The organism is Saccharothrix coeruleofusca (assembly GCF_014648515.1).
In the GTDB taxonomy this organism is placed as follows: Bacteria; Actinomycetota; Actinomycetes; order Mycobacteriales; family Pseudonocardiaceae; genus Actinosynnema; species Actinosynnema coeruleofuscum.
In genome coordinates, this window is record NZ_BMRG01000005.1 from 275,220 (window position 1) to 389,056 (window position 113,837).

105 protein-coding genes and 2 tRNA genes (1 of these 107 only partly in view) are annotated in these 113,837 nt (G+C 73.2%); 57 read left to right on the forward strand and 50 right to left on the reverse strand.

Annotated elements, in window-relative coordinates:
* The coding region (tsaD, locus tag IEZ00_RS16825; protein WP_229795812.1) for a tRNA (adenosine(37)-N6)-threonylcarbamoyltransferase complex transferase subunit TsaD at positions 1–969 on the forward strand (969 nt) is incomplete at its 5' end.
* A gap of 73 nt (positions 970–1,042) precedes the next feature.
* Here tsaD and IEZ00_RS16830 read toward each other — a convergent pair.
* Positions 1,043–4,105 carry an AfsR/SARP family transcriptional regulator gene (locus IEZ00_RS16830; protein ID WP_189224196.1) on the reverse strand — a complete coding sequence of 1,021 codons (3,063 nt, stop codon included), beginning with the start codon at positions 4,103–4,105 and terminating at the stop codon, positions 1,043–1,045.
* 103 nt (positions 4,106–4,208) lie between these two features.
* Here IEZ00_RS16830 and IEZ00_RS16835 point away from each other — a divergent pair, with 103 nt between their 5' ends.
* The gene (locus IEZ00_RS16835) at positions 4,209–5,075 is read left to right on the forward strand and encodes an NAD(P)-dependent oxidoreductase (protein ID WP_189224197.1); all 867 of its coding nucleotides are present in this window, start codon (positions 4,209–4,211) and stop codon (positions 5,073–5,075) included.
* A gap of 58 nt (positions 5,076–5,133) precedes the next feature.
* Here IEZ00_RS16835 and IEZ00_RS16840 read toward each other — a convergent pair whose 3' ends face one another.
* On the reverse strand, positions 5,134–6,654 hold the full coding sequence (locus IEZ00_RS16840) for an alkaline phosphatase D family protein (RefSeq protein ID WP_189224198.1): 1,521 nt from the start codon (positions 6,652–6,654) through the stop codon (positions 5,134–5,136).
* A gap of 236 nt (positions 6,655–6,890) precedes the next feature.
* Between IEZ00_RS16840 and groES the strand changes: the two genes are divergently transcribed.
* Positions 6,891–7,184: a co-chaperone GroES gene (gene groES / locus IEZ00_RS16845; protein ID WP_033428811.1), complete on the forward strand. Its 294-nt coding sequence runs from the start codon at positions 6,891–6,893 to the stop codon at positions 7,182–7,184.
* A 77-nt stretch (positions 7,185–7,261) separates the two neighbouring features.
* Positions 7,262–8,884, forward strand: coding sequence for a chaperonin GroEL (groL, locus tag IEZ00_RS16850; RefSeq protein WP_189224199.1), 1,623 nt, complete (start codon positions 7,262–7,264; stop codon positions 8,882–8,884).
* Positions 8,885–8,980: 96 nt separating this feature from the next.
* Here groL and IEZ00_RS16855 read toward each other — a convergent pair whose 3' ends face one another.
* A complete protein-coding gene (locus IEZ00_RS16855) occupies positions 8,981–9,277 on the reverse strand; it encodes a WhiB family transcriptional regulator (RefSeq protein ID WP_276515716.1) in 297 nt (98 codons plus the stop codon).
* A gap of 261 nt (positions 9,278–9,538) precedes the next feature.
* On the opposite strand from IEZ00_RS16855, the gene IEZ00_RS16860 reads away from it, so the two are divergent.
* The 5 genes from IEZ00_RS16860 to IEZ00_RS16880 all read left to right on the forward strand — a co-directional run bounded on the left by IEZ00_RS16860 (position 9,539) and on the right by IEZ00_RS16880 (position 13,838).
* Entirely contained in the window at positions 9,539–10,474 is a 936-nt protein-coding gene (locus tag IEZ00_RS16860; RefSeq protein WP_229795846.1) for a MerR family transcriptional regulator, read from the forward strand.
* A gap of 80 nt (positions 10,475–10,554) precedes the next feature.
* Entirely contained in the window at positions 10,555–11,457 is a 903-nt protein-coding gene (locus IEZ00_RS16865; protein ID WP_189224200.1) for a hypothetical protein, read from the forward strand.
* A gap of 80 nt (positions 11,458–11,537) precedes the next feature.
* The gene (locus IEZ00_RS16870; RefSeq protein ID WP_015805222.1) at positions 11,538–12,134 is read left to right on the forward strand and encodes a response regulator transcription factor; all 597 of its coding nucleotides are present in this window, start codon (positions 11,538–11,540) and stop codon (positions 12,132–12,134) included.
* 225 nt (positions 12,135–12,359) lie between these two features.
* Positions 12,360–12,932, forward strand: coding sequence for a sigma-70 family RNA polymerase sigma factor (locus IEZ00_RS16875; protein WP_189224201.1), 573 nt, complete (start codon positions 12,360–12,362; stop codon positions 12,930–12,932).
* The gene (locus IEZ00_RS16880) at positions 12,933–13,838 is read left to right on the forward strand and encodes an anti-sigma-D factor RsdA (RefSeq protein WP_189224202.1); all 906 of its coding nucleotides are present in this window, start codon (positions 12,933–12,935) and stop codon (positions 13,836–13,838) included. It abuts the gene before it with no gap.
* Positions 13,839–13,966: 128 nt separating this feature from the next.
* Here the strand turns inward: IEZ00_RS16880 and IEZ00_RS16885 are convergent, their stop codons facing one another.
* Positions 13,967–14,356, reverse strand: coding sequence for a DUF5319 domain-containing protein (locus IEZ00_RS16885; RefSeq protein ID WP_189224203.1), 390 nt, complete (start codon positions 14,354–14,356; stop codon positions 13,967–13,969).
* Between the two features lie 126 nt (positions 14,357–14,482).
* Between IEZ00_RS16885 and guaB the strand changes: the two genes are divergently transcribed.
* The 4 genes from guaB to IEZ00_RS16905 are packed head-to-tail and all read left to right on the forward strand — an operon-like array spanning position 14,483 to position 19,123.
* The gene (gene guaB, locus IEZ00_RS16890; RefSeq protein WP_189224204.1) at positions 14,483–15,994 is read left to right on the forward strand and encodes an IMP dehydrogenase; all 1,512 of its coding nucleotides are present in this window, start codon (positions 14,483–14,485) and stop codon (positions 15,992–15,994) included.
* Between the two features lie 39 nt (positions 15,995–16,033).
* On the forward strand, positions 16,034–17,167 hold the full coding sequence (locus IEZ00_RS16895; protein WP_189224205.1) for a GuaB3 family IMP dehydrogenase-related protein: 1,134 nt from the start codon (positions 16,034–16,036) through the stop codon (positions 17,165–17,167).
* Between the two features lie 5 nt (positions 17,168–17,172).
* Positions 17,173–17,343: a hypothetical protein gene (locus IEZ00_RS16900; protein WP_189224206.1), complete on the forward strand. Its 171-nt coding sequence runs from the start codon at positions 17,173–17,175 to the stop codon at positions 17,341–17,343.
* 49 nt (positions 17,344–17,392) lie between these two features.
* The gene (locus tag IEZ00_RS16905; protein WP_189224207.1) at positions 17,393–19,123 is read left to right on the forward strand and encodes a GMC family oxidoreductase; all 1,731 of its coding nucleotides are present in this window, start codon (positions 17,393–17,395) and stop codon (positions 19,121–19,123) included.
* Positions 19,124–19,132: 9 nt separating this feature from the next.
* On the opposite strand, the gene IEZ00_RS16910 is transcribed toward IEZ00_RS16905, so the two are convergent.
* Positions 19,133–19,744 carry a hypothetical protein gene (locus IEZ00_RS16910; protein WP_189224208.1) on the reverse strand — a complete coding sequence of 204 codons (612 nt, stop codon included), beginning with the start codon at positions 19,742–19,744 and terminating at the stop codon, positions 19,133–19,135.
* Between the two features lie 172 nt (positions 19,745–19,916).
* Between IEZ00_RS16910 and IEZ00_RS16915 the strand changes: the two genes are divergently transcribed.
* Entirely contained in the window at positions 19,917–21,107 is a 1,191-nt protein-coding gene (locus IEZ00_RS16915) for a helix-turn-helix domain-containing protein (RefSeq protein ID WP_189224209.1), read from the forward strand.
* Positions 21,108–21,185: 78 nt separating this feature from the next.
* Here the strand turns inward: IEZ00_RS16915 and IEZ00_RS16920 are convergent, their stop codons facing one another.
* From IEZ00_RS16920 to IEZ00_RS16930, 3 genes are all read right to left on the reverse strand, one after another.
* Entirely contained in the window at positions 21,186–21,359 is a 174-nt protein-coding gene (locus IEZ00_RS16920) for a hypothetical protein (protein ID WP_189224210.1), read from the reverse strand.
* Between the two features lie 89 nt (positions 21,360–21,448).
* On the reverse strand, positions 21,449–22,894 hold the full coding sequence (locus IEZ00_RS16925; protein ID WP_189224211.1) for an aldehyde dehydrogenase family protein: 1,446 nt from the start codon (positions 22,892–22,894) through the stop codon (positions 21,449–21,451).
* A gap of 35 nt (positions 22,895–22,929) precedes the next feature.
* A complete protein-coding gene (locus IEZ00_RS16930; RefSeq protein ID WP_209622973.1) occupies positions 22,930–23,640 on the reverse strand; it encodes a phosphotransferase in 711 nt (236 codons plus the stop codon).
* A 52-nt stretch (positions 23,641–23,692) separates the two neighbouring features.
* On the opposite strand from IEZ00_RS16930, the gene guaA reads away from it, so the two are divergent.
* A complete protein-coding gene (gene guaA, locus IEZ00_RS16935; RefSeq protein WP_189224212.1) occupies positions 23,693–25,252 on the forward strand; it encodes a glutamine-hydrolyzing GMP synthase in 1,560 nt (519 codons plus the stop codon).
* Positions 25,253–25,334: 82 nt separating this feature from the next.
* On the opposite strand, the gene IEZ00_RS16940 is transcribed toward guaA, so the two are convergent.
* Positions 25,335–25,538: a hypothetical protein gene (locus IEZ00_RS16940; protein WP_189224213.1), complete on the reverse strand. Its 204-nt coding sequence runs from the start codon at positions 25,536–25,538 to the stop codon at positions 25,335–25,337.
* Positions 25,531–26,772: a PspC domain-containing protein gene (locus IEZ00_RS16945; RefSeq protein WP_229795815.1), complete on the reverse strand. Its 1,242-nt coding sequence runs from the start codon at positions 26,770–26,772 to the stop codon at positions 25,531–25,533. Before IEZ00_RS16945 ends, IEZ00_RS16940 begins: the two co-directional genes overlap by 8 nt.
* A 111-nt stretch (positions 26,773–26,883) precedes the next feature.
* Here IEZ00_RS16945 and IEZ00_RS16950 point away from each other — a divergent pair, with 111 nt between their 5' ends.
* Both IEZ00_RS16950 and IEZ00_RS16955 read left to right on the forward strand, forming a co-directional pair.
* The gene (locus IEZ00_RS16950) at positions 26,884–28,116 is read left to right on the forward strand and encodes an ATP-binding protein (RefSeq protein WP_229795817.1); all 1,233 of its coding nucleotides are present in this window, start codon (positions 26,884–26,886) and stop codon (positions 28,114–28,116) included.
* Positions 28,113–28,763, forward strand: a complete 651-nt coding sequence (locus tag IEZ00_RS16955) for a response regulator (RefSeq protein WP_189224214.1) — start codon at positions 28,113–28,115, stop codon at positions 28,761–28,763. The genes IEZ00_RS16950 and IEZ00_RS16955 overlap by 4 nt, the downstream gene beginning before the upstream one ends.
* A gap of 5 nt (positions 28,764–28,768) precedes the next feature.
* Here IEZ00_RS16955 and IEZ00_RS37795 read toward each other — a convergent pair whose 3' ends face one another.
* From IEZ00_RS37795 to IEZ00_RS16970, 3 genes are all read right to left on the reverse strand, one after another.
* The gene (locus tag IEZ00_RS37795) at positions 28,769–30,208 is read right to left on the reverse strand and encodes a serine/threonine-protein kinase (RefSeq protein ID WP_268248743.1); all 1,440 of its coding nucleotides are present in this window, start codon (positions 30,206–30,208) and stop codon (positions 28,769–28,771) included.
* Between the two features lie 22 nt (positions 30,209–30,230).
* On the reverse strand, positions 30,231–30,641 hold the full coding sequence (locus tag IEZ00_RS16965) for an SsgA family sporulation/cell division regulator (protein ID WP_189224215.1): 411 nt from the start codon (positions 30,639–30,641) through the stop codon (positions 30,231–30,233).
* A 179-nt stretch (positions 30,642–30,820) separates the two neighbouring features.
* Positions 30,821–31,717 (reverse strand): DMT family transporter, encoded by an 897-nt coding sequence (locus IEZ00_RS16970; protein WP_189224314.1) that lies wholly within the window; start codon positions 31,715–31,717, stop codon positions 30,821–30,823.
* Positions 31,718–31,826: 109 nt separating this feature from the next.
* On the opposite strand from IEZ00_RS16970, the gene IEZ00_RS16975 reads away from it, so the two are divergent.
* Positions 31,827–32,717 (forward strand): LysR family transcriptional regulator, encoded by an 891-nt coding sequence (locus IEZ00_RS16975; protein ID WP_189224216.1) that lies wholly within the window; start codon positions 31,827–31,829, stop codon positions 32,715–32,717.
* Here the strand turns inward: IEZ00_RS16975 and IEZ00_RS16980 are convergent, their stop codons facing one another.
* The 6 genes from IEZ00_RS16980 to IEZ00_RS17005 form a co-directional block, all read right to left on the reverse strand.
* Positions 32,718–34,346 (reverse strand): serine/threonine-protein kinase, encoded by a 1,629-nt coding sequence (locus IEZ00_RS16980; protein WP_189224217.1) that lies wholly within the window; start codon positions 34,344–34,346, stop codon positions 32,718–32,720. It abuts the gene before it with no gap.
* 110 nt (positions 34,347–34,456) lie between these two features.
* Positions 34,457–35,812 carry a serine/threonine-protein kinase gene (locus IEZ00_RS16985; RefSeq protein WP_189224218.1) on the reverse strand — a complete coding sequence of 452 codons (1,356 nt, stop codon included), beginning with the start codon at positions 35,810–35,812 and terminating at the stop codon, positions 34,457–34,459.
* 283 nt (positions 35,813–36,095) lie between these two features.
* On the reverse strand, positions 36,096–36,986 hold the full coding sequence (locus tag IEZ00_RS16990) for a superantigen-like protein SSL4 (protein WP_189224219.1): 891 nt from the start codon (positions 36,984–36,986) through the stop codon (positions 36,096–36,098).
* Positions 36,987–37,151: 165 nt separating this feature from the next.
* Positions 37,152–37,868 carry a hypothetical protein gene (locus IEZ00_RS16995; RefSeq protein ID WP_189224220.1) on the reverse strand — a complete coding sequence of 239 codons (717 nt, stop codon included), beginning with the start codon at positions 37,866–37,868 and terminating at the stop codon, positions 37,152–37,154.
* Between the two features lie 250 nt (positions 37,869–38,118).
* Complete coding sequence (locus tag IEZ00_RS17000) at positions 38,119–38,808, reverse strand: hypothetical protein (RefSeq protein WP_189224221.1); 690 nt, start codon at positions 38,806–38,808, stop codon at positions 38,119–38,121.
* A gap of 199 nt (positions 38,809–39,007) precedes the next feature.
* A complete protein-coding gene (locus tag IEZ00_RS17005) occupies positions 39,008–39,325 on the reverse strand; it encodes a hypothetical protein (RefSeq protein ID WP_189224222.1) in 318 nt (105 codons plus the stop codon).
* 64 nt (positions 39,326–39,389) lie between these two features.
* Between IEZ00_RS17005 and IEZ00_RS17010 the strand changes: the two genes are divergently transcribed.
* Positions 39,390–40,472 carry an arginase family protein gene (locus IEZ00_RS17010; RefSeq protein ID WP_229795821.1) on the forward strand — a complete coding sequence of 361 codons (1,083 nt, stop codon included), beginning with the start codon at positions 39,390–39,392 and terminating at the stop codon, positions 40,470–40,472.
* 26 nt (positions 40,473–40,498) lie between these two features.
* Here IEZ00_RS17010 and IEZ00_RS17015 read toward each other — a convergent pair whose 3' ends face one another.
* Positions 40,499–40,825: a chorismate mutase gene (locus IEZ00_RS17015; protein ID WP_189224223.1), complete on the reverse strand. Its 327-nt coding sequence runs from the start codon at positions 40,823–40,825 to the stop codon at positions 40,499–40,501.
* Between the two features lie 216 nt (positions 40,826–41,041).
* On the opposite strand from IEZ00_RS17015, the gene pcrA reads away from it, so the two are divergent.
* Entirely contained in the window at positions 41,042–43,354 is a 2,313-nt protein-coding gene (gene pcrA / locus IEZ00_RS17020; protein ID WP_189224224.1) for a DNA helicase PcrA, read from the forward strand.
* Between the two features lie 447 nt (positions 43,355–43,801).
* Here the strand turns inward: pcrA and IEZ00_RS17025 are convergent, their stop codons facing one another.
* Both IEZ00_RS17025 and IEZ00_RS17030 read right to left on the reverse strand, forming a co-directional pair.
* Positions 43,802–44,554, reverse strand: a complete 753-nt coding sequence (locus IEZ00_RS17025; RefSeq protein WP_229795824.1) for a M23 family metallopeptidase — start codon at positions 44,552–44,554, stop codon at positions 43,802–43,804.
* A 226-nt stretch (positions 44,555–44,780) separates the two neighbouring features.
* Positions 44,781–45,797 (reverse strand): alpha/beta fold hydrolase, encoded by a 1,017-nt coding sequence (locus IEZ00_RS17030; protein WP_229795827.1) that lies wholly within the window; start codon positions 45,795–45,797, stop codon positions 44,781–44,783.
* Positions 45,798–46,040: 243 nt separating this feature from the next.
* On the opposite strand from IEZ00_RS17030, the gene IEZ00_RS17035 reads away from it, so the two are divergent.
* From IEZ00_RS17035 to IEZ00_RS17085, 11 genes are all read left to right on the forward strand, one after another.
* Positions 46,041–47,675, forward strand: a complete 1,635-nt coding sequence (locus IEZ00_RS17035) for a hypothetical protein (protein ID WP_189224226.1) — start codon at positions 46,041–46,043, stop codon at positions 47,673–47,675.
* Between the two features lie 246 nt (positions 47,676–47,921).
* Entirely contained in the window at positions 47,922–49,091 is a 1,170-nt protein-coding gene (sucC, locus tag IEZ00_RS17040) for an ADP-forming succinate--CoA ligase subunit beta (protein ID WP_189224227.1), read from the forward strand.
* Positions 49,092–49,093: 2 nt separating this feature from the next.
* Positions 49,094–49,984, forward strand: a complete 891-nt coding sequence (gene sucD / locus IEZ00_RS17045; protein WP_189224228.1) for a succinate--CoA ligase subunit alpha — start codon at positions 49,094–49,096, stop codon at positions 49,982–49,984.
* A gap of 178 nt (positions 49,985–50,162) precedes the next feature.
* A complete protein-coding gene (locus IEZ00_RS17050) occupies positions 50,163–50,852 on the forward strand; it encodes a DUF5336 domain-containing protein (RefSeq protein WP_189224229.1) in 690 nt (229 codons plus the stop codon).
* 109 nt (positions 50,853–50,961) lie between these two features.
* Positions 50,962–52,377, forward strand: a complete 1,416-nt coding sequence (locus IEZ00_RS17055) for a cell division protein PerM (protein ID WP_189224230.1) — start codon at positions 50,962–50,964, stop codon at positions 52,375–52,377.
* A 57-nt stretch (positions 52,378–52,434) separates the two neighbouring features.
* Positions 52,435–53,070: a phosphoribosylglycinamide formyltransferase gene (gene purN / locus IEZ00_RS17060; RefSeq protein ID WP_189224317.1), complete on the forward strand. Its 636-nt coding sequence runs from the start codon at positions 52,435–52,437 to the stop codon at positions 53,068–53,070.
* On the forward strand, positions 53,067–54,644 hold the full coding sequence (gene purH / locus IEZ00_RS17065) for a bifunctional phosphoribosylaminoimidazolecarboxamide formyltransferase/IMP cyclohydrolase (RefSeq protein ID WP_189224231.1): 1,578 nt from the start codon (positions 53,067–53,069) through the stop codon (positions 54,642–54,644). Before purN ends, purH begins: the two co-directional genes overlap by 4 nt.
* A 213-nt stretch (positions 54,645–54,857) precedes the next feature.
* A complete protein-coding gene (gene imuA', locus IEZ00_RS17070; RefSeq protein ID WP_189224232.1) occupies positions 54,858–55,661 on the forward strand; it encodes a DnaE2-dependent mutagenesis accessory factor ImuA' in 804 nt (267 codons plus the stop codon).
* A complete protein-coding gene (locus IEZ00_RS17075; RefSeq protein WP_189224233.1) occupies positions 55,661–57,358 on the forward strand; it encodes a DNA polymerase Y family protein in 1,698 nt (565 codons plus the stop codon). The genes imuA' and IEZ00_RS17075 overlap by 1 nt, the downstream gene beginning before the upstream one ends.
* The gene (locus IEZ00_RS17080) at positions 57,358–57,531 is read left to right on the forward strand and encodes a hypothetical protein (protein ID WP_189224234.1); all 174 of its coding nucleotides are present in this window, start codon (positions 57,358–57,360) and stop codon (positions 57,529–57,531) included. The genes IEZ00_RS17075 and IEZ00_RS17080 overlap by 1 nt, the downstream gene beginning before the upstream one ends.
* Positions 57,531–60,734 carry an error-prone DNA polymerase gene (locus IEZ00_RS17085; RefSeq protein WP_189224235.1) on the forward strand — a complete coding sequence of 1,068 codons (3,204 nt, stop codon included), beginning with the start codon at positions 57,531–57,533 and terminating at the stop codon, positions 60,732–60,734. Before IEZ00_RS17080 ends, IEZ00_RS17085 begins: the two co-directional genes overlap by 1 nt.
* 96 nt (positions 60,735–60,830) lie before the next feature.
* Here the strand turns inward: IEZ00_RS17085 and IEZ00_RS17090 are convergent, their stop codons facing one another.
* The gene (locus tag IEZ00_RS17090) at positions 60,831–61,391 is read right to left on the reverse strand and encodes a dihydrofolate reductase family protein (RefSeq protein ID WP_189224236.1); all 561 of its coding nucleotides are present in this window, start codon (positions 61,389–61,391) and stop codon (positions 60,831–60,833) included.
* 66 nt (positions 61,392–61,457) lie between these two features.
* On the opposite strand from IEZ00_RS17090, the gene IEZ00_RS17095 reads away from it, so the two are divergent.
* On the forward strand, positions 61,458–62,078 hold the full coding sequence (locus IEZ00_RS17095) for a TetR/AcrR family transcriptional regulator (RefSeq protein WP_189224237.1): 621 nt from the start codon (positions 61,458–61,460) through the stop codon (positions 62,076–62,078).
* A 219-nt stretch (positions 62,079–62,297) separates the two neighbouring features.
* On the opposite strand, the gene IEZ00_RS17100 is transcribed toward IEZ00_RS17095, so the two are convergent.
* The 4 genes from IEZ00_RS17100 to IEZ00_RS17115 are packed head-to-tail and all read right to left on the reverse strand — an operon-like array spanning position 62,298 to position 65,651.
* Entirely contained in the window at positions 62,298–62,591 is a 294-nt protein-coding gene (locus IEZ00_RS17100; RefSeq protein ID WP_189224318.1) for a DUF3017 domain-containing protein, read from the reverse strand.
* Between the two features lie 19 nt (positions 62,592–62,610).
* Positions 62,611–63,468 (reverse strand): bifunctional methylenetetrahydrofolate dehydrogenase/methenyltetrahydrofolate cyclohydrolase, encoded by an 858-nt coding sequence (locus IEZ00_RS17105; protein WP_189224238.1) that lies wholly within the window; start codon positions 63,466–63,468, stop codon positions 62,611–62,613.
* Positions 63,469–63,484: 16 nt separating this feature from the next.
* Positions 63,485–64,444, reverse strand: a complete 960-nt coding sequence (locus IEZ00_RS17110; protein WP_189224239.1) for a DMT family transporter — start codon at positions 64,442–64,444, stop codon at positions 63,485–63,487.
* Positions 64,431–65,651 (reverse strand): MFS transporter, encoded by a 1,221-nt coding sequence (locus IEZ00_RS17115; protein ID WP_189224240.1) that lies wholly within the window; start codon positions 65,649–65,651, stop codon positions 64,431–64,433. Before IEZ00_RS17115 ends, IEZ00_RS17110 begins: the two co-directional genes overlap by 14 nt.
* Before the next feature lie 108 nt (positions 65,652–65,759).
* On the opposite strand from IEZ00_RS17115, the gene IEZ00_RS17120 reads away from it, so the two are divergent.
* From IEZ00_RS17120 to IEZ00_RS17145, 6 genes are all read left to right on the forward strand, one after another.
* The gene (locus IEZ00_RS17120) at positions 65,760–66,272 is read left to right on the forward strand and encodes a YbaB/EbfC family nucleoid-associated protein (RefSeq protein WP_189224241.1); all 513 of its coding nucleotides are present in this window, start codon (positions 65,760–65,762) and stop codon (positions 66,270–66,272) included.
* The gene (locus tag IEZ00_RS17125) at positions 66,269–66,580 is read left to right on the forward strand and encodes a WXG100 family type VII secretion target (protein ID WP_189224242.1); all 312 of its coding nucleotides are present in this window, start codon (positions 66,269–66,271) and stop codon (positions 66,578–66,580) included. The genes IEZ00_RS17120 and IEZ00_RS17125 overlap by 4 nt, the downstream gene beginning before the upstream one ends.
* 11 nt (positions 66,581–66,591) lie before the next feature.
* Positions 66,592–72,654, forward strand: coding sequence for a WXG100-like domain-containing protein (locus tag IEZ00_RS17130; protein ID WP_189224243.1), 6,063 nt, complete (start codon positions 66,592–66,594; stop codon positions 72,652–72,654).
* Positions 72,617–73,087 (forward strand): hypothetical protein, encoded by a 471-nt coding sequence (locus tag IEZ00_RS17135; protein ID WP_189224244.1) that lies wholly within the window; start codon positions 72,617–72,619, stop codon positions 73,085–73,087. Before IEZ00_RS17130 ends, IEZ00_RS17135 begins: the two co-directional genes overlap by 38 nt.
* Positions 73,084–74,616 carry a TNT domain-containing protein gene (locus IEZ00_RS17140; RefSeq protein WP_189224245.1) on the forward strand — a complete coding sequence of 511 codons (1,533 nt, stop codon included), beginning with the start codon at positions 73,084–73,086 and terminating at the stop codon, positions 74,614–74,616. The genes IEZ00_RS17135 and IEZ00_RS17140 overlap by 4 nt, the downstream gene beginning before the upstream one ends.
* 72 nt (positions 74,617–74,688) lie before the next feature.
* Positions 74,689–77,484: a TNT domain-containing protein gene (locus tag IEZ00_RS17145; RefSeq protein WP_229795848.1), complete on the forward strand. Its 2,796-nt coding sequence runs from the start codon at positions 74,689–74,691 to the stop codon at positions 77,482–77,484.
* Position 77,485: 1 nt separating this feature from the next.
* Here the strand turns inward: IEZ00_RS17145 and IEZ00_RS17150 are convergent, their stop codons facing one another.
* On the reverse strand, positions 77,486–78,088 hold the full coding sequence (locus tag IEZ00_RS17150; protein WP_189224246.1) for a pentapeptide repeat-containing protein: 603 nt from the start codon (positions 78,086–78,088) through the stop codon (positions 77,486–77,488).
* A gap of 160 nt (positions 78,089–78,248) precedes the next feature.
* Here IEZ00_RS17150 and IEZ00_RS17155 point away from each other — a divergent pair, with 160 nt between their 5' ends.
* Positions 78,249–79,238 (forward strand): malate dehydrogenase, encoded by a 990-nt coding sequence (locus IEZ00_RS17155; RefSeq protein ID WP_189224247.1) that lies wholly within the window; start codon positions 78,249–78,251, stop codon positions 79,236–79,238.
* Positions 79,239–79,301: 63 nt separating this feature from the next.
* Positions 79,302–80,117 carry an inositol monophosphatase family protein gene (locus IEZ00_RS17160; RefSeq protein WP_306344680.1) on the forward strand — a complete coding sequence of 272 codons (816 nt, stop codon included), beginning with the start codon at positions 79,302–79,304 and terminating at the stop codon, positions 80,115–80,117.
* Between the two features lie 123 nt (positions 80,118–80,240).
* On the opposite strand, the gene IEZ00_RS17165 is transcribed toward IEZ00_RS17160, so the two are convergent.
* The 6 genes from IEZ00_RS17165 to IEZ00_RS17190 all read right to left on the reverse strand — a co-directional run bounded on the left by IEZ00_RS17165 (position 80,241) and on the right by IEZ00_RS17190 (position 83,815).
* Positions 80,241–80,432, reverse strand: a complete 192-nt coding sequence (locus tag IEZ00_RS17165; protein WP_189224249.1) for a DUF1918 domain-containing protein — start codon at positions 80,430–80,432, stop codon at positions 80,241–80,243.
* A 70-nt stretch (positions 80,433–80,502) separates the two neighbouring features.
* Positions 80,503–80,898, reverse strand: a complete 396-nt coding sequence (locus tag IEZ00_RS17170) for a bacteriophage spanin2 family protein (protein WP_189224250.1) — start codon at positions 80,896–80,898, stop codon at positions 80,503–80,505.
* Between the two features lie 38 nt (positions 80,899–80,936).
* Positions 80,937–81,896: an ABC transporter ATP-binding protein gene (locus tag IEZ00_RS17175; protein WP_189224251.1), complete on the reverse strand. Its 960-nt coding sequence runs from the start codon at positions 81,894–81,896 to the stop codon at positions 80,937–80,939.
* Positions 81,893–82,690, reverse strand: coding sequence for an ABC transporter permease (locus IEZ00_RS17180; protein ID WP_189224252.1), 798 nt, complete (start codon positions 82,688–82,690; stop codon positions 81,893–81,895). The genes IEZ00_RS17175 and IEZ00_RS17180 overlap by 4 nt, the downstream gene beginning before the upstream one ends.
* Entirely contained in the window at positions 82,683–83,462 is a 780-nt protein-coding gene (locus IEZ00_RS17185) for an ABC transporter permease (protein ID WP_189224253.1), read from the reverse strand. The genes IEZ00_RS17180 and IEZ00_RS17185 overlap by 8 nt, the downstream gene beginning before the upstream one ends.
* Positions 83,463–83,509: 47 nt before the next feature.
* On the reverse strand, positions 83,510–83,815 hold the full coding sequence (locus IEZ00_RS17190) for an ArsR/SmtB family transcription factor (protein ID WP_189224254.1): 306 nt from the start codon (positions 83,813–83,815) through the stop codon (positions 83,510–83,512).
* 82 nt (positions 83,816–83,897) lie between these two features.
* On the opposite strand from IEZ00_RS17190, the gene IEZ00_RS17195 reads away from it, so the two are divergent.
* On the forward strand, positions 83,898–85,094 hold the full coding sequence (locus IEZ00_RS17195; protein WP_189224255.1) for an MFS transporter: 1,197 nt from the start codon (positions 83,898–83,900) through the stop codon (positions 85,092–85,094).
* On the opposite strand, the gene IEZ00_RS17200 is transcribed toward IEZ00_RS17195, so the two are convergent.
* From IEZ00_RS17200 to IEZ00_RS17215, 4 genes are all read right to left on the reverse strand, one after another.
* Positions 85,028–86,413, reverse strand: a complete 1,386-nt coding sequence (locus IEZ00_RS17200; protein ID WP_189224256.1) for a serine/threonine-protein kinase — start codon at positions 86,411–86,413, stop codon at positions 85,028–85,030. The genes IEZ00_RS17195 and IEZ00_RS17200 overlap by 67 nt on opposite strands.
* 9 nt (positions 86,414–86,422) lie before the next feature.
* On the reverse strand, positions 86,423–86,992 hold the full coding sequence (locus tag IEZ00_RS17205) for an HhH-GPD-type base excision DNA repair protein (protein WP_189224257.1): 570 nt from the start codon (positions 86,990–86,992) through the stop codon (positions 86,423–86,425).
* Positions 86,993–87,576: 584 nt separating this feature from the next.
* Positions 87,577–88,407: a hypothetical protein gene (locus IEZ00_RS17210; protein ID WP_189224258.1), complete on the reverse strand. Its 831-nt coding sequence runs from the start codon at positions 88,405–88,407 to the stop codon at positions 87,577–87,579.
* A gap of 158 nt (positions 88,408–88,565) precedes the next feature.
* On the reverse strand, positions 88,566–89,444 hold the full coding sequence (locus tag IEZ00_RS17215; protein ID WP_189224259.1) for a hypothetical protein: 879 nt from the start codon (positions 89,442–89,444) through the stop codon (positions 88,566–88,568).
* A 297-nt stretch (positions 89,445–89,741) separates the two neighbouring features.
* Between IEZ00_RS17215 and IEZ00_RS17220 the strand changes: the two genes are divergently transcribed.
* Positions 89,742–90,149, forward strand: coding sequence for a hypothetical protein (locus tag IEZ00_RS17220; RefSeq protein ID WP_189224260.1), 408 nt, complete (start codon positions 89,742–89,744; stop codon positions 90,147–90,149).
* A 24-nt stretch (positions 90,150–90,173) separates the two neighbouring features.
* On the opposite strand, the gene IEZ00_RS17225 is transcribed toward IEZ00_RS17220, so the two are convergent.
* Positions 90,174–91,283: a J domain-containing protein gene (locus tag IEZ00_RS17225; protein ID WP_189224261.1), complete on the reverse strand. Its 1,110-nt coding sequence runs from the start codon at positions 91,281–91,283 to the stop codon at positions 90,174–90,176.
* Positions 91,284–91,352: 69 nt separating this feature from the next.
* On the opposite strand from IEZ00_RS17225, the gene IEZ00_RS17230 reads away from it, so the two are divergent.
* The 3 genes from IEZ00_RS17230 (at position 91,353) to IEZ00_RS17240 (ending at position 91,848) form a co-directional block, all read left to right on the forward strand.
* Positions 91,353–91,426, forward strand: a tRNA-OTHER gene (locus IEZ00_RS17230).
* Positions 91,427–91,505: transfer RNA gene (locus IEZ00_RS17235), tRNA-His, on the forward strand.
* Positions 91,506–91,584: 79 nt separating this feature from the next.
* Positions 91,585–91,848 carry a metallothionein gene (locus IEZ00_RS17240; protein WP_189224262.1) on the forward strand — a complete coding sequence of 88 codons (264 nt, stop codon included), beginning with the start codon at positions 91,585–91,587 and terminating at the stop codon, positions 91,846–91,848.
* On the opposite strand, the gene IEZ00_RS17245 is transcribed toward IEZ00_RS17240, so the two are convergent.
* Both IEZ00_RS17245 and IEZ00_RS17250 read right to left on the reverse strand, forming a co-directional pair.
* Positions 91,836–92,324 (reverse strand): hypothetical protein, encoded by a 489-nt coding sequence (locus tag IEZ00_RS17245; RefSeq protein ID WP_189224263.1) that lies wholly within the window; start codon positions 92,322–92,324, stop codon positions 91,836–91,838. The two genes, IEZ00_RS17240 and IEZ00_RS17245, sit on opposite strands and share 13 nt — an antisense overlap.
* Positions 92,325–92,463: 139 nt before the next feature.
* A complete protein-coding gene (locus tag IEZ00_RS17250) occupies positions 92,464–93,270 on the reverse strand; it encodes a metal-dependent hydrolase (RefSeq protein WP_189224264.1) in 807 nt (268 codons plus the stop codon).
* A 138-nt stretch (positions 93,271–93,408) separates the two neighbouring features.
* Between IEZ00_RS17250 and IEZ00_RS17255 the strand changes: the two genes are divergently transcribed.
* The 7 genes from IEZ00_RS17255 to IEZ00_RS17285 all read left to right on the forward strand — a co-directional run bounded on the left by IEZ00_RS17255 (position 93,409) and on the right by IEZ00_RS17285 (position 101,253).
* Positions 93,409–94,629 carry an NADP-dependent isocitrate dehydrogenase gene (locus tag IEZ00_RS17255; protein ID WP_189224265.1) on the forward strand — a complete coding sequence of 407 codons (1,221 nt, stop codon included), beginning with the start codon at positions 93,409–93,411 and terminating at the stop codon, positions 94,627–94,629.
* A gap of 180 nt (positions 94,630–94,809) precedes the next feature.
* Positions 94,810–95,121 carry an SH3 domain-containing protein gene (locus IEZ00_RS17260; protein ID WP_189224266.1) on the forward strand — a complete coding sequence of 104 codons (312 nt, stop codon included), beginning with the start codon at positions 94,810–94,812 and terminating at the stop codon, positions 95,119–95,121.
* Positions 95,122–95,180: 59 nt separating this feature from the next.
* Positions 95,181–96,503: a cytochrome P450 gene (locus IEZ00_RS17265; protein WP_189224267.1), complete on the forward strand. Its 1,323-nt coding sequence runs from the start codon at positions 95,181–95,183 to the stop codon at positions 96,501–96,503.
* Between the two features lie 7 nt (positions 96,504–96,510).
* Positions 96,511–96,723: a hypothetical protein gene (locus IEZ00_RS17270; RefSeq protein WP_189224268.1), complete on the forward strand. Its 213-nt coding sequence runs from the start codon at positions 96,511–96,513 to the stop codon at positions 96,721–96,723.
* Positions 96,724–96,732: 9 nt separating this feature from the next.
* Complete coding sequence (locus tag IEZ00_RS17275; protein ID WP_189224269.1) at positions 96,733–97,527, forward strand: exodeoxyribonuclease III; 795 nt, start codon at positions 96,733–96,735, stop codon at positions 97,525–97,527.
* Position 97,528: 1 nt separating this feature from the next.
* Positions 97,529–97,828: a nucleotidyltransferase family protein gene (locus IEZ00_RS17280; protein WP_189224270.1), complete on the forward strand. Its 300-nt coding sequence runs from the start codon at positions 97,529–97,531 to the stop codon at positions 97,826–97,828.
* A gap of 905 nt (positions 97,829–98,733) precedes the next feature.
* On the forward strand, positions 98,734–101,253 hold the full coding sequence (locus IEZ00_RS17285; RefSeq protein WP_189224271.1) for a bifunctional FO biosynthesis protein CofGH: 2,520 nt from the start codon (positions 98,734–98,736) through the stop codon (positions 101,251–101,253).
* Between the two features lie 94 nt (positions 101,254–101,347).
* Here IEZ00_RS17285 and IEZ00_RS17290 read toward each other — a convergent pair whose 3' ends face one another.
* Both IEZ00_RS17290 and IEZ00_RS17295 read right to left on the reverse strand, forming a co-directional pair.
* Positions 101,348–102,079 carry a TetR/AcrR family transcriptional regulator gene (locus IEZ00_RS17290; RefSeq protein ID WP_189224272.1) on the reverse strand — a complete coding sequence of 244 codons (732 nt, stop codon included), beginning with the start codon at positions 102,077–102,079 and terminating at the stop codon, positions 101,348–101,350.
* A 76-nt stretch (positions 102,080–102,155) separates the two neighbouring features.
* Positions 102,156–103,097 carry an alpha/beta hydrolase family protein gene (locus IEZ00_RS17295; protein WP_189224273.1) on the reverse strand — a complete coding sequence of 314 codons (942 nt, stop codon included), beginning with the start codon at positions 103,095–103,097 and terminating at the stop codon, positions 102,156–102,158.
* Between the two features lie 288 nt (positions 103,098–103,385).
* On the opposite strand from IEZ00_RS17295, the gene IEZ00_RS17300 reads away from it, so the two are divergent.
* The 3 genes from IEZ00_RS17300 to yhjD all read left to right on the forward strand — a co-directional run bounded on the left by IEZ00_RS17300 (position 103,386) and on the right by yhjD (position 105,755).
* Positions 103,386–103,649 carry a hypothetical protein gene (locus IEZ00_RS17300; protein WP_189224274.1) on the forward strand — a complete coding sequence of 88 codons (264 nt, stop codon included), beginning with the start codon at positions 103,386–103,388 and terminating at the stop codon, positions 103,647–103,649.
* A 95-nt stretch (positions 103,650–103,744) separates the two neighbouring features.
* Positions 103,745–104,728, forward strand: coding sequence for a tryptophan--tRNA ligase (trpS, locus tag IEZ00_RS17305; RefSeq protein ID WP_189224275.1), 984 nt, complete (start codon positions 103,745–103,747; stop codon positions 104,726–104,728).
* Positions 104,729–104,753: 25 nt separating this feature from the next.
* Positions 104,754–105,755, forward strand: coding sequence for an inner membrane protein YhjD (yhjD, locus tag IEZ00_RS17310; protein ID WP_189224276.1), 1,002 nt, complete (start codon positions 104,754–104,756; stop codon positions 105,753–105,755).
* Between the two features lie 123 nt (positions 105,756–105,878).
* Here the strand turns inward: yhjD and IEZ00_RS17315 are convergent, their stop codons facing one another.
* Positions 105,879–107,168, reverse strand: a complete 1,290-nt coding sequence (locus tag IEZ00_RS17315) for a D-alanyl-D-alanine carboxypeptidase family protein (RefSeq protein ID WP_189224277.1) — start codon at positions 107,166–107,168, stop codon at positions 105,879–105,881.
* Between the two features lie 60 nt (positions 107,169–107,228).
* Between IEZ00_RS17315 and IEZ00_RS17320 the strand changes: the two genes are divergently transcribed.
* Positions 107,229–107,456: an SCO4848 family membrane protein gene (locus IEZ00_RS17320; RefSeq protein WP_189224278.1), complete on the forward strand. Its 228-nt coding sequence runs from the start codon at positions 107,229–107,231 to the stop codon at positions 107,454–107,456.
* A 24-nt stretch (positions 107,457–107,480) separates the two neighbouring features.
* Positions 107,481–107,828, forward strand: coding sequence for a hypothetical protein (locus tag IEZ00_RS17325; RefSeq protein ID WP_189224279.1), 348 nt, complete (start codon positions 107,481–107,483; stop codon positions 107,826–107,828).
* Between the two features lie 33 nt (positions 107,829–107,861).
* Here IEZ00_RS17325 and IEZ00_RS17330 read toward each other — a convergent pair whose 3' ends face one another.
* The 6 genes from IEZ00_RS17330 to IEZ00_RS17355 all read right to left on the reverse strand — a co-directional run.
* Positions 107,862–109,310 (reverse strand): hypothetical protein, encoded by a 1,449-nt coding sequence (locus IEZ00_RS17330; protein WP_189224280.1) that lies wholly within the window; start codon positions 109,308–109,310, stop codon positions 107,862–107,864.
* Between the two features lie 5 nt (positions 109,311–109,315).
* The gene (locus IEZ00_RS17335; protein ID WP_189224281.1) at positions 109,316–110,605 is read right to left on the reverse strand and encodes a KGGVGR-motif variant AAA ATPase; all 1,290 of its coding nucleotides are present in this window, start codon (positions 110,603–110,605) and stop codon (positions 109,316–109,318) included.
* Positions 110,602–111,045, reverse strand: a complete 444-nt coding sequence (locus IEZ00_RS17340; protein WP_189224282.1) for a hypothetical protein — start codon at positions 111,043–111,045, stop codon at positions 110,602–110,604. The genes IEZ00_RS17335 and IEZ00_RS17340 overlap by 4 nt, the downstream gene beginning before the upstream one ends.
* An 87-nt stretch (positions 111,046–111,132) precedes the next feature.
* A complete protein-coding gene (locus tag IEZ00_RS17345; RefSeq protein WP_189224283.1) occupies positions 111,133–111,915 on the reverse strand; it encodes a succinate dehydrogenase iron-sulfur subunit in 783 nt (260 codons plus the stop codon).
* A complete protein-coding gene (gene sdhA / locus IEZ00_RS17350; protein WP_189224284.1) occupies positions 111,915–113,666 on the reverse strand; it encodes a succinate dehydrogenase flavoprotein subunit in 1,752 nt (583 codons plus the stop codon). Before sdhA ends, IEZ00_RS17345 begins: the two co-directional genes overlap by 1 nt.
* Positions 113,667–113,688: 22 nt before the next feature.
* Positions 113,689–113,837 carry the final stretch of a succinate dehydrogenase hydrophobic membrane anchor subunit gene (locus IEZ00_RS17355; RefSeq protein WP_189224285.1) on the reverse strand. Its footprint extends 262 nt past the window's final position, so the window shows 149 of its 411 coding nt (coding positions 263–411); its start codon lies beyond the right edge, outside the window; it ends in the stop codon at positions 113,689–113,691.

Sequence of the window (113,837 nt, forward strand, 5' to 3'; positions counted from 1 at the left end):
CTGGAGCTGCTGGCCGACGAGGTCGCCTCCAGCGTCGAGGAGCACGCCCGCTTCGGCGGCGTCGTGCCGGAGGTGGCCAGCCGCGCCCACCTGGAGGCGATGGTGCCCACCATGCGCCGGGCGCTGGAGAAGGCCGACGTCGAGCTGTCCGATATCCACTCCATCGCGGTCACCGCGGGGCCCGGCCTGGCCGGGGCGCTGCTGGTGGGCGTCTCGGCGGCCAAGGCGTACGCGGCGGCGCTGGACAAGCCGCTGCTGGGCGTGAACCACCTGGCGGGCCACGTCGCCGCGGACACCCTGGAGCACGGGCCGCTGCCGAAGCGCTGCCTTGCCCTGCTGGTCTCCGGCGGCCACTCGCAGCTGCTGCTGGTGGAGGGCCTGGCCGAGCGGATCACCGAGATCGGCTCGACCGTGGACGACGCGGCGGGCGAGGCCTACGACAAGGTGGCCCGGCTGCTGGACCTGCCCTACCCCGGTGGTCCGCCCATCGACAAGCTGGCCAAGCAGGGCAACGGGTGCGCCATCACGTTCCCGCGCGGCCTGACCGGTCCGCGCGACGCCAAGTACGACTTCTCCTTCTCCGGGCTGAAGACCGCCGTGGCGCGGTGGGTGGAGCGGCAGGAGCGGGCGGGCGAGGAGATCCCGCTGGCCGACGTGGCGGCGTCGTTCCAGGAGGCCGTGGCGGACGTGCTGACCGCCAAGGCGGTCCGGGCGTGCAAGGACCTCGGGGTGGACACGCTGGTGATCTCCGGCGGGGTGGCGGCGAACTCCCGGCTGTCCGGGCTGGCCGCCGAGCGCTGCGCGGAGGCGGGCATCCAGCTGCGCGTGCCCCGGCCCCGGCTGTGCACCGACAACGGCGCGATGATCGCCGCGCTGGGCGCCCACCTGGTCGCCGCGGGCGCGAAGCCGTCCCCGCTGGACCTGTCCACCACCCCCGGCCTCCCCGTGAGCACCGTCCAGGTCTTCTGACCGCGTCGGCAAGTACTACCCGTGCGCCGTTTCCGGGCAGCTTGCCACTACCCGCCCCGGCGCCGGGTAGTGGCTAACCGCTCTCGGGAACGGGGCGGGTAGTACTTGCCGACGCGGGGGTGAGGCGGTGGATGGCAGCGGTGATGCGGTCCACGTCGTGGCGCTCGGCGGCGGGCAGCGGCACGCCGACGGACTCGCGCAGGGCCGCCGCCTCGGCCAGCAGGCGGGCGGCTTCGACGGGATCGCCCTCCAGGACGCGGACCCCGGCGGTGCCCTCCAGCGCGAGCGCGACGGCGCGCGGGTCGCCCACCTCGCGGGCCAGGGCGAGCCCCTCGGCGTGCCAGGCGCGGGCGGCGTCCAGGTCGCCGCGCAGCTCGGCGACGAAACCCAGCTCGGCCAGCGCCAGCGTGCTGCCCGCCGCGAAGCCGACGGAGCGGTGCCAGCGCAGCACCCGCAGCAGGTGGCGCTCGGCGGCGTCCAGATCGCCCCGCCTGCGCGCGCCCAGCGCCAGGCCGGTCTCGGCGTACACCTCGCCCGGCCCGAAGCCCAGCTCGGCGGCCAGCCGCCGGGCGCGCTCGTGGAAGTCCCGCGCCCGGTCGTGGTCGCCGCGCAGCAGCGAGACCCGGCCCAGCCAGGACAGCGTGTACGACACCTCCGGCCACGACTCCAGCTCCTCGGCCAGCCGCAGGCCCTCCCGGTGCACCCGCGCGGCCCGCTCGTAGTCGCCGCCGATCTGGGCCAGCGTGCCCAGCGCGAACGACGCCTGCAACCGGCCCCAGCGGTCGCCCAGCTCGGTGAACAGCCGGTCGCTGTGCTCGGCGGAGCGGTGCGCCACGTCCAACCGGCCCTGGGTGAGGGCCTGGCTCACCCGGTCGCTGAGCGCGGCGGCCTGGCCCCAGCGGTCGCCCAGCCGCCGGAACCCGGCCAGCGCCAGGTCGGTGAGCCGCTCGCCCGCGGCCATGTCGCCGATGGTGGTCAGCACGTAGCCGAGGAACCAGTGGGCGCGGGCCCGCGCCGCCGGGTCGGCGATGGCGCTCGCGCCGTCGACCGCGGCCTGGTCGACGGGTTCGCCCGCGAGCACCCCGAACCCGGCGTGCCAGGCGGCGGCCTCCGCGCCCGGCGCGGCCCGCAGCGCCCGCCTGGCCTCGGTGATCCGCCCGCGCAGGAACCAGTACCAGGTCAGGGCGCGGGTCAGGCGGGCGGCGGCGTCGCCGTCGAGCACGTCCAGCGCGGCCCGCAGGTTCGCCGTGTCGGCGTCCAGCCTGCGCAGCCACTCCAGCTGCCGGTGGCCGCGCAGCTCCGGGTCGGCGCGCTCGGCCAGCGCCAGGTGGAACGCGGCGTGCCCGCGCCGGATGGCCTCCTGCTCGCCCGCCTGCCGCAGCCGCTCCCGCCCGTACTCGGCGATCGACTCCAGCAGCCGGTAGCGCGGCCCGCCCGGCCCGTGGTCGGCCACCACCAGCGACCGGTTGACCAGCCGGTCCAGCGCGTCGAGCACCTCGTCGGCGGGCACGCCCGGCCCCGCGCACACCGCCTCGGCCGCGTCCAGCGGGCAGCCGTCGACGTGCGCGGACAGCCTGCGCAGCACCACCCGCTCCCGCTCGGCCAGCAGGTCCCAGCTCCAGTCGACGACCGCCCGCAGCGTGCGCTGGCGGGCGGGCGCGTCGCGGTGCCCGCCCGCCAGCAGCCGGAACCGGTCGTCCAGCCGCTCCAGCAGGCCCGCCACGCCCAGCGCGCGCACCCTGGTCGCGGCCAGCTCCAGCGCCAGCGGCAGCCCGTCGAGCCTGCGGCACACCGCCGCCACGGTGCGGGCGTCGTCCGGGCCGGGGGTGAAGCCCGCGGCCCGCGCCCGCGCCACGAACAGCCGCACCGCGCCGCTGGCGCCGGTGTCGTCGTCCGGGCCGGGCACGTCCAGCGGCGGCACCGCCCACAGCGCCTCGGCGGCCAGCCCGAGCGGTTCCCGGCTGGTCGCCAGCACGCGCAGCCCCGGCGCGGCGGCGAGCAGCCGCGACACCAGCGCGGCCACCGGCTCGACCACCTGCTCGCAGTTGTCCAGCACCAGCAGCAGCTCGCGGGCGCGCAGCGCCTCCGCCACCCAGTCCGCCAGGTCGTCGAACGCGCCGGGCAGGTCCTCCCGCACGCCCAGCACGGCGGCCACCGCGGCCACCACCCGCTCGGCGCGGTCCGCGCCCGCCAGCTCGACCAGCAGCACCGTGCCCGGCACGCCCCTGGCCACCTCGACGGCCAGCCGGGTCTTGCCCACCCCGCCCGGCCCGGTCAGCGTCACCAGCCGCGACCGGGCCAGCAGCTCGCGCACCTCGCGCAGCGCGTCCGCGCGACCGACCAGCTCGGTCACCGGGGCGGGCAGGTTGGTCCGGGGCCGACCCGCCCAGGCGGCCTCGACGCGCCGCCCGCCGACCTCGTGCTTGAGGATCGACTCGTGCAGCGCGGCCAGCTCCGGGCTGGGTGACAGGCCGAGTTCCTCGTTCAAGGCCCGGCGCAGCGCCGTGTACGCCTCCAGCGCCTCGACCTGCCTGCCCGCCCGGTACAGCGCGCGCATGTGCAGTCCGACCAGCCGTTCCCGCAGCGGGTGGCGGACGACCTCGGCGGTGAGGTCGTCGGGCTGCTCGCCCAGCGCCAGCAGGGCTTCGGCCCGGTCCTCCACGGCGGCCAGCCGCTCCTCGGCCAGCCGCCGCGCGAACGGCGCGGCGAACGGCTCGTCGGCGAAGTCGGCCAGCGGCTCGCCGCGCCACAGCGCCAGCGCCGCGCCGAGCAGCGACGCCCGCGCGCGGGGGTCGGCGGTCCGGGCCCGCGCCACCAGGTCGCGGAACTCCAGCAGGTCCAGCGCGTCCGCCCGCAGCAGGTAGCCCGCGGGCCCGCGGCGGACCAGCGCGCGACCGCCGGGCTGCCCGGCCTCCAGCGCCCGGCGCAGCTGGGAGACCTTGGTCTGCAGGGTGTTCACCGGGTTGCCCGGCGGCCTGCCCGCCCACAGGTCCTCGGCGAGCCGGTCCGCCGACACCGGTTGCCCGTGGTGCACCAGCAGGTCCGCGAGCAGCGCGCGGACCTTCGCCTCGGGCACCCGGACCGGCTCGCCGCCGTCGGTCCACACCGCCAGCGGCCCCAACACGCCGAATCGCACGATTCGAACGTAGCGGTGATCACCGGCGCCGTGCGCGAACCCCCAGCGGACCGTGCGCGGGCACGCGCACCGTGGGGTGATCCGAGCGGAACGGAGAGAGCGCATGACTGGGGAGAAGACGCCGCTGACCCTGATCGGCCTCGGGCCGATGGGGCGGGGGATGGTGGCGAAGTTCCTGGAGCACGGCCACCCGGTGACGGTGTGGAACCGCACCGCGAGCCGGGCGGACGAGCTGGTGGCCAAGGGGGCGGTCCGGGCGGAGACGGCCGCGGCGGCGGTCGGGGCCAACCGGCTGGTGCTGCTGAGCCTGACCGACTACGCGGCGATGTACGAGATCCTCGACGGCACGCCGCTGGCGGGGCGCGTGGTGGTCAACCTCAGCTCGGACACCCCCGAGGAGACGGTGCGGGCGGCGGCCTGGCTGGCCGAGCGCGGCGCCGAACTGATCACCGGCGGGGTGATGGTGCCCGCGCCGCTGATCGGCACGGAGTCGGCCTACGTGTTCTACAGCGGCCCGCGCGAGGTGCTGGAGCCCTACGAGCCGACGCTGTCGGTCATCGGCAGGCCGGAGTACGTCGGCGCGGAGCACTCGCTGGCGCAGCTGTTCTACCAGGCGCAGCTGGACGCGTTCCTGACCGGCCTGGCGGGCATCCTGCACGCGTTCGCGCTGGTCGGCACGGCGGGCGTGCCCGCGCGGAACTTCGTCCGGTACCTGGCGGACAACGTCGACTCGCTGGGCCTGTACCTGGACGAGACGGTCCGCCACCTCGACGAGGGCAACCACCCCGGTGACGAGGCCAACGTGCTGATGATGGGGGCCACGGCGCGGCACGTGGTGGGCGCCAGCGAGGCGGGCGGCATCGACGCCGAGCTGCCGCGCGCGGTCCAGTCGCTCTACGACCGTGCCATCGCGGCCGGGCACGGCAGGGAGAGCTGGACCTCGCTGATCGAGGTGATCCGGAAGCGGTGAACCCCACGGGGTGAACCGGGGGTGCGGCGCCGCGCGGTCGCGGCGCCGCACCGGCCGGTCAGACCGGGTTGAGGCCGGGGTTGCGGTCCTCGACCACGAACGACTTGAGCGTGCTCGCCTCCGCGCCCGGCGTGCTCACCTGGGGCAGCACCCGGAAGTCCGCCCGCATCTCGCGCGCGGTGAACTTCGTGCGCACGTAGCCGCGACGGCGGCTGTGCAGCTTGATGTGCGGGTTGAGCCGCAGCTGCACCTCGTCCACGGTGTCGTTGCCGTCGCGCCCGGAGGTCACCGAGGTGCACACCAGTTCGGTGCCCACGGTCCTGGACGACGCGGGGTCGTTCCAGTCCTGCTTGATGTCGGCCGCGTAGTGCGCGTGCACGTCGCCGGTGAGCACCACGGCGTTGCGCACCTTGGCGTCCACCCATCCGCGTGTCACCCGGTCGCGGGATGCCAGGTAGCCGTCCCAGGAGTCCATGGACAGCTCCTTGTCGGGGCCGTCCTTGCGGTCCCGCTCGGCGAAGAACACCTGCTGGCCGAGCACGTCCCAGCGCGAGCGGGACCGCCGGAACCCGTCGAGCAGCCACGCCTCCTGCTCGGCGCCGGTGATGGTGCGGGTCGCCGAGCTGGTGTCGGAGCAGGTCTTCCACCCGTCGCCGCACGCCTGGTCGTCCCGGTACTGCCGGGTGTCGAGCATGTGGAAGGTGGCCAGGCCGCCCCACCGCACCCGCCGGTACAGCCGCATGTCGCCGCCGTCCGGGCGCGCGGCGCGGCGCAGCGGCATGTTCTCGTAGTAGGCCTGGAACGCCGCCGCCCGCCGATCGGGGAACGCCGGATCGGGTTGTTCGGGCGTGTCGTCGGCCCAGTTGTTCTCGATCTCGTGGTCGTCCCACACCACCAGCCACGGCGCGACCGAGTGGGCCAGCTGGAGGTCCGCGTCGGTCTTGTACTGCGCGTGCCGCAGCCGGTAGTCCGCCAGGGTGCGGGTCTCCGGGCCGACGACCTGGCGCACGTCGCCCGCCTTGGCGGCGTACTCGTACTGGTAGTCGCCCAGGTGCAGGACCAGGTCCGGGTGGTCCTCGGCCAGCCGCCGGTAGGCGGTGAAGTAGCCCTCGCCGAAGTGCGCGCAGGAGGCGAAGCACATGGTCAGGTCGGTGCTGAGCACGCCGGGCGCGGGCGCGGTCCTGGTGCGGCCGACCGGCGAGAGGTGCCCCTCGGCCCTGAACCGGTAGTAGTACTCGCGACCGGGGCGCAGGCCGAACGGCTCCACGTGCACGCTGTGCCCGGACTCCGGCCGGGCGACCTGCGTGCCGCGCCGCACCACGTGCCGGAACCGCTCGTCCTCGGCCAGCTCCCAGTGCACCGGGACGGGCCGGTCGGGCATGCCGCCGAGGCCGTCCTCGTTGAGCGGACGGGGGGCCAGCCGCGTCCACAGCACCACTCCGTCGGGGGTCGGGTCGCCCGAGGCGACACCGAGCGTGAAGGGGTCGGTGAGCCTGGCCCACCCGGCGCCCGCCGTGGTCCCCGCCGCGGCGAGGGCCATGCCGCCGATGATCAGCGATCGTCGCGTCACCCTGGTCATGGGGCACCACCGTGGTCCACGATCGTGGACACCGGGTGAACCGCGGGCGGACGGCGGACGTGGGGTGGGCGACCCTGTGGGGTGGTCCTCCGGGGGCTCGTTGAAGCGTTGGCACTCGCATGGGTAGAGTGCTAGATGCACGGCACCAGCAACCGCCCCGACCCCCGCGACGGCGGGGTGGCAGGAGCCGTAAACGCAACCTGCCAACGCTTTCGACGACCGTGGAGGTCAGCCCGGTGAGCGTGAACATCAAGCCGCTCGAGGACAAGATCGTCGTCCAGGCCAGCGAGGCCGAGACCACGACCGCTTCCGGCCTCGTGATCCCGGACACCGCGAAGGAGAAGCCCCAGGAGGGCAAGGTCCTCGCGGTCGGCCCCGGCCGGATCGACGACAAGGGCAACCGCGTTCCGGTGGACGTGGCTGTCGGCGACGTCGTCATCTACTCGAAGTACGGCGGCACCGAGGTCAAGTACAACGGCGAGGAGTACCTGATCCTCTCCGCCCGCGACGTGCTGGCCGTCATCAACTGACGTTCGGCTGACACGCAGAGCGCCCCGGCGACCCCTTCCGGGGCTTTCCGGGGCGTTTCGCACCAGAGAGGTTGGGTATGGCCAAGCAGATCAGCTTCGACGAGGACGCTCGTCGGGCGCTCGAGCGCGGCGTGAACAAGCTCGCGGACACGGTCAAGGTGACCCTGGGTCCGCGCGGCCGCCACGTCGTGCTGGACAAGAAGTTCGGCGGGCCGACGGTCACCAACGACGGTGTGACCATCGCCCGCGAGGTGGAGCTGGAGGACGCCTTCGAGAACCTGGGCGCCCAGCTGGCCAAGAGCGTGGCCACCAAGACCAACGACGTGGCCGGTGACGGCACCACCACCGCCACCGTGCTGGCCCAGGCGATGGTCCGGGTCGGCCTGCGCAACGTGGCGGCCGGTGCCAACCCGACCGCGCTGGGCCGGGGCATCCAGGCCGCCGCCGACGCGGTGGTCGACGCCCTCAAGGCCAAGGCCACCCCGGTCAAGGGCCGCGACAACATCGCCCAGGTCGGCACGGTGTCCTCGCGCGACGAGTCGATCGGCTCGCTGCTGGGCGAGGCCATCGAGAAGGTCGGCGAGGACGGTGTGATCACCGTCGAGGAGTCCTCGACGCTGGCCACCGACCTGCAGATCACCGAGGGCGTGCAGTTCGACAAGGGCTACATCTCGGCGCACTTCGCCACCGACCTGGAGGCCCAGGAAGCGGTGTTCGAGGACGCCCGCATCCTGCTGCACCGGGAGAAGATCTCGGCGCTGGCCGACCTGCTGCCGCTGCTGGAGAAGGTCGCCGAGGCGGGCAAGCCGCTGGTGATCATCGCCGAGGACGTCGAGGGCGAGGCGCTGTCCACCCTGGTGGTCAACGCCCTGCGCAAGACCCTGCGCGTGGTCGCGGTCAAGGCGCCGTACTTCGGCGACCGCCGCAAGGCGTTCCTGGACGACCTGGCCGTGGTCACCGGCGCGAAGGTGATCTCCGCCGAGGTGGGCCTGAAGCTGTCCGAGTCCGGCCTGGACGTGCTGGGCACCGCGCGCCGCGTGGTGGTCGGCAAGGACGACACCACGATCGTCGACGGCGGCGGCACCAAGGCCGACATCGCCGCCCGCGCGGAGCAGCTGCGCCGCGAGATCGAGGCGACCGACTCCGACTGGGACCGCGAGAAGCTGCAGGAGCGGCTGGCCAAGCTGTCCGGCGGCATCGCCGTGATCAAGGTCGGCGCGGCCACCGAGACCGAGCTCAAGGAGCGCAAGCACCGCATCGAGGACGCGGTGTCGGCGACCAAGGCCGCGGTCGAGGAGGGCATCGTGCCCGGCGGCGGTTCGGCGCTGGTGCACGCCTCCAAGGTGCTCGACGGCGACCTGGACCTGACCGGCGACGAGGCCACCGGTGTCGCGGTGGTCCGCGAGGCGCTGGGCGCCGCGCTGTTCTGGATCGCCGCGAACGCGGGCCTGGAAGGCGCGGTCGTGGTGAACAAGGTCCGCGAGCAGGACTGGGGCTTCGGCCTCAACGCCGCCACGCTGCAGTACGGCGACCTGCTCGACGCGGGCATCATCGACCCGGTCAAGGTCACCCGCTCCGCGGTGGCCAACGCCGCTTCCATCGCCCGCATGGTGCTCACCACGGAGAGCGCCGTCGTGGAGAAGAAGGAAGAGGAGCCCGCGGCCGCGGGTCACGGGCACGGCCACGGTCACGGCCACTGAGCCGAGCCGCTGAACCGAGCCGCTGAGCCGGACTGCTGAGCCGGAGGCGAGTCGATCCAGGGGGCGGTACCCGAACGGGTGCCGCCCCCGGCGCGTTCAGGTGAGGGTGTACTGCCGCTTGCGGGCCCGGATGATGCCGTCCCGCTCCGATTCCGACAGCCCGCCCCAGATGCCGTACGGCTCCTGCACGGCTAGGGCGTGCTTGCGGCACATCTCCAGCACCGGGCAGGTCTGGCAGACCGCTTTGGCCCTGGCCTCCCGCCTGGCCCTGGCGGGGCCGCGCTCACCGTCCGGGTGGAAGAAGAACGCGCTGTCCATTCCGCGGCACGAGCCGCGCATCTGCCAGTCCCACAGGTCGGCGTTGGGACCGGGAAGCCTTCGGGTGTCCGCCATCGAACCGCCTCCTTGGCCGACTGCACTGCTCCGTTCGGCGTAGCGATGATCCACCGTAAAACCGCGTCAAAGCTTGTTCAAGGGGTCGGGGAGCGCTTCCGTGTCAATTCAGTCCATGGGCTGGTACCGGTCCACCGACCCGGATTTGCCGGTGACCGCAGGTGAACGGACCATGTCTGCGTGACGACCCCCCGCGAGCACCCCCTCCCGCACCTCGGCGGTGAGCGGGAAACCGTTGTGCCACAAGAAGAGTCACCGCACCTGGTGCTGCTCTCGGTGGCCGCGGTGGCACGCAGGCTGGGGGTGGCCCCGGCTACTCTGCGCACCTGGGACCGGCGTTACGGACTGGGGCCCAGCAATCACACTTCCGGGCGACACCGGAAATACGCGCCGGGTGACGTGGCGCGGCTGGAGCTGATGCAGCGGGCACTGCAGCGCGGCGCCTCGTCGGCCGAAGCGGCCAAGTACGCGCTGACCGCGCCCCGCGAGTCCGCCGCGGCGCCGCTGCTGACCGGCGGCGAGTTCGCCCCGGCCGGTTCGTCCCCCGGTGAGCCCTCCTCCGATGGGCGCGACCTGCGGATGTCCGGCGCGGGCCGCCGGGCGCGTGGGCTGGGCCGCGCGGCGCTGGCCATGGACGCCACCGCCGCGCAGCGGCTGCTGGCGGACTCGATCGAGGCCGACGGCGTGATCGCGACCTGGGACGAGGTGGTCCGCCCCGTGCTGGCCGCGGTGGCGGCCCGGTGGGCGCACTCGGGCGCGGGCGTGGAGGTCTCGCACCTGCTGGACGAGTGCGTGCTGGCTGCGATGGTGCGCGCCACGCCGCTGGTGACCGAGCCGCGCAACCACCGCCCGGTGCTGCTGGCGTGCCTGCCCGAGGAGCGGCACGTGCTGCCGCTGTACCCGCTGGCCGCGGTGCTGGCGCGGCGCGGGATCGGGGTGCGGCACCTGGGGGCGGCGCTGCCGCTGGACGCGCTGACCTCGGCGGTGCGGCGCACCGCGCCCTCGGCGGTGGTGCTGTGGGCGCAGCTGCCGCGCTACGCCGATCCGGGCGCGGTGTCGGCGCTGCCCAGGACGCGGCAGCAGGTGCGGGTGTTCGCGGCCGGTCCTGGCTGGGAGCGCGGCGTGGTGCCCGCGCCCGCCGAGCGGGTCAACGACCTGAGCTCGGCGGCGGACGCGGTCGAGCGCGCGGTCTGCTGAAGCGGTCCGCCGGAGCCGTTTGCCGGAGCCGTTTGCTGAAGCCGGGCGCGTTCGACGCACGGGGCGGCTAGGTTCAGCGCGTGGACGAGGGGCGGTTGCGCGAAGCCGCGTTCGGGGGTGATCCCGGCGCCGAGGTGTGGGCTGGGCTGCGCGGCACCCGGACCGAGCGCTGGCTGGCCGCCGTGGTGTTGGGGGCGCGGGGCCACTACGCGGCGGCCGCCGCCGCGCTGGGCGAGCTGCTGCGCGGCGACGACCTCGTGGCCTCGCTGGCGGCCAGTGCGCTGGCCTCGCACCGCCGCCAGCTCGGCGCCCACGCGGCGGCCCGGCGGCTGGACGCGGTGGCGCTGGCCAAGGCCCCCGGCGGGGCGGGCGGCGACCCGCACGGCGTGGACCCGGCGGGCGCCAGGGCCGACGCGCTGCTCGGGCTGGCCGCCGACGCGCTGGGCGCGGGCAGGCTGGGGGAGGCGCGGCGGCTGCACGCGGCGGTCGAGCCCGTGGGGTGGCGGGCGCGGGTGCGGCACGGCTGGGTGGCGGCCGAGATCGAGCTGGCGAGCGGTCGCCCGGAGGCGGCGGAGCCGTTCGCCGGACTGGCCGTCGAGGCGGCCGAGCGGGCGGGCGCGACCCGGCACCTGCTCAAGTCCCGGCTCGTCCTGGGCACCGCGCTGGTCGTCCGGGGGACCCCGGAAAGCGTCCGCGCGGGTCTCGAAGTGCTATCGTGTGACCTAAATCACACCACTGATCTCGGGCTCCTCTCGTTGGTCTGGCCGACGGCGCTGGTCTTGGCAGAGGGAACCGCGGGCCGCAACATTGCGGAGAGTGAACAAGTCCGTGAACACGCCGTCAACGCGCTGAGCTGCGTGTTACGCAGAGCTGACCCGATCAGCCGACGATGGGCGGTCGCTTCCCCTTGGATCCCGACGGCGCTGCTCCGTTCCGGGGAACCCCCGAACGCAGACGCTGAGACGAACTTCTTGACGGATTAAGCACCAGATCGTGTCAAGGTTCGGCCGCTAGCGTCCGATAGGGGAAGTGGAACGTCACTCGGCTGCAGGAAGGAGTCCCCGTGACCACGGTCCTTATTTGCGACGACCGGCGCAGTGTGCGGGAGGGTCTCACCCGTGTGATGTCGGCTGTCCCCGGGGTTAGCCGCATCGACTGCGTAGCGCACGGTGACGAGTTGTTGGCTCGCTTCTCCAGGCAGCCGGTCGACGTCGTACTGGTGGGTACCCAGCGCGCCGTTCCGACCGGGGTCGAAGCGACCCGGCGGCTCGTCTCGGCCAACCCCCAGGCCAACGTCATAGTCTTCGGCGCCCCCGACGACGCGGGCAGCATCGCCGCCGCCATCGCGGGCGGCGCCCGCGGCTACCTCCGCTGGGACGCCTCGCGCCCCGAGCTGGTGGCCGCGCTGGCGCACACCCTGGCGAGCACGTCGGTGCCCGCGCCGCGCCAGCCCTCCGATCCGGGGGTCCAGCTCACCGAGCGGGAGCTGCAGGTCCTGCGGGGCATGAGCCAGGGCAAGAGCAACGGCCAGATCGGCCGCGAGCTCTACCTGTCCGAGGACACGGTGAAGACGCACGCGCGCAGGCTGTTCCGCAAGCTCGGCGTGCGCGACCGCGCGCAGGCCGTGGCGCACGGCTTCCGCCGCGGCCTCGTGTCCTGACCCGGCGGCGTCGACGGGTGCTCCTTCCTCGACCGGTCCGGTGACACCACTGTCACCGGACCGTTTCGCCGTCCCGGCGTGTCGCCAGGTCAGAGACCTTGTTCACACCCGTCGCGCCCAGGCGCGACGCCCTACCGGTACGGTGGGGCACCGGCGCGGGCGTCGATCGTCCCGTGCCGTTCCTTGCTGGTAAGCCAACTCGTAACGCCAGGGCTGTTGTCTGCGATGAGCAACTTGGGGGACGGACTGGATGCCGATGTGGGCGCAGCTGTCGATGGCGACCGCCACGCGATCGAGCGGCTGCTGGCCTCCGTCCGACCCCTCGTGGTGCGGTACTGCCGCGCCCGCGTAGGCAGGCAGGAGAGGTCATTCGCTTCGGCAGACGACGTGGCCCAGGAGGTGTGTCTCGCCGTGCTGACGGCGTTGCCCAGCTACCGAGACCAGGGTCGGCCGTTCTTGGCGTTCGTGTACGGCATCGCGGCGCACAAGGTGGCCGACGCCCACCGGTCGTCGGCCCGGAACCGGTCGGAGCCGGTCCCGGAGATCCCGGACGCGCCGGAGACCGAGGCGGGCCCGGAGCAGCGCGCGATGCAGGGCGAGCTGTCGGAGCGGATGGCGCACCTGCTCAAAGTCCTGCCGGACAAGCAGCGGGAGATCCTGCTGCTTCGAGTAGTGGTCGGCCTGTCGGCCGAGGAGACCGCCGAAGCGGTGGGCTCCACGCCCGGCGCGGTGCGGGTCGCCCAGCACCGTGCCCTCGCCCGCCTCCGCAAGACGCTGGCAGCGGAGGAGGTGGTCTGAGTGGCCGACCAGCACGAGAAGGGCAACGGAGAAATCGTGCGCGGAAAAGACGGGAGACCCCCGCTCACCTCGGATGATCCAGCGGTTGAGCCAGGGGACGACCTCGCGGGCATCAGAGCGGATGACGCGCTGCTCGACGCACTCGGCGGACGTGCCGGTGAGCAGCCCGACTCCCTCGCAGACGACGAGCTGAACGCGCTGCTGCTGGCGTGGCGGCGCGAGGTGGACAGCCGCCCGGTGGGCGAGCTGGTGGACACCGACACCGCGGTGGCGACGATCGCCGCCGCCCGGCCGGTGCCGCGCAGGCACCGGTTCCTGATCCCGCTGGCGAGCGCCGCCGCCGTGCTGGCGATCGCCTTCACCGGCGTCAGCCTGGTGGCCCGCGACGCCCGGCCGGGCGACACGCTGTGGGGCCTGACCAGGGTGCTGTACTCCGACCACGCGCGATCGGTGGAAGCCGCCGTCGCGGTGCGCACGGACCTGGACACCGCCCGCGCGGCACTGCGCGAGGGCAAGCTGGAGGAGGCCAGGGACGCGCTGCTCAAGGCGGGCATCGCGCTGCCGGAGGTCTCCACCGACGACGGCAAGGAAGCGCTCGTGGAGACCCACGAGTCGCTGCTGGAGGAGCTGACCAGCACCCCGGCCCCTGCCGGGACCCCGTCGGCGGGCGCTCCGGCCCCCACGACCACGACACTGGCGCAGAGCACCACGCTCCCCACCACCACCGAGCCGACCAAGGCCACCACGGAGCCGAGCACCGCCCCGCCGCCGACCACGACGACGGAGCAGAGCGGCCAGGTCACCGAGGAGCCGCCCCCGCCCGCCCTGCCGACGACCGGCGGCGAGTCGCGCGGGCAGGCCGAGAAGCCGGCCACCGAGACGAACTCCGAGACCGCGGCGAGCTAGCTGACGCGCGGGGTGTGACGAAGCCCGCTCCCACACCGGGGGCGGGCTTCGTCGCGCCTGCAAGTACTACCCGGCGCCCGCTAGCGGGCCGGTCGCTACTACCCGGCGGCGCGGTCCGCGAAGTGGGGCTAGCGGGCGCTCTCGGTGGCGGTCACGCCGTCCGCGTAGCCGCGGCAGTACTCCCAGCTCACGTAGGCGGCCGGGTCCGGGTCGTAGGCGGGTTCGTGCGGGCGCATCCGGCCGTCCGACAGCAGCTGCTCCAGGCTGGACCGCAGCAGCGCCCAGTCGTGGTAGTGCGGCTCGTCGCACTCGCCGCAGTCGACCACGATCCCGCGCACCCCGCGGGGTTCCAGCAGCGCCTGGTAGACGGCCAGGTCGCTGAGGTCCCCGACGAGCTCGGCGCGTTCGACGTCGTCCATCGGCGGGTGGTCGTGGTCGTGGTCGGGCTCGCCGAGCTCCCTGGCCGGGTCCTCGGGGTCGCCCGCGAACGGGTCTGGTGGCAAGGCGTCGTGCGGCACGACCCCGCACGGTACCGGGCGGACCCCCGAAGCCGTCCAGATACCATGGGTGGAACCCGTCGCCGACTGCGGAAACCACCTCCGCAGCGGCGGGATCACCGCACGATGGAAGGCAAGCCTGCTGCCATGACCAGCGAGCTCAACGCTGACGGAGTCCCGAGCAAGTTCGCGATGCTGGGACTGACCTTCGACGACGTCCTGCTGCTGCCCGCTGAGTCCGAGATCGTGCCCAGCGGTGTCGACACCAGCACCAGGCTGTCCCGCAACATCACCCTGCGCGTGCCGCTGGCCTCCGCCGCGATGGACACCGTCACCGAGGCCAGGATGGCCATCTCCATGGCCCGCCAGGGCGGTATCGGCGTGCTGCACCGCAACCTGTCCGTCGAGGAGCAGGCCCGCCAGGCCGAGACCGTCAAGCGGTCCGAGGCGGGCATGGTCAGCGACCCGGTCACCTGCTCCCCGGACGACACGATCGCCCACGTCGACGAGCTGTGCGCGCGCTACCGCATCTCCGGCGTCCCGGTGACCGACGCGGACGGCAAGCTGGTGGGCATCATCACCAACCGCGACATGCGCTTCGAGGTCGACCACAGCCGCCCGGTGCGCGAGGTGATGACCAACGGCCCGCTGGTCACCGCGCAGGTGGGCGTGTCCGCCGAGGCCGCGCTGGGCCTGCTGCGCAGGCACAAGGTGGAGAAGCTGCCGATCATCGACGGCGACGGCAAGCTGCGCGGCCTGATCACGGTCAAGGACTTCGTCAAGACCGAGCAGTACCCCAACGCCTCCAAGGACCCCGATGGCAGGCTGCTGTGCGCCGCCGCGATCGGCGTCGGCGAGGACAGCTTCACCCGCGCGATGGCGCTGGCCGACGCGGGCATCGACGTGATCATGGTCGACACCGCGCACGGCCACCAGCGCAACGTGCTGGAGATGGTGGCGCGGGTGAAGAAGGAGCTGGGCGACGAGGTCGACGTGGTCGGCGGCAACGTGGCCACCCGCGCGGGCGCGCAGGCGCTGGTGGACGCGGGCGCGGACGGCGTGAAGGTCGGCGTCGGCCCCGGCTCGATCTGCACCACCCGCGTGGTGGCGGGCGTGGGCGTGCCGCAGATCAGCGCGATCTACGAGGCGAACCTGGCCTGCGCCCCGGCGGGCGTGCCGGTGATCGGCGACGGCGGCATCCAGTACTCCGGCGACATCGCCAAGGCCATCGCCGCGGGCGCCAGCGTGGTCATGCTGGGCAGCCTGCTGGCGGGCACCGCCGAGGCGCCGGGCGAGCTGATCCTGGTCAACGGCAAGCAGTTCAAGACCTACCGGGGCATGGGCTCGCTGGGCGCGCTGCGCGGTCGCGGCCAGGGCAAGTCCTACTCCAAGGACCGCTACTTCCAGGACGACGTGCTGTCCGAGGACAAGCTGGTGCCCGAGGGCATCGAGGGCCGCATCCCGTTCCGCGGCCCGCTGGCCCAGGTGGTGCACCAGCTCAACGGCGGCCTGCGCTCCGCGATGGGCTACACCGGTTCGAAGACGATCGCGGAACTGCAGCAGGCGCAGCTGGTGCGGATCACGGCGGCGGGCCTGAAGGAGAGCCACCCGCACGACGTCACCATGACCGTCGAAGCCCCGAACTACACCACCCGCTGACCCAGCTGCTTCGCTGATTCGCTGAGAAGAGGACAACAAGTGCGCGATCTGGTCGAGATCGGCATGGGCCGGACCGCCAGGCGGGCCTACGAGCTGGACGACGTCGAGATCATCCCGTCCCGCCGGACCCGCTCGTCCAAGGACGTCTCGACGGCGTGGCAGATCGACGCCTACCGGTTCGAGATCCCGCTGATCACCCACCCCACCGACGCGATCGTCTCGCCGGGCACGGCGGTGGCGGTCGGCGAGCTGGGCGGGTTGGGCGTGCTCAACGCCGAGGGCCTGTGGGCGCGTCACGCCGACGTCGACGAGGCGCTGTTCCGGCTGGTGCAGGCGGTGGAGGACACCGACGACCCCGGTGCGCCGGTGCGGGTGCTGCAGGAGCTGCACTCCGCCCCGGTGCGCATCGACCTGATCGCCGAGGCGATCAAGCAGGTGCGCGAGTCGGGCGTCACGGTGGCGGTGCGGGTCAGCCCGCAGCGGGCGGCCGAGCTGACCCCGGACCTACTCGCGGCGGGCGTGGAGATCCTGGTCGTGCAGGGCACGATCATCTCCGCCGAGCACGTCTCGCGCGACGGCGAGCCGCTGAACCTCAAGTCGTTCATCGCCGACCTGGACATCCCGGTGATCGCGGGCGGCGTGGGCGACTACCGCACGGCCATGCACCTGATGCGGACCGGCGCGGCGGGCGTGATCGTCGGCTACGGCTACACGCCGGGGGTGACCACGACGGACTCGGTGCTGGGCATCGGCGTGCCGATGGCGACCGCGATCGCCGACGCCGCCGCGGCGCGGCGGGACTACCTGGACGAGACCGGTGGCCGCTACGTGCACGTCATCGCCGACGGCGGCGTGCTGACCAGCGGCGACGTGGCCAAGTCGATCGCGTGCGGGGCGGACGCGGTGATGCTGGGCGAGCCGCTGGCCGCCGCCGCGGAGGCGCCCGCCCAGGGCCTGTACTGGACCGCGGCCTCGGCGCACCCGTCGGTGCCGCGCAGCCACGTGTCCACCGGCGTGGACCAGGTGGTGGACCTGCGCAGCCTGCTGTTCGGGCCGTCGGTGGACCCGAGGGGCGTCACCAACCTGTTCGGCTCGCTGCGGCGGGCCATGGCCAAGACGGGGTACTCCGATCTCAAGGAGTTCCAGAAGGTCGGCCTGACCATCCGGGGGTAGTGGGCGTGGGAGTCGAGGAGTTCTTCGACAGCGACGTGGCGGACGAGGCCGAGGCGGCGCCGGGGGGAGCGGGCACGCGGAAGCAGGCGCCCCGGTGGGCGCACCCGGCGGTGCTGGTCTCGGCGGGTCTGGTGGTCGCGGCGCTGATCTTCACGGTGGGTGTCCTGCTGGTCTGAACCGGTCGAGGACTAGGCGTTACCGGAAGTTACATCTACTGTCGTGCGCATGGGTGAACTCGCCGGTAACAAGCAGGCGGCGGACTACGACGTCGTGGTGGTCGGCTCCGGGTTCGGCGGCAGCGTGGCCGCCCTCCGGCTGACCGAGAAGGGCTACCGGGTCGCCGTGGTGGAGGCCGGGCGCCGGTTCGCCGACCACGAGTTCGCCAGGACGTCCTGGGACCTGCGCCGCTACCTGTGGGCGCCGCTGCTGGGCTGCTACGGCATCCAGCGCATCCACGCGCTGCGCAACGTGGTGGTCCTGGCGGGCGCGGGCGTCGGTGGCGGGTCGCTGGTCTACGCCAACACGCTGTACCGGCCGCTCAAGCCCTTCTACCGGGACCGGCAGTGGGCGCACATCACCGACTGGGAAGCCGAGCTGGCCCCGTTCTACGACCAGGCCAGCCGGATGCTGGGAGTGGTGGAGAACCCGACCACCACCCCGTCCGACGAGGTGATGCGCGCCGTCGCCGAGGACATGGGCGTGGCCGACAGCTACCACCCCACCCCGGTCGGCGTGTTCTTCGGCGAACCGGGCCAGCCCGCCGAGGACCCCTACTTCGGCGGCGCGGGACCGGCCCGCACCGGCTGCACCGAGTGCGGCTCGTGCATGTCCGGCTGCCGCGTCGGCGCGAAGAACACGCTGGTCAAGAACTACCTGTACCTGGCGGAGCGCAACGGCGCGCGGGTGCTGCCGCTGACCACGGTGACCGACCTGCGGCAGGCCCCGGACGGCACCTGGGCGGTCACCACCCGGCGCACCGGCGGCCTGCGCCGGGGCACCCGCGTGCTCACCGCGGGCCAGGTCGTGCTGGCCGCGGGCACCTGGGGCACCCAGCGACTGCTGCACCGGATGCGGGACGAGGGCGCGCTGCCCCGGCTCTCACCCCGGCTGGGCGAGCTGACCCGCACCAACTCCGAGGCGATCATCGGCGCGGGCCGCTTCACCGTCGACGCGGAGCGCGACTTCACCAGGGGTGTGGCCATCACCTCGTCGATTCACCCGGACGAGACCACGCACATCGAGCCGGTCCGCTACGGCAAGGGCAGCAACGCCATGGGCCTGCTCCAGACGCTGGCCACCGACGGCGCGAAGGCCACGCCGAGGCTGGTGCAGTTCCTGGTCCAGGCGGTCCGCCACCCGCTGCGGCTGGCCAGGGTGCTGTCGGTGCACCGGTGGAGCGAGCGCACGGTGATCCTGCTGGTGATGCAGAGCCTGGACAACTCCATCACCACCTTCACCCGCCGGAGCAGGTTCGGCAGGCGCAAGCTGACCTCCAAGCAGGGCCACGGGCAGCCCAACCCGACGTTCATCCCGGCGGGCCACCGGGCGAACCTGCTGGCCGCCCGGCACATCGGCGGCGTCCCCGGCGGCACGTGGGGCGAGCTGTTCAACATCCCGCTGACCGCGCACTTCATCGGCGGCTGCCCGATCGGCGAGGACGCCTCGACCGGTGTCATCGACCCCTACCACCGGGTGCACGGCTACCCCGGCCTGTCCGTGGTGGACGGCTCGGCGATCTCGGCGAACCTGGGCGTGAACCCGTCGCTGACCATCACCGCCCAGGCCGAGCGCGCGTTCGCCGCGTGGCCGAACAAGGGCGAGGCCGACCCCCGGCCCGAGCAGGGCGCGCCCTACCGGCGCGTCCCACCCGTGCCGCCGGTCAAGCCCGCCGTGCCCGCCTCCGCGCCCGGCGCGCTGCGGCTGCCGATCGTGGAGATCAGGACCGCCGACCGCTGAGCCCCGGCGTCAGGCGATCGGGGTCGCCTGGCGCACCTCGCGGACCAGGTGCGAGGCCAGGACCCAGGGGGTCAGCGGGTCGGTGAAGGTGGCGATGACCGGGTTGGTGGCGATGGGCGTGCCGAAGGGGCGTCGCAGGGTGCCGTGGACTCCGACGAGGGGGGCGTTGCGGACGCGGAGCAGGACGTAGCCTCGGCGCAGGGCTGGGCAGGAGCGGGCGGCCGGGGTGGCGCAGGGGGCGCACACGGGTGGTTCGGTAACGGCCATGCCGAGCGGCCAGCCGGGCCAGTCGTCGCGGTGGTCCTGCAGCAGCCACAGGGTGCCTTCGGCGGTGGTGTCGGCGGGGTGGCCGCAGACCTGGCACAGCAGGTGGCGCATGGCGTGGCGCTGGCGGGCGGCGTGGACCACGCCCAGGCGCGGCCTGCCCTGGCCGGGGGCGTTGCGGGTCCGGGTGAGCAGGATGTCGTGCTCGTCGCGGTCCAGGGGCGTCTCGTCGCGGTAGCCGATGCCCCGGTTGCCGGGCAGCGCGATCACCTCGGGGCTGTCGCACTCCTCGGCCGACCACGCCGTCACGTAGGGAACGAGCGGGACGGTGTGCTGTCGGCGGGTCGAGGGGGTCATGGTGCTCTCCGGGCGGTGAGGGATGTGCTCTGGTTCTGTCGCGTTGTCGGCAGGCGCCACGCGAGCACCACGTTAAGAATGACCAGCGAGACGAGGTGACAAAGAAGGGACAAAAATCCCGGAGCGCTGGTCCGCGAGCGGTACGGTCGAACCACCGAGCAGGAGGTGGCGGATGGGATTCGAAGACGACGGCGTGGCCGCGCGCGTGGTCGAAGCGCGAAAGCTCGCCGGCCTGACCCAATCGCAGTTGGCTGCTCGCGCGAACATCTCGCCATCGCTCGTGAAGAAAGTGGAGCAGGGTGTTGTCCTGCCATCGCCCGCGTTCATCGCATCCGTTGCGCGCGCACTGGGTCTGCTGGTCACCGACTTGACCTGTGTGCGCGGTTTCGATTCGATCCAAGGTCGGTACGGGATGGAGAAGAGATTCGTCCCGGACTTGGAACGCGCGATCATCGAAGGCGACGACGCGATCCTCGACGGACCGCTGCGCCCGCAGGCCGAACTCTCGGCCCTCCTGGACCACGTCATCGCCCGTGGTCGGCTGAGCCGGTACTCCGACGTCCTCGAAGTGCTTCCGGACCTCCTGCGCCACCTCAACGCCCACTCCGTCGTGGCACCCTCCGGGCAACGCGGGCACGTGCACCTGCTCCTCGCCAAGGCGTACTACTCGGCGATGTTCGCGGCTTACAAATTCGGCAACCTCTCCTTGAGCGCCTGGGCCGCCGAGAGGATGTCCACATCGGCACGGTTGAGCGGTGATCCGATCTGGTCGGCGATGGGGCTCTACACGCGCTCTCAAGTCCTCATGTTCAGCGGCAGTTACCATGCGGGCGCGTTGTTGCTGGACAAGGCCGACGCCGAACTGCGCGAGCAGAAGGACCCGCGAAGGGTGGAAGTCCTCGGTGCGGTGCACCTCACCGGCTCGATAATCTCGGCACGTCTCGGCAGCCGCGTGGAATCGGAATCGCACTTGCGGGAAGCGCGGGAGTTGGCACGCCACGTCACCACGGTGGGCGACCAGTTCGACACCGCCTTCTCCGCGGCCAACGTCGAGATCCACGCCGTCGCGGCGGCCGTGGAATGGGGCGAACCCGGCGCGGCCGTGAAGCGCGCCGCCGAACTGGACCTGGCGGGCGAGCTCTACCCGGCGAGGATCGGGCACCACCACATCGACCTGGCCCGCGCGCACCTCATGCGCGGCGACCACGAGAGCGTCATGCGCGAACTCCAGGTGGCGCGGCGGATCGCACCCCAGCAGACGCGGTACCACCCGCAGGTCCACGAGCTGATCAGGGCACTGGCTCGCGTGCGGCGTCGCAGTGAGCCGGTGGCGCGGTTGGCGGCCTGGGCGGGGTTGACGTAGCCGACCCCGGCCCGAGCGCTCGGTCGCCGGGTAGTAGGTACCGGCCCTGGGGAGCGGGGCGGGTAGTACTTGCAGGCGTCAGGTGGTGAGGTGCTGGAGGAAGGTGGCGAGGGCGTCGGCGGCCCGGCTCAGCAGCACCAGGGCTTCCCGCGCGAACGCCAACGCCTGGTCCGGGTGCTGGTGGGCGTAAGCCACGAAGCCCACCAGCACCAGCACCGTCACGCAGCCGCCGATTCCCCCGCGCGTGGACATGGCACCCTCCCCGGTTCGCCGCGACAACGGTCGCCGCACCAGCGTGCGCGCCGTCGGCCGAGGCGAACAGGGAGAAGTGCGGGTTCGGGCTAGAGAGCGATACCGGTGAGCACCATGGTGCGCTCCTCGGTGAAGTCCTCCATCGCCGATCGCACGCCCTCACGCCCGGTGCCCGAGCCCTTGACCCCGCCGTAGGGCATCTGGTCGGCCCGGTAGGACGGCACGTCGCCGATGATCACGCCGCCGACCTCCAGCTCGGCCGCCGCCTCGAACGCCACCCCCACGTCACGGGTGAACACGCCCGCCTGCAGGCCGTAGTCGGTGGCGTTGGCCTGCTCGAACGCCTCGGCCACGCTGTCCACCACGGACACCACCAGCACCGGCCCGAACACCTCCTGGCGCCACAGGTTCGCCTCCGGCGGCACGTCCTGGACCACGGTGGGCTCCATCGAGGTGCCGGTGCGCCCGCCGCCCACGTGCAGCGTCGCGCCCGCCGACACCGCCTCGGCCACCCACTCCTGGACCCGCTTGGCGTTGTCCTCGTCGATCAGCGGCCCGACCTCGACCTCCGGGTCGTGCGGGTCGCCGGTGCGCAGGGCGCGCACCTTCTCCACCAGCTTCGGCACGAACTCCCCGGCCACGTCCCGGTGCACCAGCACCCGCTGCACCGCGATGCAGGACTGGCCCGCCTGGTAGTTGCCGAACGTGGCGATGCGCGCGGCGGCCTGGTCCAGGTCCGGCCAGTCCGGGCAGACGATGGCCGCGCTGTTGCTGCCCAGCTCCATCACCACGTGCTTGCGCGGCGCGGCCTCGGCCAGCGACCAGCCGACCGAGGTGGAGCCGGTGAACGAGATGACCGGCAGCCGCTCGTCGGTGACCAGCGACTTCATGTCCGCGCCGCGCACCGGCAGCACGGAGAACGCGCCCTCGGGCAGGTCGGTCTCGGCCAGCAGCTCGCCCAGCAGCAGCGCCGACAGCGGCGTGGCCGAGGCGGGCTTGACGATCACCGGGGCGCCCACCGCGAGCGCGGGCGCGACCTTGTGCGCCACCAGGTTCAGCGGGAAGTTGAACGGGGCCACGGCCAGCACCGGGCCGCGCGGCACCCGCCGGACCACCGCCAGCCTGCCCTCCCCGTTGGCGTCGGTGTCCAGCCGCTGGAGCTCGCCGGTGAACCGGCGGGCCTCCTCGGCGGCGAACCGGAAGGTGTTGACCGCGCGGGTCACCTCGATGTTCGCCCACTTCAGCGGCTTGCCGTTCTCGGCGGTGATGGTCTCGGCGATCTCCTCGGCCCGCTCGGCCAGCGCGGCCGAGACCCGCATCAGCGCCTCGGCCCGCAGGTGCGCCGGGGTGCGCCGGAACGGCTTGGCCGCCGCCGCGGCGGCGGCGACGGCCCGTTCCACCTGGTCGGGTCCGGGCACGGCGACCGAGGCGACCTCGGTGCCGTCGAAGGGGTGGAACACGGTGGTGGCCTCGGCGCCTTGTTCGGCGCGTCCGGCGATCCAGCAGGGCCTCGGCTGCGGGGTGAACGCGTCCATGTCACCCACCGTAGGCCGCCGGGGGCCGGTTGGCTTTACCGATCTTGGAAGTGCGCGCGCACGTACTCCGCGTGGCGCGAATACAGCAGGTCGTGACCCTCCTCGCGCTGCCGGTGGAACTCCGGGAGTTCGCGGATCATCCGGACCATGTCGTCCAACCGGGCGAGGACGTGGCGGCCCAGCCCCTCGGCGGTGGTGCCGTAGGCGGCGCAGAACAGCTCGGCCCGCCGCCACTGCTCGTCGGGGGTGCCGAACTCCGGCGACAGCGGCGCCAGGCAGTAGGCGGTGTAGGCCAGGTCCCACCAGCGCGGGCCGGGGCGCGCGGTGTCGAAGTCGATCAGGCCGACCGGCTCGGCGCCGTCGAAGACCACGTTGTAGGGCGCGAGGTCGTTGTGGCAGATGACCTCCACCGGCTCGATCGCGGGGAACCGCCAGCCGTCGCGCTGGTCGGCCAGCTCGGCGGTGGCGTCGTGCAGCACGCGGACCAGCTTCGCCACGGCGACGAGGGTGTCGTCGCCGCGCAGGTGCTCGGGGATCGGCGGGTGACCCACCTCTCCCTCCAGGTAGGTGAGCACCTCGCGGCCCTCGTCGTCGAACCCGTGCACCAGGGGCGCTATGCCCAGCGGTGCCAGGTGGTCCAGCAGTCGGTGCACCATCGGCGTCCACGGGCCGGTGGGGCGGCGGACCGTGCCGCCGACCCGAACCACCTGGTTGAGCCCGCCTCCGGTGAGCAGTTCCTCTTCCACGTCTGCGATTCTTTAACAGCGCGGACTCGCCCCTACAGGAGGTTTGCCCCCAGTGGCCGACAGCAGCAACCGCCCCGTTCTGGTCATCGACTTCGGCGCGCAGTACGCGCAGCTGATCGCCCGCCGCGTGCGCGAGGCGCAGGTGTACTCCGAGGTCGTCCCGCACACCGCGTCGGTGGCGGAGCTGCTGGACAAGGACCCGGCGGCGATCGTGCTGTCCGGTGGTCCGTCCAGCGTCTACGAGCCGGGTGCGCCGCAGGTGGACCCGAAGCTGTTCGACGCGGGCGTGCCGGTGTTCGGCATCTGCTACGGCTTCCAGGCCATGGCGGGCGCGCTCGGCGGCACCGTCGAGCACACCGGCACCCGCGAGTACGGCCGCACCGAGCTGGGCGTGCGGCAGGGCGGTGGCCTGCTGCACGACGAGCTGCCCGACACCCACCCGGTGTGGATGAGCCACGGCGACTGCGTCACCAAGGCCCCCGACGGCTTCACGGTGACCGCGACCAGCGACGGCGCCCCGGTGGCCGCGTTCGAGGACCCGGAGCGCCGGTTCGCGGGCGTGCAGTACCACCCGGAGGTCGGCCACTCGCCGCACGGCCAGGAGGTGCTGCGCCGCTTCCTGCACGAGATCGCGGGCCTGCGCCCGCAGTGGACCACCTCCTCGATCGTGGACGAGCAGGTCGCGCGCATCCGCGAGCAGGTCGGGGACGGCAAGGCCATCTGCGGCCTGTCCGGCGGGGTGGACTCGGCGGTGGCCGCGGCCCTCGTGCAGCGCGCCATCGGCGACCGGCTGACCTGCGTGTTCGTCGACCACGGCCTGCTGCGCGCCGGTGAGCGGGCGCAGGTGGAGCGCGATTTCGTGGCCGCGACCGGTGTCAACCTGGTGACCGTGGACGCGCGGGAGCGGTTCCTGACCGCGCTGGCCGGGGTCACCGACCCGGAGCAGAAGCGCAAGATCATCGGCCGGGAGTTCATCCGGGTCTTCGAGCAGGCCGAGCGCGACCTCAAGGCCGAGGGCGACTACCGGTTCCTGGTGCAGGGCACCCTCTACCCCGACGTGGTGGAGTCCGGCGGCGGCGCGGGCGCGGCCAACATCAAGAGCCACCACAACGTCGGCGGCCTGCCGGAGGACCTGCAGTTCACGCTGGTCGAGCCGCTGCGCGCGCTGTTCAAGGACGAGGTGCGCCGGGTCGGCACCGAGCTGGGGCTGCCGGAGACGATCGTGCAGCGCCAGCCGTTCCCCGGTCCCGGCCTGGGCATCCGGATCATCGGCGAGGTCACCGCGGAGCGGCTGGAGATCCTGCGCAAGGCCGACGCCATCGCCCGCGAGGAGCTGACCGCCGCCGGGCTGGACCGGCAGATCTGGCAGTGCCCGGTGGTGCTGCTGGCCGACGTGCGCAGCGTCGGCGTCCAGGGCGACGGCCGCACCTACGGTCACCCGGTGGTGCTGCGGCCGGTGTCCAGCGAGGACGCGATGACCGCGGACTGGACCCGGCTGCCCTACGAGGTGCTGGAGCGCATCTCCACCCGGATCACCAACGAGGTGGCGGAGGTCAACCGGGTCGTGCTCGACGTGACGAGCAAGCCGCCGGGCACCATCGAGTGGGAGTGAGGACGTGAAGAGGGCCACCCCCGCGGGGGTGGCCCTCTTCACGTCTCCGGCGCCGTCTCCGGCGTCGTTCTCAGCGTCGTCCTCAGCGCCTGCGCCGCATCGACCCGGCGAGCAGCCCGATCCCGATCACCATGGCGCCGCCCGCGAGCAGCAGCCGCAGGTCCAGGAAGTCGGGCCAGATCCGCCCGTCGGTCAGCATGTAGGCGGAGGCGAGCAGGGTGCCGATGCCGAACACCAGCCCCACCACGTCCACCCCGCGCTTGTCCCGCAGTTCCGACTCAGCCACGGAGCACCTCCACGCTGCCGACGTTGGTCCGCACCTCGAGCTCCACCTTCGGCCCGCCTTCCCCGTCGGGGCCGTTGTCCTCGGCCCGCACCGACCCCTTGGGGCCGTCGTGCTGCTCACCGAGGCACTCGATCGACCCGAGCCCGTTCTCGCAGCTGACCTCCACGTCGGCGTTCGCGGGCACCCGGATGACCGCGCTGCCCACGCCCACCCGCACCTCGGTCCTCACCTCGCTGGTGGCGGGCAGCGCGGTCAGGTCCAGCTCGACCTGCCCCGCCTTGGTGTGGTACTCGTCCAGCACCGCCTCGGCGGTCGTCGGCCGGGCGCTGATGTCGCCCATCCGGTCGCTGTTGTCGAAGTCGTCGAACCCCGCCGTGGTCAGCACCAGGCCGATCGCGCTCAGCGGCACGGCGAGCCAGATCAGCCCGCGTCCCGCGTTGCCGCGCAGCGCGCCCGCCACCAGCCCCAGCCCCAGCACGGCCACCACCAGGCCGAGCGTGTGCTCGGCGGTGAACCAGTCGCCGTAGGCGGAGTCGAAGTCCGCGGAGATCACCGCGCCGCCCAGCACCAGCAGGGCCAGCGCGAACGTCGCCGCACCCACCCGCGACCGGGGCCGCCGGGGCCGGTGCGCGGGCTGCTCGGGCGCGGGCGGCGGACCGCTCGGCTCGGGCAGGTCCCACGCGAAGGGCGCCGCGCCCAGCGGGTCCCAGGCGGGCGGCGTCACCCGCTCGGTCTGCTGTTCCGATCCCGTCACACCAACCCCCGTGGTGAAGTCGCCCGTCAGGCCCCCGGTGGGCCGCGGGCGGTTGAGCTGGCCCCTGCCGCGGTGCAGCAGGTAGACCGCGCCGACCGACAGCAGCACCCCGCCGACCATGGTGAAGCCGCCGTCGATGAAGAAACCGCTGGTGGGCAGCAGGCCCAGGCACAGCAGCACGGTGAGCGGGGCGGGCGTGGCGCTGCGGCCCCGGCCGAACAGCGACTCCACCGCGGAGACCTCGTCATCCTCCTGGGCGAAGCACAACCACCCCAGCAGGTACATGAGGATGCCCGCGCCGTTGCACAGCGCCATGGCCACGAACGCCACCCGCACGATCACCGGGTCGATCTGGTACCGCTGCGCGATACCGGCGGCGACACCGGCGACCTTGCGCCCGCCGTGCGGCCGACGGGGCCTGCTGGCCCAGAAGTCCTTGAGCGTCTCCTCGACGCCCGCTGCGCTCACGTTCCCGCTCACGGTGATGAGGATGCGCCGCCGGACCCGCCCGGCACATCGGGGGCGCACCCTGAACCGGGCATCGGGTGGAACCCTGATGACCGGGCCCCGCCCGCGTGTGACGATTCCGGGGTGGGTTCGCAGGTGGAGACGGTCTCGGACCGGACGGTGGAGCCGGTGCGCAGGCGCCGCGGCGGGCGCGTGGTGGCGGGCGTGGCCGGGGGCGTCGCCGAGCACCTCGGCGTCGAGGTGTTCTGGGTGCGGGCGGTGTTCGCCGCGCTCACCGCGCTCAACGGCGTCGGCGTGATCGCCTACGGGCTGCTGTGGCTGTTCGTGCCGCAGCGCCCGGTCGGCTCGCCGGAGCCCGACGAGCAGCCCAGGGAGCGCCAGCAGGCGCTGGGCCTGGTGGCGCTGGGCATCGCCGCGGCCGCGCTCAGCGGCCTGCTGACGGGCCCGCTCAGCGGCTGGATCGCGGGGCCGCTGGCGGTGGCGCTGGTCGGCGCGGCGGTGGTGTGGCGCGAGGCGGACGAGGCGCAGCGCAGGCGGTGGCGCGACGGCGCCCGCAGCGGCTTCCTGGGGGCGGGACGCACCGGGCTGATCCGGGTGGTCGCGGGCGTGGCGCTGGTGGCCGTCGGCATCGGCGTGCTGCTGATCAACAGCTACGGCCTCGACCAGATCCGGTTCGCGCTGCTGGCGGTGGTGGCCACGCTGGGCGGTGTGGCGGTGCTCACCGTGCCGCTGTGGATCAAGCTGATCAACGACCTCGGCGAGGAGCGCCGGGTGCGCATCCGCACCGAGGAGCGCGCGGAGATCGCCGCGCACCTGCACGACTCGGTGCTGCAGACGCTCGCGCTGATCCAGAAGCAGGCCGAGCAGCCGCGCGAGGTGCGCAGGCTGGCCAGGGGGCAGGAGCGGCAGCTGCGCGACTGGCTGTACGGCCGGGAGGTGGGGGAGGCGGGCAAGCCGACGACGCTGTCCGCGGCCGTCGCGCGGGCCGCGGGCGAGGTGGAGGACACCTTCGCGCTGACCGTGTCGCAGGTCGTGGTGGGCGACTGCGACCTGGACCACAACCTGCTGGCGATGGTGCAGGCCGCGCGGGAGGCGATGGTCAACGCGGCCAAGCACGCGGGCGTGGCCGAGATCAGCGTCTACGGCGAGGTGGAGCCCGAGCAGGTGGCGGTCTTCGTCCGCGACCGGGGCAAGGGCTTCGACCCCGACCTGGTTTCCGCCGACCGGCATGGCCTCGCCGACTCCATCCGGGGGAGGATGGACCGGCACGGTGGGGAGGTCCGGCTGCGCACGGCCCCCGGTGAGGGCACCGAGGTGCAGCTGAGGATGCCGAGGAAGACGGAGGCGGGGACGTGACGGTTCGGGTGTTCCTGGTGGACGACCACGCGCTGTTCCGGGCGGGGGTGCGGGCCGAGCTGGACTCGATCACCGATGAGATCGAGGTGGTCGGCGAGGCGGGCTCGGTGGGCGAGGCGGTGGCGGGCATCGCGCGGCACCGGCCGGACGTGGTGCTGCTGGACGTCCACATGCCCGACGGCGGCGGGGCGGAGGTGCTGCGGCAGGTCCGCACGGCGCTGCCCGAGGTGGTGTTCCTCGCGCTGTCGGTGTCCGACGCCGCCGAGGACGTGATCGCGGTCATCCGGGCGGGCGCGCGCGGCTACGTGACCAAGACGATCTCCAGCCAGGAGCTGGTGCGCGCGGTGGTCCGGGTGGCCGAGGGCGACGCGGTGTTCTCGCCGCGGCTGGCGGGCTTCGTGCTCGACGCGTTCGCCGACCGGCCGGGCGCGGCCCCGATCAGCGACCCCGAGCTGGACCTGCTGACCCCGCGCGAGCGGGACGTGCTGCGCCTGCTGGCCCGCGGCTACGCCTACAAGGAGATCGCCTCCGAGCTGTTCATCTCGGTGAAGACGGTGGAGACGCACGTGTCCAGCGTCCTGCGCAAGACGCAGCTGTCCAACCGCTACGAGCTGTCCCGCTGGGCCTCGGACCGCAGGCTGGTCTAGCCGGTTCAGACGCGCGTGGAGCTGGTGATCAGCAGGCCGCCCGCCGGGTTGTCGCGCAGGGTGAGCCGGTAGCGCTCCACGGTCTTGCCGCCGCCCTGCGCGAAGATCAGGTCCACCAGCGCGACGTACTGCCCGCCGTGGTGGCCGACCTCCACCGCGTCGGGCTGGACCAGGTCGTACTGCTTCCAGAACGCCACGTACTCGTCGAAGCTGGGCCGCATCCGCTCGTCCAGGTGACGCCAGGCGGCCTCCGGGTCGGTGTCGATCTCCAGGTAGTGGTTGGTGACGAACTCGGCGACCTGGTCGGTGGTGTGCGCGCTGCCGGGCGGGGCCGACGGGTAGCCGGAGGACGACCCCGTCGCCGGGGTCGTCAGCGGGGCGGGCTCGGTGAGCTCCGGGCCGTCCGGCCGGACCAGCGAGAAGGCGGTGACCGCGGCGGCGGCGACCACCAGGATCGCGGTGGCCACGGCGGGGGCCAGCCAGCCGCGCCGGGACCGGGGGCGGGCGGCCTCGGCGGGGAGCGGCTCGGCGGATGCCCCGGCGGACACCTCGGCAGGTGCCTCGGCGGAGGGCTCGGGCGCCGTCTCGGGAGGGGCCTCGGGAGTGGTCGAGTCGACCGCGGGGACCGTTCCGGGAGCCGTTTCGGGAGGCAGGTCGGCCAGCAGCCGCACGACGTGCTCGGCGGTGGGGCGCGCGGCGGGGTCGACGGCGAGCAGCTCGCCGAGCGGGCCGGTCAGCGCGCCGGAGCGGACGGGCGGCTGGATCCGCCCGCTGGCCGCCCTGAACAGCAGGCCGAAGCTGTTCTCGCTGGACCCGAACGGCGGCTGCCCCTCGGTCGCCGCGTACAGCGTCGCGCCGAGGGAGAACACGTCGGAGGCCGCCGAGGGGTCCTCCCCGCGCGCCACTTCCGGGGCCAGGTAGGCGGGCGTGCCCGCGATCATGCCGCTGCCGGTGAGGGTGCCGTCGTCGAGCGCGCGGGAGATGCCGAAGTCGGTGAGCTTCACGGTCCCGTCGTGGCCGATCAGGACGTTGGACGGCTTGACGTCCCGGTGCACCAGGCCCGCCGCGTGGGCCGCCGCCAGCGCCGCCGCCACGCGTCCGCCGATCCGCGCGGCCTCGTGCGGGGGCAGGGGGCCGTGGTCGGCCACGACCTGCGCCAGGCTCCGCGCGGCCAGGTGTTCCATGACCAGCCAGTGCTGGTCGTCCTCGACGACCACGTCGAACACCGTGATCGCGTCGGGGTGGTGCAGCCGGGCGGCGTTGCGCGCCTCGCGCATCGCCCGCGCCCTGGCCAGCCGCGCCCGCTCCGGGTCCAGGTCGGGCAGCCGGAGCTGCTTGACGGCCACCTCGCGGCCCAGCAGCGCGTCCCGCGCACGCCAGACCACGCCCATCGCGCCGCTGCCGATGCGCTCCACGAGCTGGTACCGACCGCCGACCGTGCGCACGGTGCGAGGGTAGGCGACCCGATCAGTTGGTGGACACCAGCTTGGCCAGTTCGCGGTCGAAGTCGATCCACAGGTCCTCCTCGCCGGGCTGGACCACGTCGTAGGTCAGGTCCAGGAACTCGGCGACGTGCTCGGCCACGGCCGACAGGATCGCGAACCCGGTCGGCGCGTTGAGCTCCAGCAGGACCCGCTCCGGGTCGTCGGCGGCCGGGCGGACCAGGATGTCGCCCTGGCCGGACGGGGTCAGCAGCCCGTCCGCCAGCAGGTCGCGGGCGAAGATCCACTCCACCTTGCCCTGCCCGGTGTGGAACAGGACGGCGACCGCGTACGGGTCCTCCGGCTCGTAGTGCAGCTCGGCTTCCACGGGCGCTGGAGCGACGCCTGGGGCCAGCAGGTGGAACGTCGTCGCGGTGGTGATGCTCTCGGTGCTCATCTCTAAGACCTTCCCGATTCGGCGGTTCTCATGTGAGCAGACGTCCGAGAAGCCCGATCGGGACGTGGATTGGGAGAAGACCACGCGTTCGGGGGAGACGTGGATCCCATCTCCACCCGTTTGCCCAGGTGAGCTGTCTCAACTGGGCGGAACCGCCTGTCACCCTCTGTTACTGAAGGTCACTTGAGGGTAGTGGCAGGCTCTCGCTCAGGGGTGGTCGGGACGAGCGCGGTCGCGGGTTGGCGTCGGGTCAGCGCGACACCCACGAGGACCACGACCATGCCCAGCGCCACCCGCGCGGTCAGCGCCTCGTCCAGGAAAGCGGCGCCCAGCAGCACCGAGACGACCGGCAGCAGGTAGCCCACCGTCGTCGCGTTGGTCGGCCCCTCGTCCTCGATCAGGCGATAGTTGAGGATGAAAGCCACGCCGGTGCCGAACACGCCCAGGATCGCCACCGCCAGCAGCGGCGGCCAGCCCAGGTGCACCGGCTGGAGCCCGCCGACCGGCACCACTAGGGCGGTCAACCCGGTGGCGGTCACCAGCTGCGCCGAGGACAGCTGGAACGGCGACAGCCCGCGCCCGGACAGCTTGCGGCCGATGTAGGTGTAGCTGACCGCGTAGGACGCCGCCGCGGCCAGGCACGCCGCCGCGCCCCAGCTGACCAGCCCGGCCTGCTCCCAGGGCGCGAAGATCAGCAGGGTGCCCGCGAAGCCGAGCACCAGGCCCGCCAGCCGGGCGGGGTTGCGCTGCCGCTCGGTGCCCAGCGCCAGGCCGATGAGCAGCGCCCACAGCGGCGTGGTGGCGTTGAGCACCCCGGCCACGCCCGAGTCCACAGTCTGCTCGCCCACCGCGAACAGCACGAACGGGATCACGTTGCCGAACACCGCGGCCACCGCCAGGTGTCCCCAGGCGGCCGGGTCGCGCGGCAGCCGCTGACCCCGCCCGTAGGCCAGGGCCACCAGCACGGCGGCGCCGAGGACGGTGCGGACCATGGCGATCTGGACCGGTGAGAGGCCGGTGAGCGCGATCTTGATCCACAGGAAGCTGGAGCCCCAGAGCAGGGCGAGGAAACCCATTCTGATCAGCGTGCCTGGCTTGTTCACGAAGACCACCTTGCGCCGCTCGAAGCGACAGCACAAGTGAATAGAACTGCACGACGTTTAAGCAGAACTGTAAGGTCGGGGCATGTTGGACGTGCGACGGATGCAGGTGCTCCGAGCCGTGGTCACCACCGGCTCCATCACGGCCGCGGCCACCAACCTCGGCTACACCCCCTCCGCCATCAGCCAGCAGGTGGCCTCGCTGGAGAAGCAGGCGGGCCTGCCGCTGCTGGAGCGGGTGGGCCGGGGCGTGCGACCCACCCTCGCGGGCAGGCTGCTCACCGAGCACGCCGCGCACATCACCGAGCGGCTGGCCGAGGCCGAGGCGGCGCTGGCCGACCTGCGCGCGGGCCGCACCGGCCGGCTGCGGGTGCGCTACTTCGCCACCGCGGGCGCGGCGCTGGTGCCGCCCGCCGTGGCCGCCTTCCGCGCCCGGCACCCCGACGTGCGGCTGGACCTCAAGCTGACCGAGCCCGACGACCCGGTGGTCGAGGTCGAGGCGGGCCGCGCGGACGTCGCCGTCGTGGTGGTCCACGACGCCGAGCTCGCCCGCGGCGTGCACCTGGTGCACCTGCTCGACGACCCGTACCTGGCGGTCCTGCCGCGCGGCCACGAGCTGGCCCGCAAGCGGGTGCTGGACCTGGCCGACCTGGCCGACGAGCCCTGGGTGGACGCGGCGGTCCCGCCCGGCCCGTGCCAGGCCATCGTGCTCGACGCCTGCGCCGCCGCGGGCTTCTCGCCCGGCTACGTGGTCCAGGCCGACGACTACCCGACCGCGCAGGGCTTCGTGGCCGCCGGGCTGGGCGTGGCCATCGTGCCCAAGCTCGGCCTCGGGGTGGTCAACCCCGGTGTGGTGGTGCGGCGGCTGCGCCACCCCGAACCCGTCCGCACGATCTGCGCGGCGGTGCGGGAGGAGGGCATGGGCACGCCCGCCGTGGTGAGCCTGCTGGAGGCGCTCAAGACCGCCGCCGGGTGATCACGGCTTGGCCAGCGGCTGCTCCCGCTGGAGGAGCAGGTGCGGGCCCTGCCACTTCAGCACGATGAGCTTGCGCTCCTGGCTGGTCGCGCCGCTCTTCATGCGGTAGTTGAGGTCGACCACGTAGGCGAAGTCGTCGTTCTGGCTGATGCTGCTGACCTCGACCGACTCCACGCTGCTCCACCAGCCCGCGTAGCTGGAGTACCCGCCGCTGGCGCTCTGCATCTCCGGCAGCAGGCGCTGGAACCCCTCCTGAGGGGCGCCGGGCAGCAGCGCGAAGTAGTCCCGGATGGCCTGTTCCTGCTGCTGCTGGGTCGGGTGCGCGGTGTAGGTGACCGGTGGCTTGACCGGCGTCGAGGAGGTCGTGGAGGGGGCTTGGCCGCCGCCGTCGACCGGCTGCGCGGAGGTGGGGCCGCCCGCGAGGTCGTTGCGGTTCTCGTCGCCGCCGCTGGACAGCACGCTGGCCAGCAGGATGCCCACCACGGCCGCGGCCACGATGGCCAGCGCGGTGACCACGGTCGACCGCTTGCTGCCGACGGCCTGGGCGGCAGCGGCGGCGGGCTTGCGGAACGCGGCGGGGCGGTAGGCCGCGGGTCTGGACGGCGGCGCGGGCGCGGCGGGCCGGGCGGAGGCCGGGGCGGCGGAGGCCGCGCGCGAGTCCACCCGCGTGGCGTTCGGCGGCGCGGGCGCGGCGGCCGGGGGCATCGCGCGGGTGGCGTTGGGCGGCGGGGGCGGCGGCGTGACCGGGGTGCCCTGCCACGACGGCGGGTGCGTCTGCGAGACCTTGATCGGGAACTCCGGCGCGGAGTGGCCCGCGGCCACCGCGGCCAGCGCCTCGCGCGCCTCGGCCATGGTGGGCCGGTCCTCCGGCTCGGCGCGCAGCAGCCGCATCAGCAGCGCGGTCAGCGGGCCCGCCTGCTTGGGCGGGGTGACCTTGCCGGAGGCGACCTGGTGCAGCAGCGCGATGGTGTTCTCGTTCAGGCCGAACGGGGGCATCCCCTCGATCGCCGCGTACAGCGTCGAGCCCAGCGAGAACACGTCCGAGGGCGGGCCTGGGTCGTAGCCCTTGGCCACCTCCGGCGCCAGGTAGGCGGGCGTGCCCGCGAGCATCCCGGTGGCGGTGACGGTGACGTCGCCGGTGGCCCGCGAGATGCCGAAGTCGGTGATCTTGACGGTGCCGTCGTTGCCGAGCAGCACGTTGCCGGGCTTGATGTCCCGGTGCACGATGCCCGCGTTGTGCGCGGCGGCCAGGGCGGAGGCCACCTGCGAGCCGATCGAGGCGACGTCGCGCGGCGGCAGCGTGCCGCGCTCGGAGAGCACGGTGGACAGGCTGCGCGAGGGCAGGTACTCCATCACCAGCCACGGCTGGCCGTCGTCCTCGGCCACGTCGTAGACCGCGATCGCGTGCGGGTGCTGCAGGCGCGCGGCGATGCGGCCCTCCCGCATGGCGCGGCGCTTGGCCTCGTCGGTGTCCGATTCGGCCAACCCCGGCTGCAGCAGCAGCTGCTTCACGGCGACGGTGCGGTGCAGGCGCTCGTCGTGCGCCTGCCAGACGATGCCCATCGCTCCGCTGCCGATCCGTTGGCCGAGTCGGTAACGGCCGGCGATCAGGCGGCCATCGTCGGTCACGGCTGCTCCCAGTGCTGCTCTCGCTTCTTCAGTGGCGAACACCGGAGACATCGCCACTAGGACAAGAATGTTGCGTCACCCGAACGGGTCGGGGTCCACCTTACGAGGTCTCACTGCCCCACGGTCGGCTCGGTCGCCGATGACGGCGGGACGCTGGGCCTCGTCGTCGTGGTGGTCGTGGTCGTCGTGGTGGTGGTCGTCGTTGTTGTCGTGGTCGTCGTGGTGGTCGTCGTGGTCGTGGTGGTGCGCTCGGTCGTCGGTGGCGGCTGCTGCGCCTCCGTCGTCCGCACCGGGGCCTCACTCGTGGTCACCTGCTGCGACGTGGTCGTCGGCGCGGGCGAGCTGGGCGGGGTGCTGGTCGTGGTCGGCGTGACCTGCCGGTTGCTGTCGAAGACGTCCAGCGCGACCAGCAGCGTGCCGATCAGCAGGATGAGGCCCAGCGCCACGGCGGCGATCGCCAGCGGGCGGGTGTTGCTCCGCGGCGGCGGGGCCACCGGCGGCGCGGTGCCCGTGCCGGTGCGCGGACCGGGCCGCACCACGCGGGTGCGGTCGGCCGACTCCGCGGGCTCCACGACCGTGGTCGCGCCCGCCACCGGCAGCAGGCCCGCCGCGGTCGCGGGCCGCAGGCCGGTCAGGCTGGGGCTGCGCCCGGTCGCCACGGCGTGCAGCATGTCGCGGGTCTGCGCCATGGTCGGCCGGTCGGCGGCGTCGTAGGACAGCATCCGCAGCAGCACGTCGGTCAGCGGGTGCTCGACGGTGGGCGGGTTGATCCGCCCGGCCGCGACCGCGTGCAGCACGCCGAGGGTGTTCTCGCTCAGACCGAACGGCGGCTCGCCCTCGGCCGCGGCGTACAGCGTCGAGCCGAGGGAGAACACGTCCGAGGCGGGCGTGGGGTCCTGGCCGCGGGCGATCTCCGGGGCCAGGTAGGCCGGGGTGCCCGCGATCAGGCCGGTCTTGGTGACCGTCACGTCGTCGCTGGCCCGCGAGATGCCGAAGTCGGTGATCTTGACCAGGCCGTTGTCGGCCAGCAGCACGTTGCCCGGCTTGACGTCGCGGTGCACGATGCCCGCCGCGTGCGCCGCGGCCAGCGCCGCCGCGGCCTGCGCGCCGATCTGCGCGACCTCGACCGGGTCCAGCGGGCCGTGCTCGGCCATGGTGTCGGCCAGGCTGTAGGAGGGCAGGTACTCCATGACCAGGCACGGGGCGCCGTTCTCCTCCACCACGTCGTAGACCGCGATGGCGTTGGGGTGGTGCAGCTTGGCCGCGATGCGGCCCTCCCGCATGGCGCGCTGGATCGCCTCGTCCTGCTCCCTGGCGTCCAGGCTGGGCTGCAGCAGCAGCTGCTTGACCGCCACGATCCGGCCGAGGCGCTCGTCCTGGGCGCGCCAGACCACGCCCATGGCGCCGCTGCCGATCCGGTCCAGGAAGCGGTACCGCTCGGCGATCAGCCGACCGTCAGTGCTCACCCGGACACCTCGCCGGGGCGCTGCGCGACCGCGGCAACGGCAGCTGGTCTCACGCTCGGGGCTCCTCGTCGTGCGGATCGGTGCGGGGCAGGGCTGGGCCACTGGACGGGCCGTTGGCCGGGCCACTGCACGCCCGCAGAGCCTACCCCGGAGGTGACGACGGCTTTCGAACCGTCACGCGGCCGGTCGCCGCGGGTCACCGCTGCCCGCCGAGGACGCCGAGACTCGCCCTTTCGGACGAGCACTGCCTGATCCTGGGCCGTCCGTCCGGCCTGCGCGGCCCTCAGGACGCCGGGGAGAAGAAGTCGAAGCCGCCGATCGGCCGCAGCACGCCGCCCAGGTCGAGCCCGATGCCGATGCCGACGCCGCCCTGCTCGCCCGAGGTGGGCGGGGTGGAGGTGCCGGAGGAGGGCGTGGAAGAAGGCGGGGTGGCGGGCGGGGTGGAGGTCGAGGGGGTGGCGCTCCCGCTGCTCGACGGGGGCGTGGTCGTCCCGGCCGACGGCGGCGTGGTGGCCGGCTGGCCGGTGCTGCTGCTGCTCGGCGGCTGCTCGGTGGTGCTCGGCGGCTGCTGCTCCGTAGTAGTAGTGGTCGTCGTCGTAGTGCGCGGTGCCTGCTGTCCTGCCTGAGGAGCCTTCTGGGCGGTCCGGGACGGGGTCGTCGTCTCGGGCGCCGCCTGAGCCCGCTGTTCCGGCGTCCGCTGCTCCGAGGTCTGCTCGCCCTGGGGGGCCTGCGCCTGCTGGCGGGCGGCCGCGGCGGCGGCCAGGCCGTCGGTCAGCGCGTTGCCGTTGCGCGCGGCCGGGCGGGTGTCGAAGCGGACCTCGGCCAGCGGGCGCTCGTCGGGGGAGGACAGCCACTGCGTCGCGCCGAAGGCGACCGAACCGCACAGCACGACGCCGCCGCTGGCCATCGCGACCAGCTTGGGCACGGACACCCCGCCCGCGACGGCCTCCTCGGCCGGGCGGCCCTCGCGGCGCAGCAGCTCGGTGATGTGCAGCTCGTGGCCGGAGAGGTTGGTGTCGGGGCGCGGGAAGCGGACGGTCTGCTCGTCGGGGACGACCTCGTCGGTGATCCGGGGGATCGGCTGGGTCTCCGCTTCGCGCCGGGCGAGCAGCTCGGCGACGGAGAGCTGAGCCGTGGAGCCATCCCGTCGACGGCGATTGTCCTCGTTCGGCACCGCGGGTCACCTTTCCGGAGAGCGCGTTTGCTGCTGACCGGGATCATGGATACCGAATCGTGACCGAGCGCGTAACCCCTTTGGGGGGACTTTTCCTTTTAATACTACTCACATTGAACGCTGGGTAGCGATCACGGGAACATTTCGCTACGCACCGTGAAAATTTCAGCTGCGCTGGGCGGACAGCACTTCGGAGCCGACGATGCGCGGCGTGGTCGTGTCGGTCAGCCGGAACAGCTGCTCGACCCGCATCCAGCGCCCGTCCGCCTCCTGCACCGACACCACCGCCAGCACCGAGCCGTCCGGTCGCAGCGAGGCCGACTCGACGCGGACCGCGCGGACGCGGCTCCACGCCGCGGCGAAGTCGGCGGTGCTGCCGCCGATCAGCTCCGCCGACAGCAGCCCGGCCGCCGCGGCAGGCTCGGCGGGCAGCAGCTCGTAGAACCGGCGCACCACGTCGACCTGCGGCTTCGGGCCGGTGACCAGGTCGGGCGGGGGCGTGATCCGCGACGGGCCCGCCTGCCCGGTCGGACGCGCCGCCCCGGCCGACCCCGGTGCGTCCGCGCCGGGGCCGCCCAGCTCCGCGCTGAGCAGGTCCGGTCGCAGCGCGGCCGAGCCGTCGATGTCCACCGGCGGCTCGGCGCTGGGCGGCACCGGACCCGCCGCGCGGTGGCCCGCCAGCACGGAGACGATCGCGACCACGGCCAGCAGCGCCAGCGCCCCGCCGACCAGGCCCACCGCCCTGGCGGCCCGGTTGACCCGATGGGGCGGCGGCTCCGGCGGGTCCTCGCCGAGCAGCTCCGCGAGCAGCGCCTCGGTGGCGGCCCGCTCCCCGGACGGCAGGCGGGGCGGGGTCGGCTGCTTGCGGATCAGCTCGGCCACGCTGACCGACCCTGCGCGGTCACGCCTGCGACCGCTCGTCGTGGGACGCTGCACGGGAGACTCCTCGGTACCGTCGTCGCGTGCACTCGTACCGCGCCTGACCGGCGGTAATCCAGCACCGCGGCGCCGAGTTCACCCCTTCGAGGCGGCAGGCGGTCGCCCGCTGTCACCCGACCGGAGCAAGGTGTACGCGCCGTGCGCGCCGCCCACCGCTGCGCCCGCCCACGGGCCGCTGCCGGTGGCGCCGTCCTCAGCGGGTGATCCGCAGCGTGCCCGCCGGGTCGACCGCAGGGTCGACCGCCACATCGGCGACCCGGACCCGCGACACCTCGACGAACCGCTGCCGCAGCAGCGCCCCCGCGCCCGCGCGGAAGTCGTCGGTGGCCAGCGCCAGCGCGGTGTCGGCGTCGGCGACCACCCCGGCGTAGAACCGCTCGGTGCGGGTGGCGATGGCCTTCCCGTCCACCACCGGCGACGCGCCGGACGGCCTGACGGCCGCCACCGGGGTCGGCGCGGCCACGCCGGGCGGTTCGACGGGCGCGCCGCGAACCGGCGCCCCGTCCGACGGACCCGCCGCCTCGGCGCCCGCCGCCGGGGTCTGGTCGTGCCGCCGGTCGCGGAGCTGGTCGGGGAACCGCTCGGCGGCCGGGCCCGCGAGCCCGCCGGTGAGCCTGCCCGCGATCCCCGGCAGGTGGACGGCGGGCGGCGGCGTGCTGGTGGTCAAGACGGGCAGCAGCGGCCCCTCCGGGGGGTAGCCCGGCAGCGCGATCCGCTCGTCCGGGCCGGAGCTGACCAGCTCCGCGGCGGCCACGGCCAGCCCGACCAGCACGGCCGCCGAGGACAGCACCGCGAACCAGGCCGCGCGCCTCCAGGTCTTCGGCGGCGTCACCGACGCGGGCACCAGGCCGATGTTGAACTTGCCGAGGCCCACGGCTGCCAAGTCCGGGTCCTGGTCCACCTCGGGCGGCCCTCCGCACGCGGGCCGGTGCCTGTCAGGTCGTGGTGCTCCCGCCTCGTTGCCCATGCTGCGCAGCCCTCTCCACCCCTACGGTCGGACGCCCGCTCAGATTAGGTCGGACGAGGGGGAACAGCGCCTCGGATCAGCCTTGTGACGCGGAGTGACACACCTCCGTGTGAATTCAGCCCCCGCTGTTCAGCCGCTTGCGGGTGCCCTGCAGCGCGTTGGTGGCGGCCAGCCCGGCGCCGCCCGCGACCAGCGCGCCGATGATGTCGGCCGAGACCGTCTCACCGGAGTTGATCAGCAGGCCGAGCAGCGCCGCGGCCGTGGTCACCCCGGCGACGGTCCAGCGCCCGCGCACGTACTGCGCGATCGGGGCGCCCGCCGCCCGCTTGGCCTTGGCGGCCGACCCGAGCATGGCCAGGTAGCCGTCGTGCGCCAAGGCGGCGAGCACGCCCACGATGGCGATGAGTGCGGTGATCAGGCCGATGACGTCCATGCGACCAGTGTGCCCCGCCCGGAACCCGCTGGACCATCCGTGATCGCCCTGATATCCCGTCCCGGTGGAACTGTTCTGGCACGACGCCTGCCTAGCGCACGACACCGGGACCGGGCTGTGGGAGCTGCCCGGCCGGTGGGAGTGGCTGGACCTGCCGGAGCCGCACCCGGAGAACGCCGCCCGCCTGCGCACCTTCCGGCACGCGCTGCGGCACGGCCCGGTCGCCCCGCACCTGACCTGGTGCGCCGGTCGCCTGGCCACCGACGAGGAGCTGCGGCGCGTGCACACCCCCGCCTACCTGGCCGCCCTGGAGGCCGCCTGCGCGGGCCCGGACCCGGTGGCGCTGGAGGTCAACACCGTCGTCGGCCCCGGCTCCTGGGACGCCGTGCGCGCCGCCGCGGGCACCGCGCTGGCCGCCTGGGAGGCGGTGGCCGACGGCCGCACCCGGCTGGCCTACGCGCTGGTCCGCCCGCCCGGCCACCACGCCCAGCCCGCCGCGGCCGACGGGTACTGCCTGGTCAACAACGCCGCGCTGGTCGCCGAGACGGCCCGGCGCGCGGGCCGCCGGGTGGCCGTCCTGGACTGGGACGTGCACCACGGCAACGGCACCCAGGAGGTCTTCCGCGCCGACCCGGACGTGCTCACCGCGTCGATCCACATGCGGCACGGGCCGTGGGGCGAGAACCACCGGCAGACCGGCGCCCCCGAGGAGGAGGCCGAGGCCAACATCAACGTCGAGCTGTCGCTGGGCGCGGGCGACCGCGCGTACGCGCGCGCGTTGGACGAGGTCGTCGTCCCGGCGCTGCGCGAGTTCGGCGCGGACTTCCTGGTGTGCGCCTCGGGGTTCGACGGGTCGGCGTTCGACCCCAACGGCAGGCACAACCTCACCGCGGGCGGCTACCGGGCGATCGGCCGCCGGGTCGCGGCGCTCGACCTGCCCACCGTGCTCACCCAGGAGGGCGGCTACCTGCGCGGGTACGCGGCGCTGTGCCTGCACGCCCTGGTCGAGGGCCTGCTGGGGCTGGAGCTGCTGGAGGACCCGCTGGCCTACGTGCCCGACGACACCCAGCTGGTGGACCGCGACCTGGCTCGGGTGCGGGCCGCGCTGGCCGGGCGGTGGCGCTTCGCCAGGGCGCCCCGGAGCTGAGGGGCGCCCTGGCCGCGGCGCGGCCCCTACCGGCCCAGCGCGCCGCGGCCGAGGCGGAGCAGGATCAGCGCCAGGTCGCGCCCCTCCGGACCGAGGTCCTTGTAGCGGTTGATGACGTCGATCTCCCGGTTGTGCACGATCTTGGGGCCGCCCGCGGCCATCCGGGCGGCGCCGATCAGCTTGGAGACCTCGACGCGCCGCTTCACCAGGCGCAGCAGCTCCGCGTCCAGGTGGTCGATCTCCCGGCGCAGCGCGTCGATGTCCTGGGCGGGGGCGCTGTCCCCGGTGTTGCCCGCGGCGTTCTCCGTGACGCTCTCGGCGGCGCTCTCCGGGGCGGTGTCGGTGCTGTTCATCGTGACCTCTCGACTCTGCTGGGGGAGTCCCTGGTCCGGAAGCGGCGAAGCCCCGGGTCCGAGGACTCCGGGGCTTCGTGGTGGCTTGATCGCGCTAGCGGGCCACGGGAGCCGGAGTCCGGTTCCCGTAGAAAAAGTCGAATGCGGCCGCGAGCACGACGCCATCATGCCACAAGCGCTCGGGGCGGCGCGGTCAACCGGTAACGTGGAACCACGATGAGCGCCTTGTTCGACTTGCCCGCAAGTCCCCCCTCCCCCCGGTCCGGTCGGCTGCTGGAGGACCTCAACCCGGCCCAGCGCAGGGCGGTCGAGCACGCCGGTTCGCCGCTGCTGGTCGTCGCGGGCGCGGGGTCCGGCAAGACCCGCGTGCTCACCCGCCGCATCGCCTACCTGCTCGCCGAGCGCGGCGCGCACCCCGGCGAGATCATGGCCATCACGTTCACCAACAAGGCCGCCGCGGAGATGAAGGAGCGGGTGGCCGACCTGGTGGGGCCGCGCGCCCGGTCGATGTGGGTCTCCACGTTCCACTCGATGTGCGTGCGGATCATGCGCCGCGAGGCCAAGACCCTGGGCATGTCGTCGAGCTTCTCCATCTACGACTCCGACGACACCCGCAGGCTGATCACGCTGGTGGCCCGCGACCTGGACCTGGACCCCAAGCGCTACCCGGCGCGCACGCTGGCCGTGCAGATCTCGAACCTGAAGAACGAGCTGGTCGACGCCGAGACCGCGCGCGAGCGCGCCACCAACGACCTGGAGCGCCGGGTCGCCGAGGTGTACGCGAGCTACCAGCGCAGGCTGGTCGAGTCCAACTCGCTGGACTTCGACGACCTGATCATGCGCACGGTCGAGCTGCTGCAGGTCTTCCCGGACGTGGCCGAGCACTACCGCCGCCGCTTCCGGCACGTGCTGGTCGACGAGTACCAGGACACCAACCACGCCCAGTACACGCTGGTCCGCGAGCTGGTCGGCACCGGAGCGGGCGGCGTCCCGCCCGCCGAGCTGTGCGTGGTGGGCGACGCCGACCAGTCGATCTACGCCTTCCGGGGCGCGACGATCCGCAACATCGTGGAGTTCGAGCGCGACTACCCGCAGGCGACCACCATCCTGCTGGAGCAGAACTACCGGTCCACGCAGACCATCCTGACCGCCGCCAACGCGGTCATCTCGCGCAACCCGGACCGGCGCGACAAGCGGCTGTGGAGCGACCTGGGCGACGGCGAGAAGATCGTCGGCTACGTCGCCGACAACGAGCACGACGAGGCCGCGTTCGTGGCCGGGGAGATCGACCGGCTGGTCGACAGCGGCGAGGTGGCCAACGGCGAGATCGCCGTGTTCTACCGGACCAACAACCAGTCCCGCGTGTTCGAGGAGATCTTCATCCGGCTGGGCCTGCCCTACCGGGTGGTCGGCGGTGTCCGCTTCTACGAGCGGCGCGAGGTCCGCGACGCGCTGGCCTACCTGCGGGTGCTGGCCAACCCGGAGGACACGGTGTCGCTGCGGCGGGTGCTCAACGTGCCCAAGCGCGGCATCGGCGACCGGGCCGAGGCGTGCGTGTCGACCTACGCCGAGCGCGAGCGGATCAGCTTCGCCCAGGCGCTGCGCGAGGCCGTGCGCGGCAGGGTGCCGCTGCTCAACCCGCGCTCGCAGCGCGCCATCGCCGGGTTCGTCGAGCTGCTGGACGAGCTGGGCGCGATGGTCGAGCGCGGCGACGACGTGGCCGACGTGCTGGAGGCGGTGCTCGACCGCACCGCCTACCGGGCCGAGCTGGAGGCCAGCGACGACCCCCAGGACCACACCCGCGTGGAGAACCTGAACGAGCTGGTCACCGTGGCCCGCGAGTTCGGCGACCTGAGCGCGGCGGTCCCGGTGCCCGACGAGGACGAGGGGCTGCCGCGAGAGGGCTCGCTGGCGGCGTTCCTGGAGCGGGTGTCGCTGGTGGCCGACGCGGACTCGGTGCCGGACGCGGAGTCCGACGGGGTGGTCACGCTGATGACCCTGCACACCGCCAAGGGCCTGGAGTACCCGGTGGTGTTCTGCACCGGGTGGGAGGACGGCGTCTTCCCGCACCTGCGGGCGCTGGGCGACCCGGCGGAGCTGTCGGAGGAGCGCAGGCTGGCCTACGTGGGCATCACGCGGGCCCAGCGGCGGCTGTACCTGTCGCGGGCGCTGGTGCGCTCGGCGTGGGGCCAGCCGTCGGCCAACCCGGCGTCGCGGTTCCTGGACGAGATCCCGGCCGACCTGGTGGAGTGGCGGCGGGTGGAGCCGAGGCGCTCCGCCCCCTCGACGGCCACCACGTGGACCCGCCGCGCCGAGCCGACGCGCCCCGCCCCCTCGGCGAAGGGCTGGCAGGACACCCCGGCGATCAAGCTGGAGGTGGGCGACCGGGTCAGCCACGACAAGTACGGGCTGGGCTCGGTGGTGGCGGTGGACGGCTCAGGGCCGCGCGCCACGGCCACCATCGACTTCGGCTCCTCCGGCACGGTGCGGCTGATGCTGATCGGCGGCGTCCCCCTGGTGAAGCTCTAGCCCCGGACCCGCGCGTCCGGGCAGGCCGGGCGGTGTTCACGGGCACTTTCCGACGACCACGCAACCTCCGCGGCACCCGCGCGTCTGTAGGGGTGTTCCAAGCGGGTTGGCCGGCGTGTTCGGGGCGCACCGGTCAGGGGGCCGGTTGGGGCGTCGAGGGGGAGGCGGGCACCGCGCGGGGGCGGGGTCCGCGACGAGAGGGGATGACCCCAGGGGGGACCGCGCAGGAGGGTCCACAGGGGTTGGGGCCGGGTCGCATCGCGACCCGGCCCCTTTCGCTGTCCCGGAATTGTCGTACCCCTCTGCTTTGATGGCGATCAAGGGGAACGACGGGGGTGTGCGGTGTGGACGACGTGGTGGCCGGGCTCGGGGGAGGCGGGCCGATCACGTGGTCCGCACGCGCGTGGGGGCCGCACCGGGTCGGTGCGGCCCCCACGCGGGCGCTTGTCAGACGCTGATGCCCTTGGAGTTCAGCCAGGTCAGCGGGTTGATCCGCCTGCTGTCCGCGTCCCAGACCTCGAAGTGCAGGTGCGGGCCGGTGGAGAAGCCGCGGTTGCCCATCCTGGCGATCTGCTGGCCCGCCTGGACCCGCTGGCCCTTGCGGACGGAGTAGGTGTCCATGTGGCCGTACACGGTGACCATGCCGTCGTCGTGCTGGATCTTGACCCACAGGCCGTACCCGCTGGCCTCGCCCGCCTCGATGACGACGCCGTCGGCGGCGGCGTAGAGGGGGGTGCCGATGGGGCCGGCGATGTCGATGCCGTAGTGCATCTCGCCCCAGCGGCCGCCGTAGCCGGAGGTGTACGAGCCCTTGGCGGGCAGCGCGTACTTGGGGCGGCGGGCCTCGGCCTCGGCGGCCTCGCGGGCCTCGCTGATGCGCTGGCTCTTGGCGAGCTTCTGGGCCTCCACGGCCGAGTCCACCGTCTTGGCGACGGGGAGCACCTGGGGCGCGGCGGCGCCGGAGCCGCCGACGCCGAACGCGGCGGCGCCCTCCTTGGCGTTGGCCAGCGGGGTGACCTCGTCGGTGGAGGAGGAAGGGGTGCCCAGCGCCTGCAGCGTCTGCGCGGCGCCCGCCGCGGCGAACGCGCCTACCGCGACGGCGGCGACGACGATGCGGCCGCGCAGGGCCGACGGAGGCGGCGGCAGCCGGTGCGTGGCGACAGCGCGCGTGGACGCGCGGTCGACCGCCTCGTCGAGCACTTCCGAACCTGCCTGGCCGCCGGGGGAGCGGTGTCGGGACAAAACCTGGCCTTCCGTCTTCGGGGAGTCCGGTCGGGGGGACACCGGGCGGGGGATCCCGGTTGAGCCGGTCGGGGTACCGACTCGTTGTCCAGCTCGTGACCAGACCGTGACAACGGACCGGGGGAAGATAACGGGACGGAAGCCCGGAGAGCAATCCCCTGTGCCGATGTCTACCGAATAGCCGTCATACGGATGGCCCAGTGGCGACGGCGTGACCGCCCGTCGATCCCTTAGGGGTAAACCCCGTGGGTACAGGCACGATGGGGTGCGGTTCGACGTCGTCCGGACGGGTGATGGCGGTCACCACTGCGTGCACGGTGCGGCTGTCGACAGGCAGCGAAAGGTGACCCGAATCACGTATCTGGTGCTCCTCGACGTGCAACGCCGGGTGCTCCAACCGGGCGTTGCGCTGCGGGATGATCACCTGGTCCATCTCGCTCCACACCACGACGAACCGCGTGCGGCACGGCCGGGTGCACTCGGCCAGCTCCCGCAGCAGTTCCGACCCCGGCCTGAGCTGCCTGGTCAGCGAGGTGGGGAACAGGTAGGCGGCCAGCGTCCCGCCGTGCGGCGACCCCAGGGTCACCAGCGTCTTCACCCGCGCGTCGCCACGCAGGCGCTGCACGTAGTAGCGGGCGATGAGCCCGCCCAGCGAGTGCCCGACCACGTGCACGCGGTCGGCGCCCGTCTGCTCGCAGACGCGCTCGACGTGCTCGCCCAGCAGCGCGGCCGCGCGCCGGACATCACCGGTCAACGCGGTGAGCACGCTGTAGTTCACCGCGTGGACCACCCCGAAGCCCCGCCTCCGCAGCGCTCCCGACAGCACCGCGAAGGCGGAGCGGTTGTCCCCGATACCGTGCACCAGCACGATGGGGGTGCCCGCCGCGTCCATGGCCGAAACGACCAGGCCCCGCTGGCGCGGCGGCAGCCGGTCGGTCCGGTAGTGCCGGAGGGGTCCCTCCGGACGCAGTCGCTCCTCCAGCGCTCCCCACGGGTAGAGCACCGAGTGGGCCGCCAGCCACGCCGCCTCGACCGCGACACCGCGCAGCCCACCAGGCGATACGACGGTCCGGAAGATCGACGCGGCTTTGTCCGCCGCCGCCAGCGCGACCTTCGCCCCGAGCCCGGCACGGGCCCGGACCTCGCCCAGGCCGCGCAGCCCGATACCACCCGTACGGGTGAAAGTAGGTGACGGTTCCACGAACAGCGGATACCCGCCGCCAAACCTCGACCCCCGTCGCGGCGCCCCCCGGCGCCACCGCTCCTCCCGCCCCTCGCCAGTCCTGCCGAGCACCGCCAGGCCGGTGCTCCCCCGATGTGGAATTTCCCCGTTCCACCCCGCCCAACGAGCCGTCGCGGCGATCCATTCCCACCGGCGGGGGGACTTTCGGGCAAGGTTTCCGGGGGGATTCCACGGGACCGCCGCTTTGCTAGCGTCGGGCCGATGATCGGAACCGCTGAGCCGGTGTCCCCGGCCACCACCCGGCTCCGCGCGGCCCTCGCCACGAGCGTCGCGGGCGCGCTGCTGACCGCGCTGGGCCCGGTGCTGCGCGTGGTCGACCCGAGCGCCCCGCCCGCCTTCACCGCGTGGCCGCTGCTCGCCCCGCTGGCACTGGCCCCGGTCGCCGCCGCCGCGCTGCTGCTCTCCAGGGGGCGGACCAGCGCCGCCGCGGCGGCACTGGTGGCCATCGGCGCCTTCGCCCCCGGCGCGGCGCTGCGCGACCTCCAGCTCGCGGTGGCCCCGACCGGCGCGGCCCGCCCCGAGCTGTTCCGCCAGACCAGCCTGACCGCCCCCACCCCGACCACCGGCCTGTGGCTGCTGCTCGCGGGCCACGCCCTGATCCTCGTCGCGGCGCTGCTCGCGGCCACCGCGCCGGGCGAGCCGGACGGCGGCGCGGGCCGCCCCCGGTTCGGCCGCACCGCGACCGCGGGCGTGATCGCGGCGGTCGGCCTGCTCATGGCCCCCTTCACGGCCACCGACGCGCTGATCCCGGTGCGGGGCGCGCTGGACTCGCCCGCGCTGGTCATGGCGGGCGGCGCGCTGCTGGCCGCGGCGGCCGCCCTGGTGGGCGTGGTGGCGGCCAGCGCGGCCGACGCCGAGCGGCGGCGCGGCGCGCTGCTGAGCGGGGCCGCGGTCCTGCTGGGCCTGGCGCTGCCCCCGGTCGCGGCCGGGCTGCTGGTGGACGGCCTCGGCCTGGCGGCGGGCCCGTTCCTGGTGCTGGTGGGCGCGGTGGTCTTCGCGTGGCCGGAGACCGAGCGGCCCGACCGCGCGGTGGAGCTGCCCGGCGGGCGCCGCCTGCACCGGGTCGCCGCCGGGCTGGGACTGCTGGCCGCCGCGGCCGCCGCGGCGGGCGCCGCCGCGCCGCAGCTGACCCTGCCCGAGGGGCTGGCCCAGCCCAACGACTACGCCGCCCGCCCGCTGTGGCCCGCCGCCGCGCTGGTCGCCGCGCTGGCCCTGGCCCTGCTCGCGCGCACCGCCGTCCGCCCGGCGTTCGCGGTCGCCCTGGTCGTGCTGCCGATGACCGCGGCGGGCGCGCTGGACGCGGCGTTCGCCGCCACGCGGGTGCAGTCGGTCCAGCCCGGTCCCGGCGTGTGGTTCACCGCGCTGTCGGTCCTGGTCGCCGCGGTCGCCGCGGTCGCCGCCGCGGTGGCGGGCTCGGTCGAGCGCGACGAGGACGGCGCGGCACCCCAGGGCCGGGTCCCGCTGCCGCCGCTGGCCGCCACCCTGATCGCCGCGCTGCTGGCCGTGGGCGCGTTCGTCCTGCCCGTGCTGCGCGCGGCCGACTTCGTCGCCATCGGCGCGCTCGACCTGCGGATCGGCTCGTGGGGGCTGCTGCTGGCGCTGGCCACCGTGCTGGCCGCGGCGGCGGTGGCGCCGCGAGCCCGACCGGGGCGCGGCGCGGCCGTGCTGCTGGGCGCGGCGCTGGTGCTGGCCGTGCGCGCCCTGGAGTACCCGCTGACCGCCGCCCGCGCCCAGGACGCCACCCCCGGGCCGGGGCTGTGGCTGGCACTGGCGGGCGCGCTGGCGTTCACGGCCGCCTGCGCGCTGAACACGACCCGGCGCACGACCTCACGCTGATCTGAACCGGTGTGGTGATCGACCTCACCACCCGTTATGACCCACCTCACGGGCAGCGGATGCGGCTGGGTCCGGCCCGGTCGATAGTGTCTTGCGCAGCCGCGTCGAGCCGGTCCCCACCACGGCTATGCCGGCGTTCCAGGTGATGCCTGGTACGTGTGGGCACCAGGCTCCAGCCTGGAGCGCCGGACCAGCGAGGACCGCACCCGGACGCGGCGTCCGACACCGACGTCGCAGGAGACCCGAGTGGACCTGTACGAGTACCAGGCGAAGGACCTCTTCGCCGCCCACGACGTCCCGGTACTGCCGGGCGACGTGGCGAGCACCCCCGCCGAGGCCAAGGCCATCGCCGAGCGCTTCGGCCAGACCGTCGTGGTCAAGGCCCAGGTCAAGACGGGTGGCCGGGGCAAGGCGGGCGGCGTCAAGCTCGCCGAGACCCCGGACGAGACCGAGGCCAAGGCCGAGGCCATCCTCGGGCTGGACATCAAGGGCCACGTCGTGCACCGCGTGCTGGTGACGCCCGCGTCCGACATCGCCGAGGAGTACTACTTCTCCTTCCTGCTCGACCGCGCCAACCGGACCTTCCTGGCGATGGCCTCGGTCGAGGGCGGCATGGACATCGAGGAGGTCGCCGCCACCAAGCCCGAGGCGCTGGCCAAGGTCCCGGTGGACGCCGCCAAGGGCGTCGACCTGGCCAAGGCCCAGGAGATCGTGGCCGCGGCCAAGTTCCCCGCCGAGGTCGCCGACCAGGTGGCCGAGGTCATCGTGAAGCTCTGGGACACCTTCGTGTCCGAGGACGCCACGCTGGTCGAGGTCAACCCGCTGGTGCGCGACCCCGAGGGCAAGATCGTCGCCCTGGACGGCAAGGTGACGCTGGACGACAACGCGTCCTTCCGCCACCCCGCGCACGCGGACCTGGTCGACAAGCAGACCGAGGACCCGCTGGAGGCCAAGGCCAAGGCCAAGGACCTCAACTACGTCAAGCTCGACGGCCAGGTCGGCATCATCGGCAACGGCGCCGGTCTGGTCATGTCCACCCTCGACGTGGTGGCCTACGCGGGCGAGAAGCACAAGGGCGTCAAGCCCGCGAACTTCCTCGACATCGGCGGCGGCGCGTCCGCCGAGGTCATGGCCAACGGCCTGGACATCATCCTGGGCGACCCGGACGTGCGCAGCGTGTTCGTCAACGTCTTCGGCGGCATCACCGCCTGCGACGCGGTGGCCAACGGCATCGTCAAGGCCCTGGAGATGCTGGGCGACGAGGCGAGCAAGCCGCTGGTCGTGCGCCTGGACGGCAACAACGTGGAGGAGGGCCGCCGCATCCTGGCCGAGGCCAACCACCCGCTGGTGACCGTGGTGGACACTATGGACAACGCGGCCGACAAGGCCGCCGAGCTCGCGGCTGCGGGGGTCTGACGATGGCGATCTTCATCAACAAGGACAGCAAGGTCATCGTCCAGGGCATGACCGGCGCCGAGGGCACCAAGCACACCAAGCGGATGCTGGCCTCGGGCACCACCATCGTCGGCGGCGTGAACCCGCGCAAGGCGGGCGAGAAGGTCGACTTCGACGGCACCGTGCTGCCGGTGTTCGGCACCGTGGCCGAGGCCATGGAGGCCACCGGCGCGGACGTGACCGTGATCTTCGTGCCGCCCGCGTTCGCCAAGGCCGCGGTGATCGAGGCCATCGACGCGGGCATCGGCCTGGCCGTGGTGATCACCGAGGGCATCCCGGTGCACGACACCGCCGCCTTCTGGGCGCACGCCGTGGCCACCGGCAACAAGACCCGGATCATCGGCCCGAACTGCCCCGGCCTGATCAGCCCCGGCCAGTCCAACGCGGGCATCATCCCGGCCAACATTTCCGGGCCGGGCAAGATCGGCCTGGTGTCCAAGTCGGGCACGCTGACCTACCAGATGATGTACGAGCTGCGCGACTTCGGCTTCTCCACCGCCATCGGCATCGGCGGCGACCCGATCATCGGCACCACCCACATCGACGCCCTCAAGGCCTTCCAGGAGGACCCGGAGACCGAGGCGATCGTGATGATCGGCGAGATCGGCGGCGACGCCGAGGAGCGGGCCGCGGCCTACATCAAGGACAACGTGACCAAGCCCGTCGTGGGCTACGTCGCCGGCTTCACCGCCCCCGAGGGCAAGACCATGGGCCACGCGGGCGCCATCGTCTCCGGCTCGGCGGGCACCGCCCAGGCCAAGAAGGAGGCCCTGGAGGCGGCCGGCGTCAAGGTCGGCAAGACGCCCAGCGAGACCGCCGCGCTCATGCGCGAGATCATGAGCTCGATCGGCTGATCGCAGCCCAGCGCTGACCGCAGGGGCCGTTCCCACCGGGAGCGGCCCCTGTCGTCGTGATCACCCGAAGTGTCCGGGGCCGGGGGGAACCAACCAGGTCCGGTCATCGTCGGAGAGTGCGCATCGGCTAGCGTTCTGCCGTCGCTAGTAGTCCGTCGGTGGAGGAGGAGACCTCACCATGTCCGTGCCGTACGGCGCCCCTCAGCAGCAGCCGGGTCCGGCGCAGCCGGCGGTGGGCCTGAACCTGAACCTGATCCTCCCGCTGGTCGGCGCGGGCTTCGGCGCCATCGCCTACCTGCTCGCGTTCGCCGATGACGCGCGCGGGCTCGGCGGCCTCGAGTTCCTGCTCGCCGCGGCCGTGCTGGCGGGCCTGTCGGTGCTGCCCAAGGCCCCCCGGCTGCTGCCCGCCGCCGCGGTGCTGTCCGTGGTGCCGACGCTGCTGCTCCTGCAGGGCCTGATCGCCAGCGAGCTGGACGTCAAGGGCATGCAGATCGTCATGCTGATCGTGGCGCTGCTGGAGAGCGCGGCGATCGTGCTCGCCCTGCTGATGGACGCGGGCGTGGTGAAGTTCGAGCCCAAGCCCGCCAACCCGTACGGCGGTCAGCCGGGCGGGTGGAACCCGCAGTCCGGTGGCTTCCCGCAGCAGGGGCAGCCCGCCCCGCAGCAGTACGGCCCGCCGTCGGGCCAGTTCGGCCAGCAGCAGCCGCCGCAGCCGCAGGCCCCGCAGCAGGCCCAAGCCCCGCAGCCGACCTCGTACATGCCGCAGCCGGGCCAGTTCGCCCAGCCCACCCAGCAGCCGGGCCAGCAGCAGCCGGGCCAGCAGCCGGGCACGCCGCCCGGTGGGTTCGGCGGTCAGCAGCAGAGCTGAGACCGGGCATGTGAGCCGGGAGAGGGGTGGCACCGCGTCGGTGCCACCCCTCTCCGCGTTTCCGGCGTGCCTCACCCGAACGGCCCATCGCGACTGAGACAGTGAGAAGATGTCGGTGCTGCAACCCACCTCGCACGGCGCCGTGACCGATTCCGTCCGGCCGCCCGAGTTCTCCCGCGCCGAGCACGCGCGGGTGCTCGCCACGACCGCGGCGGGTTCGGTGGTCGTCGGCTACGCCGCGGTCGCCGCGCTGCTGGCCCTGGTCTCCTCCACCGCCGCGCACGCCTCCTTCTCCACCACCGGGGTGCTGGCCGCGGCCGCCCCCGGCTGGCTGGTCGCCCACCACATCCCGGTGCGCTTCGACGGCGGCCAGCTGGGCGTGCTGCCGCTGCTGCCGACCGCGCTGGTGATGCTGCTGGTGTCCCGCGCGGCGGCGGGCGCGGCGGACCGGCTGGGGCTGTTCGAGCCGCTGCAGGCCAGGTCGGTGGTGTTCACCATCTCCGGCGCGCACGCCGTGGTGGGCGGGCTGATCGCGTTCCTGATGGGCGAGGCGGGGCCGGTGCGGGCGACGCCCGCGGTGGCGTTCTTCGGCTGCGCGGCGGTGTCCGGGGTCGCGGCGGTGGCGGGCGTGGCGCAGCGCTGCGGCCTGGTCGAGGTGCTGTTCGACCGGGTCGACCCGGTGGCCCGGCGCGGCTTGCGGGCGGGCGCGCTGGCGCTGTTCGCGCTGGCCGCGGCGGGCGCGCTGCTGCTGGCGGTGGGCCTGGCCACGTCGTGGCCGACCACCAGCGCGCTGTTCGACCAGGGCGGCGGCACGGTGGGCTCCGGCCTGGGGATCTGGCTGCTGTGCCTGGGCTACCTGCCCAACGCGGTGGTCGGCGCGATGTCGCTGACCACCGGCGCCGGGTTCTCCCTCGGCGCGGTGATGGTCAGCCCGACGGCGTTCAGCGGTGGACCGGTGCCCGCCATCCCGCTGCTGGCCGCGCTGCCCGAGCAGCAGCTGGGCCTGCTGCCCGCGGTGTTCGCGCTGCCCGGCGCGATCGGCGTGCTGGTGGGGCTGGCGCTGCGCACCGCGGCGAAGAGCCCGGCCACGCGGGTGCGGGCGGTGCTGGTGGCGGCGATGACCGCGGGTGTGGGGATGCTGGTGCTGGCCGCGGTCGCGGGCGGCAACCTCGGCAGCGGGGCGTTCACCCCGGTGACCGTCCCGGCGGGGCTGGCCGCGGTGCTCACCCTGGCCTGGATCGGCCTGCCCGGCGCGCTGGTGGCCTGGCTGGCGGGTCCGCGCCCGGCCGCCCCGCCCGCTCCGGTGCAGCCGCCCGTCGTCGTCGCCGCTGAAGCGGACGAGGACGATGAGGACGACGAAGACGACGAGGTGGAGTACGAGGAGGACGCCGAAGAGCTCGAAGAGGTCGCCGAGGAGGAGGAGGACGACTTCGACGAGCCCGACGGCGAGCCCGACAGGGAGCCCGCAGCCCCGGAGGACGATGAGGCGCGGGACGACCCGCCCCTGGCGGACAAGCCCGACTAGGCAACGCCTAGGCTGCTTCCTGAGCTGCTGTGACAGTCCCCAGCAAGGAGAAGCACGCTGAGCGCCGCGACCACACTCCGGCTTCCTGTCCCCGCGAGGGTCGTCGTCCTCGTCTCCGGCTCCGGCACCCTGCTGCAGGCGCTGTTGGACGCCGCGGCCGACCCCGGCTACCCGGTCGAGGTGGTCGCCGTCGGCGCGGACCGCGACGGCATCGAGGGCCTGGCCCGCGCCGAGCGCGCCGGGGTGCCCGGCTTCGCGGTGAAGCTGCGCGACCACGCCGACCGCGCCGCGTGGGACGCCGCGCTGGCCGAGGCGGTCGCCGCCCACGAACCCGACCTGGTGGTCTCCGCCGGGTTCATGAAGATCCTCGGACCGGCCTTCCTGGCCCGCTTCGGCGGCCGGATGGTCAACACCCACCCCGCCCTGCTGCCCGCCTTCCCCGGCGCGCACGGCGTCCGCGACGCGCTGGCCTACGGCGTCAAGGTCACCGGCGCGACCGTGCACCTGGTCGACGGCGGCGTGGACACCGGGCCGATCCTGGCCCAGGAGGCGGTGGTCGTCGGCCCCGAGGACGATGTCGAAAGCCTGCACGAGCGCATCAAGGTGGTGGAGCGGCGGCTGCTGGTCGAGGTGGTCGCGCGCCTGGCCCGCGAGGGCTGCACCGTGGACGGACGAAAGGTGAGCATCCCGTGACCACTCCTGCCGAGAGGCGACCGGTTCGTCGGGCCCTGATCGGGGTGTCCGACAAGTCGGGGCTGCTGGAACTGGCCGCGGGCCTGCACGCGGCCGGAGTCGAGGTCGTGTCCACCGGCGGCACCGCCAAGGCGCTGGCCGACGCGGGCGTGCCGGTGACCCCGGTGGAGCGGGTGACCGGCTTCCCGGAGGCGCTGGACGGCCGGGTCAAGACGCTGCACCCCAACGTGCACGCGGGCCTGCTGGCCGACACGCGGCGGCCCGAGCACGTCGCGCAGCTGGAGTCGCTGGGCATCGCGCCGTTCGACCTGCTGGTGGTCAACCTGTACCCGTTCGCGCGCACGGTCGCCTCCGGCGCGTCGCCCGACGAGTGCGTGGAGCAGATCGACATCGGCGGCCCGGCGATGGTGCGGGCGTCGGCCAAGAACCACGCCAGCGTCGCGGTCGTGGTCGACCCCAGCCGGTACGACTGGGTGCTGGAGCAGGTCAGGGCGGGCGGTTTCACGCTGGCCGACCGGCAGCGCCTGGCCGTGGACGCCTTCCGGCACACCGCGTCCTACGACGTGGCCGTGGCGTCCTGGATGGGCGACGTGCTCATCCCCGACGAGTCGGGCCTGCCCGGCTGGGTCGGGGCGACGTGGCAGCGCAAGCAGGTGCTGCGCTACGGCGAGAACCCGCACCAGCTGGCCGCCCTCTACACCGGCGGCGACGGCCGGGGCGGACTGGCGACCGCGGAGCAGCTGCACGGCAAGGAGATGTCGTACAACAACTACATCGACTCCGACGCGGCGTGGCGGGCTGCCTGGGACCACGAGCTGCCCTGCGTGGCGATCATCAAGCACGCCAACCCGTGCGGCATCGCAGTGTCCTCTTTGGAGGGTGCCGCGGCGATCGCCGAGGCGCACCGCAAGGCGCACGCGTGCGACCCGGTGAGCGCGTTCGGCGGGGTGATCGCGGCCAACCGCGAGGTCACCGTGGAGATGGCCGAGCAGGTCGCCGAGGTGTTCACCGAGGTGATCATCGCCCCGTCCTACGCCGACGGCGCGGTGGACGTGCTGATGCGCAAGAAGAACGTGCGCATCCTGGTCGCGCCGGAGCCGGTCCGCGGCGGCGCGGAGATGCGCGCGGTGTCGGGCGGCCTGCTGGTGCAGACCGCGGACACCATCGAAGCCGACGGCGACGACCCGGCCAAGTGGACGCTGGCCTGCGGCACGGCCCTGGACGAGCAGGGCCTGGCCGACCTGGCGTTCGCCTGGCGGGCCTGCCGCGCGGTGAAGTCCAACGCGATCCTGCTGGCGCACGACGGCGCGACCGTCGGCGCGGGCATGGGCCAGGTCAACCGGGTGGACGCGGCCAGGCTCGCGGTGGCGCGGGCCGGTGACCGGGCGCGCGGCGCGGTGGCCGCGTCGGACGCGTTCTTCCCGTTCCCGGACGGGCTGGAAGTGCTGCTGGAGGCCGGTGTGCGGGCGGTCGTGCAGCCGGGCGGCTCGGTGCGCGACGCGGAGGTCATCGCGGCGGCCGAGGCGGCGGGCGCGACGGTGTACCTGACGGGCACGCGGCACTTCGCGCACTGAGGACAGCGGGCGTCGGTGGGGATCGCCTGCGGCGGTCCCCACTTCCGCGTGCGCGTACGGATCACCCGGTCCGGGGCATTGACACCCGGCGGGTGCTCCGCGATACGATCATCACGTCGTTCGAACACGTGTTCGACAAGACAGGTCGCCGGACTTCCCACGGCGGTCCGCGCACAGGGGTGCGCGCGGACTCGTTGGGGAGGGAGGGGCCGGGTGTCCAGGTCGGCAACGGCGACGCTGTCCGCGCTCGGGGTAGGCGCGGCCGGCGAGCTGACCGCGGACCCGGCCGGGGTCCTGCCGGTTCGCGGGGAACTGGCGGACCCTCTCCCTCGGGGCGGCCTGCGGCGGGGCAGCACGGTGTCGGTGCGCGGGTCGACATCGTTGCTGCTCGCGCTGCTGGCCGAGGCGACCGCCGCAGGGTGCTGGGCGGCCATCGCCGGTCTGCCGCGGTGCGGTGCGCTCGCGGCGGCCGAGTTGGGGGTGGCCGTGCACCGACTGGCTCTGGTCCCACGTCCAGGGAGGGACCAGAGCCAGGTCGGGCGCACCGTGGCGGCCCTGCTGGACGGCTTCGACCTGGTGGCCGTCGGCAGCCCGGTGTCCCCCTCGGCGGCCCGCAAGCTGTCCGCGCGGGCACGCCACCGCAGGAGCGTCCTGCTGCCGCTGACCGACTGGCCCGGCGCCGACCTCGCCCTGCACGCCGAGTCGGGCTCCTGGACCGGGCTGGGCCGTGGTCACGGCCTGCTGCGCGAGCGCGAGCTCGTCGTGCGAGCCACCGGGCGCGGCACCGCGGCCCGTCCCCGGCGCACCACCCTCCTGCTGCCCGCCCGCGACGGCGGTGTCGCCGCCCACGTCGCGGAGCCGGGCCATGTCGCGGAGCCGGGCCATGTCGCGGAGCCGGGCCACGGCTTAACCCGCCGCCCGCCCACCCGCGGTCCGGCCCGCTCCTCCGCGCCGTCCCGCGCCCCCGCCCCAAAACCCCTGCGGCGCAACGCGCGCCTCGCCGTGCACCGCGCCTGATGGCAGGTCCCGCCTCCCGACGCAGTCCCCGAACCGGCCCCGTGGCGTCCCGGCGGCCCGGCGAACCGGAGGTCCGCTTGAGCTCCTACACCCTGGTCGTGTGGTGCGCCGACTGGCCCGTCGTGGCGGCGTCCGCGCAAGCCGCCCTGCCGCCGCACGTGCCCGCCGCGGTGGTGCGCGGTGGCGAGGTCGTCGCCTGCTCCGCCACGGCGCGGGCGCAGGGCGTGCGACGCGGGCAGCGCAAGCGGGCCGCCCAGGGGCGGTGCCCCGAACTGGTGCTGTTCGACCACGACGACGCGCGCGACGCGCGGGCGTTCGAACCGGTGGCCCAGGCCGTGGAAGAGCTGGCTCCCGGCATCGAAGTGGTCCGCCCCGGCCTGATCGCCCTCGACGCGCGCGGCCCGGTCGGCTACCACGGCTCGCCCGAGCGGGCCGCCGAACTCCTCGTCGACCACGTCGCGGCCCGCGTCGGCGTGGAAGCCCAGGTCGGCTTCGCCGACGGGTTGTTCGCCGCGACCCTCGCCGCGCACCGCGGCGTGGTCGTGCCGCCCGGCGGCGCCGCCGAGTTCCTCGCGCCGCTGGGCGTGCACGAACTGGATCAGCCCGCCGAGCACCGCGCGGACCGCGCCGAACTGGTCGACCTGCTGCGCCGGTTGGGCCTGCGGACGCTGGGCGCGTTCGCGGCCGTGCCGGAGCGCGACGTGGCCTCCCGCTTCGGGCGGCAGGCCGTGCTCGCCCACCGGATGGCCCGCGGCTTGGAGGAACGGCCGCGAGCACGCCGCACCCCGTCGGTGGAGCTGGCGGTCACCGGCTCCTTCGACCCGCCCGTGGACCGGGTCGACGCGGCGGCCTTCGCGGCCAGGGGACTGGCCGAGGAGCTGCACGCGCGCCTGGTCGACCGCGGCCTGGCGTGCACCCGGCTGGGCATCCTGGCCACCACCGAAGCGGGCGAGGAGCTGCGCCGGGTGTGGCGGTGCGCGCACCCGCTGACCCCGCAGGGCATCGCGGACCGGGTGCGCTGGCAGCTCGACGGCTGGCTGACCGGCGCGGCCCCCACCACAGGCCCCACCGCGAGTCCTACTGCGAGTCCTACTGCGAGTCCTACTGCGGGCGTCCACCTGCTCCGGCTCGACCCGGAGGAGGTGGTCGACGCCACCGCGCTGCAACCGGGTCTGTGGCCCGGCGCGGGGCAGGAGGGCGGCGAGTCGGCCGAGCGCGCGGCCCGCGCCGCGGTGCACGTCCAGGGCCTGCTCGGGGCGCAAGCCGTCCTCACCCCGGTCCCCCGCGGCGGCCGGGGCCCGGTGGAGCGGATGCGGCTGGTGCCCTGGGGCGACGAGCCGACGCCCACCGATGACCCGGACCTGCCGTGGCCGGGCAGGCTGCCCGCGCCGTCACCCGCGACCGTGTTCGCCGAACCGGAACCGGTGGCGCTGCTGGACGGCTCCGGCGGTGACGTCGGTGTCACCGGCTACGCCGAGCTGACCGTGCCGCCGAGTCGGATCGTGCACGCGGGCCGGACGCGGCGGGTGCTGGCCTGGGCGGGACCGTGGCCGGTGGACGAGCGGTGGTGGGACGGGCATACCGCGGTGCGCGCCGCGCGTTTGCAAGTGCTGGGGGCCACCTCGAACGGGGAAGAGCTGGCGTTCCTGCTGATCCGCACGGGCGGTCGGTGGGCGGTGGAAGGGGTTTACGACTGATGGCGACATCCGACGACTTCCGGGGACTGGCCGACTGGTGGGCCGGGTTCGAGGCGCCCGAGCGGGCGGGCGAGCCTGCGTACCCGGCCAACTTCGGGTGGCTGCCCTCGCCGGTGCAGGCGCTGCCCTCGCTGATCCCACGGCCGCGCGGGGCTCGCGACGACACGCTCTGATGGGGCGGCGCGAGCGCTACGCCCCGCCGCCGGAGCTCGCCGTTAAGGTCGACGAGCTGGGTGCGACGCGCGCCCGCGTGCCCTACGTGGAACTGCACTGCCACTCCAACTTCAGCTTCCTCGACGGCGCGAGCCACCCGGAGGAGCTGGTGGAGGTCGCGCGGCAGCTGGGGCTGGACGGCTTGGCGCTCACCGACCACGACGGCATGTACGGGGTGGTCCGGTTCGCCGAAGCGGCCGGGGAGCTGGGCGTGCGCACGGTGTTCGGCACCGAGCTGGGGCTCGGCCCGGTCGAGCCGCGCACCGGTTCCCCGGACCCCGGCGGCGAACACCTCCTGCTGCTGGCGACCGGCGCGGACGGCTACCACGCGCTGTGCCGCACGATCACCACCGGCCAGCTCGCCGAGGGAGCGGAGAAGGGCCGCCCGGTCTACCGGCTGGAGGAGGTCGTCGCCGACACCCGCGACGAGTGCGTGGTGCTCACCGGCTGCCGCAAGGGCGCGGTGCGCCGGGCGCTGACGCGGCACGGCCCCGAAGCCGCGTTCGCCGAACTGCGTCGCCTGACCGGGTTGTTCGGCGCGGACCGCGTGTTCGTGGAGCTGACCGACCACGGCTACCCGGAGGATGGCCCGCGCAACGACCTGCTGTGGGGGATGGCCCACGAGCTGGGGCTGCCGACGGTGGCGACCAACGCGGTGCACTACGCGGTCCCCGCGCGCGGCAGGCTGGCCGCGGTGATGGCGGCGGTGCGCGCACGTCGCGGCCTGGACGAGATGGCCGGGTGGTTGCCGCCCGGCCGCACGGCGTGCCTGCGCTCGGGGGAGGAGATGGCGCGCCGGTTCGCCCGCTTCCCCGGCGCGGTGCACCGCGCCGCCGTGCTGGGCCTGCAGTGCCAGTTCGACCTGCGCCTCATCGCGCCCCGGCTGCCCCCGTTCGACGTGCCGCCCGGCCAGGACGAGAACAGCCACCTGCGCGAGCTGACCTACCGGGGAGCGGCCCGGCGCTACCGCTCACCCGACGAGAACCCCAAGGCCTACCAGCAGATCGAGCGCGAGCTGAAGGTCATCGAAGAGCTGGGTTTCCCCGGCTACTTCCTGGTGGTGCACGACATCGTGCGGTTCTGCCGCGAGAACGGCATCCTCTGCCAGGGCCGCGGTTCGGCGGCGAACTCCGCGGTCTGCTTCGCGCTGGGCATCACCAACGTCGACGCGGTGCGCTTCGACCTGCTCTTCGAGCGCTTCCTGGCCCCGGCCCGCGACGGACCGCCGGACATCGACCTCGACATCGAGTCCGACCGGCGCGAGGAGGTCATCCAGTACGTCTACCGCAAGTACGGGCGCAGGCACGCCGCCCAAGTCGCCAACGTCATCAGCTACCGCGCCCGCTCGGCGGTGCGGGACGTGGCGCGGGCGCTGGGTCACTCGGCGGGTCAGCAGGACGCGTGGACCAAGCAGATCGAGCGCTGGGGTCCGCTGCGGTCCACCGTCGAGGACCACGACATCCCCCGCCCGGTGCTGGAGCTGGCCGCGCAGCTGGAGAACACCCCGCGACACCTGGGCATCCACTCCGGCGGCATGGTCATCTGCGACCGCCCGGTCAGCGAGGTGTGCCCGGTCGAGCGCGGTCGGATGGCGGACCGCACGGTCTTGCAGTGGGACAAGGACGACTGCGCCGCCATCGGCTTGGTGAAGTTCGACCTGCTGGGACTGGGCATGCTCTCCGCGCTGCACCACGCGATCGACCTGGTGCGCGAGCACGAGGGGATCGAGGTCGACCTGGGCGCGCTCGACCTCGAAGACCCCCGCGTCTACGAGATGCTGCGGCGTGCCGACTCCATCGGCGTGTTCCAGGTGGAGAGCCGCGCCCAGATGGCGACCCTGCCCCGGCTCAAGCCCAGGCGGTTCTACGACCTCGTGGTCGAGGTCGCGCTGATCCGCCCCGGCCCCATCCAGGGCGGCTCGGTGCACCCGTACATCCGCCGCCGCAATGGGCAGGAGCGGTGGCGGCACGACCACCCGCTGCTGGCGAGATCCCTCGGCAAGACCTGCGGCGTCCCGCTGTTCCAGGAACAGCTGATGCAGATCGCCGTGGACGTCGCCGACTTCACCCCCGCCGAGGCCGACGAGCTGCGCCGCGCCCTGGGCGCCAAGCGCTCCGCATACCGGGTGGAGCGCCTGCGCGAGCGCTTCTACCGCGGCGCGGCGGCCAACGGCATCGGCGAGGAGCTGGCCGGACGCATCTACGCGAAGCTGCTCGCGTTCGCCGACTTCGGCTTCCCCGAGAGCCACGCGCTGAGCTTCGCGCACCTGGTGTTCGCCAGCGCCTGGTTCAAGCTCTACCACCCGGCGGCGTTCTGCGCCGCGCTGCTGCGGGCGCAGCCCATGGGGTTCTACTCGCCGCAGTCCCTGGTCGCCGACGCGCGCAGGCACGGCGTGCGGGTGCTCGGCCCCGACGTCAACGCCAGCCTTCCGCACGCCACAGTCGAACGGGTCGACGGCGTGCAGGCGGTCCGCATCGGCCTGGCAGGCGTGCGCACCATCGGCGTCCGCGTCGCGGAAACCGTGGTGGCGCACCGCGAAGCCCACGGTCCCTTCCGGGACATGGCCGACTTCGGCGCACGGGCACGCCTGACCACCCCGCAGGTGGAGGCCCTCGCCACGGCAGGCGCGTTCGGCTGCTTCGGTGTGGACCGCCGCGCGGCCCTGTGGGCGGCGGGCCCGGTCGCGAAGGCGCGGCCGGACCGCCTGCCCGGCACGGTCGTCGGCACCGACGCCCCGCCCCTACCCGGCATGGACGAGGTCGAACTCGCTGCCGCCGACGTCTGGGCGATGGGCCTGTCCCCGGACAGCTTCCCGACGCAGTTCCTCCGCGACCGGCTGACCGCGCTGGGCGCGCTGCCCATCGCGGCACTGGCCACCGTGCCCCACGGCCGCCGGGTGCTGATCGGCGGCGCGGTCACCCACCGCCAGCGCCCCGGAACCGCGGGCGGCGTCACGTTCCTCAACATCGAGGACGAGACGGGCATGGTCAACGTCGTGTGCACGACCGGTCTCTGGGCGCGCTACCGCCGAGTCGCCAGGACGAGCCCCGCACTGCTCGTCCGCGGCGTGGTCGAGTCGGCCGACGGAGTGGTCAGCCTCCGCGCGGACCGCTTGCAGCACTTGGACCTGCGCATCCCCTCCCGTTCTCGTGATTTCCGCTGACGGCGGCGCGTCGAGCGCCGCGGAGGCGGTGGCCATCCGCTCCGCGAGCAGCTCGTACCGCGCCGCTACCCGGCGATCCGGCTTTTCCGGACCACCTCAGGGTCGCGTGTAGACCATGGACACCACGCCGCTGGTGAACGGTCTGCTCGCGACGTGCCGGAACCGGGTCATCGGGAACGCCCCGTCGAACAGCGGGATGCCCTGGCCCAACACGATCGGGTGGACCTTGAGGTAGAGGTCGTCGATCTCCGGCAGGATGGCGGCGGCGAGCTTCCCGCCGCCGCACAGCCAGATGCCCAACCCGTCCTCGGCCTTCAGGGCGCGCACCTCCTCCAGCACGTCGCCCCGGATCACCGACACGTCGTCGGGGGTGTCGGTGATCGTCCTGGACACGACGTACTGGCGCAGGTGCGGGTACGGGCTCGGCAGTCCGTCCGGAACCTGGTAGGTGGCCCGCCCCATGAGCACCGTGTCGAAGTTCCGGTTGGGCACGTCGATGCCCAGCGCTTCGCGCCCCTGCGCGGGCAGCGTGTCGGGGAACTTCTCGATCAGGGCCGTCATGTGGTCGCCCTCGAACAGGAAGTCGCCGAAGCCGCCGTCCGGGTCCGCGATGAACCCGTCCAGCGAGGTGGCGACGAAGTAGGTCAGTTTTCGCATGGTTCCCTCTCCCCTAGACCACGACAACTGTAGTACTATGGCTGTAGTGGTTGTCAAGGAGGCAGCATGACCAGGAATCCGGCCAGGCGAATCTCGCTGGTCAACGCCGCGATCGAGGTGTTGGCCCGCGATGGCGCGCGCGGTCTGACCTTCCGCGCGGTCGACGCCGAGGCGGGCGTGCCCACCGGCACGGCGTCGAACTACTTCGCCAACCGCGACGACCTGCTTCGGCAGGTCGGCGAGCACATCCACGTGCGCTTCACGCCCGACCCGGCGAAGGTGGCGGACACCATGCGGGCGCCCGCCGATCGCGGGCTGCTCGTCACCCTGATGAAGGACCTGCTCGACAGGTTGAGGAAGGACCGCGCGGCGTACCTGGCCCTGCTGGAACTGCGGCTGGAGGCGACCCGCCGTCCCGAGTTGCAGGCCGCGCTGACCAAGACGATCAGCGACACCCTGGAAGACAACGTGCGCTTCCACGTCGACTACGGGCTGCCCGGTGACCGCACCACCGTGGTTTCGCTCTACCTGGCGATGAGCGGGCTCGTGGTGGAACACCTCACCCTGCCGGAGGTGCTGCCGGAGTCCTCGTTGGAAGGTCTGGTCGAGGCGCTGGTCGACCGCACCCAGGCGTCGGCCGGGGGCGCGGGCGGCGGGACGGGGAAGGAGGTGGTGCGGGAGCCGTAGGCGAGCGCCGGGAAGGCGCGGCGCGCGGAGACGGCACGCGCGGAGGTAGCCTGCGTGGAAGCAGCCGGCGGTCGCCCTGGCGATGGTCGACTCGGCGGTAGTCGGGCCAGCGGTAGTCGACTCGGCAGCGGTCGGGCCGGTGCCGAGTCGGCCTGGTACCGGTGGGCTCCGGTACCGGTGGGCTCTGGTACCGGTGGGCTCGGGTGGTGGCTGGACCTGCTAGCGGTCCAGCGGCCCGCCGATGATCGTCATGGCCACGACGATCACGGCGAACCCGAAACCGGAGTACAGCAGCGCGTCGATGCTGCGGCTGCGGATCGCGATCAACCCGGCCTGCTCGTCGGTCACCAGGACCCGCAGCAGCGCGGCGATCAGCAGCGCCAGGCCGATCAGCACGACGCCCTGCCGCCAGTGGTACTGCACGATCCGCACCAGGCCCAGCACCGTCACGCCGAGCACCAGGGCGAACGGCAGGTGCTGGCCCGCCGCGGACCGCCAGCGCTGCTCCGGCATCGTCTCCACCGCTCTGCCCTCAGCCGTTCGCGAGGTCGCGCTCAGCCGCCTCGACCGTGTTGGTCAGCAGCATGGCGATGGTCATCGGGCCCGCGCCACCGGGAATCGGGGCGAGGTACCCCGCGACTTCGGCCACGTCCGGGTGAACGTCGCCCACGAGGCCCTGGTCGGTGCGGGTGATGCCGACGTCGACCACGGCCGCGCCGGGCTTGACCATGTCGGCGGTGATCAGGCCGGGGCTGCCCGCGCCCGCCACGACGATGTCCGCGCGGCGGACCTCGGCGGCCAGGTCCTTGGTGCCGGTGTGGCACAGGGTCACGGTGGCGTTCTCGCTGCGGCGGGTCAGCAGCAGACCGATGGGCCTGCCGACGGTCACGCCGCGGCCGACGACGGTGACGTTCGCGCCCGCGAGCGGCACGTCGTAGCGGCGCAGCAGTTCCACCACGCCGCGCGGCGTGGCGGGCAGCGGGGCCTCGTCGCCGAGGACGAGCTTGCCCAGGTTGACCGGGTGCAGGCCGTCGCCGTCCTTGCGCGGGTCGATCCGCTCCAGGATCGGGTTCGGGTCGAGGTGCTTCGGCAGCGGCAGCTGCACGATGTAGGCGGTGCAGGTCGGGTCGGCGTTGAGCTCGTCGATGACGGCTTCGAGCTGCTCCTGCGTGGTGTCGGCGGGCAGGTCGCGGCGGATGGAGGTGATGCCGACCTTCTCGCACGCCTTGTGCTTGCCGCGCACGTAGGAGTGCGAGCCGGGGTCGTCGCCGACCAGCACGGTGGCCAGGCCGGGCGTCACGCCCCGCTCGGCCAGCGCGGCGACCCGCGCGCGCAGGTCGTCGAAGATCGCGTCCCTGGTGGCCCTGCCGTTGAGGATCGTCGCCGTCACGCGCCCCATCTTCGCATCACCGCCTGCCGGGCAGCGCGGCGACCACCACCGCCGCCAGGGTCAGCGCGGTGCCCAGCACGGTCACCGGCGCGAGCTGCTGACCTGCGGCGGGGACGACCAGGTCGACCGCGAGCGCGCCGACCAGCTGTCCCGCGACCTGGCACAGGCCGACCAGCAGCACCCCGATCCAGCGGACCGCGAGGACCGCCGTGCTGATGGTGACCACGCCCAGCGCGCCGCCCAGGTACAGCCACGGCTGGTCCGGCGCGGTCGCGGGCAGGCCGCGGGCGAGCAGGTCGACCGCGCACACCGCGAGCAGCACCGCGGTGCCGGTGGCGAAGTTGACCGCGGTGGTGACCGGTGTGCTGCCCGACGCCTCGCGCACCAGGCCGTTGACCGCCTGCTGCCAGCCGAGGCCGATGCCCGCCAGCGCGGGCAGCAGGGCGGGCCACAGCGCCGACGGCGAGCCGAGGTCGTCCGACACCGCCACGCCCACCGACAGCACGGCGAGCAGGGCCCCGGCCACCCTCGGCGCGGTCAGCGCCCGCGGTCCGGCCGGGCCGATGCCCGCCCGGTCGACCAGCAGGCTGCTGGTCGCCTGCGCGGCCACCACCGCGACGGTGAACACCGCGACGCCCAGCGCGGCGACCGTCAAGCCTTGCGTGGCCACGAAGAACGCCCCGCACGCCCCGCCGACGCACTCCCACCAGCGGATGCGGTGTTCCCGCAGCGCCGTGCGCAGCGCCCGGAAGCCCGCGCGCCCCCGCCGGGTCGTCGGCACGGCCAGGAGCAGCAGCACCAGGCCGCCGCCGAAGGACACCAGCGCGGCGAGGAAGCCGTCCCCGAGCACGTGCCCGAGTTCGCCGTTGATCCGCCCCTGCGCGGCCAGGAACACGCCGCCCGCGAACGCCACACCCGCGCCCAGCGCCTGGCGGGCCACGGCGGGACGGGCCGGATGAGCTTCAGTTGATCGCACCGTCCACCTGTTCCGCTCGCGGTTCGCGCACCAGCGCGGCCACCAGTGTGCCCAGCAGCGCGGCGGCGGTCGCCGCGCCCGCCGCCGCGGCCGGGCCGACGTGGTCGAGCAGCCACCCGGTCATCGGCAGCGCCGAGGTCGCGCCCGCCGTGGTGAAGGTGCTCATCCAGCCGAACGCCTCGGCGGTGCGGCCGTCCGGGGCCAGCGCGGCGATCCGCGTGTTGCCCGCGGCGATGGCGGGTGCGATCGCCACCCCGCCCACCACCAGCACCCCGCCGATCAGCCACACCGACGAGGGCTGGGTGAGCGGCGGCAGCACGGGCACCACGGCCGCCACCCCGAGGGTCAGCAGCAGCATCCGCCGGGCGAACCGGGCCTGCCCGGCCAGCCCGCCCACCACCAGGCCGCCCACCGTCGAGCCGATGCCCCACAGCGCCGCCAGCACCCCCGCCATGGCCGGGGTGCCCTGGTCGCGGGCCCAGGCGACGATCACCATGTCGATCGACGCGAGCGCCGCGACCAGGCACAGCGCCGCGCTCAGCGCGAGCACCAGCGACCGGTCGGCCAGCAGGGTGCGCCCGCCGTGGCGGCGCGGGCCGGTGGCGGGCTCGTCGAGGCAGGCCCGGCGCACCGCGTGCCGGAACCCGAGCGCGCCCAGCACCGCGAGCGCCCCGCTCAGCCACGTCGCGGTCGGCGCGCCGGCCACCGCCACCGCGGTCGCCGCCAGCGCCGGGCCGACGATGTAGAGGACTTCCTGCATGGACGCCTCGACGGTGAACACCGCCTGGTGCGCGGGACCGGTCGCCAGGCGGGGGAAGGCCGCCCTGCCCAGCTGCGTCACCGGGGGCGTGCTCAGTCCGGTCAGGAACGCCACCGCCGCCGCGAGCGGCCACGCCGCGCCGGGCAGCAGCACCGGCAGCAGCCCCAGCGCCGTGATGCCCGTGCCGTAGCCCGCGGCGGTCGCCAGCAGCAGCCTGCCCGCCGGGCTGCGGTCCGCCGCCCGGCCGCGCAGCGGGCCCGACACGCCCATGCCCAGGGTCAGCGCGCCGCCCACGACACCCGCCGGTCCGTACGACCCGGTCCACCCCGCGATCAGGAACGACACCGCCAGCGGTGTGCCCGGCAGGTGGACGCGTCCCAGCAGCGACCAGAGCAGCAGCCGGGGCAGGTGCGGGACGGCGGCGAGTTCGCGGTAGGGGCGGAGCACGTGACCACTCTGCCCCGTGACCTCGCCGCGGCTTGCCGAATATCCATGGGAACCGGGAGGCCCGGGTTAGCGTCAGCACCTCCGAGACGCACGAGCGAGGGGTGCACTGTGACCGATCCGAGCGGACGCCGGGCGGAGCTGGAGGCGCGCAACGCGGCCATGCGCGAGCAGGTCGACTCGCTGCTGTCCGAGTTGCGGAAGAAGACGGCCGAGCTGCACGAGACCGCCGCGCGTGCGCAGGCGATCACGGCCAGCGTGACGTCGCCGGACGGTTCGGTGCGCGCGTCGGTGGACTCCACCGGGGCGCTGACCGCGCTGGAGTTCTCGCCCAACGCCTTCCAGCGCGGCGCCACGCCGGAGAAGCTGGCCCGCGTCACGCTGGAGACGATCCAGCAGGCCGTGGCCAAGTCGCGCACCGAGCTGAACGACGTGCTGCGCCCCGCCCAGCAGGGCGCGAGCGTCGACCTGTCGGAGCTGCTGCCCGGCGTGCCGTCGCTGTCCGACCTCATCCCCAAGCCGCCCGTCGTCCCGCAGCCGCCGTCGGCGCCCCCGCGCCGCGCGCCCGCGCGGGACGACGACGAGGAGGGCGGCGGCAGCATCATGGAGAGGAGCAGCTGGTGAGCGGCTTCGAGGTGGACGTCCCCGGCCTGCGCCGGGGTGCCGCCCAGTTCGGCGCGTCGAGCGATTCCCTGGACGCGGTGTTCCAGGCGCTGAACTCGGCGCTGCAGGCGGAGGGCCAGTGCTGGGGCGGTGACGAGTCCGGCCAGGCCTTCGCCAAGGAGTACGTGCCCAACTCCACGGCGACCCTGGACGCCTTCCGGAACCTGACCAAGGCGCTGGACGACATCAGGGCGGGCGTCGAGCAGTCCGCCGACGAGTACGAGGGCACCGATCAGGGCAACGCTTCCGGGATCTCCCGGGTCTACTGAGGGGCGCGGGCGTGGGAATCGAGATCCCGAGCGAGGTCACCTGGCTGTTCCCGATCGTGGTCGGGCAGAGCTGGCCGGAGGGCGACGAGACGGCCTTGCGCCGGATGGCCGACGCCTACCGCACGGCCGCGCAGGGCGTGAAGGCGGTCATCGACGAGGGCGGCGGCGCCGCGTCGACGGTGACCGCCAGCCAGACCGGCGAGGCGGCCAGGCACTTCCAGGAGTACTGGGACAAGTTCGCCGCGGGGGACGACTCCTACCTGCCCAAGCTGCAGAAGATCTGCGAGCAGCTGGCCGAGAGCTGCGACAACACCGCCCTGGAGGTGGAGTACACCAAGCTGTCGATCATCGCGTCGCTGATCATGCTGGCGATCGAGATCGCCGCGCTGGTCGCCGCGGCGTTCGGCACCTTCGGCGCGTCCACGGCGGGCATCCCGATCGCCCAGCAGGCGACCCGGTTGATCGTGCAGTTCACCTTCCGCCAGCTGGTCATCGCGATCCTGCGCGAGGTCGCCATCTCGGTCGGCATCGACGTGGCGATCCAGGCGGTGCAGGTCGCCCGCGGCGACCGGAAGGACTGGGACTGGGGCAAGACCGGCGAGGCGGCCGTGTCCGGCGCGGTGTCCGGGGTGGTCGGCGGCCTGTCCGGCGGGCTGAAGTTCGAGGGCGGCGGCCTGGCGGGACAGGTGGCGGCGGGTGCCACCAGGGGCGCGGTCGAGGGCGCGGTCAGCACCGTGGGCACGGCCGCGGTGATGGGCCAGGACATCAGCGCGAAGGACGTGCTGTTCGGGGCCACCTCCGGGGCCGTGTCGGGTGGTGTCGGCGGGGCGAAGGACGGCCTGACCGTCGAAGCGCCGCGGGTGACCGCGGGCGGCCCGGACGGCGGCCCGCCCGACCTGGGCGGGCCGGTGAGCAGGCCGCCGGACGTCGGGCCCGCAGGCGGCGGCACGCCGGGAGGCACACCAGGGGGCACACCGGGTGGTGCGCCCGCTGGGCCGAGCGTGAGCCGCGACGGGTTCGAGCGGGTGGGCGGCTCGTCCGGCACCACCGCGACCTCCGCCGTGGCCGCGCCGCCCGCGCCGGGCACGGTGGCCGCTCCGCCGCCGTCGGTGGGCGGCGGTGACCACGGGCCCGCCGGGACTCCGACGGGTGGTTCGCTACCCACGACGACCACGGGCGGTGGCGGCTCCTCGATCACCGGCCGCCTGGGTGCGGCGCCCAACGGCACCACTCCCAGCGGGGCCACGCCGAGCGGCAACGCGCCGAGCAGCACCCCGTCGAGCAACACTTCATCGGGTGGCCGCGCCCCCGGTGGGTTCCCCGGTGGCGGCCCGACGCCGGGCGGTGCTCCGGCCGGGGCCACGCCGGGTGGCGCGCCCGCTCTCACGCCCGGTGGGCGTGCTCCGGCGATGACGCCCACCGGATTGGCGGGCGGCCCGACGCACGCGGGTGGACTGCCCGGTCCCACCCCCGGTGGTCCCACCCCTGGTGGTGCCGTGCCGGGTGGTCCGGGAGCGGGCAGCCCCGCGCACGCGGGCTCGGCTCCGACCGGTTCGGCTCCGACCGGTTCGGCTCCGACCGGTTCGGCTCCGACCGGTTCGACTCCGACCGGTTCGACTCCGACCGGTTCGACTCCGGGCGGCTCGCCCGCAGGCGGCCCCGCTCAGGGGACGACCGCACCCGGCGGTCCGGCGGGAGGTGCGCCGCGGCCGGGTGGTCCGATCCCCGGCAGCCCGTTCCCCGGCGGCCCCCTGCCCGGTGGACCGGTGCCCGGTGGACCGACTGCGGGTGGACCGACTCCGGGCGGGATGCCTTCGGGTGCACCACTGCCCGGTGGAATGCCTCCCGGTGGAATGCCTCCCGGTGGTTCGCTGCCCGGTGGTTCGATCCCCGGTGGTTCGAGCCCCAGCGGTTCGGTCCCCGGTGGGCCGATCCCCGGTGGCTCGCCCGCCAGCGGGCCGGTGCCCGGCGTCCTGCCCACCGCTGGTGGGCCCGCACCCGCTGCGGGCGTCGTGCCCCCGGCCGCGCACAGCGCCCCGACCGCCGTGCCGCCCTCGGGTGGTCACGCGCCTTCCGGTGGCATGGGCGGACCCGTCCCCGGTGGCGGTGGGCTCATGCCCCCGCCCGGCGGGATGCCCGCGCCGAGCGGGGGTGGCCGTGGCCCGTCGCTGCCCACCAGCGGCGGTTTCTTCACCGACGACCACGCAGGCGGGCACAACCGTCCGGTTCAGGGCACCGACGCGGTCGCCGCCAGTTCGACCACCGGGACGCCGGTCCAGCCGGTTCGCGACGTCGGTCCCGCGCCGCAGCACAGCGCGCCGGTCATGCCCGAGCAGCGCGGTCCCGTCGCGCCCCCGGCGGGCGGGTTCGGTCCCCAGCCGGGGTTCGGTCCCCAGTCGGGGTTCGGTCCCCAGTCGGGGTTCGGTCCCCAGTCGGGGTTCGGTCCCCAGTCGGGGTTCGGTCCGCAGCCCGGCGGTTTCGGTCCGCAGCCGGGTGCTCCCGCGCCGCTGCGTCCGGACGGGCCGGTCGCCCGTGGTGCCGACACGGCCCCGCCGCGCCCGGACGCTCCCGTCGCTCGCGGCACCGACACGCGCCCCGACACGCGCCCCGACAGCCCGGTCCGGCGTCCCGAGGCACCTCCGGCCGCCACCGGTCCCGCCCCTGCGGCACGTGGCTCGGACGGCCCGACGCCGCCCCCGGCTCCGACGCCGAACGGCTCCACACCGGACGGTCCCGCGCCGAACCCCCCTGCCGACACCACCGGCGCACCGGGGGACGAGCACACGCCCGCAGCCAGCCACGAGTGGCCGCAGGACACCACGCCGACCACTCCGGACACCACCACTGCGGACACCAGCACGCCGGACACCACCCCGGCGACCGACTCGGCGACCGACTCGGCGGCGGACCCGTTCCCGCACCGCAACGGCTGGGGCCAGCCGGACGGCGTGGTCCCCGGCTTCTCCCAGGACGGCCCGTACCACTCCGTCCACGAGAGCACCGGCCCCACCGACCGCGAGGTGGGCACCTACGACCAGCGCGCCGCCGCCCTGGTCGAGCCCACCTACCAGCCCTACGGCCCGCACGGTGGCTACGAGCCGTTCATCCAGGCCCACAGCACCCCGGACGGCAACATCGCCTGGCCGCCGAACCAGGGCGCGGACGGCCCGCGCGTGGTCGTCGAGCTCCCGGCGGGCACGGTCCTGGACCGCTTCGGCAGCCCTTACGGCAACTTCCTGTCGCCGCTGCGCCCGGACGGCCAGCCCTACGGCTTCGGGCAGCGCGCGATCCTGCCCGACAGCCTGGGCAAGGGCTACCACGTCTACGTCCTGGACGCGCCGCTCACCGTGGAGCTGGCCTCGGTCGCCCCGGCGTTCGACCAGCCGGGTGGCGCGCGTCAGCTCCAGCCGGTGTTCGACGCGGACCTTGCGGACCCGACCACGGGCCAGATCAGCGTCCAGCGCCTGATCGACCTGGGCGTGATGCGCGAGGTCGCCACCCCGCCCGCGGACGGCCGGGTGCTGCCGCCGGACTTCGGCACGTTCGACGCCGACGGCAACGTGCGCACGCCGGAGACGGCGTCGGTGGCCGAGGCGCAGGCGGGCGCGTTCGACGGCTACACCAGCGGGGACGGGCCGGGGGACCTGGCGCCGAACCCGGACCTGGGGCCGGTCAGCCACACCGGGCCGATCCCGCTGGGCGAGGTGTCCCAGCGGGTGGACCAGGCGATCCGCAACAGCCAGGTCACCGACGCGGGTGTCGCGCTGCACACCGAGGACCGGCTGCGCGAGCTGTCCGGCCGCATCCCGGCCAGCGACGGCCAGGTGGTGCTGGACGTGCACACCGACGGCGACGGCGTGCGGATCGGCGGCACCCACTACAGCCGCGCCGAGCTGGTCGAGCTGATCAACAACCACCCGAACCTGGCCGACCGGACGATCGTGTTCGTCGGCTGCGAGGCGGGCGCGGGCGGCGAGAACAGCCTCGCCGCGCACGTGGCCCGCGAGACCGGGCAGCGGGTGATCGCGCCGGACGCGCTGGCGTGGTCGGACCAGCACGGCAACGTCTACGCCAGCACGCGCGACGACAGCGGCGGCCCGCGCATCCCGCCGGACGGCGGCTGGCACGCCTTCGACCCGGACGGCACGATCACGCCGACCGGCGAGCACGGGATGCCGCCGGGCCACGAGCCCAGGGGCGACCTGGCGGGCGCGGACGACTCCGCGCACCGGGCCACCAGCGACTTGGAGCCGCAGCGCCAGACGCCGTGGGCCGAGCCGTCGACCACGCACCGGCAGACCGTGCAGCTGCCCGAGCACCAGCCCCTGTTCGACGGCCGGGACCTGCCCCGCGACACCCGCATCGAGGTGCGCAACCCCGATGGCCAGGTGCGCAGCGTGGTGCACGTGGACGCGCAGGGCCGGATCTTCGTCGACGCGGTCGCGCCGAACACGCGGCACGGTGTCAACCCGGAGGTCTCCTTCCCGCCGCGCGGCGAGGCGCACTACCGGGTGCAGGTCGGCAACCGCAACGACGTGTTCGTGGCCAACGCCGACGGCACCCGCCAGTACCAGGCCGACCGGGTCAGGGTGGGCAGCCGGACCATCACGGTCAACCGCCTGGTCACCATCGACGACGTGGTGCCGCCCGCCAACGGCAGGCAGACCGTCGGGGCCGACCACCCGATGGCGCCGCGACCGGGGGAGGCGTTCACCCAGCGCACCGACCTGCCGCCGAACACGCGGATGGAGGTCACCGACACCGAGGGCAACTACCGCGGCACGGTGCAGACCGACGGCGACGGCAGGCCGAAGTGGATCAGCGCGCCGGACTACCTGGGCGACCGGCCGAACCCGGAGCTGACCACGCCGATCCACGGCGCGAACTACAACGTCGACCGGGGCCCGCACTACCAGGAGTACCGCACGGACTCCAACGGCCACCCCGAGCCGGGCGTGGCCGCCGTGGTCCCGCCGACCACGGGCGAGCCGATCCGGGTCGACGACGTGCGGCAGGGCAAGCCGTTCGCGACCGACCCGAGGCGGACGTTCGAGCCCAACCGCGAGTACCTGGTCACCGAGAACAACGGCCAGTACCGGGGCCGGTTCATCACCGGCGACGACGGCAGGGTGATCTACCAGGAGTCGTACTCGGGCCAGCGCGGCCGGACCAACCCGGAGGTCACGCACGCCCCCGACGGCGCGAACGTCACCACCGACGGCTTCTACGGCACGCGCAGGCAGCTGGACCCCGGCTGGCCCGCCCCGCCCAACGGCGAGGTGCGGGTGGTGCAGGAGGTCAGCGGCAACCCGCCCACGCGCACGGTGCGCGTCGAGGGCGACACCAGCGGGTGGACGCCGCAGCAGTTGGCCGAGGTGGAGCGCCCGGTGGGCAACCGCACGCCGTTCGCGGGTCGCGACCTGCCGCCGGGCACCCGGTTCACGCTGGTGGACGAGGAGGGGCGCGGCTACGGCACGTTCCAGACCGACGAGTCCGGCGCGGCGCGGCTGATCCACACCTACAACCCGTTCAACCCGGACATGAACAACGCGCCGCCGAACGCGGTGATCGTCGCCGACGACGGCATGTGGCGGGGGCGCACGGACTCCAACGGCCGCGCGGTGGCCGCGACGGGCGTGCCGGACTTCGAGGCGGGCGGCGAGATCCGCCGCGACACCAAGGCGCAGACCGACGAGGGCTCCTACGGCGGCAAGGGCCCGGACGGCAAGAACCTCTCCGACGGCGGTCACCTGCTGGGCAACGAGGCGGGCTTCCCCGCCGAGGGGGCCAACATCGCCGACCAGCAGCGGGACCAGAACCAGGGCAACCAGCGACCGGCGTTCCTGCCGGAGGAGACCTGGTACCAGATGGAGCGGGACCGAGCCGAGTTCGTCCGCGGCGGTGGCGGTACGGTCGAGTTGATCGACACCTTCGCGCTGCGGGAACCGGGTCAGCTGCACCCGCACACCTACCAGACCCGCTGGCGCGAGACGCTCGCCGACGGCACCACCAGGATTCACGTCAGGAGCTACCCGAATGACCACAACGCAGCCCTCTGGCCCGCCGACTTCTGAGCAGCGCCACCAGGAGCTGATGCAGCGGATCGGCGGGATGCTGCTGGACGTGGCCCCCGAGGGGTTCCGCCGCGTCGACGTGGTGGTGCGGATGAACGTCGCGGTGCAGGACGTGACGATCACCGTCTACATGCCCGACGGCTCGACGCCGGAGGTGTTCCCGCCGGAGGGGCTGGTGCCCGCCTTCGCCGAGCTGCGGCAGGTGGTGCACGAGCCCGGCCGCGGCACGTGGTTCTCCGCGCGGTGCGTGATCAACGCCCCGACCCGCATCGACATCAGCTACAACATGGACCACGACCCGCAGTGGAACCCGCCGATCCCGGCCGCGCACTTCGCGCGCGACCTGGAGGTCTTCCCCCGTGACGAGGCGTTCGTCCCGGACTGGCTGCGCGAGAAGCTCGCCGAGGCACGCAACGAGGAGCAGAACGGATGACCGCGCCGCAGCAGCTCGGCCTGGACGAGCAGAACGTCGTGCTGGGGTCGGTGACCACGCTGCTGGTGCACCGGCTGCCGGGGGACTGGGAGCGGCTGTTCCTGGACCTGCGGGTGGTGGGCGGCTACCTGGAGGCGCCAACCTCGGTGCTGACCATCTTCGGCCAGTCGGTGGAGTGGGAGCTGCCGCCGGAGGCGCTGCCGTTCTTCCTGCACCTGCGCCAGGGCATGTACGACCCGGACAAGGGCACCTGGTACTCGATGAAGTACCAGCTGACCCACCCCAACCAGTACTCGGTGGAGTACGAGTGGGACGCCGAGCCGGACTGGACGCACCGGCCCCCGGAGCGCTTCTACCTGGAGGAGCTGGACTCCTTCCCGCGCCCCGACGACGCGATCCCGCGGTGGCTGCGCGAGCGCGCGGGCCTGCCGTCGCCGGACGCGCTGTTCGAGGCCCCGGTGTTCGACGGCGCGGACGCGCAGGGCAGGCCGGTGCACGACCGGCCCCCGGTGCACCCGCAGGAGCGCGACGACGTGCTGGCCTACCTGGAGAGCGCGCCGGTCGTGCTGTCCGCGCGCAGCTTCGGCCAGGACGCGCTGGCCCCGGACGCGCCCGCCGACGTGCCGCTGACCTACCACACCGACGGCACCTGGGTGTGGTCCGGCGCGGTCGCGCACTACCTGCGCAAGCACCACGTGCCGCCGGTGCCGCAGCTGGTGCAGCACATCCGGGACAACGACTACCGGGTTCCCGAGGTGGGGACGGCGGCGGAGAACGCGGCTTCGGCGGTGGCGATGGGGCAGGCCGAGTCCGCCCCGCTGCCGGAGTACCGGCCGCCGGTGGTCTCCGAGGCCGACCGGCGCGCGCTGGAGCACCTGCGCGGCAGGCTGGAGCACTTCGGGGTGCTGCCCGCCGAGTACGGCATCGGCGAGCCGAAGCCGGACGCGCTGGTGGTCGAGCCCGCGCCGGGCGGGCGTGGCTGGCAGGTGCAGTTCTGGGACGCCAACCGGGGGCCGCAGGGCAGGCCGAGGGTCTACGAGCACGCGGTGGACGCGGGCAAGGCGCTGCTGGCGGAGCTGCTGTGGCGCGACGACATGGACCAGGCGCGCGGGCAGCGCCCGGCCCCCGTGGACGCCTCGCCCGCCACGGGTCCGGTTCGGACGGTCGCGGAGATCCAGCCGCTGCCCGACGAGCCGCCGCTGTCGCTGTTCCGCGACCGCGAGCCGGTGGTGCTGCCGGTCGGGGCGGAGATCGACCGGTTCGGGGCGGAGGAGGGCAACCTCGTCTACGCGGCGCGCACGATGTACGGCAACCGCTCCCTCCCACCCGATTGGCTGAACCGCCGCTACCACGTCTACCGGGTGCAGCGTCCGGTCCCCGCGCTCAAGGGCATCGCGGTGCCCTGGTTCGGGCAGGTCGGCGGCGGCACGGGTTTCTTCCTGGCCAGGTCGGTGCGGGAGTTCCTGGCCGACGGCAGCCTGGTGGAGATCCAGGAGGCGACCACGGAGCCGCCCGCGCCGCAGCTCTGACGCCCTCACTCGAACGATTGGACCGTTCGGGGTAACGGGGGCGTGTGCGGGCACCCGGTGTCGCGGGGGAAGATGGTGCACGTGTCCGAGCCGAAGCCGCTGAACCCGACCGAGCAGGACGCCCTGGTCAAGCAGATCGGCCTCACGCTGATGCGGGCTGCCCCGGAGGACTGGCAGCACGTGACGGCGGAGTACCGCGCGACCGGCCGGTACTTCGAGCTGTCCGCCGAGGTCCGCTCGGCGGACGGCGACGTCCGCGCCTGGTCCCCGCCGCAGGAGGTGGCCGGGCTGTTCGCCCGGTTGCGCGCGGGCATGTACCGGGACGGCCGGGGAACCTGGTCCAACGCCCGCTACCAGCTGGACCACCCGTCCAGCTACAACCTGGACTTCGACCGCGCGGAGCCGTCCTGGCACACGCCTCCGCCGCCGCAGGCGTACCTGGACGAGGTGCGGTTCTTCCCGCGCACCGACGAGAACCTGCCGGACTGGTTGCGGCGCAGGCTCCAGGCCGTGCAGCCCCAGCCGCCCACGCCGCCCGCCGTGGTGCCCACCGCGGCGACCGCGGTGGTGCCGTCGGTGCTGCCCCCGGTGTCACCCGGCGCGGTGACCGCCCTGGTGCCCGCCGCGGTGGTCACCGCGGCGACCACCGGCGCGACCCCCGTGCCGACGCCGGTGCCCGCTCCTGCGCCCGCTCCTGCGCCCGCCCCGGTGCCGCAGGGCTACCGGACCGCGCGGGTGTTCGACGGCGCGGGGCCCGGTGGCCGCCCGGCGGTGAACCGCCCGCCGGTGCCGGAGGACGAGCGCGAGCTGCTGCTGTCCTACTTGGACCGCGCGCCGGTGGTGGTGTCGGGCCGCGGCTTCGACGCCGACGTGCTGGACCCGGACCTGCCGCAGGTGGTGCCGGTGGCGTTCCAGACCGACGGGCACTGGATCTGGCCCGCCGCGGTCGGCTACTACCTGCGCGCCTACGGCGTGCCGCCGGAGCCGGAGCTGGTCGAGCGGGCCCGCGCGCACGACTTCGTGGTGCCGGAGGTGACCGAGGAGGCCCGCGTGGCCGCCGCGGCCAACCTCGGGGCCGCCGCCGCGCCCCGCGACACCCCGCTGCCCCGCCCCCCGGCACCCGCAGGCCCCGCCGAGGACTACGCGGAGGACTACGCGGAGGACTACGCGGACGACCACGCGGACGAGCCCCCGGTGGAGCCCGTGGACGTGCGGGCCGCCGAGCCGGAGCGGCAGCCCGCCGCGGTCCAGGAGACGGTGAGCCTGGCGACGCCGGGCTCCACCGCGCTGAACTACCAGGGCGGCCCGCCGTACCGGGTGACCTTCGACGAGGACGGCCCGGTGATCGACGACCGGTACCGCCGCGAGTCCTACGGGGAGGACGTGGACCTGTTCGCGCCGCCCAGGTACGACCGCGACGCGCAGGACACCCAGGCGTGGAGCCCGTTCTCCGACGATGAGCCGGAGGAGGCGGAGCGCACCGCCGAGCAGCCGCGCGCGACCGAGCCCGCGCCACCGGAGCCGCAGGGCGGGCTGGGGCTGGAGGAGCGCCGCTTCGGCTCCGCCGAACCCCGTGCCGAATCGCGCGCCGAGCGCTTCGAGGAGGAGCGGCACCAGGAGGAGCGCTTCGAGGACGACCGGTACGAGGAGGACGAGGAGGAAGAGGGCGAGCCGCTGCGCTCGGCCCAGGAGACCCAGATCCTCGAACCGGAGCCCGCGCCCTCCACCGCCCAGGACACCCAGGTCTTCGACCCCGTCGAGCACTTCGAGGAAGAGCACTTCGAGGACGAGCGCTTCGAGGACGACCGCGCCGAAGCCGAGCCGCACCCCGAACCGGAGCCGGAACCCGAACCGCACCCGGAGCCCCGCCCGGAGCCCCACCCCGAGCCGAGGGCCGAGGCGCCGCAGGGCGACGACCCGGCGGAGACCGAGGAGACCACCGAGTTCGAGGTCGACCAGGACGAGCTGTACGCGCCGGAACCCCCGGCGCAGGCTCCGGCTCCCGCACCGGTTCCCGCACCGGTTCCCGCGCAGGCTCCCGCGCCGCCGCCCGAGCCGCGCAAGGTCACCCCGGAGGAGGAGCGCGAGCTGGTGGGCGTGCGCCGCGCGCTGGACGAGCTGGACGTGCCGCCCAGCGCCTACCGCTTCGGCGAGCCCGCCGACCGCACCTGGGTGCTGCGCACCGAGGGCCAGGACTGGGAGGTGGCCTGGTTCGACCACGGGCCCGCCCACCCGGTGCGCTTCGACCGCCTGGAGGACGCCGCGGCCTACCTGGTCGGCAAGCTGGTGCTGACCGGCAGGCGGGTGCCCCGCCCGCTCCCGCCGCCTCCGCCGCCCCGACCGCAGCAGCCGCGCCCGCCGATGGTCGGCAACGGCTTCCGCGAGGAGCAGCGCCGCCCGCTGCCGCCGCCGCGCCCCACGGCGGGGCCCGCACCGGCACCGGCGCCCGCACCGGCACCGGCGCCCGCGCCGGAACCGGTGGCCGCCGAGGCGGGCGGCGCGAAGGCCGCCCGCGGCTGGCCGATCAGCCCGATGAGCGGCGAGCCGCCGCTGACCCTGTTCCGGCACAAGAAGATGGTCGAGCTGCCCGCCGGGGTGGAGGTCGACCGCTTCGGCGACGGCTCGGGCAACCTGGTCTACGCGGCGGGCACGCCGTTCGCCGAGCGCTCGCTGGTGCCCTCGTGGATCAACCGCCCGTACCGGGTCTACCGGCTGCGCAGGCCGGTGGAGGCGCTGACCGGGGTGGCCGTGCCGTGGTTCGAGCAGCCCGGCGGCGGGACGGCGTACCTGCTGCCCAAGGCCATCGACGAGATGCTGGCCGACGGCGTGCTGGTGGAGGTCGCCAACCAGGAGGCCCCCACCCGCTGAGTCACCCCACGACGAGGCCGTGCGCGGCGGCGAAGGCGACCGCGGTGTCGAGGTCGACCTTCGCCCCGAACAGGGAGGCCTGGACCAGCGCGTTGGCGTCCAGCCGCGCCCCGCGCAGGTCCGCGCCCGCCAGCCGGGCGCCGGTCAGCCGCGCCCCGGTCAGGTCGGCCTCGCGCAGGTCCGCGTCGCGCAGGTCGGCGTCGGTGAGGTTGGCCTCGCGCAGCCGCAGCCCGCGCAGCGCGGCCTTGGCCAGCTCCGCGCCGCTCAGGCCCACCAGGGTCAGGTCGGTCTCGACCAGGGTGAGCGAGCGCAGCCCGCACTCGGCGAACCGGGAGCCCAGCAGCGAGCACGAGGTGAACGACGCGCCGCCGAGCACCGCGCCCTCGAACCGGCACGACCGGAACGCCGAGGCGGTGTGCTCGGAGTCGCCGAGGTCGGTGCGCGCGAAGACGCACTCGGTGAACGTGCAGCCGCGGGTCACCAGGCCCCGCATGTCCGCCTCGGAGAAGTCGCAGCCCACGAACGACCTGCGCTCCCACACCTGTCCGCGCAGCACCGCGTCGGCGTAGTCCTCGCCGGTGATCTCGCCGGTGGGGTTGTCCACTGTCACACCTTGCCGCCGTTCGTCAGTTGGTAACCTCCGACCTGCCGGGCAACCGCCCGGTGCGCGGTCCCGGTGTAGAGACCGCCGCTGACAGGTCAGTCCTGCCTAGTGGTCGTGCGCCCGAGGATCGAGGCCCAAGGATCGTCATTCGGGAAGGCTCATGACCCGCACGCCCGTGAATGTCACCGTAACCGGTGCGGCCGGCCAGATCGGCTACGCACTGCTGTTCCGCATCGCCTCCGGTCAGCTGCTGGGCCCCGACGTCCCGGTGCGGCTGCGCCTGCTGGAGATCCCGCAGGCGGTCAAGGCCGCCGAGGGCACCGCCATGGAGCTGGACGACTGCGCGTTCCCGCTGCTGGACGGCATCGACATCACCGACGACGCGAAGACCGCGTTCGACGGGGTCAACGTGGCACTGCTGGTCGGCGCCCGCCCGCGCACCAAGGGCATGGAGCGCGGCGACCTGCTGGAGGCCAACGGCGGCATCTTCAAGCCGCAGGGCGAGGCGATCAACGCGGGCGCGGCCGACGACGTGCGCGTGCTGGTGGTCGGCAACCCGGCCAACACCAACGCCCTGATCGCGCAGCGGCACGCGCCGGACGTCCCGGCCGAGCGCTTCACCGCGATGACCCGGCTGGACCACAACCGGGCGCTGTCGCAGCTGGCCAAGAAGCTGGGCGTCAGCGTGACCGACATCAAGAAGCTGACCATCTGGGGCAACCACTCGGCCACCCAGTACCCCGACCTGTTCCACGCCGAGGTCAACGGGCGCAACGCGGCCGAGGCCGTGGGCGACCAGGCGTGGCTGGAGAACGAGTTCATCCCGACCGTGGCCAAGCGCGGCGCGGCGATCATCGAGGCGCGCGGCGCGTCCTCGGCGGCGTCGGCGGCCAACGCGGCGATCGACCACGTCCACGACTGGGTCAACGGCACCGCCGAGGGCGACTGGGTGTCCATGGCCGTGCCGTCGGACGGCTCCTACGGCGTGCCGGAGGGCCTGATCTCGTCCTTCCCGGTGACCGTGCGGGACGGCAAGTACTCCATCGTGCAGGGCCTGGAGATCGACGAGTTCTCCCGCGCCCGCATCGACGCCTCGGTCGCCGAGCTGGTCGAGGAGCGCGACGCGGTGCAGGCCCTCGGCCTGATCTGAGCGTGAACCCCAACGGGGGAGGCGGCCCTTCGCGGCCGCCTCCCCCGTGGCATGTTGGGGGTCGTGACCGTGAACCCGTGGCCCGTGCCCGATCCCGACCTGCCCGCCGACGTCCACCCGGCGCTCGCGCTGACCGCCCGCGCCGCCGCCCGCGCCTACGGCACCGCGCGCGCCCGGCACACCAGGGCCGAGCTGCGCGAGGAGATCGCCGACGGCGCGGACGGGACGCCCACCATGCGGGTGGACCGCTACGTCGAGGACGCCATCGCGAGCGCGGCCGCGCGGGCGGGGGTGAACCTGCTGTCCGAGGAGGCCGGGTTCGTCGACAACGGCTCGGCGACGACGCTGGTGGTGGACCCGGTGGACGGCTCGGCGAACGCGGCGCTGGGCGTGCCGCTGTCCTGCTTCGCGGGCGCGCTGGTGCTCGACGAGGAGCCCAGGGAGGCGTTGACGGTCTGGTTCGACACCGGCCGCGCCTGGCACGCCAAGGCTGACGTGCCCACGCCGTTCCGGACCACCGGCCGCACCGGGCTGCGCGGGGCAAACGTTTGCCTCATGCGTCCCAAGCGGGGCACCGAGGAGGCGTGGCTGCGGGTGGCGAACCAGGCCGACCGCGTGCGCGTGCTGTGCACGACCTGCCTGGAGGCCGCGCTGGTGGCGGAGGGTTCGGTGGACGCGTTCGCCGATCCCGGCTCGGACACCCACCGGTTGATGGACCTGATGGCCGCGCTGGTGACCGTGCCCGCGGCGGGCGGCGCGCTGCTGGACCTGCGCGGGCGCCCGCTGACCTTCGGCTTGGACTTGTCCCGCCGGTGGTCCGGCATCGCCGCCGCCACGCCCGAGCTGGCCGACGAGCTGATCGCCACGATCCTGGGCTGACGATCCAGGGCTGACGGTCCTGGGCTGACGGTCCCGCGCTGAACCCCGCCGGAAAATCACTCGATCGAGTGACAGCCTCGCCTCACCGCGGCGCGCCCGCGCCGCGGTGCCCGGGGGTGGCGGTCAGTCGCCCTTGCGGGGCTCGACCAGGCTGTCCGGGCCGGGGAAGACCAGCCCCTCGTGGCCGTCGGGGAAGCGGACCAGGTAAGGGGGAGCGCCCTCCTGGCCGCGCACTTCGAGGATTTCGCCGACGCGGTCCTCAAGGCCCACCGCGCGGCTGTGGATGTGCAGCCGGTCGCCTGCTGTCGCGTGCATACCGCAAACACCTCCCGGTGCGTCACAGCGTAGGACGCTTCAGAAGGTACCGAGACCGCGGCGTTTCCGCTCAGGAGCAGGCTTGGGAGAGCTTGGCGACCTGGTCCAGCTTCTGCTGCGTCCAGGTGGCCAGCGACTGCGGGTCGAGGTCCTGCAGGGTCACCTGGCTCATCGTGGTGGACACGCCCTGGATGGCGTCCTTGAGCGTGGTGTCGCCCGCCTTGGCGGCCAGGTCGTTGAGCTCCTGGGCCTTCTTCTGGGTCTCCTCCAGCGCGGCCTGCGGGTTGGCCGTGTCCGGGGTGTACCCGGCCAGCTGGAGGGCCTGGACGCACAGCTGCGCCTTGTCCGCGGCCTGCCCGACCTGGTTGGCCGTGTCGGAGGCCTGCTGCACGGCCTCGCAGCCGGACACCGCCCCGATCAGCCCCAGCGCCAGCAGTGCGGTGGCCACCGGACGACCTGCGCGCATCGCCTACCCCGATCTGTCGTTGCCCGTTTCGCCCGACTCTACCGACGCGCGTAGAGGCGACGCACCACTTCGTCGATCTCGGGTTCCTCCACCGACAGGTCGTGCACCGCGGCCCGCCCGGCCACCGCCGCGATCAGCGCGGCGGCGGTGGTGTCGGCCCGGCGGAACGACAGGTGCTGGCGCAGCCCGCCCAGCTCGGCGCGCACCGACACCACGCCGGGCAGGTCGTCCAGCGGCGCGGCGGGCGGCCGTTCCAGGTCCACCACCAGCACCCGCTCCGGGCTGACCTCGGCGCGCAGCGCGTCCAGCGGCCCGTCGGCCAGCACCCGGCCCCGGTCGATCACCACCAGGCGCGGGCACAGCCGCTCGATGTCGTCCAGGTCGTGCGTGGTCAGCAGCACGGTGGTGCCGCGCGAGGTGTGCAGCTCGGCCAGGAACTCCCGCAGCCGCTCCTTGGACTCCAGGTCCAGCCCGATCGTCGGCTCGTCGAGCACCAGCAGCTCCGGCCCGTGCAGCAGCGCGGCGGTGATCTCCCCGCGCATCCGCTGCCCCAGCGAGAGCTGGCGGACCGGGGTGGCCAGGAACGGGCCCAGCTCCAGCAGTTCGACGCACTCGGCGCGGCGGCGCGCGTAGTCGGCGGCGGGCACCCGGTAGACGGCGCGCAGCAGGTCGAAGCTCTCCGCCAGCGGCAGGTCCCACCACAGCTGGCTGCGCTGGCCGAACACCACGCCGATGCGCCTGGCCAGCTCGCGCCGCTGCCGCGCCGGGTCCACCCCGCACACCCGCACGTGCCCGGCGGTGGGCACCAGCACGCCGGTGAGCACCTTGATCGTGGTGGACTTCCCGGCCCCGTTCGGCCCGACGTAGCCGACCGCCTCGCCCGCCGCCACGGCGAGGTCGACCCCGTCCACGGCGACCACCCTGGTCCGCTCGCGCCGGAACCGGCCCAGCTTGCGGGTCCGCGTGAACTCCCGGCGCAGGTCGCGCACCTCGATCATGATCCAGTCCCCCGGTAGTGCCGCACGGCCCACCGCCACACCAGGCCCGCCGCGCAGGCGGCGGCCAGTGCGACCAGTGGCGAGATCCAGCCCAGCCACGCGGGGCCGCCCAGCGGGTCCGGGCGGCCCAGCAGCGCCAGGCCGGGGTAGTACGAGACGAAGGCCAGCGGCACCACGAAGGCCATCAGCCTGCGCGTCCAGTCGCCGTAGACGGTGATCGGGTAGGAGGCGAAGGCGCTGCCGCCGTAGGTGAACGAGTTGGTCAGCTCCTGGCCGTTGACGAGCCAGAAGCACGCCGCGCCGCCCACCACCCACACCGAGCCGAACAGCACCGCGCCCGCCAGCGGCGCCACCGCCGCGAGCACCGCGGTCCACGGCGACCAGGCGATGTCGTTGCGCGCCAGCGCGTAGCCCAGCAGCGCCAGGCCCGCGACCACCCGCCCCAGCTTGCGCAGCTGGATGTCGGACACCGCCAGCTGCGGCAGGGTGCCCAGCGGGCGCAGCAGCAGCGCGTCGAAGGAACCGCTGAGCAGGTAGGTCGGCAGGCGCTCCAGCTGCCCCGCGACCGCGTCGGCGAGGCCGAACGCGAGGCTGGTCAGCGCGTAGAGCAGCAGCACCTCCTCCACGGAGAACCCGCCCAGCGCGCGGACCCGGTGGAACAGCACCAGGATCACGGCCAGCTCGCTGACCTGCGCCAGCGCCTGGGCGAGGCAGTCGAGGACGAAGGAGAGCCGGTAGGACATCTGGCCGCGCAGCCGGGCGGCCACCAGCTTGGCGTAGACCCGCTCAGCCACCCTGCACCACCACCTTGCGCATCGCCCGCAGCAGCACGAAGTAGCCCAGCGCGGCCAGCGCGGCGGCCCAGAACGCCTGGTGCGCCAGCACCGCCCACGGCGACCCGCGCTCCAGGAAGACGTCGATCGGGGCCTGGATCATCGCCGGGAAGGGCGTGGACCACAGCGCGTCGCGGGCCCAGCCGGGGAAGAAGTCCAGCGGCACGGCCAGCCCGCACAGCACCGGGGTGAGCACGTTGTACACGCTGAGCAAGCCCCGGTTCTCCAGCAGCCAGAACGTGCTGGCGTTGAGCAGGAAGCGCACGGCGAAGCTGGTGGCCAGCGCCAGCACCGCGCTCACCGCGAACAGCGGCAGCACCACGGGGTCGGGCCAGCGGAAGGGGAACAGCAGCGCGCCCAGCGCCACCGGCGGGACCAGCCGGACCAGCACCGCGAACCCGGCGCGGCCCACGTCCTCGGCGAACAGCGCGGCCTGCAGGTGCCACGGCCGGTAGAGGTCCACCACCACGTCGCCGGTGCGCACCCGCTCGGCCAGGTGGGTGTCACCCCACAGCACGACGAACGCCAGCAGTCCCTGCCCCAACCACACGTAGACCGCGCTGGTGGCCGTGTCGTAGCCGGCGATCGGGCCGGCGGCGGACACCGCGGCGACCAGGACGGTCATCCGGATCACGCCGAAGACGACGTTGGTGGCCAGTCCGGCGAACATGGCCCCGCGGTAGATGGAGTGACGTCGGAAACCGGCCAGCGCTAGGCGGGCGTAGGCGCGCACGTCTACCCACCCTAGGAAGACGGGCAACCGGTTTTCACCCCGGTCGTTCAGCGGGGGGCGGCCAGGATGCCGCCGAGCAGGCCGGGGTAGAGGGCCTCCAGGTCGTCGCGACGCAGCGTGCTGATCCGCGCCGTGCCCTGCGGGTGCACCCGCACCACGCCGGCCTCGCGCAGCGTCCGCACGTGGTGGGTGAGCGTGGACTTGGTGATGCCCAGGTCCATCGCGCCGCACTGCAGGCCGGTGTCCGCCGCGGCCAGTTCGCGCACGATGCGCAGGCGGACCGGGTCGGCCAGCGCCTGGAGCACCAGCTCGATCCGGATCTCGTCCCGCTCCGGGTGAGGCAGCGTGGTCATGGGTCCATAGTACGAAACCTGTCGAAGTTTGATGATTTTCGTAGTACGGTCACCGTCGAACTTTCGTCTACTGGGGGAGCCCATGCCCACCCGCACCCACCTGCTCGCCGCGGGCACCTTCGCCGTCGGCACCAGCGGCTACATCGTCTCCGGCGTGCTGCCCGCCGTCAGCCGCGAGCTGCACGTCTCCAGCGCGACCGCCGGGCAGCTGCTGACCGCCTTCGCCATCGCCTACGCGCTGTCCTCACCCGTCCTCGCCGTCGTCACCGGCCGGTGGGAGCGGCGCGACCTGCTCGTGGCCGCCCTGGCGCTCTCCGCCGTCGGCAACGCGCTGGCCGCCGTCGCGCCCAACTACCCGCTGCTGCTGGCCTCCCGCGTGCTCAGCGCCCTCGGCGCGGCCGTCTACACCCCCGCCGCGACCATGGTCGCCACCGTCCTCACCCCACCCGAGCGGCGCGGACGCGCCGTGGCGCTGGTGTTCGGCGGGCTGACGTTCTCCCTGGTCCTCGGCGTGCCGCTGGGCAACCTGCTCGGCGAACCGCTGGGCTACCGGGGCGTCTTCGCGCTCATCGCCGCGGTGACCGCGCTGGCCGCTGTGGCCGTGCGGGCGGGCCTGCCCCGCGTGGCCGCCCCGCCCGTCGTCGGGCTGCGCGAGCGCCTGGCGGTGGCGGCCGACCGGCGCGTGCTCACCGTCCTGGCGCTGACCGTGCTGGCCTGCCTCGCGGTATTCGCGGTGTTCAACTACATCGCGCCGCTGCTCACCGCCACCGCCGGTGTGCGCGGACCGGTGATCAGCGCGCTGCTCGTCGCCTACGGCCTCGGCAGCGTCACCGGCAACTGGGTCGCCGGCCGGCTGGCCGACCGGTTCGCGGCGCGGCGGCTGCTCATCGTGCAGTTCACCCTGTTCACCGCGGTGCTGGCGACCCTGCCGCTGACCACCACCACGGTGCCCGGCGCGGCGCTGGCGCTGTTCGCCTGGGGCGCGCTGACCTGGTCGGCCAACCCGCCCATCCAGAGCTGGCTGATCGCGCTGGCACCGGCGAACAGCGGCCTGCTGCTCTCGCTCAACGCCTCCGCGATCTACCTCGGCGTCGGCCTGTCCGGCGTGTTCGGCGGCGTGGTGATCAGCACCGTCGGCCTGCTGCCGCTGGCCCCGATCGCGTCCGTGCTGGCACTGGTCGCCCTCGGGCTGCTGGTCTTCGCGCTGCGACCTCAGGAACCGAAGGCGCTGGTCGTCGTCTCCCCGACCTCGGGGTCGCTGGCCAAGCAGTGGAAGTAACTCTGATCGCCCTCGGTGACGCCGATGGCGGTGATCTCCCACGATGAGGTGTCCACGGTCGGGCGAGTGTTGGCCTTCATCGCCTCGACCGTGCACACCCCCGCCACCTCCGGGGCCTTGGCCAGCTCGTCGTTGTCCACCTTCGGCACCGGCCCCGACAGCCAGCCGCCCGCGAACGCCTCCCAGTAGTGCTGCACCGAGCAGTCGGCGGTCCGCCGCGCGGTCGCGGCCATGCCGCCGATGGACGTGATGCCCCGGTAGCAGGTCGGCTCGGCCACGCAGTAGCCCGTGGGGCACGCCTTCAACCCCGGCGGCGGGAGCGCATCCTCCTTGGCGCCGTCCTGCCGGGGAGCTTCCTGCTGGGGAGCCTCCTGCTGGGGCAGCTGCGCGTTCGTCGCGGCGGTCGTGTCACGGTTCCACCACCACAGACCCGCCCCCGCGACGACCAGCAGGACCGCCGCCACCGCCGCCAGCCACACCTTCCGCTTCGGCCGCTGTTCCCGCTGCGGTTCCGCCGGTCGTGTCTCGTGCGCCAGCTCGTCCCGGAACCGCGCCGCGCTCGGCGTGCGGTGCGCGGCGTCCGGGTGCAGCGCCCGCTCCAGCGCGGCGTGCAGGTACGGCGACACACCGGCCACCGGCGGCACCGGCGACCGCAGCACCGCCGCCAGGTGGTCGAACGACTCGATCGGCCACGGCACCGGCCGCGGCGGCTTGCCCGCCATCAGGTCGTACAGCGTCGCCGCCAGCGCGTACACGTCGGCCGCGGCGGTCGGCTGGGCCATCGCGAACGCCTCCGGCGGCGCGTAGCTCGGGCTCAGCGCGTCGCGCGTGACCGTGCTGCCGCCCTCGGCGTCCAGCAGCGCCGCCAACCCGAAATCCGCCAGCTTGGGCGTGCCGTAGCGGTCCAGCAGGATGTTGCCCGGCTTGATGTCCCGGTGCAGCACCCCCTCCGCGTGCGCCGCCGCCAGCGCGTCGGCCAACTGGACGCCCAGCCGCCGCACCCGCTCCGGGGGCAGCGGACCCTCCCGCTTGGCCAGATCCGCCAGCGACCCGCCCGTGCACAGCTCCATCACCAGGTAGGGCGTGCCCTCCGGGGTGACGCCCGCGTCGTGCACCGACACCACGTGCGGGTGCCCCGACAGCCGCGCGGCGGCGTGCGCCTCCCTCAGGAACCGCCGCCGATCGCGCTCGCTGCGCAGCACCAGGTTGTTGACCTTCACCGCGACGTCGCGGTCCAACCGCACCTGCCGCGCGCGGTACACCGTCGCGAAACCGCCCTGGCCCAACGGCGTGAGGTCGACCAACCCAGGCAACTGCACGCCGGGACTCTAGCCCGGCGCACCGACAGCCTTGGCCGCCTTCTTGAAGGCCCGCACGGCGTCCAAACTGGCCGAGTCCACCACGTCCGCGACGCTGCGCGTCGCCCCCTCCTCGCCGTAGTGCCCCGCCGCTTCACGCCACCCGTCCGGCTGAACGCCGAACTGCTTGCCCAGCAGGGCGAGGAAGATCCGCGCCTTCTGCTCCCCGAAACCCGGCAGCGCCTTCAGCCGCTTGAGCACCTCCTCGCCGTCCCCGTCGGCCCAGATGCCCTCGGGACGGCCGTCGTAGTGCTCGACCAGGTAGCGCGCCAACTCCTGGAGGCGCTTGGCCATCGAACCGGGGAAGCGGTGGACCGCCGGCTTCCGGGCGACGACCGCGGCGAACTCCTCCGCGTCGGCCTCGGCGATGCGGTGCACGTCCAGGCCGCCCATGCGGTCGGCGATGTCCCTCGGCCCCTTGAACGCCTTCTCCATGGGAATTTGTTGATCAAGCATCATGCCCAGGAGCAGGGCGAACATGTCCGTGGCCAGCAGTTCGTCGGCTCGGGGATCCTGGGCGAGGCACACGGTGCGCTTCATGGGCACATGATGACGTGTGGCGCAGGGCTTGGCCGCAGCAGTCGGAGGCAGCTTGCCGGGCTCACTCCGGAGCGGCTGCGCTGTCGTATGGCGTCGTTCAGCATCTAGCCATGTTCAACCGGGATGAACATGGCGGTTTTTGAACAACGGCGGGATCGGGTGAACTTGTCGTTGACCGGCGGTTCGCCTGGTCAGGTCCTGACATGACGCCTCTTGCGGATCGAGACGCCCTGTCGGCGGTTCCGCGCGATGCCCGCTCGTGATCGTCAGGTGTTGTGGGAACGTTGGTGTCGACAGCACGAACAGGCGGGGACACCATGGCTCGGCGCACGCCGTCGCCGGAGGACGGCATGGGGCGCGGGGTGGAGCAGCACGCCGAGGCGTCGGAGTGGGGGTTGGTCCAGCAGGCCGGACGGGACATCCACAACACCTGGTACCCGGCGCTGGTGGCTCGGTGTGCTGGTGCCCAGGGCGTTGGTCTGCGGCGCGCTCTGGTGGATCTCCGCTTCCTTGCTCTGAGCGGTGGCGGGCGTGGGTCCTCCAGTCAGGGGCGTCGATCACGCGACCGGCGGATTCGGGCGGCGTCAGGTGATGCGCAGCGCGATGGCGGCGTGGTCGGACATCCACCCGTCGTGAACGCCAGAGGAGCCGTCGTAGTCCATCGTGTTGGCGTACGCCGTCGGAACCGGGGCGGGGACACCGTTGTCGACCAGCGGTGTCCGCAGGTTCGGGTCGATGTCGGCGAACCAGTAGTCGTACAGGCTTCCCCGGAACGTCGTGCCGGAGGGGACGGTGCCGTGGAAGAACGCGGGTCCCGCGACGCGCGCGGAATAGGGCCAGATCTCGTGCTGCCGGTCGCCCGTGGACCGGCGGCGGGGTTTGACGTTGAAATCACCTCCGAGGTAGACGTGGCTCACCGCGACGCCATTCGCCGCCATCGCCGCCACGGCTGCCGGGAGGGTCTGCATGAAGACGTCGTTGGTGTTCAGCGTGTACGTGTTGTGGACGAAACCCACGGCTATGGTCGGGCCGACGGCGCCCGCGACGGGAATCCGCACCTTGACGTAGACGATTCCCCGGTAGTCGGCGATGGAAGTCTCGGGCAGGTTCTCCTGCCACGGCGGCCGGAGCAGCGGGGGCGGTGGCACGGCGACCGCCGTCTCCTCGCAGATCTGAGTGGAGTGGTATCCGGCGGTGATCCGGCCGACGGCCAGCACGGTCGCGCCGTTCACCGCGATCGCGACGTACTCCTTGCCGAGCAGCGCGCTGCTGTACGACTTGATGACGGAGCGAGTGGTGGGTGCCGCGCCGAAGATGGTGGTGAAGATGGGCAGCACCGCGCCCGCGGCGGTCGCGCTGTTCGTGATCTCCGTCAGGCCCGCCACGCACACGGTGCCCGGTAGCCCCCCGATCATCGGGGCGAAACCGTTCGCCGGAGGAGGAGTGCCACGCCAGGTCGCCGGGCGTGGGTCCGGTAGGGGCCCAGTGCCGGTGAAGGCGTTGTTCCGCTCCGACTGGGAACCGCCGTAGACGCGCATGTTCTGGTGCAGGAGGTAGAGGGGAGGCACGGGATCTACCCCTGCAGCAGTTCGGTCCGCGTGTGTCCCCCCGGCGAGTCGACGCTGGGCGCCCGCTCCCGCTCCTCCGCGGTCATCCGGGACCTCCGCCGCGGCTCCGCGAGCTGGTCGGGGTGGTAGGCGTACGCCAGGATCGGCTGCAACCCGGTGATCGAGGACGCCTGCGGCACCAACGAGTCGTTGGAGTCCTTGGCGAACACGGTGATCACCTCGGTGAGCTGCCAGTACAGCGTCGTCCTCGCCTCGCTGGCCGGTTCGAGGGTGCGGGACACGAACGTCGTCTGCTGGCTGGACAACGTCACCTGCTGGAACGTGGACGTGTTGCTGCTCAACGAGGCGGACACGCTCGCCGACACCGGGCCCCACCCGGCGGTGGCCGAGACGTTCAGCGACTGCGCCAGGGACTGCTGCTCCGATGTCGTGGACTCCATGCCGGAGGTCTGGGTGTAGCTGACCGTGCGCGTCTCGTCGGGGCCGATCGAGTAGGAATCCGGGGCCAGCCGCCAGAACTGCTCGCGCACGATCACGTTCGGCAGGCCCTGCGCCATGCCGCAGCCGACGACGACCCTGGGGGAGTCGGGTGGGATCGGCCGGGCGCTGTCCGGCACCGGGATCGGGCCGACGTCACCGGGGTCGAGGAAGTCGGCACAGGTCATGGTGGCTCCACCCTGGTGGTCGCTGTCCCTGGCGAACACCCCGGCCAGCCCGCCGGACGGCGACATGGCGATGAAGTAGTTGCCGAGTTCCGAATATATTTCGATTCCGCCGTTGCCCGGCAGCGCGATTCCGGGATAGCCCTCTTCGAAGTTGTTCGTGTCCGGGTTCAGGCCGGCGTGCGCGCCTCCGGGGGTGATCCAGTACAGCACAACGCTCATGCAGGTGTCGTTTCGGAAAATCCACTTCTCGGTGGGTTCTCGGGGATTTGATCGGAGGGTGCCCGACAGTGCCTTGAAATAGAGTTCGGTATTTGCCATGTGACCGAGGGTACCGCCGCCGTTTAAAGCCGGGGACGCTCGAGGGGGTGAGAGCATAGTGCTGGCGGGTGATGGTCGTGGCTTGATGTCGTCCGCAAACACCACTCGAACGAGGACCTGCTCGGTGATCAGCGCTCCCGGAGCCGTGGGGGCGAGTCGCGGTACTCGATGGGCGGACGGCCCTGCTCACCTCATTGAGTGAGGCTCGGCGCTCGATGGGCGGGCGTCGTTGTCGAACTATTGCGGCGAGTCATTTCGCTGGGCATGCTCGGCCTCGTCGCCTTGCGGGACCGACCGGCTGCGGGAGTGGATATGCCGAACGTGACGAACATTATCTGCGGTATTGTCAACCCGGACGGCTCGATCTACTCCGGTTCCGGCTTCCAGGTGGAGAAGCGAAGTAACGGGCAGTATCTGATCACCTTCTCGGTCGCCTACGCGAAAGTCCCGGCCGTGGTGGCCAGCACCTGCACCTTCGCGACTCTGTGGAACGGCCTGGACGTGTCGAGCGTGGCTCACCCGTCCACCTCGTCCTGCACGGTGCTGACTCACGACAACGTCGGGAACCTCGCGGATCGGCCCTTCACGTTCATGGCGGCGGGGTGACCTGTCGTGCCCGACGCGGTCCGATCAGGGCCGCACGACGGGCACGACCTGGCGGAGGATGAGGCGCAGCGCCTCCCGGTCGACCGTGGCCGGGTCCTCGGCCAGCCAGTCGCCGATCTCCTCGACGAACTGGGCGGGCGTCATCGGCGGCACCACGGCGTCGGCGTCGTCCTCGGTGGTGACCTCGCCCGCCCGGCTGGGGTAGATCAGCAGGGCGGTGCGGATCTCCAGCCACGGCAGCAGTTTGCGGTACACCGCGAGGCTGCGCGGCAGCCGCATCCCGCCGCCGCGGAACGGGTGGCCGTTGCGCCACAGGGTGCCGTCGTCGTCGGCCGCGTAGTGGCCGGGCAGCCAGGACTTGGACTCGATCAGCACCAGCCGCCGCCCGCACAGCACGGCGTGGTCGACGTCGGCGAACACCGAGCCCGGCCAGGCCAGGCCGTGGAAGATCCGCGCGCCGGGCAGCCGGGTCAGGTAGCGGCTGAGCAGGTCGGCGGTCAGCCGCTCGCACACCCGGTCGTCGACCGTGCCGCGCACGACCTGCTGGTCGTACTCGGCGGCGAACGCCCGGTCCGCGCGCACGGCGGTCAGGTACCGCTTGACGACCTTGAACGCCGCCGCCGCGGCGGCGGCCACGACGGCCAGCCAGACGCCGAGCGCCAGCGGTGAGAAGTCGACCGCGACGACGGGCAGCAGGAGCAGGAACCAGGCGAGCACGGCGGCCAGCGCGGGTGCGTGGCCGGGGCCGCCGGACGGGGCGTAGCGGACCCGCTGCGCCCGGTCGACCAGGTGCCACCAGCTGACGCCGTCCAGGTCGACGGTGGGCTTCGGAGGTACGAAGTCGGGATCGTCGCCGAGGTCGCGCACCCGGCCGGTGCGCGCGGAGCGCGGTGGGCGGGTCGGCGTGCTCGGCCGGGACGCGGGGCGGGGGGAGGACCAGCCGCGGTCGTACTCGCGGCGCCGGACCGGATCCCGCAGCGTGTCATATGCCTCCTGCAGGATGCGGAAGGTGCCGGATGACCCCCCGGCGTCGGGGTGCATGACCTTGGCCAGCGACCGGTATGCGGATTTGATCTCCGCCGTGGACGCGTTGCGGCCCACCCCGAGGAGCTCGTAGAAGTCGACCCCGCGCACGCGGCTGACCTTATTCGTCCCCCTGCGGACCTGTCTCGACAGGTGGGGTCGTGGTTACTGTTGTGGCGGGAGCCTGGTAGCGCAGTGGTTGTCGCGCCCCCCGCCTCGGGGGGAGGACGTCGGTTCGAATCCGGCCCGGCTCGGGACCTGTAGCGCAGCGGTTGACGCGCCCCAAACCCTCGTGGTGGCGGGAGGACGCCGGTTCGAATCCGGCCTGGTCCGCTCCGGCGACGTGCTCGGGCGCGACCGGATCGGGCTAGGTCGAGTTGCCCGCCCCACCGCCCCGGCGCAGGCTGCGCCCATGGCGACATGCGACGTCTGCGGCAACGACTACTGGATGGCCTTCGAGGTGCGCACGGTCAGCGGCGACGTGCACACCTTCGACAGCTTCGAGTGCGCGATCCAGCGCTTGGCGCCCCGGTGCGAGCACTGCGACTGCCGCATCCTGGGGCACGGGGTGGAGGTCGAGGGCCGGTTCTTCTGCTGCGCGCACTGCGCCCGGCAGGGCGCGGAGGGCGGGCTGGGTTCGCAGATCAAGGACACCGTGGGCGCTCACCCCGGCTGAGCGCAGGTCAGCACCAGCCGTCCGTCGCGGAAGGACGGCTGGAGGTCGCCGCGCGCGTCGACGCTCTTGACGCCGTGCGGCAGGACTTCGTCGATCTCGCTGAAGGCGAGGATGTCCGACACCCCGTACCGGCCGCGCAGCACGCGCTGGCCGGGGAACCGCAGCGCCCGCCCCTCGCGGCGGTCGCGGTGGGCCAGGGCGGCCCGCAGCGCGCCCCGGTGCAGCTCCTCCGGCCCCGCCAGCCGCCGCAGGTCGCCGTTGTGCACGGCGACGCCGTAGCCGCGCTCGATCAACGTGGACAGGGTGTTCTCCGACGGGGCCGCGTCCAGCCGGAACGACAGCGCGTGGTGCTGGTCGACCACGTGCACGCACACCACGGTGGCGTCGTAGAGCAGCGACTCGTGCAGCGCCAGGGCGACCGCGTCCGCGGTGGCGGGGTCCTCGTGCCCCGCGTCCAGGCCCAGCCAGGTGGTCATGCGGTCGCCCGGACGGCCAGGGCGGGCGTGCGGTGGGCCACGGGTCCTCCTCAACGCGGGTCGGCGTGCGGCGGCGGTGCGTGGAGACTAGTCCGATCGGGTGATATCGAGGTAGTCGTCGGGTGGCGGCACCGCGAATCTACAGCGGCAGCAGGTCGAAACCGCCGAGGAACGGCAGCGTGCCCGCGTTCTGCAGCGCGGCGGCCGACAGCCACACCGACAGGATGGTGATCAGCGGCCCGACCACGGTCATCTCCACCTTGCCGCCGGTCTGCATCCGCATGATCTTCGGCGGCGCGATCGGGTACCAGGTCTTGCCCGCCAGCGGGATCGGCCACAGGATCGGGCAGCCCTGCTCGGTGATGGCGTCGCCGAGGTAGTGGGCCACGCAGCCGATGCCCACCGCCACCCCGCAGGCCGCCGCGCTGGCCGGGGTCTGGTCGATCCAGGCCAGGCACACGGCGGTGACCGCCGCGGACACCACCGTGATGAGCAGCGCGTCCCGCTTGGGGCACCAGTCGTTCATGATCCCGCGCACGGCCAGGCCCGCGAACACGAACACCAGCGCGGGCAGCGCCCACTTCTGGGACTGCTGCACCACCGCGGTCGTGCCCAGGGCGGCGCTGAGCGCGAACACCAGGGTGTGGGTCAGCGCGCGGTGCCCGCCCTCCCGCTTGGAGTCGCGGCGGGTGCGCGTGGCGCGGTAGACCGCCGAGCTGATGGTGCTCACCGCGCCGGACACGCCCTGGCTGACCGGCCCGAACGCGCGGGCGATGGTCGAGGACGGGTGGTCCAGGTCGGGCAGCAGCGCCGCGCCGGTCGCCAGCACCGCCCCGACCGCCCAGCTCTGCGGGGTGAGCTGACCGATGGGATGGTTGTCGGCGAGCGCGGTCACCGCCGCCCAGGCCAGCAGACCGCTCATGGCGTGCGTGGGTCCGGTCGACAAGGTGCCCCCCTCCGAGATCGCACCCGGAGGCTAGGGCATTGTGACCCCGTTCCCTTTTTTCCGTGCGGTGAGCACACGCAGCCGGACATAGCAGTACGCTTGTCTTGCTTGCACTGTCGCGAGAGGAGCGCCCTGAGTATGGGCAAGATCAAGGTTCAGGGGACGGTCGTCGAGCTCGACGGCGACGAGATGACCCGGATCATCTGGCAGTTCATCAAGGACAAGCTGATCCACCCGTACCTGGACGTCAACCTCGAGTACTACGACCTGGGCATCCAGCACCGGGACGCCACCGACGACCAGGTCACCATCGACGCCGCGCACGCCATCAAGCAGCACGGCGTGGGTGTGAAGTGCGCCACCATCACCCCCGACGAGGCGCGCGTCGAGGAGTTCGGCCTGAAGAAGATGTGGGTCTCGCCCAACGGCACGATCCGCAACATCCTCGGCGGCGTGGTGTTCCGCGAGCCGATCATCATCTCCAACATCCCGCGGCTGGTGCCGGGCTGGACCAAGCCGATCATCATCGGCCGCCACGCCCACGGCGACCAGTACAAGGCCACCAACTTCAAGGTGCCCGGCGCGGGCAAGCTGACGGTGACCTTCACGCCCGAGGACGGCTCCGAGCCGATCGAGCACGTCGTGGCCAACTACGGCCCCGACGGCGGCGTGGCCATGGGCATGTACAACTTCAACAAGTCGATCGAGGACTTCGCGCGGGCCTCGTTCTCCTACGGCCTGCAGCGCAACTACCCGGTCTACATGTCGACCAAGAACACCATCCTCAAGGCGTACGACGGCGCCTTCAAGGACATCTTCCAGAAGGTGTTCGAGGAGGAGTTCAAGGCCGAGTTCGACGCCAAGGGCCTGACCTACGAGCACCGCCTGATCGACGACATGGTCGCCGCGGCGCTGAAGTGGGAGGGCGGCTACGTCTGGGCCTGCAAGAACTACGACGGCGACGTGCAGTCCGACACCGTGGCGCAGGGCTTCGGCTCGCTGGGCCTGATGACCTCGGTGCTGATGACCCCGGACGGCAGCACCGTCGAGGCCGAGGCCGCGCACGGCACGGTGACCCGGCACTACCGCCAGCACCAGGCGGGCAAGCCGACCTCCACCAACCCGATCGCCTCGATCTACGCCTGGACCGGCGGCCTCAAGCACCGCGGCAAGCTGGACAGCACCCCCGAGGTCACCGGCTTCGCCGAGACCCTGGAGAAGGTCGTCGTCGAGACCGTCGAGAGCGGCAAGATGACCAAGGACCTGGCGCTGCTGGTCGGCCCCGAGCAGGAGTGGCTGACCACCGAGGACTTCCTCGGCACGCTGGACGAGAACCTGCAGAAGCGGATGGCGGGCTGACGCCGCGCCGACGTGCCCGACGTGAAGGGGACCGCCTCCGGGCGGTCCCCTCTCGCGTTCGGTGACCACCCGCCGCCCTTCGTGGTGTCCCGGTCGGGTGGAAAACCGCTGCTCGACCGCCGTCGCGCCGGTCGCGGCGCTATACCTGCACCCCAGGGCGGTCTGCGGGAGGTGCGGGCGATGTGGGGCATCCCGACTCGGGGCGTCATCGTGCTGGGCGTGCTGGCGACGGCGGGCGCGATGTACGTGGCCAACGGCGGCGAGCGGCTGGGCACCCGGCCCGCGCCCGAGGGCTGCCGGGTGGTCGTGATCACCGACACCCTCGACGTGCGCTCGGGCCCCGCCCGCACCCAGCCCATCGTGTCCACCCTGCGCCGCGGCACCGTCGTGCCCGCGGGCGCGGCGGTGCACAACGGGTTCCGGCGGCTGGCCGAGGGCAAGTGGGTGGCCGACGAGTTCGTCACGCCGACCGAGGACAGCGCCTGCGGGTAGTCCCCCGGATGACGCGACTGGCGGTGCACCGGTCGCGGCCGCGCTGCCACCGTGGGGGGATGGACCGATTTCCTCCGCCAGTCTCCGGTGCCCTGCCGTTAGCGGGGCACCTGGTCGAGTTCATCCGCGAACCGGTCGAGCTGATCCGGCGCGGCCACCGCGAGGTCGGCAAGCTGTTCTCGCTGCGCATGCCCGGCCGCCGGGCCGTGGTGCTGCTGGGCAACGAGCACAACCGGTTCTTCTTCGCCGAGACCGACAAGAAGCTGTCCATCCGCACCGCGTACCCGTTCTTCGTGCGCATGTTCTCGCCCGAGTTCTTCTTCTTCGCCGAGATGGACGAGTACCAGCGGCAGCGCAAGCTCGTCCTGCCCCGGTTCCAGGGCGCCCAGCTCGACGGGTACGTCACCACCATGCGCGAGGAGACTGCCGAGTTCCAGCGGCGGCTGGGCGACTCCGGCGAGTTCGACCTGATCTCGGAGTTCGGCCCGCTGGTCATGCGGATCGCGGCCCGCTGCTTCCTGGGGCCGGACTTCGGCACGCGCATGGACCGCGACTTCTTCGCCGAGTTCCGCCGCTTCTCCGCGGGCATGAACCCGGTCGTGCCCGCCGGTCTCCCGCTGCCGTCGGTGATCCGCAGCAACCGGGCGCGCGACCGGCTGCGCGCCGTGCTGGGCGGCATGATCCGCGCCCGCCGCGAGCACCCCGTCGACCCGCCGGACTTCCTGCAGGCGCTGGCCGGGGCGACCTACGAGGACGGCACGCCGGTGCCGGACCTGATCCTGATCAACCTGATCCTGCTGTTCACCTGGGCGGGGCACGAGACCACAGCCGGGCACATCTCGTGGGCCATGGTGGACCTGCTCAGCAACCCCGCCGAGCTGGCGCGGGTGCGCGCCGAGACCGCTGAGGGGCCGATCGACATGGCCGCCGTGAGGCGGCTGTCGCACCTGGACGACTGCCTGCACGAGAGCGAGCGGCTGCACCCCGTGGCGCACGTGCTGCTCCGGCAGGCCGCGGAGACCTTCGAGCTGGACGGGCACGTCATCCCCGAGGGCACCATGGTGTTCGCCGCGCCGTCGGTCAGCCACCGGCTGCCCGAGGAGCACAGTCACCCGGACGAGTTCCGGCCGTCGCGCTACGCCGAGGGCCGCGAGGGCAAGCTGGAGCGGCAGGCGCTGATCGGCTTCGGCGGCGGCCTGCACCGCTGCCTCGGCGTGCACTTCGCCTACCTGGAGATGAAGGTCGTCCTGGCCACGCTGCTGCGCGACTACGACTTCGAGCTGCTCGACCCCGACCCGCGCCCGGTGCCGGGTCCGCACACCAAGTGGCCCGACTCGCCCTGCCGGGTCCGCTACACCCGCAAGGTGCCCGCGGTGGTGTGATGGGCGCATGTTCTTCAGGTGGCGGTCCGGCCGCGGGGCCGTGACGACGTGCGCGTGCGAGCCCGAGTGGCCGGGCCTGCGGGCCTCGCTGGACGGGCACGAGGTGGTGGGCGTGCCCTCGCCCGAGGGCTCCAGCCCGATGGTGCACATGCTGGGCCTGGTCGCGCGCTGCTCCGGGTGCGGCGCGCACTACCCGCACGGCTGGGTGGTCGCCGGATAGGCTCGGCGGGTGCTGACCGTCTCCACCGTCAACGTCAACGGCCTGCGCGCCGCCGCCAAGAAGGGCTACCTGGAGTGGCTCGCCGCCACCCCGGCGGACGTGGTGTGCCTGCAGGAGGTGCGTGCCGAGCCGGGCCAGCTGCCCGACGAGGTGCGCTCCCCCGAGGGCTGGCACGTCGCGCACGCCCACAGCGAGGTCAAGGGCCGCAACGGCGTCGCCGTGCTGACCAGGGCGGCGCCCACCGCGGTGCGCGTCGGCTTCGGCGCACCGGAGTTCGAGCACTCCGGGCGCTACGTGGAGGTGGAGCTGCCGAACCTGGTGGTGGCCAGCCTGTACCTGCCCAGCGGCGACGTGGGCACGCCCCGGCAGGACGAGAAGGACCGCTTCATGGCGGCGTTCCTGCCGTACCTGGTGGAGCTGCGCGACAAGGCCGCGGCGGGCGGGCGCGAGGTGCTGGTGTGCGGCGACTGGAACATCGCCCACCGCGAGGTCGACCTGAAGGCGTGGAAGACCAACCAGAAGTCGTCCGGGTTCCTGCCGTCGGAGCGGGCCTGGCTGGACCGGGTGTTCGGCGAGGCGCGGTACGTGGACGTGGTGCGGTCGCTGCACCCGGACGCGGTCGGGCCGTACACCTGGTGGTCCTACCGGGGGAAGGCGTTCGACAACGACTCCGGCTGGCGGATCGACTACCAGGTGGCGACCGAGGGGCTGGCGGCGCGGGCCACCTCGGCGGTGGTGGAGCGGGCGGCCACGTACGCCGAGCGCTGGTCGGACCACGCCCCGGTGACGATCACCTACGCCTGAGGTGCACGAGCTCATCGCGGCCGAGCTGCCCGGAATCGGAGAGCTGTGCCGTTCGCTGGGGGTTCGCCGCCTCGACCTGTTCGGGTCCGCGGTGGATGACTCCTTCGACATCGCGTCCAGCGATGTGGACGTTCTCGTGGAGTTCGACGTCCCACCGGACTTCGACCGCTTCTTTGCCCTGAAGGAGGGGTTGGAGCGAATCCTGGGCCGACCGGTCGACCTCGTGAGCGGTTCGAGCATCCGCAACCCGTACTTCCGGCAGCGGGTGATGGAGACCGGGGAACAGCTGTACGCGGCCTGACCCTCGTGCCTACCTCTGGGGTGTGTTGAACGCCGTGGACTGCTGAGCCGGTTCAGCGCGGGCAAGTCGTTCGCGGACTGCTCGATCAGACGGGTGACTGATGGGACGGCCCATCCCGGTGAATTCCGCTTCTCTTGTCGAGTCGTGCTCGGCAGGAGATCTGTCGGGGTCGATATCGGTTCGAATCAGTCAATGCGCTGATCGGGCTGAGGCGTGTCCTCCCCGATAGCGCTCGGCGGGACGGCGGCGTGCCGCGAAATACGTCTGTAGCCATCATGTTTGACTGATCTGCCGGTGGCTGACATGGTCGTGGCGTGGAGAGCCGCTGCACCAGGTGCGACCTGCTGATCGGTCAGTGCGAGCACACCCGGGCCGCTCCGCCCCGACGTGCTCGCACCTACGACCTGGTCCTGATCAGCCCGGCTTCGGTCGCCCACCTGCCTGATTGTCCGCACAACACCGAATCGGACATTCCGAGGTACTGGGGAGAGATTTCCGGCGACCCGAGGGCGTGGGAGCGGGTCGGCAACGGGATTCCCGTCCCCGCGAACGGGGGTGGCAATCCGGCGTTGGTGGCCAAGAGGCGGTGTTCGGACTGCGAGGCCAGGAGCTGACCCGGTGTCCGGCGCCATTCGCAGGCGGGGCGCCGCCTCGACCTGTTCGGGTCCGCGGTCGGTGACTCCACCTGATCCGCTCCGGTCGTCCACGTCCGAGTGACGCGGGCGCGGGGCCGGGGTGCTTGAGCGCGGGGTTCGGGGTGCGCGAACGCGCAGTTCAGAGTGCCTGAACGCCGGGTTCGGGGTGCGCGAACGCGCAGGTCGGGGTGTCCGGGGGTTCGACTCGCGGGGTGGGGGGAACGTCACGGTTGGGGGCGGGTGGAATTTCCTCGCTCTAGGGTCGTTGACGTGGCCGTGGACATCTCGATCACCCCGCCGGAGCCCGCACCGTCCCCGTCGGCGATGCGGCGCGCGTTGCGCCGCGCCGCGGACGGGGCCGTCCTGGACGCGACCGAGGCGGCGGTGCTGCTGCACGCGCGCGGGGAGGACCTGGACGCGCTGCTGGCCGCCGCGGGCCGGGTGCGCGACGCGCACCTGCTCGCCGAGGGGCGGCCGGGGGTGGTCACCTACAGCCGCAACGCGTTCATCCCGCTGACCAGGCTGTGCCGGGACCGCTGCCACTACTGCACGTTCGCGACCGTCCCGCACAAGCTGCCCGCCGCGTTCCTGGAGCGCGACGAGGTGCTCGACATCGCCCGCCGGGCCGCCGCGCAGGGGTGCAAGGAGGCGCTGTTCACCCTCGGCGACCGGCCGGAGGAGCGCTGGCCCGCGGCGCGGGAGTGGCTGGAGGCGCGCGGCTACTCCTCCACCCTGGACTACGTCCGGGCCTGCGCGATCGCGGTGCTGGAGGAGACCGGCCTGCTGCCGCACCTCAACCCCGGCGTGCTGAGCTGGGAGGAGCTGCAGCGGCTGCGGCCGGTGGCGGCCAGCATGGGGATGATGCTGGAGACCACGGCGGAGCGGCTGTGGAGCGAGAAGGGCGGCCCGCACTACGGCAGCCCGGACAAGGAGCCCGCGGTCCGGCTGCGGGTGCTCACCGACGCGGGCCGGGTGAACGTCCCGTTCACCACGGGCGTGCTGATCGGCATCGGCGAGACCCTGGCCGAGCGCGCCGACTCGCTGCTGGCCATGCGCGCGGTCGCCCGCCAGTACGGGCACGTGCAGGAGGTGATCATCCAGAACTTCCGGGCCAAGCCGGACACCGCGATGCGCGGGATGCCCGACGCCGACCTGCGCGAGCTGGCCGCCACGATCGCCGTGGCGCGGCTGGTGATGCCGTCGTCGGTGAGCGTGCAGGCCCCGCCGAACCTGGTCGGCGAGGAGTTCGGGCTGATGCTGCGCGCCGGGATCGACGACTGGGGCGGGGTGTCCCCGGTGACCCCCGACCACGTCAACCCGGAGCGGCCGTGGCCGCAGGTCGACCGGCTGGCCGAGGTGACCGCCGAGGCGGGCTTCGAGCTGCGCGAGCGGCTGGCGGTCTACCCGCGCTACGTCCGCGCCGCGGCGGGCCAGTGGATCGACGCCCGGCTGACCGCGCACGTGTCCGCGCTGGCCCGCGAGGACGGCCTGGCCGACCCGGACGCCGAGGTGGTCGGCCGCGAGTGGCAGGAGCCCGACGGCGGCCTGGACACCTACGGCCGCGCCGACCTGCACACCGCGATCGACACCGAGGGCCGCACCGGGGACCGCCGCGGCGACTTCGACAGCGTCTACGGCGACTGGAGCGCGCTGAGCGTGCCCAAGGCGGTGGAGCGGCTGCCGGGGGACGCCGCCCGCGCGCTCAAGCTGGCCGCGGACGACCCGGCCGGGCTGCTGGAGGACACCGACGCGGCGATGGCGCTGCTGACCGCGGACGGCGCCGCGCTGGAGGCGATGACCCGGCTGGCCGACGAGCTGCGCGCCGAGGTGGTCGGCGACGACGTGACCTACGTGGTCAACCGCAACATCAACTTCTCCAACGTCTGCTACGTCGGCTGCCGGTTCTGCGCGTTCGCCCAGCGGGAGCGCGACGCCGACGCGTTCCGGCTGTCCGTGGAGGAGGTGGCCGACCGCGCCCAGGAGGCGTGGGACGCGGGCGCCACCGAAGTCTGCATGCAGGGCGGCATCGACCCGAAGCTGCCGGTCACCTACTACGCCGACGTGGTGCGGGCGATCAAGCGGCGGGTGCCGGGGATGCACGTCCACGCGTTCAGCCCGATGGAGGTGGTCAGCGCGGCGGCCAAGGCGGGCGTGAGCGTGCGCGAGTGGCTGACCGAGCTGCGCGCGGCCGGGCTGGACACCATCCCCGGCACCGCGGCGGAGATCCTGGACGACGACGTGCGCTGGGTGCTGACCAAGGGCAAGCTGCCCGCCGCCACCTGGCTGGAGGTCGTGGCCACCGCGCACGAGGTGGGCATCCGCTCGTCGTCGACGATGATGTACGGGCACGTCGACCACCCCGGCCACTGGCTGGGGCACTTCCGGACCCTGGCGAAGCTGCAGGACCGCACCGGCGGCCTGACCGAGTTCGTGGGCCTGCCGTTCGTGCACCGCAACGCGCCGATCTACCTGGCGGGCGTGGCGCGGCCGGGGCCGACCCGGCGGGACAACCGCGCGGTGCACGCCTTCGCCCGGCTCGCCCTGCACGGCCGGGTGGACAACATCCAGTGCTCGTGGGTGAAGCTGGGCGACGAGGGCACCGCGGAGGTGCTCCGGGGCGGCGCGAACGACCTGGGCGGGACGCTGATGGAGGAGACCATCAGCCGGATGGCCGGGTCCGAGCACGGCTCGGCGCGGACCGTCGCGCAGCTGGCCGCCACCGCCGCGCTCGCGGGCAGGCCCGCCCGCCAGCGCACCACCACCTACGGCCGGGTGGACCCCCAGCGCTAGCACCACGGCGCCTGCAAGTACTACCCGAGGGTCGCCCCAGGGCCGGTAACTACTACCGGGGTGCGTGAACGCTCGGTTCGGGGTGCTTGGACGCTCAGTTCGGCGTGTCCGGCGCGGCGGTGGTGATGCGCGAGAGCCAGTCGCGCAGCAGCGCGAGCTCCTGGTCGCTCAGCCCCGGCACGCCGGTGTCGGGCAGGGCGCCGAGCAGCTGGCGGGCGGCGGGCCCGTGCCCGAGCTGCCCGTCCTCGCGGGTGGTGCCCGTGAGCCGCGCGATCACCGCGTCCCTGAGCTGCCGCGCGTGCGGCGCGTCGGGGCCGCCGCCGTGCCGGATGAGGTGGAGGGTGGCGCCGGTCGCGGCGGCTTCCAGCAGGGCGACCGCCTCGTCCACCGGGACGACGAGCAGCCCCGCGTCCCGCAGGGCGAGCAGGCTCGACCGCAGCTCCTCGCGCGCCATCCGGGCGGCGGGCACCTCGCGCCGAGGCTCGGCGGGGGCGTACATGAGGCGGTACAGGACGGGCTGGTCGAGACCGAACCCGACGTGCAGGTCCCAGCCGACCCGCAGCGTGCTCAGCGGGCTCAGACCCGCCACCGACTCGCGCTTCTCGGCGAGGTAGCGGGCGAAGGCGTCCTCGATGACCGCCTCGACGAGCCCGGTCTTGTCCTTGAAGTGGTGGTAGAGCGTCGGCGCGGTGACCCCGGCCAGGCGCTGGACCTCCCTGGTCGAGACGTCGGTGGTGGCGGACCGCTCGAACAGCATCGCGGCCGCGCGCAGGATGCGCTGCCGCGGTGGCAGCTGGTCCAGGGGGGTGCTGTCGGGGGCGGTCATCTCGCGGGCCAGTGTAAGGGCGGCGCCCCCGGCGGCCGCGTGGGCGAGTCCGGGGGCGCGACCCGTGGCGGCACCGTCAGCCCATGTGCTCGGCGAACCAGGCGAGCATGGGCTCCGGGTTGCGCTGGAACTCCAGGTAGCCGTCCCAGCGGGCGGTGGTGCCCTCGATCCACATCAGCCGCTTCTCCGCGATCGGGATGGCGTCGAAGATCGTCTGCACGTCGTCGGGCGTGGTCATCAGGTCGTCGCGCACCTGGTACAGGAAGGTCGGCACGCGCACCGAGGCGGCGGCCGGGATCGGCGTGGTCACCTCGCGGGTCAGGCCGCTCACGAGCTGGATCTCGCGCTCCAGCTGGGCCAGCCGGTCCGGGATGCCCATCGCCTCCAGCGCGCGGGCGAGGGTCGCGTGCACCGACAGCGGCTGCGGGGCGACCATGCACCGGACGTCGTCGAACTGCTCGGGCTGGCGGTGCATTGCGTACATCGAGGCGTTCGCGCCCTGGCAGCGGCTGAACAGGCCGATGGTCAGCCCCCTGGTGCGCGGGTCGGACCGCGCGAACAGCAGGGAGCCGACGACGTCGCGCGCCATGAACCCCTGCCCGCCGAGGCCGCCGTTGGCCTGCCCGGACTGCCCCTGGTTGCGGAAGTCGTAGGTCAGGACGTGGTAGCCGGCGTCGTGCAGGATGCGGTAGTCCGCCATGTAGTCCACCTCGAAGGTGTTGCCGCCCGCCGCGCCGAACGCCTGCCAGCGCTCCAGGTGCGACGGGTAGCCGTAGCGGTTGAAGTTGAGCGGGTGGTTGGCGATGACCAGCTTGTCCGAGCCCTCGCACGGGATGTACCAGGCTTCCAGCGGAATCCCGTCGGCCGAGGGGAAGGTGACCTCCTCGTAGTCGAGCCCGACGTCCTCCGGCGTGCGGAGCACGGGGGAGCGCTGCGGGTAGGCGACCTGCGTCGCCAGCTGCGTGAGCAGCTCGGCGATCTGATCCTCGGACAGCCGGGTCGCGGTGTCGGTCGTCATGGTGGTCCTCCTCGTTGGCTTCTATAGCCATGCTATACCCGCTTCGGTGGCATGTCTAGCGGTGCTATAGAGATGCCGGGCGCGCTCGTGCGACCGGCGCTGAGCCGCAGTTCGGCGGAGAGAGGTGGCCCCGGAGGACGCGGGATGATCGGGCACGGCTAGTCTCTGCGCCCGGTCGCGGTTTACCTGAAATGAACACGACAGCCCATCAGCTTCGATAGGTTCGCGGCCGTCCGTCAACAAGGTTCACCCCAAGCGGTGACGCGATGTTGGTGAGGAGGCTGGGCGGTGCGCGGTCCTGGGGCAGCACTGGGTCTGGTCGTGGGAACGACGTCGGCGCTGGCGGCGCCGGGCGTCGCGGTCGCGGCGGACGGCACGGTCGCGGCGGGCCTCGGCCCGCTCAACGCGCCGGTCGGTCTGGCCGCGGTGACCTTCGGCGCGGTGGGCATGGTCGCGGGCCTGGTCCGCAGGCGCCGCGCGGTGCTGCGCGCGGCGGAGGTCCGGACGTCCGAGCCGCAGCCGGAGACCCAGCCCGCCGCCAGCCAGGTCTGACCGCCTGGGAGAATCCCGGCGTGGCCGCAGAGACCGAGAACCCAGCAGCGTCCCCGGCAGCGACTCCCGCAGCGCCGCCCGCCAGCCGACCGCGCGTGCTGTCCGGCATCCAGCCGACGGCGAGCTCGTTCCACCTGGGCAACTACCTCGGCGCGCTGCGGCAGTGGGTTCCGCTGCAGGACACGCACGACGCGTTCTACTCCGTGGTCGACCTGCACGCGATCACCGTCGAGCAGGACCCCAAGGTGCTGCGGCAGAACACCCGGCTGTCCGCCGCCCAGCTGCTCGCCCTGGGCATCGACCCGGACCGGGCGACGCTGTTCGTGCAGAGCCACGTGCCCGAGCACGCCCAGCTGAGCTGGGTGCTCCAGTGCATCACCGGCTTCGGCGAAGCCAGCCGGATGACCCAGTTCAAGGACAAGTCGGCGCGGCAGGAGACCCAGGTCGGCGTCGGCCTGTTCACCTACCCGATCCTGCAGGCCGCCGACATCCTGCTCTACCAGGCGCACCACGTGCCCGTCGGCGAGGACCAGCGCCAGCACCTGGAGCTGACCCGCGACCTGGCGCAGCGGTTCAACACCCGCTTCGGCAAGACCTTCCGGCTGCCCGAGCCGCACATCGTCAAGGACACCGCCAAGATCTACGACCTGCAGGACCCGACGTCGAAGATGAGCAAGTCGGTGCCCGCGGGCGTGGTGGAGCTGCTGGAGGACCCGAAGCGGTCGGCCAAGAAGATCCGCTCCGCGGTCACCGACACCGGCCGCGAGATCGTCTACGACCCGGAGAACAAGGCGGGCGTCAGCAACCTGCTGGTGATCTACTCCGCGCTCAGCGGCCGCAGCGTCGACGAGCTGGTGGCCTCGTACGAGGGCAAGGGCTACGGCGACCTGAAGAAGGACCTCGGCGAGGTGTTCACCGAGTTCGTCACGCCGATCCAGGCGCGCGTGCGGGAGTACCTGGACGACCCGGCCGAGCTGGACAAGGTGCTCGCCAAGGGCGCGGAGCGGGCCAGGCAGGTGGCGTCGGTGACGCTGCGGCGCGTCTACGAGCGCGTCGGCTTCCTGTCGAGTGGCGAGTGATCACCTCCCGCACTAACTTCTGCACGTGGCGGAATCGAAGCTCGCCCGACTGAGGGCCGAGCACAGGTGGTTCGATCACCTGATCAGGGCGGGCTCGCGGTACACCGAGCAGTACGGCGCGCACTACGCAGCGGCCGTGACCTACTTCAGCGTGCTGTCGCTGGTGCCGCTGCTGATGATCGGCTTCGCCATCGCGGGCATCGTGCTGACCTCGCAGCCGGGACTGCTGGCCGAGCTGCAGGCGGGCATCGCCGAGGCGGTGCCCGGCCCGCTCGGCGACACCATCAACGACGTGGTCAAGCAGGCCATCGACTCCAAGGGCACGGTCGGCGTGTTCGGCCTGCTCGCCGCCGTGTACTCCGGGATGGGGTGGATCACCAACCTCCGCGACGCGCTGACCGCCCAGTGGGGGCACGCCAAGGCGGACCTGCCGCTGCTGAAGACCACGCTGAAGGACCTGCTGGCGCTGCTGGGGCTGGGCGTCGCGCTGGTGGTCTCGTTCGGCATCACCGCGGCGGGCGGCTGGTTCGCGCACGAGGTGCTGGAGTTCGTCGGCCTGGCGGGCGCGTGGTGGGCGCAGGTGCTGCTCAAGGCCAGCAGCATCCTGGTCGGCCTGGTGGCCAACTGGCTGGTGTTCCTGTGGGTGCTGGCCAAGCTGCCGCGCAAGCCCGTGTCGTGGCGCAGCGCGGTCAAGGGCGCGGCGGCGGCCTCGGTCGGGTTCGAGGTGCTCAAGCAGGCCGGGTCGCTGTACCTGTCGACCGTGACGACCTCACCGGCGGGCGCGGCGTTCGGGCCGGTCATCGGCGTGCTGTTCTTCGCCAACCTGGTGGCGCAGTTCCTGCTGTTCATCACCGCGTGGACCGCCACGGCCAGGGAGAACGCGCTGCGCGACCCGCCGAGGCCGCCGCCCCCGGCGATCATCAGCCCGGTGGTGGAGGTCCGCTCCGGTCCGAACCCGCGCACCGCGCTGGGCCTGGTCGGCACCGGTCTGCTGCTCGGCGCGCTGTTCCGCCGCCGTTCCCGCTGACCGGCCGCGCGCTCGGGTAGTGGTCACCGGCCCCTGGGAGCGGGTCGGGTAGTACTTGCGGACGCGGTCGGGGGCCTGGGCGCGTGAGCGGCCAGGCCCCCGGATCGACGGCTCAGGTGGGTTCTAGGTGTTCTGCTGGCTCGCGGCGGCGGCGGCACGGCGGGCGCGGGCCGCCTTGGCCCGGCGGTTGCGCAGGTACATCACCAGGCCCAGCAGCAGGCCGAGCCCCGCGGCGGCCGTGATCGGCCCGCCCACGTTGCCGAACGCCGTGGTCATCGCCGAGGCGCGGGTGTCGTCCTGGGACTTCGCCACCTCGCCCACCGCCGCGTCGGTCGGCGTCGGCTCGGTGGTCTTCTTGCGCACCTGCTGCGCCCCGTCGACCAGCTTGCCCACCGGGTTGTTCGACGCGCTGGGGCCCAGCCCGAACCCGTAGTCCAGCAGCCTGGCGGCCTGGTTGGCGATCGTCAGCGGCTGCTGCTGGCCGCGCAGCAGCACCACCACCAGCCGCCTGCCGTCCCGCTGCGCCGCGCCCACGTAGGTGTACTGGGCGTCGTCGGTGAAACCGCCCCGGCCGCCCAGCGCGCCCTGGTAGGCGGTCAGCAGCGGGTTGTCGTTGACGACCAGGGTCGTCCCCCGGCCGCTGGGGTGCGGGAAGTTGATCCGCTGCGTGGCCACCGCCTTGGCGAAGTCCGGGTACTTCATCGCCGCGCGGAAGATCAGCGCCACGTCGTAGGCCGAGGTGCTGGTGCCCGGCGCGTCCAGACCGGACGGGGTGATCGCGCGGGTGTCCAGCGCGCCCAGCTCGGCGGCCAGCGCGTTCATCTTGCGCACCGCGCTGGGCACACCGCCCAGCCTGCGGGCCAGCGCGTGCGCCACGTCGTTGCCCGAAGCCATCACCAGCGCCTGCAGCAGCTGCTCGACGGTGTACTCCCCGCCGACGCGCAGCCCCACGCAGGTGCACTCCTGCGCCACGTCCTCGGCCGTGGCCGCCACCTTGGCGTCCAGCGGCAGCTCCTTGGCCACGACGGTGGCCAGCAGCACCTTGATGACCGACGCGGGCCGCTGGCGGCCGTGCGGGTCGTAGGCGGCCAGCACGGCACCGCTGTCCATGTCCGCCAGCAGCCAGCTGCGGGCGGTGATGTTGTCCGGCAGCTTCTGGGCGTTGGGCGGCAGCACCAGGCCGCACTCGCCCAGCCGCTCGCCGCCGACCGGGTTCTCCGGCACCTCCAGCGGGCGCGGTGCCTGGGTGCCGGGCGGCACCTGTTCGGACGTGTCGACCGGGGGAGGCGGCGACACCTTGTTCTCGCAGGGGGCGGGCTGCTGCGCACCGGCGACCGGCGCGGCGAACGCCGTGGCCATCAGCGTGCAGGCAGCCAGGACCAGAGCGACTGCGGGCCGTCGGGAGGAACGCACGCACTCAGGCTAGCCACCCCGGTTGAGTGACGTGCACCCGCCACGTCCGATACTGCTCCGGTGAAGCTCTCCCGAGGCATGTCGACGTTCCTGCTGGCCTTCGGGGTGTGGTCCTGGGTGATCTGGCCGACCTTCCTGCGCAACATCTGGAAGGACCCCCGCTCCTGGGACGCCGGTCCGACCGCGTTCTTCACCGTGCACCTGCTGCTCGTCATCGCGTCGCTGACCTTCGGCACGGTCATCGGCCTGCTGGGGCTGCGCGGCCTGCGTGCGCACCGCAAGAAGTAACCCACCACACCTGGAGGCTCCGCCGTGGAGTTCGTGCGCCTGCTGCTGGTGTTCCTGCACCTGCTCGGCATGGGGATGCTCGTCGCCATGTTCTTCGTCCAGCGCCGCGCGGGCGCGGACGCGCCGCTGAACAAGGGCTGGCTGCACGGCAGCGCGCTGCAGCTGCTCACCGGCGTGGCGCTGGTCGGCCTCGCGCCGCTGACCGACAAGGACTACGACCACTTCAAGATCGGCCTGAAGCTGCTCGTCCTGGTGGTCATCGCGGGCCTGGCGGCGGCCAACGTGAACAAGCCCAGGGCCGCGAGCTGGCTCGCGCCCACCATGGCGGGCCTGGTCGTGCTGAACACGGCCGTGGCGGTCTTCTGGGTCTGAGCTGGTCGAGGGAGCGCCGCTCGCGGCGCTCCCTCAGCGGACTCGCGGCACGCCGCCCTTGCGGCCGATGTCGAAGGCGATGCGGTACACGTCGGGCAGGTCGAGCTTCCCGTTCGCCCGCCTGCTCATCACGCCCAGCTCGATCAGCTCCGCGATGAGCTTGCCGTAGTCGGTGCTCAGCGGACCGGTGGGAGCTGAACGCTCCTCGTTCCCCTCGGCGGTCTGCTGGGACAGCTCGTCCAGCGCGGTCCGCAATTTGCGCTCCTCCCACCGCTGGACCACGTCCGACTCCTCGATTGGCACCTGAAGACCGCCCAGCGGGGCGATCGCGGTGGCGACCCAGGGGATGTCCTCGCGAATCTCCACGACCCGGATGCCCGACGCCTCCTGCACTCCTTGGCGGATGCCGTCCCAGTACAGCGCGAACTCGTAGGTCGAGTGGCGTTCCCCGGTGATGTCGGTCGCCTTGCGCAGCGCGGCGAGGAAGCTGCGCGGGCTCACTTGGCCGATTCCGTCCGTCAGGTGGTTCGGCAGCCAGGTGTAGGTGATCCCCTTGCGGCGGTCCGTGCCCATGTAGGGACCCGCGATCGCGGTGAAGACCTGCTTCTGGTGTTCGCTGTCGCCGACCAGAGAACGCGGTGGCGTGCGGCGTTCCCCCTGGGTGTCCCACTCACCGGTGTCAGCGATGAACTGCGCCGAATGCGGGTTGTCGGAGTTGCCCATGCGGTGGAACAGCAGGCCGTACAGGCTGGTCGGTGACCAGGTCAGGTCGGCGGCGTTGGCCACGAGCTTCGACGCGTCCGGGAAGTTCAACCTGATCCCGTCGAACATGTCCGGACGGATGAACACCTTCGCCCGCAGGTTCCGGGTGCGTGTCCGCAGGTCCAAGGCGACCTGCAGGATGCCGCGCACGAGGCTGTCGTTGACGTCGCGGCTGCTGTGCAGCCGGTCGAGCCCGTCGAAGAGGAACAGCATGGTGACGCCGTGGCGGCCCGCGTTGTCGTCAGCCTTGGCGAGTGCCCTCTCGCTGGCGTCCGGGTGCTCCAGCAGCCAGCGGACCCGATCCGACCACTCGACCAGTTCGCTGATCCCCTCGGCCCGGACCGCGCAGAGGACGACCGCGGTCCAGATGTCCTCGGGCTTGGCGATCCGCTGGAGGTGGTCGAGCGCTCGTTGACTGGGGTACTGGTCGGGTCGCAGCGCCGTTCCATAACCGGCCAGCGGCGTGACCCGGTTCAGCCGGGGAAGCTGGTACTCGGCGGCGGCGAGCTGCCGAAGCCGGTCGTTCTGCAATGCCTTGAACCACACGGTCTTGCCAACGCCAGGGCCCCCTTGCACCACCGTGACGTCCGGTTCGAGCGCTTTGCGGTGGTTGGCGGGCGTGAACAGCGTGCGGACGTCGGGGTCCAAGGTGTCCGAGTCGGTCGCGACCGGCAGGGCGGCGGCCAGCAGTTCGCGGTAGTGGTGGGGGCTGAGCGACATCAGACCTACCCGGTGATCAGCTCGGTGGCAGTGGCGAGGAACGACTCGTACGCGGCTCTGATCAGTGGTTGCGAGTGCCAATCCCCTTGCCGCTTGGCGTTCAGGCCGACCAGCTCCGACGTGAAGAGGATGGGCAGTGGGCTGTGCGGTGCGTCCGCGTCGCCCGGTGCGAAGTTGAAGGAGCCCGGATCGGACGAAGTCGTGTCGTCGTACAGGAAATCCGCGAAACACTGCTGGGCGTTGTCCCGAAACGCTTCGAGGTAGCTGCTCGCCTGAGCGGGCGGCACCATCGAGGCGACCATGCGCAGCCGTTGGCGCACCCGGTCCAAGTCGGCCGGGGTGAGGTTGTCGCGCCACTGCTTGAACAGGAAGCCGTAGCCGGTCCACGTGTGCGTGTTGTCGGCGGCGAAGAGCAGGCTCAGATCGCTGAGCTGGGTGATGGCGACCGCCGCGATGTCGTGGATGCCCGCGCGGCTGTCCAGCAGGACCACGTCGGGACGTCGGCTTCGGCTCTCCACCTGGTCCTCGCACGCGCTGATGGCGTCGTCGAGCCGATCGCCGAACCCGCGCGTCCGACCGTCCGGGCCAGGGGGGAGATCGGTGTAGACGCGGTTGAGCTTGGCCATGTAGTCGTGCGCCGGTGAGGGGCGTCCCGCCGCGGCGGCGACCCACACCTCGCCGTTCCCGGACGTGAGGAGCACCTGGCTCTGGGAGACCAGGTCCAGGCCGTCCTCGTTGCCGACCGCGGCTTCCACGAGGTGGTCGATGATGCCGTGCTCGGGGAGGTTCTCCTCGTGCTGGAGCAGGGCTCCCACACCGGGTGATTCGAGGTCCAGGTCGACCACCAGGACGCAGTGGCCCAGCGCGGCCAGGTGCTCGGCCAGCACCAGGGTGGCGGTCGAGCGGCCGACGCCGCCCTTGAAGCCGTACAGGGTGGTGCGCTTGCGCGGCGGGGCGTCGTCGGGCCTGGTCCAGTCCGCTCCGACGACGCTCCGCTCCAGGACCGCCAGGCTGCCCCGGTCACCGCTGCGCGCTTCGCGGACGTGCAGGTCGGGCGAGTTCAGCACCGAAGTCCGGTCGAACATGTCGTGCGTGGACAGGATCGGCGCGGGAGCGGCGAAGCGGCCGGTGCCCTCGCGGAACCTCTCGACCGCCCCGGCGGGCACCGGGCCGTCCACCACGAGGGACACCCGGCCGATCAGGTCCCTGACCAGGACGACGTCGGACCCTCCTCGACGCACCTCGTCGGCGGAAGCCAGGGCGTGCGCCCACGCGTCGTCGAAGCGGATCGTCATGGCAGCGCCCCGTCGATTGTCGCCCGTTCGTGGATCGCGATGATCCGAGCCGCGCTCGCCAGGTGTTCCGCCGCCCTCGTCGCGGTGATGTGGGTGCCGTCGCTGTAGCGCTCGCTCACGTCCCAGCGGGAGAAGGGGTTCTCGTCCGTGATGAGCTCGACGAACTGCGCGCCGTTGCGCCCCCGCGCGACCAGGGGCATCTGGTCCCAGAGGTCGGGGAGGTGGCCGAGTTTGTCTTGAGCCAAGGTGTGCTTGGGCTTTCCCGTCGGAGTCACCACGCCGCCCAGGTGCTCGACGATGATCGCCTTCAGGCCGCACTCGGCCGCGACTCCGGCCAGGTGGTCGGCGTTGCCGTGGCGGCCCAGCTCGGAGAGTGCTCGGGCGTCGGCGTGGTGGCGGCGCGCGGCGTCGCCGAACGCGCTCCAAGGTGGCCCTGACACCGGCACAGACTACCGCGCTGATCACCCGCGCCAGGTGCGCGAGAAGGGGGTGTCCGGGAATCCCGGACACCCCCTTCTCGCGGGTGGTCAGACGCGCTTGAACAGCAGGGCGCGCTTGACCTCCTGGATGGCCTTGGTCACCTGGATGCCGCGCGGGCAGGCGTCGGTGCAGTTGAACGTGGTCCGGCAGCGCCACACGCCGTCGACGTCGTTGAGGATGTCCAGCCGCTCCTCGGCGCCCTCGTCGCGGGAGTCGAAGATGAACCGGTGGGCGTTCACGATCGCCGCCGGGCCGAAGTAGGAGCCCTCGGTCCAGTACACCGGGCACGACGTGGTGCAGGCCGCGCACAGGATGCACTTGGTGGTGTCGTCGAAGCGCTCGCGGTCGGCGATGGACTGCACCCGCTCGCGGGTCGGCTCGTTGCCGTAGGTGATCAGGTACGGCTTGACCGCCCGGTACGCCTCGAAGAACGGCTCCATGTCGACCAGCAGGTCCTTGTGCACCGGCAGGCCCTTGATGGGCTCCACGGTGATCGTGGTCGGCTTGCCGCCGCCCGCCAGCAGGTCCTTGAGCAGCACCTTGCAGGCCAGCCGGTTCACGCCGTTGATGCGCATGGCGTCCGAGCCGCAGATGCCGTGCGCGCAGGACCGGCGGAAGGTCAGCGTGCCGTCCAGGTACCACTTCACGTAGTGCAGCAGGTTCAGCACGCGGTCCGAGGGCAGCGCGGGGATCTCGAACGAGTCCCAGCGCGGCTCGTCGTCGAACTCCGGGTTGAACCGGCGGACCTTCAGGGTGATGGTGATCGCGCCATCCGGGACCGGCGGCTGGGCGCCGCGCGAGCCGGTGGGGGCTTCAGCGGTAGCGGTCATCAGTACTTGCGCTCCATCGGCTGGTACCGGGTGAACGTCACGGGCTTGTAGTCCAGCCGGATGTCGGCGGACAGGCCCTCACCCTGCTTGTAGTACATGCTGTGGCGCATGAAGTTCGTGTCGTCGCGGTTGGGGTAGTCCTCGCGCGCGTGGCCGCCGCGGGACTCCTTGCGCGCCAGCGCGCCCACCACCAGGACCTCGGCCAGCTCCAGCAGGAAGCCCAGCTCCACGGCCTCCAGCAGGTCGGTGTTGAACCGCTTGCCCTTGTCCTGCACGGTGATCCGCTGGTAACGCTCCTTCAGCGCCTGCACGTCGTGCAGGGCCTGCTTGAGCGTGTCCTCGGTCCGGTACACCGACGCGTTGGCGTCCATGGTGGCCTGCAGCTCGGTGCGGATGTCGGCCACCCGCTCGTGGCCGTGCTCGGACAGCGCCAGCTCGATCTGCGCCTGCACGCCCGCGGCCGGGTTCTCCGGCAGCTCCACGTGGTCGTGGGAGAGCGCGTACTCCGCGGCGGCGATGCCCGCGCGGCGGCCGAACACGTTGATGTCCAGCAGCGAGTTGGTGCCCAGGCGGTTCGCGCCGTGCACCGACACGCAGGCGCACTCGCCCGCGGCGTAGAGGCCGGGCACGATGTTGTCGTTGTCCCGCAGCACTTCGCCGTGCACGTTGGTGGGGATGCCGCCCATGGCGTAGTGCGCCGTCGGGTACACCGGCACCGGCTCCTTCACCGGGTCCACCGCCAGGTAGGTGCGGGCGAACTCGGTGATGTCGGGCAGCTTGGTCTCCAGGACCTCCGCGCCCAGGTGCGTGCAGTCCAGCAGCACGTAGTCCTTGTTCGGCCCCGCGCCGCGGCCCTCCAGCACCTCCAGCGCCATCGACCGGGCCACGATGTCGCGCGGCGCCAGGTCCTTGATGGTCGGCGCGTAGCGCTCCATGAACCGCTCGCCGGAGGCGTTGCGCAGGATCGCGCCCTCGCCGCGGGCGCCCTCGGTGAGCAGGATGCCCAGGCCCGCCAGGCCGGTCGGGTGGAACTGGTAGAACTCCATGTCCTCCAGCGGCAGGCCCTTGCGGAACACGATGCCCATGCCGTCGCCGGTCAGCGTGTGCGCGTTGGAGGTGGTCTTGAAGACCTTGCCGAAGCCGCCGGTGGCGAACACCACGGACTTGGCCTGGAACACGTGGATCTCGCCGGTGGCCAGCTCGTAGGCCACCGCGCCGGTGCACACCGGGCCGTCGGCGGTCTCGGTCAGGCAGATGTCCAGGACGTAGAACTCGTTGAAGAACTCGATGCCGTGCTTGACGCAGTTCTGGTACAGCGTCTGCAGGATCATGTGGCCGGTGCGGTCCGCGGCGTAGCAGGCGCGGCGCACCGCGGCCTCGCCGTGGTTGCGGGTGTGGCCGCCGAACCGCCGCTGGTCGATCTTGCCCTCGGGCGTGCGGTTGAACGGCAGGCCCATCTTCTCCAGGTCGAGGACCGCGTCGATGGCCTCCTTCGCCATGATCTCCGCGGCGTCCTGGTCGACCAGGTAGTCACCGCCCTTGATCGTGTCGAAGGTGTGCCACTCCCAGTTGTCCTCCTCGACGTTGGCCAGCGCGGCGCACATGCCGCCCTGGGCCGCGCCGGTGTGGGACCGGGTCGGGTACAGCTTGGTCAGCACCGCGGTGCGGGCGCGCTGGCCGGACTCGATGGCCGCGCGCATCCCGGCGCCGCCCGCGCCGATGATGACGACGTCGTACTTGTGGAACTGCATGTCGGCGTACTCCCGCGGCCGGTCAGTCGGTGATGTTCGGGTCGAAGGTGAAGATCACGTACGTGCCGAGGCCGATGACCAGCACCATGGACGTGAACAGCAGCACCTTCAGCCAGAACCGGGTGGCGTCCTTGCGGGCGTAGTCGTTGATCACGGTGCGCAGGCCGTTGC

Coding starts and splice junctions, on each gene's coding strand:
- IEZ00_RS16835 (WP_189224197.1), top strand. CDS start 4,209: ATGACTGGGGAGAAGACGCCGCTGACCCTGATCGGCCTCGGGCCGATG.
- IEZ00_RS16840 (WP_189224198.1), bottom strand. CDS start 6,654: ATGACCAGGGTGACGCGACGATCGCTGATCATCGGCGGCATGGCCCTC.
- groL (WP_189224199.1), top strand. CDS start 7,262: ATGGCCAAGCAGATCAGCTTCGACGAGGACGCTCGTCGGGCGCTCGAG.
- IEZ00_RS16855 (WP_276515716.1), bottom strand. CDS start 9,277: ATGGCGGACACCCGAAGGCTTCCCGGTCCCAACGCCGACCTGTGGGAC.
- IEZ00_RS16875 (WP_189224201.1), top strand. CDS start 12,360: ATGAGCAACTTGGGGGACGGACTGGATGCCGATGTGGGCGCAGCTGTC.
- guaB (WP_189224204.1), top strand. CDS start 14,483: ATGACCAGCGAGCTCAACGCTGACGGAGTCCCGAGCAAGTTCGCGATG.
- IEZ00_RS16905 (WP_189224207.1), top strand. CDS start 17,393: ATGGGTGAACTCGCCGGTAACAAGCAGGCGGCGGACTACGACGTCGTG.
- IEZ00_RS16910 (WP_189224208.1), bottom strand. CDS start 19,744: ATGACCCCCTCGACCCGCCGACAGCACACCGTCCCGCTCGTTCCCTAC.
- IEZ00_RS16915 (WP_189224209.1), top strand. CDS start 19,917: ATGGGATTCGAAGACGACGGCGTGGCCGCGCGCGTGGTCGAAGCGCGA.
- IEZ00_RS16920 (WP_189224210.1), bottom strand. CDS start 21,359: ATGTCCACGCGCGGGGGAATCGGCGGCTGCGTGACGGTGCTGGTGCTG.
- IEZ00_RS16925 (WP_189224211.1), bottom strand. CDS start 22,894: ATGGACGCGTTCACCCCGCAGCCGAGGCCCTGCTGGATCGCCGGACGC.
- IEZ00_RS16965 (WP_189224215.1), bottom strand. CDS start 30,641: ATGAGCACCGAGAGCATCACCACCGCGACGACGTTCCACCTGCTGGCC.
- IEZ00_RS16970 (WP_189224314.1), bottom strand. CDS start 31,717: ATGGGTTTCCTCGCCCTGCTCTGGGGCTCCAGCTTCCTGTGGATCAAG.
- IEZ00_RS16975 (WP_189224216.1), top strand. CDS start 31,827: ATGTTGGACGTGCGACGGATGCAGGTGCTCCGAGCCGTGGTCACCACC.
- IEZ00_RS17005 (WP_189224222.1), bottom strand. CDS start 39,325: ATGGACGTCATCGGCCTGATCACCGCACTCATCGCCATCGTGGGCGTG.
- IEZ00_RS17015 (WP_189224223.1), bottom strand. CDS start 40,825: ATGAACAGCACCGACACCGCCCCGGAGAGCGCCGCCGAGAGCGTCACG.
- pcrA (WP_189224224.1), top strand. CDS start 41,042: ATGAGCGCCTTGTTCGACTTGCCCGCAAGTCCCCCCTCCCCCCGGTCC.
- IEZ00_RS17035 (WP_189224226.1), top strand. CDS start 46,041: ATGATCGGAACCGCTGAGCCGGTGTCCCCGGCCACCACCCGGCTCCGC.
- sucD (WP_189224228.1), top strand. CDS start 49,094: ATGGCGATCTTCATCAACAAGGACAGCAAGGTCATCGTCCAGGGCATG.
- IEZ00_RS17050 (WP_189224229.1), top strand. CDS start 50,163: ATGTCCGTGCCGTACGGCGCCCCTCAGCAGCAGCCGGGTCCGGCGCAG.
- IEZ00_RS17055 (WP_189224230.1), top strand. CDS start 50,962: ATGTCGGTGCTGCAACCCACCTCGCACGGCGCCGTGACCGATTCCGTC.
- IEZ00_RS17075 (WP_189224233.1), top strand. CDS start 55,661: ATGGCAGGTCCCGCCTCCCGACGCAGTCCCCGAACCGGCCCCGTGGCG.
- IEZ00_RS17080 (WP_189224234.1), top strand. CDS start 57,358: ATGGCGACATCCGACGACTTCCGGGGACTGGCCGACTGGTGGGCCGGG.
- IEZ00_RS17085 (WP_189224235.1), top strand. CDS start 57,531: ATGGGGCGGCGCGAGCGCTACGCCCCGCCGCCGGAGCTCGCCGTTAAG.
- IEZ00_RS17090 (WP_189224236.1), bottom strand. CDS start 61,391: ATGCGAAAACTGACCTACTTCGTCGCCACCTCGCTGGACGGGTTCATC.
- IEZ00_RS17095 (WP_189224237.1), top strand. CDS start 61,458: ATGACCAGGAATCCGGCCAGGCGAATCTCGCTGGTCAACGCCGCGATC.
- IEZ00_RS17100 (WP_189224318.1), bottom strand. CDS start 62,591: ATGCCGGAGCAGCGCTGGCGGTCCGCGGCGGGCCAGCACCTGCCGTTC.
- IEZ00_RS17135 (WP_189224244.1), top strand. CDS start 72,617: ATGACCACAACGCAGCCCTCTGGCCCGCCGACTTCTGAGCAGCGCCAC.
- IEZ00_RS17140 (WP_189224245.1), top strand. CDS start 73,084: ATGACCGCGCCGCAGCAGCTCGGCCTGGACGAGCAGAACGTCGTGCTG.
- IEZ00_RS17145 (WP_229795848.1), top strand. CDS start 74,689: ATGGTGCACGTGTCCGAGCCGAAGCCGCTGAACCCGACCGAGCAGGAC.
- IEZ00_RS17155 (WP_189224247.1), top strand. CDS start 78,249: ATGACCCGCACGCCCGTGAATGTCACCGTAACCGGTGCGGCCGGCCAG.
- IEZ00_RS17165 (WP_189224249.1), bottom strand. CDS start 80,432: ATGCACGCGACAGCAGGCGACCGGCTGCACATCCACAGCCGCGCGGTG.
- IEZ00_RS17170 (WP_189224250.1), bottom strand. CDS start 80,898: ATGCGCGCAGGTCGTCCGGTGGCCACCGCACTGCTGGCGCTGGGGCTG.
- IEZ00_RS17175 (WP_189224251.1), bottom strand. CDS start 81,896: ATGATCGAGGTGCGCGACCTGCGCCGGGAGTTCACGCGGACCCGCAAG.
- IEZ00_RS17190 (WP_189224254.1), bottom strand. CDS start 83,815: ATGACCACGCTGCCTCACCCGGAGCGGGACGAGATCCGGATCGAGCTG.
- IEZ00_RS17195 (WP_189224255.1), top strand. CDS start 83,898: ATGCCCACCCGCACCCACCTGCTCGCCGCGGGCACCTTCGCCGTCGGC.
- IEZ00_RS17205 (WP_189224257.1), bottom strand. CDS start 86,992: ATGAAGCGCACCGTGTGCCTCGCCCAGGATCCCCGAGCCGACGAACTG.
- IEZ00_RS17210 (WP_189224258.1), bottom strand. CDS start 88,407: ATGATCGGGGGGCTACCGGGCACCGTGTGCGTGGCGGGCCTGACGGAG.
- IEZ00_RS17215 (WP_189224259.1), bottom strand. CDS start 89,444: ATGAGCGTTGTGCTGTACTGGATCACCCCCGGAGGCGCGCACGCCGGC.
- IEZ00_RS17240 (WP_189224262.1), top strand. CDS start 91,585: ATGGCGACATGCGACGTCTGCGGCAACGACTACTGGATGGCCTTCGAG.
- IEZ00_RS17245 (WP_189224263.1), bottom strand. CDS start 92,324: ATGACCACCTGGCTGGGCCTGGACGCGGGGCACGAGGACCCCGCCACC.
- IEZ00_RS17255 (WP_189224265.1), top strand. CDS start 93,409: ATGGGCAAGATCAAGGTTCAGGGGACGGTCGTCGAGCTCGACGGCGAC.
- IEZ00_RS17260 (WP_189224266.1), top strand. CDS start 94,810: ATGTGGGGCATCCCGACTCGGGGCGTCATCGTGCTGGGCGTGCTGGCG.
- IEZ00_RS17265 (WP_189224267.1), top strand. CDS start 95,181: ATGGACCGATTTCCTCCGCCAGTCTCCGGTGCCCTGCCGTTAGCGGGG.
- IEZ00_RS17270 (WP_189224268.1), top strand. CDS start 96,511: ATGTTCTTCAGGTGGCGGTCCGGCCGCGGGGCCGTGACGACGTGCGCG.
- IEZ00_RS17290 (WP_189224272.1), bottom strand. CDS start 102,079: ATGACCGCCCCCGACAGCACCCCCCTGGACCAGCTGCCACCGCGGCAG.
- IEZ00_RS17295 (WP_189224273.1), bottom strand. CDS start 103,097: ATGACGACCGACACCGCGACCCGGCTGTCCGAGGATCAGATCGCCGAG.
- IEZ00_RS17330 (WP_189224280.1), bottom strand. CDS start 109,310: ATGTCGCTCAGCCCCCACCACTACCGCGAACTGCTGGCCGCCGCCCTG.
- IEZ00_RS17335 (WP_189224281.1), bottom strand. CDS start 110,605: ATGACGATCCGCTTCGACGACGCGTGGGCGCACGCCCTGGCTTCCGCC.
- IEZ00_RS17345 (WP_189224283.1), bottom strand. CDS start 111,915: ATGACCGCTACCGCTGAAGCCCCCACCGGCTCGCGCGGCGCCCAGCCG.
- sdhA (WP_189224284.1), bottom strand. CDS start 113,666: ATGCAGTTCCACAAGTACGACGTCGTCATCATCGGCGCGGGCGGCGCC.